The organism is Pseudomonas sp. B21-051 (assembly GCF_024748795.1).
Taxonomy (GTDB): domain Bacteria; phylum Pseudomonadota; class Gammaproteobacteria; order Pseudomonadales; family Pseudomonadaceae; genus Aquipseudomonas; species Aquipseudomonas putida_A.
Window position 1 is genome coordinate 3,262,702 of record NZ_CP087166.1, and the last position, 89,799, is coordinate 3,352,500.

General features: G+C 59.9%; 80 protein-coding genes, 2 tRNA genes, 2 rRNA genes and 3 pseudogenes (2 of these 87 cut by a window edge). 47 read left to right on the plus strand and 40 right to left on the minus strand.

Going from position 1 to position 89,799, the window contains the following annotated elements; all coding sequences use genetic code 11:
* The 7 genes from LOY52_RS14475 to LOY52_RS14505 all read right to left on the minus strand — a co-directional run.
* On the minus strand, positions 1-979 hold the 5' portion of the coding sequence (locus LOY52_RS14475; protein ID WP_258674559.1) for a DUF2341 domain-containing protein. The gene continues 821 nt to the left of window position 1, outside the view; 979 of the gene's 1,800 nt are visible here — the first part of the coding sequence; it begins with the start codon at positions 977-979; its stop codon lies off the left edge, out of view.
* Positions 980-991: 12 nt separating this feature from the next.
* Positions 992-2,590 carry a ShlB/FhaC/HecB family hemolysin secretion/activation protein gene (locus LOY52_RS14480; protein WP_258674561.1) on the minus strand — a complete coding sequence of 533 codons (1,599 nt, stop codon included), beginning with the start codon at positions 2,588-2,590 and terminating at the stop codon, positions 992-994.
* Between the two features lie 57 nt (positions 2,591-2,647).
* Complete coding sequence (locus LOY52_RS14485) at positions 2,648-3,259, minus strand: transposase (protein ID WP_007969141.1); 612 nt, start codon at positions 3,257-3,259, stop codon at positions 2,648-2,650.
* 213 nt (positions 3,260-3,472) lie between these two features.
* Positions 3,473-3,874: a hypothetical protein gene (locus LOY52_RS14490; RefSeq protein ID WP_258674563.1), complete on the minus strand. Its 402-nt coding sequence runs from the start codon at positions 3,872-3,874 to the stop codon at positions 3,473-3,475.
* Positions 3,875-4,041: 167 nt separating this feature from the next.
* Positions 4,042-5,250: a DSD1 family PLP-dependent enzyme gene (locus LOY52_RS14495; protein WP_258679872.1), complete on the minus strand. Its 1,209-nt coding sequence runs from the start codon at positions 5,248-5,250 to the stop codon at positions 4,042-4,044.
* Between the two features lie 74 nt (positions 5,251-5,324).
* Positions 5,325-6,653 (minus strand): D-arabinono-1,4-lactone oxidase, encoded by a 1,329-nt coding sequence (locus LOY52_RS14500; RefSeq protein WP_258679873.1) that lies wholly within the window; start codon positions 6,651-6,653, stop codon positions 5,325-5,327.
* Positions 6,654-6,729: 76 nt separating this feature from the next.
* Complete coding sequence (locus tag LOY52_RS14505; RefSeq protein WP_258674565.1) at positions 6,730-7,083, minus strand: cytochrome c5 family protein; 354 nt, start codon at positions 7,081-7,083, stop codon at positions 6,730-6,732.
* A gap of 314 nt (positions 7,084-7,397) precedes the next feature.
* Here LOY52_RS14505 and LOY52_RS14510 point away from each other — a divergent pair, with 314 nt between their 5' ends.
* Both LOY52_RS14510 and LOY52_RS14515 read left to right on the plus strand, forming a co-directional pair.
* Positions 7,398-9,023: an NADP-dependent glyceraldehyde-3-phosphate dehydrogenase gene (locus LOY52_RS14510; protein WP_258674566.1), complete on the plus strand. Its 1,626-nt coding sequence runs from the start codon at positions 7,398-7,400 to the stop codon at positions 9,021-9,023.
* A gap of 46 nt (positions 9,024-9,069) precedes the next feature.
* Positions 9,070-10,110: an FUSC family protein gene (locus LOY52_RS14515; RefSeq protein ID WP_258679874.1), complete on the plus strand. Its 1,041-nt coding sequence runs from the start codon at positions 9,070-9,072 to the stop codon at positions 10,108-10,110.
* A gap of 2 nt (positions 10,111-10,112) precedes the next feature.
* Here the strand turns inward: LOY52_RS14515 and LOY52_RS14520 are convergent, their stop codons facing one another.
* Positions 10,113-11,006, minus strand: coding sequence for a DMT family transporter (locus LOY52_RS14520; RefSeq protein ID WP_258674568.1), 894 nt, complete (start codon positions 11,004-11,006; stop codon positions 10,113-10,115).
* 150 nt (positions 11,007-11,156) lie between these two features.
* Between LOY52_RS14520 and LOY52_RS14525 the strand changes: the two genes are divergently transcribed.
* Positions 11,157-11,594, plus strand: a complete 438-nt coding sequence (locus LOY52_RS14525; RefSeq protein ID WP_007915449.1) for an Lrp/AsnC family transcriptional regulator — start codon at positions 11,157-11,159, stop codon at positions 11,592-11,594.
* A 58-nt stretch (positions 11,595-11,652) separates the two neighbouring features.
* A complete protein-coding gene (locus LOY52_RS14530; protein ID WP_258674570.1) occupies positions 11,653-11,979 on the plus strand; it encodes a YceK/YidQ family lipoprotein in 327 nt (108 codons plus the stop codon).
* A 63-nt stretch (positions 11,980-12,042) separates the two neighbouring features.
* On the opposite strand, the gene LOY52_RS14535 is transcribed toward LOY52_RS14530, so the two are convergent.
* The gene (locus tag LOY52_RS14535) at positions 12,043-12,714 is read right to left on the minus strand and encodes a Bax inhibitor-1/YccA family protein (RefSeq protein WP_027613775.1); all 672 of its coding nucleotides are present in this window, start codon (positions 12,712-12,714) and stop codon (positions 12,043-12,045) included.
* Positions 12,715-12,837: 123 nt separating this feature from the next.
* Between LOY52_RS14535 and LOY52_RS14540 the strand changes: the two genes are divergently transcribed.
* The 3 genes and pseudogenes from LOY52_RS14540 (at position 12,838) to LOY52_RS14550 (ending at position 14,346) form a co-directional block, all read left to right on the plus strand.
* Positions 12,838-12,925: transfer RNA gene (locus LOY52_RS14540), tRNA-Ser, on the plus strand.
* Between the two features lie 211 nt (positions 12,926-13,136).
* A pseudogene (locus LOY52_RS14545) lies at positions 13,137-13,346 on the plus strand (hypothetical protein).
* Positions 13,347-13,455: 109 nt separating this feature from the next.
* Positions 13,456-14,346, plus strand: coding sequence for a serine hydrolase (locus tag LOY52_RS14550; protein ID WP_258674572.1), 891 nt, complete (start codon positions 13,456-13,458; stop codon positions 14,344-14,346).
* A 127-nt stretch (positions 14,347-14,473) separates the two neighbouring features.
* Here LOY52_RS14550 and LOY52_RS14555 read toward each other — a convergent pair whose 3' ends face one another.
* Positions 14,474-14,713 (minus strand): hypothetical protein, encoded by a 240-nt coding sequence (locus LOY52_RS14555; protein WP_258674574.1) that lies wholly within the window; start codon positions 14,711-14,713, stop codon positions 14,474-14,476.
* Between the two features lie 162 nt (positions 14,714-14,875).
* Here LOY52_RS14555 and LOY52_RS14560 point away from each other — a divergent pair, with 162 nt between their 5' ends.
* Complete coding sequence (locus tag LOY52_RS14560; RefSeq protein ID WP_258674575.1) at positions 14,876-15,616, plus strand: hypothetical protein; 741 nt, start codon at positions 14,876-14,878, stop codon at positions 15,614-15,616.
* Positions 15,617-15,619: 3 nt separating this feature from the next.
* On the opposite strand, the gene LOY52_RS14565 is transcribed toward LOY52_RS14560, so the two are convergent.
* The gene (locus LOY52_RS14565) at positions 15,620-15,910 is read right to left on the minus strand and encodes a hypothetical protein (RefSeq protein WP_258674577.1); all 291 of its coding nucleotides are present in this window, start codon (positions 15,908-15,910) and stop codon (positions 15,620-15,622) included.
* A 211-nt stretch (positions 15,911-16,121) separates the two neighbouring features.
* Here LOY52_RS14565 and LOY52_RS14570 point away from each other — a divergent pair.
* Positions 16,122-16,801: pseudogene (locus LOY52_RS14570) on the plus strand (SOS response-associated peptidase family protein).
* Here the strand turns inward: LOY52_RS14570 and LOY52_RS14575 are convergent.
* The gene (locus LOY52_RS14575) at positions 16,802-17,032 is read right to left on the minus strand and encodes a hypothetical protein (protein ID WP_258674579.1); all 231 of its coding nucleotides are present in this window, start codon (positions 17,030-17,032) and stop codon (positions 16,802-16,804) included.
* A 218-nt stretch (positions 17,033-17,250) separates the two neighbouring features.
* On the opposite strand from LOY52_RS14575, the gene LOY52_RS14580 reads away from it, so the two are divergent.
* On the plus strand, positions 17,251-17,790 hold the full coding sequence (locus LOY52_RS14580; RefSeq protein ID WP_027613840.1) for a GAF domain-containing protein: 540 nt from the start codon (positions 17,251-17,253) through the stop codon (positions 17,788-17,790).
* Between the two features lie 67 nt (positions 17,791-17,857).
* Here LOY52_RS14580 and LOY52_RS14585 read toward each other — a convergent pair whose 3' ends face one another.
* Together LOY52_RS14585 and LOY52_RS14590 are read right to left on the minus strand one after the other, a co-directional pair.
* A complete protein-coding gene (locus LOY52_RS14585) occupies positions 17,858-19,984 on the minus strand; it encodes a TonB-dependent siderophore receptor (protein ID WP_258674581.1) in 2,127 nt (708 codons plus the stop codon).
* Between the two features lie 163 nt (positions 19,985-20,147).
* A complete protein-coding gene (locus tag LOY52_RS14590; protein ID WP_258674582.1) occupies positions 20,148-20,369 on the minus strand; it encodes a hypothetical protein in 222 nt (73 codons plus the stop codon).
* A 214-nt stretch (positions 20,370-20,583) separates the two neighbouring features.
* On the opposite strand from LOY52_RS14590, the pseudogene LOY52_RS14600 reads away from it, so the two are divergent.
* Positions 20,584-20,715 (plus strand): annotated as a pseudogene (locus LOY52_RS14600) (AraC family transcriptional regulator CmrA); the annotation flags it as partial.
* A 41-nt stretch (positions 20,716-20,756) separates the two neighbouring features.
* Here LOY52_RS14600 and LOY52_RS14605 read toward each other — a convergent pair.
* On the minus strand, positions 20,757-22,253 hold the full coding sequence (locus LOY52_RS14605) for a sensor domain-containing diguanylate cyclase (protein WP_258674583.1): 1,497 nt from the start codon (positions 22,251-22,253) through the stop codon (positions 20,757-20,759).
* A gap of 436 nt (positions 22,254-22,689) precedes the next feature.
* Between LOY52_RS14605 and LOY52_RS14610 the strand changes: the two genes are divergently transcribed.
* Positions 22,690-23,385, plus strand: a complete 696-nt coding sequence (locus LOY52_RS14610; protein WP_258674584.1) for an SDR family NAD(P)-dependent oxidoreductase — start codon at positions 22,690-22,692, stop codon at positions 23,383-23,385.
* Between the two features lie 120 nt (positions 23,386-23,505).
* Positions 23,506-24,495 carry an AraC family transcriptional regulator gene (locus LOY52_RS14615; RefSeq protein ID WP_258674586.1) on the plus strand — a complete coding sequence of 330 codons (990 nt, stop codon included), beginning with the start codon at positions 23,506-23,508 and terminating at the stop codon, positions 24,493-24,495.
* Positions 24,496-24,501: 6 nt separating this feature from the next.
* Here the strand turns inward: LOY52_RS14615 and LOY52_RS14620 are convergent, their stop codons facing one another.
* A complete protein-coding gene (locus LOY52_RS14620) occupies positions 24,502-24,915 on the minus strand; it encodes a cupin domain-containing protein (RefSeq protein WP_258674588.1) in 414 nt (137 codons plus the stop codon).
* Positions 24,916-25,216: 301 nt separating this feature from the next.
* Between LOY52_RS14620 and LOY52_RS14625 the strand changes: the two genes are divergently transcribed.
* Positions 25,217-26,251 (plus strand): alpha/beta fold hydrolase, encoded by a 1,035-nt coding sequence (locus tag LOY52_RS14625; protein ID WP_258674589.1) that lies wholly within the window; start codon positions 25,217-25,219, stop codon positions 26,249-26,251.
* Between the two features lie 25 nt (positions 26,252-26,276).
* Here the strand turns inward: LOY52_RS14625 and LOY52_RS14630 are convergent, their stop codons facing one another.
* Genes LOY52_RS14630 through LOY52_RS14650 form a run of 5 tightly spaced genes read right to left on the minus strand, consistent with a single transcriptional unit; the run spans position 26,277 to position 31,588 of the window.
* Complete coding sequence (locus tag LOY52_RS14630; protein WP_258674591.1) at positions 26,277-27,299, minus strand: GlxA family transcriptional regulator; 1,023 nt, start codon at positions 27,297-27,299, stop codon at positions 26,277-26,279.
* Positions 27,300-27,349: 50 nt separating this feature from the next.
* Complete coding sequence (locus tag LOY52_RS14635; RefSeq protein WP_258674593.1) at positions 27,350-28,471, minus strand: agmatine/peptidylarginine deiminase; 1,122 nt, start codon at positions 28,469-28,471, stop codon at positions 27,350-27,352.
* 47 nt (positions 28,472-28,518) lie between these two features.
* Positions 28,519-29,622, minus strand: coding sequence for an extracellular solute-binding protein (locus tag LOY52_RS14640; protein WP_258674595.1), 1,104 nt, complete (start codon positions 29,620-29,622; stop codon positions 28,519-28,521).
* Between the two features lies 1 nt (position 29,623).
* The gene (aguB, locus tag LOY52_RS14645) at positions 29,624-30,532 is read right to left on the minus strand and encodes an N-carbamoylputrescine amidase (RefSeq protein WP_258674597.1); all 909 of its coding nucleotides are present in this window, start codon (positions 30,530-30,532) and stop codon (positions 29,624-29,626) included.
* A gap of 3 nt (positions 30,533-30,535) precedes the next feature.
* On the minus strand, positions 30,536-31,588 hold the full coding sequence (locus LOY52_RS14650; protein ID WP_258674598.1) for an agmatine/peptidylarginine deiminase: 1,053 nt from the start codon (positions 31,586-31,588) through the stop codon (positions 30,536-30,538).
* Between the two features lie 135 nt (positions 31,589-31,723).
* Here LOY52_RS14650 and LOY52_RS14655 point away from each other — a divergent pair, with 135 nt between their 5' ends.
* The 6 genes from LOY52_RS14655 (at position 31,724) to phnE (ending at position 37,347) form a co-directional block, all read left to right on the plus strand.
* On the plus strand, positions 31,724-32,605 hold the full coding sequence (locus LOY52_RS14655; protein WP_258674599.1) for a LysR substrate-binding domain-containing protein: 882 nt from the start codon (positions 31,724-31,726) through the stop codon (positions 32,603-32,605).
* A gap of 89 nt (positions 32,606-32,694) precedes the next feature.
* Positions 32,695-33,873 (plus strand): hypothetical protein, encoded by a 1,179-nt coding sequence (locus tag LOY52_RS14660; protein ID WP_258674601.1) that lies wholly within the window; start codon positions 32,695-32,697, stop codon positions 33,871-33,873.
* A 231-nt stretch (positions 33,874-34,104) separates the two neighbouring features.
* Positions 34,105-34,968, plus strand: coding sequence for a putative selenate ABC transporter substrate-binding protein (locus LOY52_RS14665; RefSeq protein ID WP_007969266.1), 864 nt, complete (start codon positions 34,105-34,107; stop codon positions 34,966-34,968).
* Complete coding sequence (locus LOY52_RS14670) at positions 34,965-35,762, plus strand: phosphonate ABC transporter ATP-binding protein (RefSeq protein ID WP_258674604.1); 798 nt, start codon at positions 34,965-34,967, stop codon at positions 35,760-35,762. The genes LOY52_RS14665 and LOY52_RS14670 overlap by 4 nt, the downstream gene beginning before the upstream one ends.
* Positions 35,756-36,583, plus strand: coding sequence for an ABC transporter permease (locus LOY52_RS14675; protein WP_258674606.1), 828 nt, complete (start codon positions 35,756-35,758; stop codon positions 36,581-36,583). The genes LOY52_RS14670 and LOY52_RS14675 overlap by 7 nt, the downstream gene beginning before the upstream one ends.
* Positions 36,580-37,347, plus strand: a complete 768-nt coding sequence (phnE, locus tag LOY52_RS14680; protein WP_258674607.1) for a phosphonate ABC transporter, permease protein PhnE — start codon at positions 36,580-36,582, stop codon at positions 37,345-37,347. The genes LOY52_RS14675 and phnE overlap by 4 nt, the downstream gene beginning before the upstream one ends.
* Before the next feature lie 10 nt (positions 37,348-37,357).
* Here phnE and LOY52_RS14685 read toward each other — a convergent pair whose 3' ends face one another.
* On the minus strand, positions 37,358-38,131 hold the full coding sequence (locus tag LOY52_RS14685; RefSeq protein WP_258674609.1) for an AraC family transcriptional regulator: 774 nt from the start codon (positions 38,129-38,131) through the stop codon (positions 37,358-37,360).
* A 200-nt stretch (positions 38,132-38,331) separates the two neighbouring features.
* Between LOY52_RS14685 and LOY52_RS14690 the strand changes: the two genes are divergently transcribed.
* From LOY52_RS14690 to LOY52_RS14715, 6 genes are all read left to right on the plus strand, one after another.
* The gene (locus LOY52_RS14690; RefSeq protein ID WP_258674610.1) at positions 38,332-39,960 is read left to right on the plus strand and encodes an APC family permease; all 1,629 of its coding nucleotides are present in this window, start codon (positions 38,332-38,334) and stop codon (positions 39,958-39,960) included.
* 21 nt (positions 39,961-39,981) lie between these two features.
* Positions 39,982-40,908: a 4-hydroxyproline epimerase gene (locus LOY52_RS14695; RefSeq protein WP_258674611.1), complete on the plus strand. Its 927-nt coding sequence runs from the start codon at positions 39,982-39,984 to the stop codon at positions 40,906-40,908.
* Positions 40,909-40,957: 49 nt separating this feature from the next.
* On the plus strand, positions 40,958-41,905 hold the full coding sequence (locus LOY52_RS14700) for a dihydrodipicolinate synthase family protein (RefSeq protein WP_027613817.1): 948 nt from the start codon (positions 40,958-40,960) through the stop codon (positions 41,903-41,905).
* 59 nt (positions 41,906-41,964) lie between these two features.
* The gene (locus tag LOY52_RS14705) at positions 41,965-43,542 is read left to right on the plus strand and encodes an aldehyde dehydrogenase (NADP(+)) (RefSeq protein ID WP_258674613.1); all 1,578 of its coding nucleotides are present in this window, start codon (positions 41,965-41,967) and stop codon (positions 43,540-43,542) included.
* A 2-nt stretch (positions 43,543-43,544) separates the two neighbouring features.
* Positions 43,545-44,810, plus strand: coding sequence for an FAD-binding oxidoreductase (locus LOY52_RS14710; RefSeq protein ID WP_258674615.1), 1,266 nt, complete (start codon positions 43,545-43,547; stop codon positions 44,808-44,810).
* A gap of 68 nt (positions 44,811-44,878) precedes the next feature.
* Positions 44,879-45,841 carry a Dyp-type peroxidase gene (locus tag LOY52_RS14715; RefSeq protein WP_258674616.1) on the plus strand — a complete coding sequence of 321 codons (963 nt, stop codon included), beginning with the start codon at positions 44,879-44,881 and terminating at the stop codon, positions 45,839-45,841.
* A 27-nt stretch (positions 45,842-45,868) separates the two neighbouring features.
* On the opposite strand, the gene LOY52_RS14720 is transcribed toward LOY52_RS14715, so the two are convergent.
* The gene (locus tag LOY52_RS14720) at positions 45,869-47,857 is read right to left on the minus strand and encodes a U32 family peptidase (RefSeq protein ID WP_258674618.1); all 1,989 of its coding nucleotides are present in this window, start codon (positions 47,855-47,857) and stop codon (positions 45,869-45,871) included.
* A 204-nt stretch (positions 47,858-48,061) separates the two neighbouring features.
* Positions 48,062-48,442: a RidA family protein gene (locus LOY52_RS14725; RefSeq protein WP_202371273.1), complete on the minus strand. Its 381-nt coding sequence runs from the start codon at positions 48,440-48,442 to the stop codon at positions 48,062-48,064.
* A 203-nt stretch (positions 48,443-48,645) separates the two neighbouring features.
* On the opposite strand from LOY52_RS14725, the gene LOY52_RS14730 reads away from it, so the two are divergent.
* Both LOY52_RS14730 and LOY52_RS14735 read left to right on the plus strand, forming a co-directional pair.
* Positions 48,646-51,072: an ATP-binding protein gene (locus tag LOY52_RS14730; protein WP_258674620.1), complete on the plus strand. Its 2,427-nt coding sequence runs from the start codon at positions 48,646-48,648 to the stop codon at positions 51,070-51,072.
* On the plus strand, positions 51,069-51,836 hold the full coding sequence (locus LOY52_RS14735) for an HNH endonuclease (RefSeq protein WP_258674622.1): 768 nt from the start codon (positions 51,069-51,071) through the stop codon (positions 51,834-51,836). The genes LOY52_RS14730 and LOY52_RS14735 overlap by 4 nt, the downstream gene beginning before the upstream one ends.
* Positions 51,837-51,973: 137 nt before the next feature.
* Here the strand turns inward: LOY52_RS14735 and LOY52_RS14740 are convergent.
* The 3 genes from LOY52_RS14740 to mug all read right to left on the minus strand — a co-directional run bounded on the left by LOY52_RS14740 (position 51,974) and on the right by mug (position 53,160).
* Positions 51,974-52,048: transfer RNA gene (locus LOY52_RS14740), tRNA-Gln, on the minus strand.
* A 137-nt stretch (positions 52,049-52,185) separates the two neighbouring features.
* Positions 52,186-52,569 (minus strand): DUF1801 domain-containing protein, encoded by a 384-nt coding sequence (locus tag LOY52_RS14745; RefSeq protein ID WP_258674624.1) that lies wholly within the window; start codon positions 52,567-52,569, stop codon positions 52,186-52,188.
* Positions 52,570-52,641: 72 nt separating this feature from the next.
* The gene (mug, locus tag LOY52_RS14750) at positions 52,642-53,160 is read right to left on the minus strand and encodes a G/U mismatch-specific DNA glycosylase (protein ID WP_258674626.1); all 519 of its coding nucleotides are present in this window, start codon (positions 53,158-53,160) and stop codon (positions 52,642-52,644) included.
* Positions 53,161-53,247: 87 nt separating this feature from the next.
* Here mug and LOY52_RS14755 point away from each other — a divergent pair, with 87 nt between their 5' ends.
* On the plus strand, positions 53,248-54,192 hold the full coding sequence (locus tag LOY52_RS14755) for a LysR family transcriptional regulator (RefSeq protein WP_258674628.1): 945 nt from the start codon (positions 53,248-53,250) through the stop codon (positions 54,190-54,192).
* A gap of 44 nt (positions 54,193-54,236) precedes the next feature.
* Here the strand turns inward: LOY52_RS14755 and LOY52_RS14760 are convergent, their stop codons facing one another.
* From LOY52_RS14760 to LOY52_RS14770, 3 genes are all read right to left on the minus strand, one after another.
* Positions 54,237-54,488 (minus strand): DUF2790 domain-containing protein, encoded by a 252-nt coding sequence (locus LOY52_RS14760; RefSeq protein WP_258674630.1) that lies wholly within the window; start codon positions 54,486-54,488, stop codon positions 54,237-54,239.
* A 289-nt stretch (positions 54,489-54,777) separates the two neighbouring features.
* Entirely contained in the window at positions 54,778-60,267 is a 5,490-nt protein-coding gene (locus LOY52_RS14765) for an ATP-binding sensor histidine kinase (protein WP_258679875.1), read from the minus strand.
* A 59-nt stretch (positions 60,268-60,326) separates the two neighbouring features.
* Positions 60,327-60,998 (minus strand): response regulator transcription factor, encoded by a 672-nt coding sequence (locus LOY52_RS14770; RefSeq protein WP_258674632.1) that lies wholly within the window; start codon positions 60,996-60,998, stop codon positions 60,327-60,329.
* Between the two features lie 198 nt (positions 60,999-61,196).
* Between LOY52_RS14770 and LOY52_RS14775 the strand changes: the two genes are divergently transcribed.
* From LOY52_RS14775 to LOY52_RS14790, 4 genes are all read left to right on the plus strand, one after another.
* Positions 61,197-62,216 (plus strand): GlxA family transcriptional regulator, encoded by a 1,020-nt coding sequence (locus LOY52_RS14775; protein ID WP_258674634.1) that lies wholly within the window; start codon positions 61,197-61,199, stop codon positions 62,214-62,216.
* A gap of 129 nt (positions 62,217-62,345) precedes the next feature.
* Positions 62,346-62,717 carry a response regulator transcription factor gene (locus LOY52_RS14780; RefSeq protein WP_258674636.1) on the plus strand — a complete coding sequence of 124 codons (372 nt, stop codon included), beginning with the start codon at positions 62,346-62,348 and terminating at the stop codon, positions 62,715-62,717.
* Positions 62,718-63,026: 309 nt separating this feature from the next.
* On the plus strand, positions 63,027-64,229 hold the full coding sequence (locus tag LOY52_RS14785; RefSeq protein WP_258674638.1) for an NAD(P)/FAD-dependent oxidoreductase: 1,203 nt from the start codon (positions 63,027-63,029) through the stop codon (positions 64,227-64,229).
* 40 nt (positions 64,230-64,269) lie between these two features.
* Entirely contained in the window at positions 64,270-65,199 is a 930-nt protein-coding gene (locus LOY52_RS14790) for an MBL fold metallo-hydrolase (protein ID WP_258674640.1), read from the plus strand.
* 57 nt (positions 65,200-65,256) lie between these two features.
* Here the strand turns inward: LOY52_RS14790 and LOY52_RS14795 are convergent, their stop codons facing one another.
* The 3 genes from LOY52_RS14795 to LOY52_RS14805 form a co-directional block, all read right to left on the minus strand.
* Positions 65,257-66,525, minus strand: a complete 1,269-nt coding sequence (locus LOY52_RS14795) for a DUF1479 domain-containing protein (RefSeq protein WP_258674641.1) — start codon at positions 66,523-66,525, stop codon at positions 65,257-65,259.
* Between the two features lie 117 nt (positions 66,526-66,642).
* Positions 66,643-67,515 (minus strand): AraC family transcriptional regulator, encoded by an 873-nt coding sequence (locus LOY52_RS14800; protein ID WP_258674643.1) that lies wholly within the window; start codon positions 67,513-67,515, stop codon positions 66,643-66,645.
* Positions 67,516-67,818: 303 nt separating this feature from the next.
* Positions 67,819-68,178: a DUF6124 family protein gene (locus LOY52_RS14805; protein WP_258674645.1), complete on the minus strand. Its 360-nt coding sequence runs from the start codon at positions 68,176-68,178 to the stop codon at positions 67,819-67,821.
* 599 nt (positions 68,179-68,777) lie between these two features.
* Here LOY52_RS14805 and LOY52_RS14810 point away from each other — a divergent pair.
* The 3 genes from LOY52_RS14810 to LOY52_RS14820 all read left to right on the plus strand — a co-directional run bounded on the left by LOY52_RS14810 (position 68,778) and on the right by LOY52_RS14820 (position 70,450).
* Positions 68,778-69,254: a hypothetical protein gene (locus LOY52_RS14810; RefSeq protein ID WP_258674647.1), complete on the plus strand. Its 477-nt coding sequence runs from the start codon at positions 68,778-68,780 to the stop codon at positions 69,252-69,254.
* Positions 69,255-69,256: 2 nt separating this feature from the next.
* Positions 69,257-69,496, plus strand: a complete 240-nt coding sequence (locus LOY52_RS14815) for a hypothetical protein (protein WP_258674648.1) — start codon at positions 69,257-69,259, stop codon at positions 69,494-69,496.
* 486 nt (positions 69,497-69,982) lie between these two features.
* Positions 69,983-70,450, plus strand: a complete 468-nt coding sequence (locus tag LOY52_RS14820; RefSeq protein ID WP_258674650.1) for a hypothetical protein — start codon at positions 69,983-69,985, stop codon at positions 70,448-70,450.
* Between the two features lie 109 nt (positions 70,451-70,559).
* Here LOY52_RS14820 and LOY52_RS14825 read toward each other — a convergent pair whose 3' ends face one another.
* Positions 70,560-71,015, minus strand: a complete 456-nt coding sequence (locus LOY52_RS14825) for a hypothetical protein (RefSeq protein ID WP_258674652.1) — start codon at positions 71,013-71,015, stop codon at positions 70,560-70,562.
* 464 nt (positions 71,016-71,479) lie between these two features.
* Between LOY52_RS14825 and LOY52_RS14830 the strand changes: the two genes are divergently transcribed.
* The 5 genes from LOY52_RS14830 to LOY52_RS14850 all read left to right on the plus strand — a co-directional run bounded on the left by LOY52_RS14830 (position 71,480) and on the right by LOY52_RS14850 (position 76,558).
* Positions 71,480-72,454, plus strand: coding sequence for a quinone oxidoreductase (locus LOY52_RS14830; RefSeq protein ID WP_108590599.1), 975 nt, complete (start codon positions 71,480-71,482; stop codon positions 72,452-72,454).
* Positions 72,451-73,377 carry a LysR family transcriptional regulator gene (locus tag LOY52_RS14835; RefSeq protein ID WP_108590541.1) on the plus strand — a complete coding sequence of 309 codons (927 nt, stop codon included), beginning with the start codon at positions 72,451-72,453 and terminating at the stop codon, positions 73,375-73,377. Before LOY52_RS14830 ends, LOY52_RS14835 begins: the two co-directional genes overlap by 4 nt.
* 39 nt (positions 73,378-73,416) lie before the next feature.
* A complete protein-coding gene (gene rarD / locus LOY52_RS14840) occupies positions 73,417-74,349 on the plus strand; it encodes an EamA family transporter RarD (protein WP_258674655.1) in 933 nt (310 codons plus the stop codon).
* Between the two features lie 244 nt (positions 74,350-74,593).
* The gene (locus LOY52_RS14845) at positions 74,594-74,812 is read left to right on the plus strand and encodes a hypothetical protein (RefSeq protein WP_258674656.1); all 219 of its coding nucleotides are present in this window, start codon (positions 74,594-74,596) and stop codon (positions 74,810-74,812) included.
* 771 nt (positions 74,813-75,583) lie between these two features.
* A complete protein-coding gene (locus tag LOY52_RS14850; protein WP_258674658.1) occupies positions 75,584-76,558 on the plus strand; it encodes a helix-turn-helix transcriptional regulator in 975 nt (324 codons plus the stop codon).
* 188 nt (positions 76,559-76,746) lie between these two features.
* Here the strand turns inward: LOY52_RS14850 and LOY52_RS14855 are convergent, their stop codons facing one another.
* Together LOY52_RS14855 and LOY52_RS14860 are read right to left on the minus strand one after the other, a co-directional pair.
* The gene (locus LOY52_RS14855; RefSeq protein ID WP_258674660.1) at positions 76,747-78,666 is read right to left on the minus strand and encodes a tyrosine-protein phosphatase; all 1,920 of its coding nucleotides are present in this window, start codon (positions 78,664-78,666) and stop codon (positions 76,747-76,749) included.
* A gap of 162 nt (positions 78,667-78,828) precedes the next feature.
* Complete coding sequence (locus LOY52_RS14860) at positions 78,829-79,338, minus strand: ATP-binding protein (RefSeq protein ID WP_258674662.1); 510 nt, start codon at positions 79,336-79,338, stop codon at positions 78,829-78,831.
* 88 nt (positions 79,339-79,426) lie between these two features.
* Between LOY52_RS14860 and LOY52_RS14865 the strand changes: the two genes are divergently transcribed.
* Together LOY52_RS14865 and LOY52_RS14870 are read left to right on the plus strand one after the other, a co-directional pair.
* Positions 79,427-79,708: a hypothetical protein gene (locus LOY52_RS14865; protein WP_258674664.1), complete on the plus strand. Its 282-nt coding sequence runs from the start codon at positions 79,427-79,429 to the stop codon at positions 79,706-79,708.
* A gap of 192 nt (positions 79,709-79,900) precedes the next feature.
* A complete protein-coding gene (locus LOY52_RS14870) occupies positions 79,901-80,542 on the plus strand; it encodes a hypothetical protein (protein ID WP_258674666.1) in 642 nt (213 codons plus the stop codon).
* A gap of 271 nt (positions 80,543-80,813) precedes the next feature.
* Here the strand turns inward: LOY52_RS14870 and LOY52_RS14875 are convergent, their stop codons facing one another.
* Positions 80,814-83,018, minus strand: a complete 2,205-nt coding sequence (locus tag LOY52_RS14875) for an OsmC domain/YcaO domain-containing protein (RefSeq protein ID WP_258674668.1) — start codon at positions 83,016-83,018, stop codon at positions 80,814-80,816.
* Between the two features lie 239 nt (positions 83,019-83,257).
* On the opposite strand from LOY52_RS14875, the gene proP reads away from it, so the two are divergent.
* Positions 83,258-84,760 carry a glycine betaine/L-proline transporter ProP gene (gene proP, locus LOY52_RS14880; protein ID WP_027613786.1) on the plus strand — a complete coding sequence of 501 codons (1,503 nt, stop codon included), beginning with the start codon at positions 83,258-83,260 and terminating at the stop codon, positions 84,758-84,760.
* 48 nt (positions 84,761-84,808) lie between these two features.
* On the opposite strand, the gene LOY52_RS14885 is transcribed toward proP, so the two are convergent.
* Positions 84,809-85,675, minus strand: coding sequence for a LysR substrate-binding domain-containing protein (locus tag LOY52_RS14885; RefSeq protein WP_258674672.1), 867 nt, complete (start codon positions 85,673-85,675; stop codon positions 84,809-84,811).
* A 99-nt stretch (positions 85,676-85,774) separates the two neighbouring features.
* On the opposite strand from LOY52_RS14885, the gene LOY52_RS14890 reads away from it, so the two are divergent.
* Genes LOY52_RS14890 through LOY52_RS14900 form a run of 3 tightly spaced genes read left to right on the plus strand, consistent with a single transcriptional unit; the run spans position 85,775 to position 88,978 of the window.
* Positions 85,775-86,707, plus strand: coding sequence for a DMT family transporter (locus LOY52_RS14890; RefSeq protein WP_258674674.1), 933 nt, complete (start codon positions 85,775-85,777; stop codon positions 86,705-86,707).
* A 47-nt stretch (positions 86,708-86,754) separates the two neighbouring features.
* Entirely contained in the window at positions 86,755-88,011 is a 1,257-nt protein-coding gene (locus tag LOY52_RS14895) for an MFS transporter (protein WP_258674676.1), read from the plus strand.
* Positions 88,012-88,048: 37 nt separating this feature from the next.
* The gene (locus LOY52_RS14900) at positions 88,049-88,978 is read left to right on the plus strand and encodes an alpha/beta hydrolase (protein ID WP_258679876.1); all 930 of its coding nucleotides are present in this window, start codon (positions 88,049-88,051) and stop codon (positions 88,976-88,978) included.
* 83 nt (positions 88,979-89,061) lie between these two features.
* On the opposite strand, the gene rrf is transcribed toward LOY52_RS14900, so the two are convergent.
* Positions 89,062-89,177: ribosomal RNA gene (rrf, locus tag LOY52_RS14905) — 5S ribosomal RNA — on the minus strand.
* 153 nt (positions 89,178-89,330) lie between these two features.
* Positions 89,331-89,799: ribosomal RNA gene (locus tag LOY52_RS14910) — 23S ribosomal RNA — on the minus strand; it runs 2,423 nt beyond the window's last position.

The window sequence follows — 89,799 nt, forward strand, 5'->3', positions numbered from 1 at the left end:
GCAATGGTGCCGGGCGCGCGACTTTCGACAGGCGCAGTTCGTCGATGGCGCCCACGAACGGCTGGTATGGGCCTGCGGCCAGATCGCCGCCAACCGCCATCACCGAATTGAACGCCGGCATCGCCTGAGCGAGGGTCGCACTCTCACGACCGTTGATGTACAGGCTGACTTTCGAACCTTCCGCGGTCAGCGCGACATGCTGCCATTGCCCCGGATTCAGCGGTTGAGAGGCCACGGCGCGCTGGCCGTCGATCTCCACAAACGGCACACCTTGATTGACCCCGACCAGCAGGCTGTTGGCGCCTTCGCGGCGGGCAAGGATCAGTTGCTCGCCATTGGCCTGATCCAGACGCAGCCAGGCGCTGAAGGTGAACGCACTGCCGGCGCTGTGCTGCAACGACGGACTGGCCGGCAGTAGCAACGGCTGACCGCTGAACTGCAAGGCGCGCCCGACCACGCCGTCAATCGCCGCGCCGGTGGCGCTTTGTGCGGTGTTGCCGTAAGCGGTGGTGTCCTTGGCCGGCGTGCCGGTGGCGCCGTCGAAGTGATAGAGCGCGGTGTAATTCGGATCGAAGGTCAGCTGGCCGTTGCCGGTGGCCGGAGCCTTCTGATTGCCGTAGTACATCCAGATGTCCTGACGCTGGCCGCCCTCGACATTCGGTACATCGACCCAGATCAGCGCCATGCCCATCAACGCGTCGAAGCTTTCGATCTGGTGGTTGAGCACGGTCTTGTCATCGGCGGCGACGAAGCGCAAATCCGCGCCGTCTTCCTTGACCCCGTCGAAGGTGAAATTGCCGGTGTGCAGGCGCACCAGCAGCGCAGTGCGGCCCAGGGCCTGATTGATTCCGGCGCCCTGCGGCGTGGTGTCGACGGCGATCTGTTTGCGGTAATGCCAGTCGTCCTGCCACCAGGCCTGCGCCGTGGCCGGGAGCACGAAGCCCAGGCAGATCAACAACGAAAGAATGAGGCGCTGCATGAACGTGCTCCTTTAAAAAGTGGCTTGAAGGTTGAAGTGCAGGCGCGATTCCTGCTTCGAGGTGTTCGGCCCTTCGAGTAGCGGGTAGCCCCAGTCGAGGCTGCCGGACAGCCATTTGCTCAGGCTGGCGCGGGTGCCGAGACCGACACTGGCCAGGGCGTAACTGGCGTCCTGGTCCGGCAGCTCGTCGCGCAGATACAGTTGCGCGCCTTCGGCAAAGGCGTAGAAGCGCCATTCCTGCATCCAGCTGCCGGCGTATTTCGCCAGCGACGGCGTGCGCAGTTCCTGACTGAGCAGCACGCCGTCATCGCCGGTGCGCTCAGCCGCGAGATAACCGCGCACCGAGGTCGCGCCGCCAGCAGAAAACTGTTCGTTGGAAACCAGCGGCCCTGACGCCAATTGGAAAGCGCCTTTGCTCGCGCTTTGCCAGTCGTTGTCGAAGGTCCAGGTGAAGTTGCTGTCACCCTTGACCACGGCGAAACTCGGATTGGCGCGGTAGCGTTTGTAGTCGAAGTCTTCGTCGGAACTGCCGTAGCCGAAGATGCTGCGGGTGGCCGCGACCAGACTCAGGCCGAGGCCGAGCTGACTCTTTTCGGTGTAGCGGAAGCCGTTGTAGGCGAAGGTGAACGGCGCGTATTTCAGCGGCACCTTGTCGCTCTCGCCGGACAGGGTCAGACGCTCGTCGAAGTCCTTGAAGTCGATACCGGCCGACAGCGAGTTCGACCAGTTACCACTGGACGGCAACGTGTAGATCGCCGATACGCCGTAGGAGTGACCCTTGCCCAGCACGTTGCTGCCGCCGATGGTGGCGACGTTACTGTCGGACTGATAACCGGAGAACTGCACGCTCCAGCGCTCGCTCAGCGGCGCGGTGTAGGAAGCCGACCAGACCTTGGCGTTGTCGGTGTCCTGCGGTGCGGTGAAGTACGTCAGGTTGATGCTGTGGCCGAGTTGCCAGAGGTTGTTGTAGCCGAGGCTGGTGACGGCGCGCAGCTTTTCGGTGTCGGCGCTGTAGTCGTTGTTGAGGCCGATGCTGCCGGTCCAGGGGTTCTGGTCTTCGACCTGCAAGTCTACGTCCATGGTGCCGGGGCGCTGACCTTCGCGCACCAGCGGCATGACCTGGCGGCCCGGGGTCTTGTTGAGCTGCGCCAGTTCGCCCTGAACCTTGGCGAAGTCCGGCACCTCGCCTTCTTTCAGCGCCGGGACGTTGTCGCGGATGTCCAGCGGCGAATAGTGTTTGGCCCCAACCACGCGCACCCGGCCGACCTTGGTTTCGCTGACTTGCAGGTAGACGATGCCGTCCGCTACCGCTTGCTCCGGCAACTCGACGAACACCGATTGGTAGCCGCGCTCCTGATAGGCCTTCTGCAACGCATCGCGGGCGCCTTCGATGTCAGTCATGGCTTTTTGCGGACCGAGAAACGGATACACCGCTTCTTCGATGGCCCGGGCGTCGAGCACGGTGTTGCCGCGCACGAAGTATTCGTTGACGTCCACCAGACGTTGCGGCGCGGCGCCTTGGGCAGCCTCTTCGGCGAATGCCGGTTGCGCGCCGGCCGTCACCAGCAGCCAGCCCCACAGCGCCAGCCGTGACGTGAAAATCTGATCCACACTACCCCCTGAATTCGCGATGACCTGTTGGCGCTGTTGCGCGCCTTGTGTGTTGCGTCAGTTGCTGACTGTCGAGGCACCGCTGTGCTTGCCGAGCCAGGTATGCAACAGCGCGAAGTTCAACGAGAACTCGGGCATTTGCAGCAAGGCACCGCAGAACACTTCGCCGATGATTTTCTGAATGAGCTGCACCGCACGCGGGTTGTTGAGCAGCGTGGCGATGTCGCGACTGAGGACGTTGAAGCTCCAGACTTTCTGGTTCAGGCCAAGACCGACGAACCAGCGGAACAGCAGGTTGTAATTGAGTTGCTCATACAGTTGCTGCTCGCTGGGCACCGAATACAGCAGTTGCAGGAGCAGGATGTGCATGACGGTTTGCGCGGGGATGAGCATGCCGGGCTCGGCATTGAGTTCGTGCAACAGGCCTTGATGGGCGTCGAGCAAGTCGTCGATCTGCGGGCGCAGCAACACCAGCGAATGGCCGGGCGGAATGTAGCTGGAGACCTCTTTCAAGGCGCCCTGCCAGTCATCCTGCGACACGATCCAGACCCACGGCGCGCCGTAGCGATACACCGACACCGGCTTCTTGCGCGCGGCTTCGACGATCTTCGACAGGCGCTGATCGAGTTCCTGCATGCCCACTTTCGAGTAGCGTTCCATAGTCCCCATTGCCTCACTCCCGGCGTCCCGCCTCGGCTTGTGAAAAGCGCCCCGATGGGCCCCTCAAGCGCGTTACATAGGCATGACCGGACTGACTATGTGCTACCGAACTTTTGTCATGAAAGCTTCATTAATGAATTGGCGCAGAACCCGCAGGCGTAAAAAACCGTGGGATCGAACCTGTTCGCTCCCACGGTTCTGGATGATGCAGAAAAATGCAGATCAGTTTTTCAGATCGAATTTGCCATCGGTGATGCTCAGTGTTGTTGGCCCTTGTGAATCACTGTCAGGATCGGCGGTCATTTCAAAGTTGAACGTTCCCGTAACGGCCACAGCCCCCCCTGCACTCGTGGCAGTCAGAGAGCCAGATTTCCCTGTAAATCGAAAGGTGTAATCGTCATTAAAAAAAACATACTTGATTGAGGAAAGTTCGGAAAAATCGAACTTGTTCGTGCCCTCCCGCTTCGGAAAACCCAGATCGAACATTTCACGGTTTTTGCCAACTACTCTTTGCGCCCGCACTTTGTACAGTGAGCTCTCCTCTTTCAGGTCGAGCGCATTCGCCTGCGTCGTCTTCCAGACATCACTTGTGAATTCAAATGTTCCCATAGTCGCCATTTCCATCACCTATCCATAAAAGGGATTTATGAACAACGCCTAAAGGTAATCCTCGCCCCTTCAACCACGACGCCATGAAACCGATTATTGCGCGCACCGCAAACGCACCGTCTACTGTCAGACCTGACAGTGGACGGCCTCTGATATCGGTCGCACGCTGCATGATTTGGCCTTCAGCTGTACACCGGCCAGGTGTCGACGATCTTGCCGCCACGCACGGCCAGCAGATCACCGAATTGCAGGAGCACCGCCTCGGTCTGGGTCGGGCGCAGGAACACTTGATCCTCGACGGTCAGGCCCACGGCGTTGGAACCGTTGACCATCTCCTGATTCGAGCTGCGCCCGTACACCCCATTGCTCTGCAACCCCGGCGGTGATTCGAACTCGGCCATCCAGTTGCCGCCATAGATGAAAAATGTCTGGCGCTGATTGGCATCCCACCACGAGAACAACTTCGACTTGTCATCCAGCGCCGGGATGTTCACCGCGCCCGTGCTCTTCAGCACCGGGGTAGCGATGTAGGTCGCGGGCACGTGGTCAACCAGCGATGGCAAGTCGTAATGCGTCGGCTTGAGCATCGCCGTACCTACCGAAACCTCGGTGCTCAGCGTCTCGTTCTCATGGATGCGGTAACTCGGGCTGCCAGCGGTGTTCAGGCACAGGTGGTCATTCCACAACGCCGGATACTGCAGGCGGGTGAAATCGACGCAGCGCTGATAAATCACCATCACCTTGGCGAACAGTTCCTCGGGCGAACCGAGAATCCCCGGCACGCCCATGCCCACGAACGGGTCGTAGCCCATGAACCCGGCGAACTGCAGATGCTGTGGATTGGCGCTGATCAGCGTGAGCATCTGCCCCAACACATTCACATCACTGACCCCGCCGCGATGCAGGCCGACATCCAGTTCGATGTTGATGCGCATCCGCGTGCCCAGCCCTTGCGCCAACGCCAGGTATTGCTGCAGCCGTGCAGGCCCGTCGAGCAACCATTGCAGTTGCCTGGACGGATCGAACGGGCCTGTGTGGGTTTGATAGAAAAGCGCAGCCGAACGCACCGGCAACGGCTTGCCGAGCAGGATGTCGGACTGCGGAAACGCTACAGCATCGTGATTGAGAAACGGCTGATGAAACGACATGAGTTTTTGCGCCCCGGCCCGCTGCGCGATGTAGCTCAACAGCCCCGGAGACGGCAGCGATTTCTCCACCAGACGCAATTGCTTGCCGCCGCGCTTGACCGACTGCATCACCACGTCGATGTTGTGATCGAGGCGATCCAGATCGATCAGCAGCACCGGGCGCATCGGGCCCTGGTCTTTCAGTTCGTTATTCAGCGCGCGGAAATACTCGCTGTACGGCGCACCGCGATCACCCGGTCGCAGCCAGGCGCCTACGCCCATTAACAAAGCGCCGACACCCAGCGTACCGAGGAGAAAATTGCGTCGATTGACCGCCATCAGCTCACCCCCAGAATCGACGACAGATGCGCGTTGAGAAAGCGTCCGCTCGGGTCCAGCGCCTGACGTACGTCGACAAACTCGCGCCAGCGCGGGTACAGCGGCTGCAGATTCTTCGCGTTGAGCGTGTGCAATTTGCCCCAGTGCGGGCGGCCGTTGTACTTCCAGAAGATCGGCTCGACCGCGGCGAAGAAGTTGTGATGATCCATCTGGTAATGCTGGTGCACCGAGATCGAACAGCTGTCGCGGCCCTCAAACATGCTCAGCGGAATGTCGTCGGCCTTGACGTAGCGGTACTCGATGGGAAACCAGGTGCGCAGGTCCTTGTCCTGAATCAGCTTGAGGATTTCACGCAGACAGGCCGGGCCGTGTTCGGCGGGCACCGAGTATTCCATCTCGTTGAAGCGCACGGTGCGCACGTTGGCGTAGATGTCGAACGAGTCGCCGACCCGATCATCGAAACTCGCCATATGCCGCAGGCTGTTGAGCAGCGTGCGGCGCAGCTCGGGGAAGTCGCTGCCGTACTTGTCGATCTTCTCGATCAGGGTCACGAACTCGTTGCCGCCCTCCTCTTCGGGCGGGATCGGCGGCGTGGCCGGGTCGCTGGTTTCGTTGAGGGCGATGGACAGCGCGTAGTCGGAATGGGTGACCACGAGCATTTCCCAGTGCTGGTTTTCCCGGGTGTTCTTGTCGAGGTCTTCCAGCAGCTCTTCGGTCTTGGCGATCCACTGGCGTTCGCGCAGGCGGTAGGCCGGGCGATTTTGCAGACGGATTTTCGTCGCCACGCCCAGTGCCCCGAGGGACACCCGCGCGGCGTTGAACACTTCTGGATGACGCTGGCTGTCGCAGTCCAGCACCTCGCCATTGGCCGTTACCAGTTGCAGGCCGCAGACATGCGCCGAGTACGACTGAAAGGTTTTGCCGGTGCCGTGGGTCGAGGTGGAAATTGCCCCGGCGAGAGTCTGGTAATCGATATCGGCCATGTTCTGCAGGGCCTGGCCGACGTCCTTCAGCGGCACGCCCATGCGCGACATTGGCGTGCCGGCGCCGAATTCCGCCTGCAGGGTGTTCGGATCGTGGTCGAGCAGCCCGGTGAAGTAGCTCAGCGACAGCAACGTGCCGTCGGTGGGCACCAGTGCGCTGAACGAATGCGCCGAACCGACCGGGCGGATTTTGCCTTGGGCCTGACGAATCGCAGCGCGTAGTTCATCAAGATTCTTCGGCGCCAGCCGCGCCGCCGGCAGGCAACTCTGCCCGCCCGACCAGTTGCGCCAGGGAATCAGCCGCGGTGCGCGCATCAATTGTCCCAGCGCGGGATTGGCCGCCAATGCGCTGAACGCGCCGACGATGCTTGCCCGTTGCAACAACTGACGCCGTGTCAGATCCATGCTCATTCGCGCGCCCTTATTGTGGGAGGGGCTGATCGGCCATGAAGCCGATCAGTTGCAGGAATTGCTCTTCGGTGCACTCGACGCACTGGCCCATCGGCGGCATGCCGTTGTAGCCGTTGATGGCGTGGTCGAGCAGCGTGTCGGCACCCTGGCGAATGCGCGGCTCCCAGGCTTTACGGTCACCGGTCAATGGTGCGTTGGCTGCGGGATTGGCGTGACAGAGCTGGCAGCTGTTGGCGTAGATCTGCGCCAGGGCCGGGTCGGAGGGGGTGGCGTTGTGAGTGGTCGCCGGCGGTGCGGATTTCTCGTCGCAGCCGTACAGCGTCATGAACAGCGCCAGCAGTAAAGTGAGTGGAATTGCCCGCATAACGATCCTCGAGGGTGGCATCGCTGATTGTTGTGAGCACACCTTAAGGCAGGCACGGCAGCGGGTTGAGGGCATTGCGGGACAACGATGGGGCCAAACGGGGCCACACCATCCCTCTGTAGGAGCTGCCGCAGGCTGCGATCTTTTGATCTTGCTCCTCAAAAGCAAAGTCAAAAGATCGCAGCTTCGGCAGCTCCTACAGGGCTTGGCGTGACATTCGCGTGACATTGGCGGGTTTAAATCTCGGCGTATTCAGGCGTATAACCTGTAAAGACTTTTTGATCTGTATACGGACATCAACACGGGGTAGCGACATGACCACAGCAAACATCCTTGGCAATCTGTTCCCTTCTGTCAGCGACATCCCGGAAAAATACCGCCTCGACGCTCAGGTCGAGCAACGCGAATACCTCGTCGATGGCCAACTGCGTCGCTGGGACGGCCCGCTCGCCACCGTGCGCAGCCCGGTGTACCTGCACGGCGAGAACGGCGATGAACAAGTGATTCTCGGCAGCACTCCGCTGCTCGACGCCGACACCGCGCTCACCGCCCTCGACGCCGCCGTGCGTGCCTACGATCGCGGTCAGGGCCTGTGGCCGACCCTGCGCGTGGCCGAACGCATCCAGCACGTTGAAGCGTTCCTCGGCCGGATGCGCCAGCAGCGCGAAGCCGTGGTCAAGCTGCTGATGTGGGAGATCGGCAAGAACCTCAAGGACTCGGAAAAAGAGTTCGACCGCACCTGCGACTACATCGTCGACACCATCAACGCACTGAAAGAACTCGACCGCCGCTCCAGCCGTTTCGAGCTGGAACAGGACACTCTCGGCCAGATCCGCCGCGTGCCGCTCGGCGTGGCACTGTGCATGGGGCCTTACAACTATCCGCTGAACGAAACCTTCACCACGCTGATTCCGGCGCTGATCATGGGCAACACCGTGGTGTTCAAACCGGCCAAACTCGGCGTGCTGCTGATCCGCCCGCTGCTCGAAGCATTCCGCGACAGTTTCCCGACCGGCGTGATCAACGTGATCTACGGCAGCGGCCGCGAAACCGTCAGCGCGCTGATGGCCAGCGGCAAGATTGATATTTTCGCCTTCATCGGCACCAACAAGGCCGCCAGCGACCTGAAAAAACTGCATCCGAAACCACACCGCTTGCGCGCCGCGCTGGGCCTGGATGCGAAGAACCCCGGCATCGTCCTGCCGGAAGTCGATCTGGACAATGCGGTCAGCGAAGCGGTCACCGGTTCGCTGTCGTTCAACGGCCAGCGCTGCACCGCGCTGAAGATCCTGTTTGTGCATGAGGACGTGGTCGATGCCTTCATCGAAAAATTCAACGCCAAACTGGCCACCCTCAAGCCGGGCATGCCGTGGGACAGCGGCGTGGCGCTGACGCCGTTGCCGGAGTCGGGCAAGGTCGATTACCTGCACGGTCTGGTGGCCGACGCGCAGAGCAAGGGCGCACAAGTGGTCAACCCGAACGGTGGCGAGAGTCGCGAGTCGTTCTTCTACCCGGCCGTGCTGTACCCGGTGACGCCGCAGATGCGCGTGTACAACGAGGAGCAGTTCGGCCCGGTGGTGCCGATCGTGCCGTACCGTCACCTCGATACCGTGATCGATTACGTGCTGGAATCGGACTTCGGTCAGCAACTGAGCCTGTTCGGCACCAACCCGGTAGCGATCGGCCGACTGGTCGACACCTTCGCCAACCAGGTCGGGCGAATCAACCTCAATGCCCAGTGCCAGCGCGGCCCGGACACCTACCCGTTCAACGGGCGCAAGAACTCCGCCGAGGGCACGCTGTCGGTACACGATGCCCTGCGGGTGTTTTCGATCCGCACACTGGTGGCGACCAAGTTCCAGGACAGCAACAAGGACCTGATCAGCGAAATCATTCGCGGCCGCGATTCGAGCTTCCTGACCACCGACTACATCTTCTGACGAGGACCTTGCACTGAGCACATTCAGCACCCAACGACTGCCACCGCTGCTGCGGCGAATCCTGCGTCCGTTGCTGGACCCGTACCGCCGCTACCAGCACGCCCGACTGATTCACGCGGTGCGGGTAGCGCTGGGGCTGCTGGCGACCATCCTGCTGACCACCGGCATCAACCTGCCCCACGGCGAGTGGGCTTCGGTGACCATGCTGGTGGTGATCGGCGGCCTGCAACACCACGGCAACATCGGCAAGAAAGCCGCCGAACGCGCCACCGGCACCCTGATCGGTGCCGGCGTCGGTCTGCTGCTGGTAGCGCAACAGGCATGGCTGGGCCTGCCGTGGCTGACCTACTTTGCCATGGCGGTGGTCTGCGGGTTCTTCTCCTATCACGCCATCGGCAAGGGCGGGTACACCGCCCTGCTCTCGGCAATCACCGTATTCATTGTCGCCGGGCATGGCGACAACCCGATCACCGATGGCTTATGGCGCGGGGTCGACATTCTGATCGGCATCGCCCTGGCCCTGGCATTTTCCTTCGCCCTGCCGCTGTACGCCGTGTATTCGTGGCGCTACAACCTGGCCGATGCCTTGCGCGACTGCGCCACGTTGTACGGGCGGATCATCAGCGGCCAACCGGTGAGCGCCGATGAACATCTGAAGCTGATGGGCCGGGTGACCACGGTGATGGTGCAACTGCGCTCGCTGATGCCTTCGGTGTCCAAGGAAGTGAAAATCTCCATGACCGAACTGGATGCGATTCAACGCAACCTGCGGATGTGCGTCAGTACCCTGGAAATCCTCGGCAACACTCGCCCGGATGCCAACGACCCCGACGCCATGGCGCACCTGCAATCGGCACTGCGGGCCGAGCACCGGGTGATCCGCGTGCAACTGATCGGCATGGCCCGGGCTTTGAAGTCTGGCGCCACGCAACGCCTGCAGCGCCCCCTGGAATTGCCTGACGCGAGCCTCGACACACCGGTCTACAGCACGCTGGACGGTTACCGCTTGCTGACCCGACAACTGGCCGCGAACATTGGCGAGCTGCGCCAACGCCTGGCGATGACGGCGCCGCGCTGGAACATCTGAGCCTACGGAGTAGCCAGCCGTCGCGACTTCAGTCTCCAGCCCTGTTGCATCCCGGCGGCGGCCAGCAGAATCGCTGCCACCCCGATCCATTGCAGGATCTCCAGGCGATGGCCGAAGGCGAACCAGTCGACGAAAATCGCCGCAATCGGGTAGATGAAGGACAGCGCACCAGTCAGGGCAGTCGGCAGTTTCTGGATCGCGCCGTACAGCAGCACGTACATCAGGCCGGTGTGGACGATGCCCAGCGCCACCAGACTGGCCCAGGCGCCGTTGGTTTGCGGCAGGCCGTTGAAGTGCGCGAACGGCGCGAGCAACAGCACTCCGGTGCAGACCTGGATCAGCGCGATCAGATGCGGCGGCGTGCCGGTGAGGCGCTTGATGATCAGCGCCGCAATCGCGTAGAGCAACGCCGCGCCCAATGCGAGCGCAATACCCAGCAGGTATTCGCTACCGCCCTCGCCCTGCGTGCCATGGGCGCTAACGATTGCCAGCATGCCGAGAAAGGAAATCGCCAGCCAGAACAGCTTCTGCAAGGTAATTTTCTCGCCGAGAAACAGCGCCGCCAAACCAACCAGCATGAACGGCTGCACGTTATAGACCGCCGTGCCGATGGCGATCGAGGCCCGGGAATACGAGCCGAACAACAACACCCAGTTGCCGACAATCGCCACCCCGCTGACCACCGCGAGCAGAAACGTGGTGCGGGTCAGAATGCCCGGACGCAAGAAGCCGAACGCCGCGCAGATCAGCAGCAAGGTGCCGGCGCCGAACACGCAGCGCCAGAACACCACATCCAGCACCGGTTGCCCGGAGATCAGCACGAACCAGCCGATGGTCCCGGAAATCAGCATGGCGGTGGTCATTTCCAATGAACCGCGGCGGATTGTGTTGTCCATCATCGATCTCCCTAAGCGTTTGACGAAAGCGTGGCAAAAGTATGCCAAGCCGACACCCCACGCCTCCAGCGCAAAAAGCAGGCTAAACTCGACTTCTGCCTTTTTTATCGCGGGTGTTTTCCCTCAGATGCCTAATGCCGGAGTTACGCCATGACCGACGATATCGACCAGATCCTCATCAGCGCCTTGATGGAAGACTCACGCCGCTCGCTCAAGGCATTGGCGCAGATCAGCGGCCTGTCGTCACCCAGCGTGGCCGAACGCCTGCGCCGGCTGGAGGAACGCGGCGTGCTCAAGGGCTATACCGTCGAGATCGACCCCAAATGCTTTGGTTATCAACTCCAGGCCATCGTCCGGGTACGTCCACTGCCGGGGCAACTGCAGGAAGTGGAACGGCAGATCCTGTCGATCCCGGAATTCACCGAGTGCGACAAGGTCACCGGCGAGGACTGCTTCATCGCTCGCTTGCACGTGCGCTCGATGGAACAGCTGGACACCCTGCTCGACCGCCTCAACACGCTGGCCGAAACCAACACCGCGATCGTCAAGAAAACCCCGGTCAAACGCCGTTTGCCGCCGATGGCGTGAATGCTTTTTGCGCCTGTTCGGCGTAGATTAAGATTTTTCCGGCGAAGGATTGGCGGTAATGAGAACTCAGGCAGTGATGCTGACGGTATTGATGCTCACCGGGTGCGGGACGGTACAGACCGTTGCGCTCAGCGACAATTTCTCCGTGAAACAGCTGAAAACCCAGAAAAGCTACTGCGGCGCTGTTCCGCGTATTTACAGCGGTGCAACCTACGACTTCTGCATGCTGCACGCCGAAAAACCGGATGACGTCGACGCGTTCAATTACAACAACGCCTCAATTGGCCTGGTGGTGGATGCAGCGGTTTCGGGTGTGCTGGACACATTCTTGCTGCCCTACACGATTTACAAGCAACAGGCCGATGGCAGCATGGTGATCAACTGATCCGCTTTTCGCAGACAACAAAAAACCCGCCGAAGCGGGTTTTTCGTTATTTCACAACAGCGATCAGTCGTCGCGGCTCATGATGCCGAAGATCTGCAACAAGCTGATGAACAGGTTGTAGATCGATACATACAGGCTGATGGTTGCCATGATGTAGTTGCGCTCGCCACCGTGGATGATCGCGCTGGTCTGGAACAGAATGCACACCGACGAGAACAGCACGAAACCGGCGCTGATCGCCAGTTGCAGGCCGCTGATCTGGAAGAACATGCTCGCCAGCGTTGCACCCAGCAACACGAAGAAACCGGCGGTGATGAAACCACCGAGGAAGCTCATGTCCTTGCGAGTGATCAGCACGTAGGCCGACAAACCACCGAACACCAGCGCAGTCATGGCGAATGCCGAACTGACCACTTCAGCGCCGCCCTGCATGCCCAGGTAACGGTTGAGGATCGGGCCGAGCAGGAAACCCATGAAACCGGTCAGCGCAAAGGCGGACACCAGGCCCCAAGCGGAATCACGGAGTTTGTTGGTGAGGAAGAACAGCCCGTAGAAACCGATCAGCACCACGAAAATGTTCGGGTAGCCGACACGCATCTGCTGCGCCACAAACGCCATCACACCGCTGAATGCGAGGGTGAGCGCCAGTAGACCGTAAGTGTTGCGCAGGACGCGGCTAACCTCTAGCTGCTCAGCCTGCACGCTGTTGTGAACTGCGTAATCCTGTTCGCGCATGGCGACACTCCTGTTGGTTTGAAACGTTCAGTGGCAAAGATCATAACAGACGCTCTGTAACAAGCCATGCACAGAGTTTGACAGTGTGTTTCATTCAGGTATTATGGCGCCCGCAACGCAAACGGAGGTGTGGCCGAGTGGTTTAAGGCAACGGTCTTGAAAACCGTCGACTGTAACAGGTCCATGAGTTCGAATCCCATCGCCTCCGCCATCTTATGTACGACAAAGCCCTGATTTTTCAGGGCTTTGTCGTTTCTGGCGCTTACGAAAATTTCTGCCTTTCGGTATGTGTTCCATAACTTTTGTGGACGCGTTCCATAACTCCGACCGATTTTCCCCCTCTCCGGCGTCCTGCCAATCGTTAAAACACTCGTCATGTAACACGGTGCTACGCTGATTCCTTGGCTGCCAAGGAAACCAAAATGCCCAACTCCGACCTGCTCCCTTCCCTGCTCTTCAAGATCAACGAAAACCAACTCGCACTCGAAGCCGCCATCATGGAACTGTCCAACTGAGTCGAGCAGCGCGGATCGGCTGATGTCGCCGAGAACGTGCGCGGAGCACTCTGGACGATCGACAAAAACGAGGAGTTCATCAAAATGACCTTGGCCGTTTTGATGGCACCCGAGTGACCGCTATCGGCCATAAGCTGCCGTTGCAAAGCCAGCACTGCTATCGGATCTGGAGTATGTTGCCGCCTCCATGCTTTCGCACCGTACAACCAATACCCTTGAGAATTCGATGCTGATCTCCACCCTTTCTAACGGCCAGCCCCTCACACCTTCGCTGCAAGACGAGCCCCTCGTGCCGTGGTGGAGTTATACCAAGACGGTGCTGGCCGCGACGGCCCTGACATTGGTACGCGACGGCCAACTCGACCTGGATACTGCGCTGCCTGGGAATGTCTTCACTTTGCGCCAGCTCCTGCGTCACGAGGCGGGCCTTGCCGACTATGGTGAGCTTCCCGAGTATCACGCTGCAGTTGCCAACCACGAACCAGCATGGCCAACGGAGGAAGTGATGCAGCGCCTCGATGGCCACCGGCTGAGATACAGGCCTGGAGTAGGTTGGAAATACTCGAACATTGGTTTCATGCTTGTAGCCAAGCTCATCGAACGCGTTCTGGATTTGCCCCTTGAAGAAGCCGTTAGTCGCCAGGTTTTACTTCCGCTCGGCATTTCGGCGGTTCGCTTTGCGACAGAGCGTTCAGAACTACAAGGGGAGTACCCCGGCAATGCGTTGAACTACGACCCCCACTGGGTCTATCACGGCTTGTTGATCGGTCCTATTTCGCAGGCTGCCCTTTTTCTGGATCGCTTGCTTGCCGGTGCGCTTCTTCCTTCCAACCTGCTTGAGGAAATGCAATCGACCCGAATGCTGGGTGGCCCCCTTTCCGGCCGTCCCTGGGTCACGCCCGGGTACGCTCTGGGTTTGATGCGAGGCTCAATCGAGGGTGGCCTGACCCTAGCTGGGCATACCGGGCGTGGGCCCGGCAGCGTGGTGGCAGTCTATCGATGCGCGGTTGGAGACACCGCCGCGTGCTGCGCAGTTTTCTCGCCGGATTCAGATGAGGGAGGCATCGAAGCGCTGGTCGTTCAGCAAATCCGTGAAGCACTGGCAACGGTTCTCTGAAGCTTTGCAGGTTGTCGTTGCACAGCAACGACAGTCGCTGCGTGTCGCTAGCAGCCCTGTTGGTGGCTGCTTCTGGCCGAAAGCCGCCGCCCGAGTAATCCAAATCAGACGGCTTCGACCCGCATGGTTAAACCTCTCCAGCAACACGCACTTCGATTCCAGTAATTCCAACCAGGCTGGCCTGCTCTAGAATTTCTACAGCAGTCGAATCGGCTGTCGGCATGATCAAGCTGTTCTCGCCATCTCCAAAATGTAGCTCTAGGAGATGCATAGCAGCATCGTGAACGGCAAGCTCAGACTGGTTCAGCTCAATCTCTTGTGTACGGGACTCGCCGTTGAACAGGTATTGGATCGTGTAGTTGCGCATGAATAGCCCTTGATGAGTGGAGACCTATAGCTGACCTGACTTTCCAGTCAGCTTTTAGTTCAAGTAGACGACTGGCGCGCAACTCGTCGCCTCACCCTCGCCCACCTGTCTCGCCTCAATTACTGTACATTCATACAGCACATGTACAGCGAATCACACCGCATGAATTTCGACCAAGCCAAATCCCTACGGCTCCAGCGATGGCGCACGACTCTCGACGACCAGGACTTTCGAATGCAAAACCCCGAGGGGCACCGGGAAACGCTTCATCAAATGGCGGCCGACCTGCATACAGAGGGACTGATCGATCAGCTTGAGCAGTTCGATATGAACGAGATGGCAAACGCTGCCTACTGGCATTCTGTCGAGGAGCTGCAAAACTCGCCGGGGCAGTACCGAGGAGCGTCTACCTACGATGTCGTTCAGATCGACACCGGAAGGCTGCTTGGCAAAATCAACCGGTCGATCTTCAACTTCGAAAGCGACGAACCACGCGGCGCCTCCTTTACCTACGACGGCAAGGTTTACTCTGGCGCAGACGGTGTGCGGCTGACCTTGGGGCTTTCCCGGAAGATTGGGACAATCTCAGGCCTGATGCTGGAATTTAACGGGCGCCTGTATCAACTGGTTGAAACCGAACGAGTCGTTCGCGGTGTTGATTACAAGCCAATGGATGATCCAGACGCTTACCGCGCTCTGGTTGATGTTGCGCAAGTCGCCCAGGAAGAGCGCGACCTACACGCCTTTGAAAAGGTGCGCCCTCACATCGAGTCGGCGGCTTTCTGTATGTGCCCCACCTGCCGCGATCGGTTTGGCGCCCGGGACGACTGCCCGACCTGCGCCGGAAAAGGTTTTGTGACGAAGCCGGCGCCTGGCCGGACAGGCAGGCGCAAAGTCGATTGAGGGTTACTGGATTGGAAAGCGATAAAGGTTATTCTCCAGTTTCGCGAGCCTTTTCTCATCGAGTCGCCCCATCGCCCAGACCCCCTTCAGAAAACCAAAGGTTCGTTGCTGCCAACCGGGGTCATTTTTCAAAGCGAGGTCTTTTAATACTGCGATGACTAAAAAAGCATTACTTGGGCATCCGCTCAACTCCGCCTCAATCATGAGAAAGAGCCCTTTTATCGAGCAGCTTTCGTGCATGGTCGAATCAAATGCTGGGCGCGCTTCATCTCCAACAGCTACATGAGTATTCAAGGCAGATCCCTTCCTTAAGAAAGCCCGAATTATTCGGAACGAGCGTGCAGATTAGGCAAGGTTACAGTTTGGTGAAAGGGGCAGATTGGCCAATATTCAACATGTCCCGACGACTGGTTATCAAAATTGCGCAACTCGCGCCGGAAAAGGTTTTTGTGACGAAGCTCGCGCCAGCGGGTCTACGCTGAAGGAACCATGCGAGGAACGGGCAATGTGTGGACGACTCTCCCAATACAGCGGCATTCACGACTTCGTGGCGGCGCTGAGTATGCCGAACGCCCTGATCAACCCCACCGGAGAGCAGCCTTTCGAGCGATACAACGCCGCGCCACCGCCCAGCTCGCCCTTTTTCACCAGGAAGGTTAATTCCTGCACGCGGACATGGTTCGGTGGGGATGGAGCCCCCAGTGGGCAAAAGACCGCGCCGCACCGATCAACGCAAGGGTCGAGAAAGTCGCCCACGGCCCGTTCTTCCGCGCGATCTGGCCGCACCGGGCGCTCATAGCGATCAACAACTGGTTCGAGTGGGTCGACGAAGGCGGCCCGAAGAAGCAGCCCTATCTGATCAGGCACGGGGACCAATCGCCGATCCTGTGTGCCGCCATTGGCCAATACCCGAATGAGGAACACGGCCCGGGCGAGCATGACGGTTTTGTGATCATCACCGCAGATAGCGCCGGTGGCATGGTCGATATCCATGACCGGCGGCCGGTGGCGTTATCGCCTGAGCTCGCCCGGGAATGGTTGGATCCGGCCACGCCGAAAGAACGCGCCGAACAGATGGTGCTGCACCAAGGCGAACCGACAGAGGTGTTCGAGTGGTTCAAGGTTGACCGGGCGGAGGGGAATGTCCGAAACCACGGCCCGGACCTGATCAAGCCGATCGATTGATCAACTGTGCGTCAGCGTTTTCAAGCGCTCCACCAGCGCGGCCTCAAAAATGATGTACAGCCTTTCAGCATCGCCGGCACGCAAAACCCCGCCGGTTTCCAGTCCAAGCACGAAGCCATCCGCACGGGCACCCGCCTTCACAGCGATGATCATCGAGTCTGCCCGGACAATCTGCGCTAGCAGCCGATCAGCTTCACGCTGCATCTTTTCGTTCAACACTACGCCTTCCACTTTCCTCACCCTGCATTCAATGCCAGATCCAACAATTTGTGTGATCAAGGCTACGCCGCCGATAACGGCACCTCAAGCCGCGCGCCAATGATCCTTCGCTATTGCAGCCATCAGGAACCTTTGATGTGAACGAATCCATTTTGTTTAGTATCAAAACGGGCAGTTTCAAAAGCGTTTAGCAGTCGCCAACTCGAAAAATCATGACCGGAGAACAATGCATGCCCCTCAGTGACACCATTGACAGAGCGTTGCTAAGCGCGGAGGAACGTTCCTCTATCGCTGAAATTGAAGCTACGACCAATATTCTGCAGCTCGTTACACGCATGACCGGGACACGCTTCGCGGCGATCGCGAAATTCACCGAGACTGACTGGATCGTCTGTTCCGCCTACGATCCAATCGAGCTTGGGATCAACTCCGGCGACACGCTGGAACTGGAAACCACACTGTGCAGTGAGTTTCGCAGAGATCCCCAAGTGCTTTTCGTGCCGCAGATAAGTCGCGACGGCAGGTTTTCCACACGCCCCGTGGTTAAGCAATATTTGATTGAAAGCTACGCAGGCGCGCCCATTTTCCTTCCTGACGGACAACTTTGGGGCGCGCTGTGTGCGTTGGACTCCAGAGCGGTGATTTTCGACGACCCGGATCTGGCGGACACGTTAGGCCTGTTCGCGAGACTGATCGGCTGTATCTTTTACGCGAATCTGACGGAGGCCGGCAGCGGCTACAGCAAGAACGTTTCAAGCGTTATCGGATAAACAAGAAACAGCCCTGAATATTCAGGGCTGTTTCATTTGTGGCCTGTGAGAATTTTGCTCCACCCTGCTACAAGGTGTAGGAAACGCCGACCTGCACGGTTCGCGGCGCCCCCGGATAGGCATAGACGTTGCCGAATGCGCCCTCTTCATAATCTCGGTCAAAGAGGTTTTTCACGTCGAGATTGAGCCGCACCTTGTCATTGATCTTGTAGAAGCTGAGCAAGTCGACAACGGTATAGCTACCCATCGAAAACGCGGTGTTGGCGGTTTGGCCGGCGCGCTCGTCGACGTACTTGAGGCCGGTGCCCAGGCCCAGTCCCTTGAAGGTGCCGTCCTGGAATTCATACATGTTCAGCAGGCTGAAGCTGTTTTTCGGGATGTTCATCAGCCGCGTGCCAGAGCGCAGCACGTTGTCCTTGGTCACTTCGGCATCGACATAGGCATAGCCACCAATTACCCGCCATTCTGGGGTGAGGTTGCCGGCCACGTTGACGTCGAATCCACGGCTGCGCACTTCGCCGGCCGCAACGCTGAAGGTCGAGTCAACCGGGTCGGTGGTCAGCACGTTGCGTTTTTCGATCTGATAGATCGCCGCGTCGACGCTCAACTGCTGATCCAGCGCTTCCCACTTGAGCCCCATTTCATAGGACTTGCCCTTCTCTGGCTCGAACCCTCCGCCCTGGCGACTGGCGCCGGTGTTTGGCTTGAAGGAGCGCGCAGTGTCGGCATAGACCGCCAATGTCTCGGTCAGGTCGTAGGTCACACCGATTCGCGGAGTCACCGCGTTGTCACTGGCCTGCCAGCTCTTGCCACCGGGCACGTAAGTTTCGTAATCATGTTCGAAGCGCTCGAAACGCGCCCCGGCCAGCACCTTCAGTTTATCGGTCAATGCCACCTGATCCTGCACGAACGCGGCATACGTCTTGAGGTTTTCCTTGTCGTGCGTCGGCGTGCGGGTGAGTGCCGGGCGCGGCTGGCCGTAGACCGGGTCGAAGATGTCGATCGGGTACGCACCGACGGCGCCGCCGGAGCGCTGGATGATCGACTTGTAGTCGTAATCCTCGTACTCGATACCGGTGAGCAACGTGTGCTGCAAACCCGCAGTATCGAAGTGCCCGGTCAGGTTGAGCTGGGTATCCTTGTCGGTCCACTCCAGCTTGCGATAGTTGAAATTGCGCCCGAGGGTGCGGCCGTCGTCGGCAATGCCATTGGCCTCGATTGCGTTGCCCTTGAGCGAACCATCGAGCCACTGGAAACCGCCGCCCAGAGTCCAGTCGTCATTGAGCATGTGCTCGAAACGCAGTTGGGCCATGTTGTTGTCGTTATGCAGTTTGCCAGCGTCTTTTTCGCCGAAAAAACTGTCGCGCGAAGCGGTTCCCGTCTGCTTCGCGTAACGGGTAAGGCCTCGATCCAGAGGCGCGTTGTTGCGCATGAAATCGCCTTCGAAAATCAGCCTGGTCGTGTCGCTTGCCTGCCAGGTGAGCACCGGCGCGATGCCGTAGCGCTCGGTTTCGACGTGATCGCGAAAGGTGTCGCCGCCCTCGCCCACAACGTTCAAGCGATAGGCCAGACGCCCTTCTTCGTCGAGCGGGCCGGAAGCGTCCAGCGTGCCGCGTTTCATGCCCTGATCGTTGAGTTGGCTGCCCAGGGTGACGCTGCTTTCAGGCAACGGCTGTTTGGACACCACGTTGAAGGTGCCGCCAGGATCACCCCGACCGTAGAGCATGGTCGCCGGGCCGCGCAGCACTTCGAGGCGTTCGATCGTGTTGGCATCCGGCATGTTCGGATAGCCGCGGTTGATCGGGAAACCGTTGCGATAGAACTCGCCGGTGGTGAAGCCGCGCACGGTAAACGTGGTCAGACCCTGGCCACCGAAATTGTTCGCTCGCCCCACTCCGCCGGCGTAGTCCAGCGCGTCCTGCAATCGGGTGGCGCCCAGATCTTCGACCGCGTCCTTCGAGACCACACTGATCGATTGCGGAGTTTCATGGATCGAGGTGTCGGTACGCGTAGCGCTAGCCGAGCGCGTTGCCCGATAACCCTGCACCGGGCCGTCCGCTCTTTCGTAATTCGCAGTACCGATGACATCGGTTGCGTCCAGCTCCAGCGTTGAGGGTGATGCCCCCGTCTGGTCAGCCCATGAAGCAGGCGACAATGCTTGCAGCACACAAATGGAAAGCAGGGTTCGACGCATGGAGAGAGAAACCTTTACGAATAGGCCAATGCAGGGAGTGGAACCGCCAAAAAAGTCCCGCGCATGCTATACAAAACTATTCGCAATTAATACAAATTCCCATTAACAGCATCTGCAGCTGTCAATGCGGCACCGTCGCTCTGCACCCTGCCCCGCGAATTTTCTATGTTCCGCCCGAAAGCCCCTCGGTGGCCTGGACGAACCTCGCCCCGGCCTTGCGCACCAACTGGCGCCATTCAGTTGCTGTAATCAGCCTTTCCTGTTCCATGCTATCGGCCATTTTCAGCAACTCGTCGTATTGATCCTCGGCGTCCATACGGATCTCCGGCTCTTCCAGCAATTTTCGCCAGGCGGCCAACGCCTGCTCTTTCCGAACGTCGCTCATGGTCGTTACCCCGGTGACTTGTAAGTCGGTAGAGGGCTGCGGTTCTGGAGTGTTCAGCGGCGACTACTGATGGCGCGACGGATGGTTTTCGTTGCGGCCTCGATAAATGAAGCGGCCAGTTCGGACTCGACGACGCCCGTGCACACCACCGTGACGCGGATCTTGTCCGTTTCCTGGCGCAAAACATCGCGATAGCGCAGACGGCGAGCTCGGCGAAGGGCTGGATGTGGCGAGTGCCTGCTATCGAGTGGGCTACGAAAGCCCGTCGCAATTCAGCCTGGAGTACAGTCGCCAGTTCGGGTGTCCGCCATCAAGGGACACCCAGCGGGTTCGCCGCCCGGCGTGAAAGTCAGTCCGACGGCGATCTATCGGATTAATGCCCACCGATCACTTCACAAACCGGTTACGCCCCAGCGTCTTGGCGTTATACAGCGCCTGATCGGCGACCTCGATCAACCCTTGCAAGGATTGCAGTTGCGACCCCGAGGCCGTAGCGATGCCGATACTCACACTCAGCCGGCCGAACGGGCTGGACGGGTGCGGGATGTGCTCCTGCTGCAAGCGATCGAGGATCAACTGCGCCACCACCGCAGCACCGTCACTGTCGGTGGCCGGCATGATCACGCTCATTTCTTCGCCGCCGTAACGCGCCACCAGATCGGAGGGGCGCCGTACACAACCTTCGAGGATTGTGCCGACCTTCTGCAGGCAGGCATCGCCGGCGACATGCCCGAATGAGTCGTTGAACAGTTTGAAGTAGTCGATATCGATCATCAGCAACGCCAGCGTCGTGCCGTCACGTTGTGCGCGCCGGGCTTCCATGGCGAGGCTCTCATCGAAGCAGCGCCGGTTGGCCAGGCCGGTCAGGGCGTCCTTCATCGCCAGTAACTCAAGCTGACGATTGGAGGAAAGCAACTGCTGCTGCGTCCCGCGCAATTGGTCTTCAGCCCTGGTACGCCTGCGAATATCGAGAATCAGGAGCCAGCCGATGAGCCCGGTGAGACCCAGCAACCCCGCGACCACCACTGCCGACAGCCAGGCTTCCATGCGCCACGCAGCAAGGGCTTCGCGCTTGCCGAGGGCGACGGTGGTGATCAGCGGCAGCCGGTCACTCTTGCGGAAGGCGTAGAGCCGCTCGACGCCATCGAGGCTGGAGGTAAACGACGCGGTACCGACCGATCGATCGACCAGATACTTCGCATAGATGGGCGACTTGGAAAAATTGCGGCCCATGTCCTGCTCGCGGAACGGATAGCGCACCAGCAACGTACCGTCGGTATAGGACAAGCCGATGGCCCCCTCCTGCCCCACATCGATCTTGCCGAACAGGCGCAGGAAGTTTTCGATTCCCAGGGTCACCGCCACCACCCCGGCAAACTCGCCGTGCGCATCATTGAAACGGCGACTGACAGTGATCACCCACTCCTGATTGGAGCGGCTCTGGATCGGCGGACCGATAAAGGTTTCGCGGCTCGGGTCGTCACGATGATGGATGAAGTAGACGCGATCACTGCTGTTGGCCCCGGCCGGGATCGGTCGATTGGAAGACATCAGCCAACGGCCCTGGTTGTCGTAGATGGTGATGCCGCTGAGCTGCGGCATCAGCGGCTCCTGACGATTGACCAGTGCGCTCAGACGCTGGATCTGCGCGGGGCCGCTGCCTTCGGTTTCCAGGCGTTCGACGAGTCCGAGCAGCAGCAACGAACTCTGGCGGACGATGCCTTCGGAGTAAGTCGCCAGAGCCTGGGTCAGGTTCAAGCCATGAACGTTGACTTCCTCCAGCGCGCGCTCTCGAGAGGCCACCACTTTCCACACCGTCAGTGACGCAAGGGAACAACCGATCACCAACAACAAAAGCACAACCAGGCGGGTATCACGCTTCACATTACTACCTTTGGGAAAGTCCGGTTTCCGTTCCTGCGGCTGGTCACCGACTCGATGACTGCAGCCGCGTGTCCTTGTCGCGCGCAAGGATACAAGTAGCACTGGCTTGCTGCAGCAACAGATTATGTCGCGTAAAAAAACGTACTTCCAATTTGCGCTGCTTGTCCGGAAAAAGCGTGCTGCAGACTTCAGGAAAGAATTTGCGCTTGGCGAAACAACGACAAGAATGCCAGACCAAACCATCGCCAGGCTTTCAGTATCCGCTTGGCGCCACGAGCCTGAAGCCAACTTTCTGACGCCTGTTTCACGACCCTTTCCCCTTGTTTTGCCAAGCATAAAATTTTGGCACTTTTGCACAACAAGTTGACATCCAAAAGCATGCCACCGGCCACCGATATCATTAGAGTATGCGCCCTTAAAAAGGAAAGGACTCTTGATGACTCAGTCACTCTCACGGCGCGTTGTGGCGATTACCGGCGCCCTGGGGAATCTCGGCGAGACCCTGGCGGACATGGCCGCAGCCCAGGGCGCAGATCTGGTGCTGATCGATCGGGCGATGATTACACTGCCCAGCTCCCACAATCGACTGGTCCTGTCCGGCATCGATCTGACCTCCCTCGCCGATTGCCAGGCAGTCGCCCACCAGATCAACCGCTATTTCGGTCGCCTCGACGCCCTGGTCAACGGCGCCGGCGGCTATGCGTGGGAACCGTTGTTGGGCGGTGCGCTAGAGGCCTGGGATCGGCTCTACTCGCTGAACCTTCGAACCGCATTGAACGCCAGCAAAGCCTTGCTGCCATTGCTGCTGCAGTCCTCGGCGGGACGCATCGTCAATATCGGCGCGAGCATGGCGGCCAAGGCCGGACTGGGCATGGGCGCTTACGCTGCGTCGAAATCCAGCGTACTGCGCCTGACCGAAAGCCTCGCCGAAGAGCTCAAAGACATGAGCATCACGGTCAATGCCGTGCTGCCGAGCATTCTCGACACCCCGCAAAACCGTGAAGCCATGCCCGACGCCGAGCATCAGCGCTGGGTGACACCGGCGCAACTGGCGGCGGTCATTCTGTTTCTGATTTCGGAGCAAGCGTCGGCGGTCACCGGTACCGGCATTCCGGTGATCGGGCGCATGTAGGGTCTATTGACGCCGCGCGCCTTGGCGACGTCGCTTTCTTCACCTTTCGGAAAAGCAAGATCACCGGATTACCGGACTTCCCCTCCCCCCATGCGACCCGCCACTTCCAGCGCTGCCTTCGTGAACCACGTCCTTGATGTCGCCGAACAATACGGCTGCGATGGCGACTGGCTGTTGCAGCAGACCGGACTCTCACGCGAACAGTTGTCCGACTCGATCGTGCGCATTCCCATGCGCCAACTGCGTGCCTTGCTGGAACTGGCGGCGCTCAGCAGCAACCTGCCGCATTTCGGCCTGTTGGTCGGCGCCGCCGTGCGCCCGGGCACCTATGGCGTGCTGGGTTATGTGCTGATGACCAGCGCGACACTGGGCGAGTCGCTGAACATGATTCTGCGATTCGGCAAGATCGTTTACGACAGCCCGTCCAGCCAGACCCGAATCGTCATCGGCGACGGCCGCGTGACGCTCGAAGATCAACGCATCAGTGAGCTGGAGCCTTACTGCGCCCTGCATCAGGAAGCCCTGATGGTTGGCTGGGCAGCGTTCGGCCGCTGGTTGATCGCCAGCAATCAGCCAATGCTGGAAGTGCGGATGATGCATCCGGCGGTGGGCGAACCGGCGCTGTATGAACACTTCTTTGGCTGTCCGGTGCAATTCGAGGCCGGTTGCAATGCGCTGGTGTTTGCCGAATCGACGCTCTCGACGCGGATCCAGGGCGCCGACCCGCGCATGCACCGCAGCATGCTGCTGGAGGCCGACTGGCAGCTGTGTCTGACGTACCCGGCATTTTCCGTGACCGACCGCTTGCGCGCACTGCTCACCGAACAGTTGCCGACCGGCGATTTCAGCCTGAAAAGTCTGGCCCGGCAGCTGGCGATTTCGCCGCGCACCTTGCAGCGCAAACTGGCCGCCGAAGGAGAAAACTTCAATCAGGTGCTGGAAACCATGCGCATGGAACTGGCCGACCATTACCTGCGCCGGACCGAGACCAGCATCATGAACATCGCCCTGATGCTGGGTTACTCGCAGGCCAGTTCTTTCAGCCATTCCTTCCGTCAGGCCCGCGGGATTTCGCCGGTGGACTACCGCAAGTTGCTGCGCGCCAGATAAGCCCGGTCACGGCTTCAGCTCCAGCAGCGGCTGGCCCTTTTTCACCACATAGGTCGCCAGTTCGACGCCTTTGTCCTGGCCGACGTTCTTCGCCACATGGGCCACGCCTGCCGGGATGAACAGCGAGTCGCCGGCCTTTAGCGTGACTGCTGGCTGCCCCTCCAGCTGATACTCCAGCGTGCCGCTGAGCACGTGCGCCACCTCGACACCCGGATGCGCATGCCGCGGCGCGGTGACACCCGGTTCGAAATTGATACGTGCCTGTATCACCTCGCGATCCGTGTCGCCCAGGTCCTGACGAATCAGGTCGGTACGGCTCAGGCCCTGCTGCCAGCTCATGGCCTGAGCGTCCGCCGCCTGTGCCAGGCCGTTGAATGAAACCAGTGCGGCCACAGTGGCCAGAATCAGTGTGCGTTGCATGCAATTGCCCTCTCGACAGTCATGGTGTGAAGGCCTGCACTGTGACTGCCGGGTGTAGCGGCGACGTGTCGAAAAACCCGGGTTTGGTCTCGCCGTGTATCGCGCGCAATGCTGGATACACGGCCATACAAAGCACACCGGCTGTGTATCACAGTGTGTACAGACGCCCCGGCGATACATGAACTTGAATCATCGCGCTTTTTCGACATGGGCCAGATACGTCCCGGCGTTCAAATGCCTGCAAGGTTTGCCGGGCTCAGCCCGCACCTGCCCCCGACAGGATTGCCAAGGAGACTTCAGCATGAAAAACGCAGCATCCAACCGTATGAACATCCTCGCCGTGGCGCTGTTCGGTGCGCTGGCGGCAACTCAAATGCCAACGGCCGCCGCCGCGCAACCGGCAACCGACGAGCACAGCGTCAGCTATTCCGCACCCTCGCCGTTCGGCCCGCTCAAGCATGTGAAGGCCGGACTGCTGGATGTGGCCTACGCCGAAACCGGCCCGGCGCAGGGGCCGGTGGTGATTCTGCTGCACGGCTGGCCGTACGACATTCACAGTTATGACGAGGTCGCGCCGTTGCTCGCCGCCAAGGGGTATCGGGTGCTGATGCCGTATGCGCGGGGGTATGGCGACACGCATTTCCTCTCCGATCAGACAATGCGCAACGGTCAGCCTGCTGCGCTGGCCAGCGACGTGATCGACTTCATGGATGCACTGAACATCAAGCAAGCGGTGCTCGGTGGTTACGACTGGGGCGCGCGCTCGGCGGATATCGTCTCGGCGCTGTGGCCGGAACGGGTCAAGGCATTGGTCTCGGTCAGCGGCTACCTGATCGGCAATCAGGCTGCCGGGCAAAATCCGTTGCCGCCCAAGGCCGAATTGCAGTGGTGGTATCAGTTCTACTTCGCCACCGAACGTGGCCGTGACGGTTACCGCAAAAACACTCACGACTTCGCCAGGCTGATCTGGCAGCTCGCCTCACCGAAATGGGCCTTCGATGACGCCACGTTCGACCGCAGCGCCAAAGCGCTGGAAAACCCCGATCACGTCGAGATCACCGTGTTCAATTACCGCTGGCGTCTGGGCCTGGTGCAGGGCGAACCGCAATACGCGGCGCTGGAACAGAAACTCGCCAGCGCCCCGCCGATCAGCGTGCCGACCATCACCCTCGAGGGCGATGCCAACGGCGCGCCGCACCCGGCACCCGAGGATTACGCCAAGCGTTTCACCGGCAAGTACCAGTTCCGCCTGATCAACGGCGGCATCGGCCACAACCTGCCGCAAGAAGATCCGCAGGCGTTTGCTCAGGCGGTGATCGACGCCGATCACCTCTGAGGCCGAACGCAGAAAACGCCTCGGTCTATTTGACCAGGCGTTTTTCCCTGGACGGACGATAACCGAAAAACGCGCTGTAGCACTTGCTGAAATGGCTCGGCGAAACGAAACCGCAGGCCACCAGCACTTCCATCTGCGACAGCTCGGTGTGCTGCAACAGGCGCCGGGCTTCGGTGATGCGCAATTCCAGGTAATAGCGCTGCGGCGTGGTGCCAAGTTGCTCCTTGAACAAGCGCTCCAACTGCCGCCGCGAGCGCCCGGCATACACCGCCAGTTGCTCCAGCTCCAGCGGCTCCTCGAGATTGGCGTCCATCAGTTTGACCACCTCGCGCAACGGTGCGCTGACGCAGAGGTTTTCATCCGGTTTGATCCGCCGATACCGCGACTCCTCGAACGCCAGAATGTCCTCGATGCCTTCGACCAGCGCCTTGCCATGCAACCCCTTGATCCAGTCCAGCGCCATATGGAAAGCCCCGGACGGACTGGAAGCCGTGAGCCGGTCGCGATCGATCACATAAGGTTCACTGCTGACCTGGGTGGCTTTGGCAATTTCCGTTAGCGCCGGACGATGTTCCGGGTGGATCGCGCAACGATAGCCATCAAGCAGTCCGGCGCGGCCGAGAAACCACGCACCGTTCCACAAACCGGCCAGACTGACGCCGCGTTCCGCTGCCGCGCGCAGCAGGTTGATCAACTCTTCACTGGCCTTCAGCTCAGTGCGGTAGCCGCCACACACCACCAGCAAGTCCAGATCCGCAAGACTGGCCATATCAATTCGCGCATCCGGACGAATCACCAGCCCCAGATCGCTGATCACCTCACCCTCGCCCAGCCCGAACGTGCGCGAGCTGAACAGTCCGGCGCGCAACAGGTTGGCAGTGATGATCGTATCCAGCGCCTGGGTGAAGGCCGGCAGCGAAAAGTGTTCCAGCAACAGAAAACCCGTGCGGGTGAGGCGTGAATCTGCAGATTGCTCATTCAGATAGCGGAGGTTTTTGCCCTTCATGCCTCCGCTGAATTGACGTCGTTCGATCAAGGTCTGGCCCATCGGTCATGTTGTTATGCGCCGATAGTTGGCTCGATGGGCCAAAGAGTCAATCACGCTTGCGGCTGATGACTGGTCACGCAGTGAATCCCGCCGCCACCGGCAGCAATCGCATCGATGTTCAGCAACTCGACTTTGCGCTCCGGGTACAGCTTCGATAACAGGTCATAAGCCTTTTTGTCGGCCTCCTTGTCACCGAACTCCGGGGCGATGATCGCGCCGTTGATCACGAAGTAGTTGATGTAACCCGCAGCAAAATCCGGGTTGTTCTGGTTGAACTTGCTCTGGCGCGGCTTGAGTGGCGGTGAAATCGTGTGGATTTGCAGCGGGCGACCGTCAGCGTCGGTGGCTTTCTTGAGAATTTCCAGGTGCGCCAGCGTGACCTGGTGATCGTAGGATTCAGGGTCGCTGTCGAGGTTGGCGATCACCACACCGGGCTTGATGAACCGTGCATAGAAATCGACGTGGGCGTCGGTGATGTCCTTGCCCTTGATCCCCGGCAGCCAGATGATTTTGCGCAGGCCCAGACGCTCCTTCAATTCAGCCTCGACATCGGCCTTGCTCCAGCCGGGATTGCGGTTGCTGTTGATCCAGCTGCTCTCGGTCATGATCCCGGTGCCGTGGCCGTCGACCTCGATACCACCGCCCTCGCCCACCAGTTCACTGCGCAGGTACGTCGCCTGTGCGTCGGCGGCCAGTCGCGCAGCGATTTTCGCATCCTTGCTGTGCCGCTGCTTGTTGCCCCAACCGTTGAAATTGAAGTCCACCGCGCCAAGCCCGCCTTTGTCATCGATGACAAAATTGGCGCCGATATCGCGCATCCAGATGTCGTCAAGCGCGGCGGTCACGTAGGTGACGTTGCGGGTGCCGCAATATTCTTCGGCGAGGCTGCGTTCGCCACTGCGACACAACACCGTGACTGGCTCATAGCGGGCGATGGTGCGGGCGATGCGACCCAGTGCTGCCTGCACATCGGCGGTGAAATCTTCCCAGATCGCATCCTGTGCGCCGAAAGCAATGAAGGCGCGTTCGTGCCTGTCACCCTCGTCGGGCATGAACCAATCCCCCGCACTGGCCGCCAGTAGTCTGCCCGGCGCCAGCCCGAGACCCATGACTGCGGCGCTGACACCTGTAGCGACCGATAGCTGTTTGATGAACTCACGACGTGTCGACATCTCTGGTTTTCCTGAAAAGGGCCGGCGACCGGGCGCCGGCCGTTGAATCATGGGTGGGTGGCGGTTTTGAATTTGGTCCAGGTGCGCATCCGTGCGCGCATGTCGGCCTGGGGAATGTCCTTGCCCGGGATCAATCGAGCATAGGTCGCCTCGTCGAGGTAGATGTCCGGGTTGTTGCGCATCGCCGCATCGACGCCGGCCCGCGCCTTGGCGTTGGAAGTCGGGTAACCGGTGAAGTTACTGATTGCGGCCATGTTCTGCGGGCGCATCACGAAGTTGATGAACGCGTAGGCGTACTCCGGGTGTTTCGCATCGACCGGGATCGCCATGGTGTCCATCCACACCGTGGTGCCTTCGCGGGGGATGCGATACTCAAATTTCGTGGTCTTGCCAGCGCTGTCCGAGGTGCGCTGGGCCTGGGTCATGTCGCCGCTGTAACCCAGCGACAGGCACAGGTTGCCGTTGACCAGATCGGTCACCGGTTGCGACTGGAACTTGCGCACATAAGGCCGCAACTTCATCAGCACCTCACTGGCCGCCGCCAGATCCACCGGTTTCGCGCTGCGCGGATCGCGCCCCAGATAATTGAGCACCACCGCCAGCACTTCATCCGGCGAGTCGATCAGCGAAATTCCACAGTCGGCAAACTTCGCCGCCAGCTCCGGTTTGAACAGCATGTCCAGGCTGTTGACCGGTGCGTCGGTCATGCGCTGCTTGATCTGCGCCGCGTTGTACGTCAGGCCGATGGTGCCCCAGGTGTAGGGCACGGTGGCTTTGCTTGAGTGTTCATAATGGCTGCGCAATTTCTGCAAACCGGGTTCGATGTCGGCCATCTCCGTGAGCTTCGATGGGTCCAGCGGCAGCAGGCTGCCGGCGCGCATCAGGCGCTCGGCCACAGTGTCGCCGGGGAAGATCAGGTCATAGCCGCTGCCGCCAGAGAGCATCTTCGCTTCGAGGGTTTCACTGCCGTCCATGACGTCGTAAATCACCTTGATCCCGGTTTCGGCGGTGAAGCGGCTCAGCGTGTCTTCGGCAAAGTAATCGGCCCAGTTGTATAGCCGCAGGGTCTTGTCCTCGGCATGCAGCGACGGAATCACGCAGGTCAGCGCCAGGCCCAGAACGCCGAGCAGTCGTTTTTGATGCTTAGCCATATCAAACCCCTTGAGCGTTCCAGCGTGCATGAAGATTGCGACCATCCTGACTGAGCAGCGCGCCGTACATGTCCGGCCTGCGGTCGCGGTAGATGCCCCAGCTCAGGCGCTCTTCGCGCATCGCGTCGAGATCGAGGCTGTGCACCAGCACCCCGCTGCTGTCGCGGTCGGCTTCGGCCAGCAACTGGCCTTTGTGATCGCTGATGAACGACGAGCCGTAGAAGCGCATTTGCAGCGACGGATCGGTGGTCGCCACTTCGCGCCCGACCCGGTTTGCCGCCACCACCGGCAGCAGATTGGCGGCGGCATGGCCGCGCATGGTCATCTGCCAGTGGTCACGAGAATCCAGTGCTGCACAGCCCGGCTCGGAACCAATGGCCGTGGGAAACAGCAACACTTCAGCGCCCATCAACGCCAGGCAACGCGCGGTCTCGGGAAACCACTGATCCCAGCAGATACCCACGCCGAGGCGACCGAACGCGGTGTCCCAAACGCGGAAACCGCTATCGCCGGGGCTGAAATACTCCTTCTCCTGATAGCCGATGGCGTTGGGGATGTGGGTCTTGCGATACACCCCCGAAAGGCGCCCGTCGGCATCGGCCACGGTGAGCGAATTGAAATACGCATTGCCGGCCTTCTCGAACCAGCTCAGCGGCAGCACCACGCCCAGCTCTTTGGCCAGCGCGGCGAAGCGCTGCAGCACACGGCTTTCGCGATACTCCTCGGCCAGCGCCAGATGTTTGTGGCTCTGTTCGATGCAGAAATACGGCGTGGCGAACAGCTCCTGCAACAGGATCACCTGCGCGCCCTTCGCGGCGGCCTCCCGCACCAGTTGCTCGGCCTGATCGAGGTTGCGCGGCAGGTCCCAGGTGCACGGCATCTGGGTGGTGGCGATGGTCAGATGGCTCATCGCTCAACCCTCCACTGGCCAGGCCGGTTGCTGCTGGGTGATGCAATGCACCCCGCCTCCGCCATGGGCCAGATGATTGATGCGCACCGGCACCACTTCGCGTCCGGGGAATGCCTGAACCAGCACCTTGGCCGCCGCCTCGTCGGCCTCGATGCCGTAGGCCGGCATGATGATCGCGCCGTTGGCGATGTAGAAATTGGTGTACGAGGCGCAGAACACTTCGGCGTCGCTGTCCACCGCTTCGCTGGCTTCGAACAGTTCGATCAGCTCGAACTTGCGGCCCTGTGCATCGGTCGCCAGCTCCAGCGCACGACGGTTTTCGCGGACCACTTCGGCGTACACCGAGCTTTGGTCGTGGGTCGCATCCACCAGCAACACGCCGGGACGGGCGAAGGCGCATACGCCATCAACGTGACCGTCAGTCATGTCGCCGGTGACGTAGTCCGGGTCGCCCGGCAGCCAGATGGTTTTCTTCACGCCGAGCAAACGGCTGAAAATCTCCTCCATTTCGGCCTTGCCAATGCCCGGGTTGCGATTGGGGTTGAGCAGCACCGACTCGGTGGTGATCAGCGTGCCCTCGCCGTCGACATGAATCGCCCCGCCCTCGTTGCTCAACGGCGTGCCGAAGCATTCCAGCCCCAGATGATTGAGTGCGCGCCGCGCGAGGCTTTCGTCCAGCTCATGCGCCGACTTGCCGCCCCAGGCATTGAAGCGCCAGCTGACACCGGCCAGCCCTTGTTGCGGGTGGCAGACAAAGCTCGGGCCAGAGTCGCGGCACCAGCTGTCGTTGACCGCCAGCGGGATCAGCTCGATGTTCGGCCCGCACAGGGCTTTGGCGCTCGCTACCGCCGAGGGATCAACGACCATTTTCACCGGCTCGAATCGCGCGATGGCGTTGGCGACCCGAGCGAAGTCCTCTTGCACCTGTGGCAATGTCACGCGCCAGCCCGACTCCCACAGCGCCTGGTTATGCGGCCAGACCATCCACGTCGCCGCGTGCGTCACCCATTCGGCAGGCATCATCCAAGCGTTGTTGTTATTCTCGTTGCGCGGCATGACAAGCACCTCTCGATTAAGCCATTGTGTTCAATGGAGATTGCCGGGATTTGGCATGAGGCGAATGCTACGGCGCAGAAATCGCAGCAACAAACGATGGATTTAGCGCACAACTGATTAGAGGAACTTATCGATATGCTCAAGCACTGGCCGCCGCTCAGCTCCCTGCGCGGCTTCGAAGCGGCTGCGCGCCTCGGCAGTTTTCACAAGGCCGCCGATGAGCTGAGCCTCACCCAATCGGCGATCAGCCAGCAGATCCGCAGCCTTGAGGCGTATCTCGAACAACCGCTGTTCTTTCGCAGCGGTCGCAGCGTGTCGCTGACCGATGCCGGCCACGATCTGCTCAGCACCACGCAGGCGATGCTCCAGCAACTGGCGGTCGGCATCCGCCGTCTGGGCCAATATCAGAAACCCAATCAACTGGTGCTCAACACCACGCCGGCGTTCGCCCGGCACTGGCTGCTGCCGCGTCTGGCAGATTTTCGGCGTCAGCATCCGCAAGTCGATCTGTGGATTTTCAGCACCGACGAGGTGCCGGACATGGCCACGCAAACCATCGATCTGGCGGTGCGCGACGACATCAGCTCCCAGGCTGAATGCAACTTCAAGGTGCTGCATGCCGACCGCCTGTTTCCGGCGTGTCACCCCAGCGTGTTGGCGCAACCTGCCGCGCAACGCACGACCCTGCACGGCGAACGGGAAATGGACTGGAGCCACTGGGCGGTGGAGGCCGGGGTCGATGTCGGGCAGCAGGATCAGGGGCTGAATTTTTCCGATCCGGGCTTATTGCTCGATGCCGCTGCGGCGGGGCTGGGGATTGCGCTGGTCAGCCAGTTGCTCAGCCGTCAGGCGCGGGACACGGGGTTGCTGCAACCGTTGGTGGAGCAAACCATTCGTGGCCCGAACTGGGCGCTGTTGACCCATCGTGACAGTGAGAGTGATCCGATGGCGCGCAGTTTCAGTGAATGGTTGTTTAGAGAAATGACGCAAGCCCATCTTGAGGCGACGGCTTCCTGAAAACTTTAGCGTTTATGCTTGCAACCGCTTGCAGGGTTCAAGGACGATGGTGGCCAACCGCCTTAATTCAGTGTTATGGATGACAACGTATGAAAATTTTCCACTTTGACGGGCCAAGCTGGGCCTTTCTAACCCCCGAACAAATGTACGGTGAACAGGGAAAGCTTCGTCTGGCTCATAAACACTATCAAGATGCCAACATCTACTTTCTCTCGGTCATGAACGTCTGTCGGTTCAACCCCAAAAAGACCAGAGTTACTCTAAACGGCGACCTTCAGTGTGAAGTGGAAATCGGCGACCCCGAAAGCAGGACATTCCGCTATTTGCAGTGCTCCTTCCCCTTGGTCGATATGCTGCACTCTCTGCCTGGATTCATGAGCAGGTTTCCCGACCGGGACACGTTCCTCCGATACCTTCTACTGGAACGCTACCTTCCCCAAAAAAAGGTCAAGCGACAGCTTTATCTGGCGACGATACGCGCGTATGCCAAGACATGGCTCAGTGAACGCTTTGCGCTGAAAATCCTGCTTGGCATTTATTCCCGGGAAGTCGAAGTCGATCACGACACACGTTACGAGATAAAAATTTTCGATCCTTTTTGGGATGCCGTCACAGACGATAAAAAAGCCGTTGATTCAAGGAAAAACCATCCTGATTTTCATGCCTTGAACAACGCCATGTGGGACACCACAAAAACCGAAGAGGTGAATTACAGCCTGTTGCCCGGGGCTGAAGGCCGGGCAAACTGCCGGCTGACCATTGATCAGATTGTCAACCACTTTGGTCTTGATGTGGGCAATCAGCGCATCGCCTACATCGGAAAAACGGAGCAAGAGCCATTTGAAAGGCTGTTTCCGCACACCACGCTGAACGAGCTGAATAGCGAACTCGCCAGAAACGAATACGAGTCGCTCATCATTCACTTGTTTGGGTTCAGGATGCGAAGCCTCGATCTCACTTCGAATAAGGAGTTGAAAACGCTTACAAAGTCCGAAGCGATCACCATTACCGAAGCCGAACTGATCAACTACTTCAAACCGTTGAAAAACGTCGATTACGTCAAGAATCACGGGAAACCCAAGTGGGAGCACATCAAACTGCTACTGAACAAAAAATACAAAAGTATCCGGGGACTGCTGGAGATTGATAGGCAATACGCAAGGTTCTATACAGCGCAGGTGGGTGATCAGAAGCTCAACAAGCATGAAATAGATGTCGATCTGAATGCCTATAGACCCGTTTCGAAAAAGGGCACAGCCAAGTCTTGAGTGCCCCTCCCTGGTCATTTACGAGGCAGACCGCCGACACCGCCAGCGTCGGAAAAGGCTGACAGCGAATCAGGAAGATAAACTTCTCCCGCAGGCCAATCATGTCGACTCTGGCGCATACACCTGCGCCTGCGTATAACCTCGCCGTTTCGTCTAACCTGATTGAGCGTCCGCGCGCGACACCGCGCCCGGTGGCGCTTAGAATGCGACGCTCATGAAACGGAGATTTCCATGCTCAAACGAACCCTGGCACTGACTGCTGGTCTGGCCCTGTCTTTTTCTGCTCTGGTGGCGCATGCCGCCGATGTGTTGCGGGTCAGCGCGATTCCCGATGAAGCCCCGACCGAATTGCTGCGCAAGTTCGAGCCGCTGGGTGCGTACCTGGAGCAGCAGTTGGGCATGAAGGTGCAGTTCGTTCCCGTGGCCGACTATCCGGCGGTGGTTGAGGCCCTGGCGACCGACCGCCTCGACATGGCCTGGCTGGGCGGTTTCACTTTTGTTCAGGCACGCCTGAAGACCGACGCCACCACCCCGGTGATCCCGCTGGTGCAGCGCGAGCAGGATGCGCAGTTCACCAGCAAATTCATCAGCGCCGACCCGAACGTGAAGAGCCTGGCCGACCTCAAGGGCAAGACCTTTGCCTTCGGCTCCGTCTCGTCGACGTCCGGCAGCCTGATGCCGCGTTACTTCATGTTGAAGAACGACAACATCAAGCCTGAAGCCTATTTCAGTCGCGTCGCCTACTCCGGTGCACATGACGCCACCGTCGCCTGGGTCCAGGCGGGCAAGGTCGATGCCGGTGTGCTCAACGCCAGCGTCTGGCAGAAACTGGTGGACGCCGGAAAAGTCGACACCAGCAAGGTCCACGTGTTCGCCACCACCCCGGCCTACTTCGATTACAACTGGACCGTGCGCGGCACCCTCGACCCGGCGCTGGCGGCGAAGATCAAGAAAGCTTTCCTCGACCTCGACCCGGCCAACCCGGAGCAGAAGAAGATTCTTGATCTGCAGGCGGCCAGCCGCTTCATCGACACCAAGCCCGAGAACTACAAGGGCATCGAGGAAGCCGCTCGCGCTGCCGATCTGTTGAAATGACCCTGAGCCTCAAACAAGCCCGCCTGCACCACGCCAACGGGGTCGATGCGCTACGCGGCGTCGACCTGCAGATTGGCGCGGGCGAGCAGGTGGCGATCATCGGTCCTTCCGGGGCCGGCAAGTCGAGTCTGTTGAATCTGCTGGCCACCGCGTTGCGCCCCAGCAGCGGCGAAATCGAGGTGCTGGGCGAACATCCCTGGCACCTCTCCACTCGTCAACGGCAACGCCTGCGTGCGCGCATCGGCCTGGTGCATCAAGCCCCACCGCTGCCGCCGCGCCAACGGGTGGTGACGGCAGTGCTGGCCGGTAAACTCGGCCAGTGGAGTTTGGGCAAGAGCCTGCTGAATCTGCTGCATCCCACGGACATCCCCGGCGCCCGCGCGGCCCTCGCCCGTCTGGATCTGGGCGAAAAACTCTTCGCTTACTGCCAGCAATTGTCCGGCGGCCAATTGCAGCGCGTAGGCATTGCCCGGGTGCTGTATCAGGCACCGGAGATTCTGCTGGCGGACGAACCGGTGTCGGCGATGGACCCGGTGCTGGCCGGGCACACCCTGTCGATCCTCTCGCAGCATGCCCGGGCACATAACGTCACGCTGGTGGCGAGCCTGCATGCAGTGGAACTGGCGCTGGCACACTTTCCGCGCATCATCGGTTTGCGCGACGGCCAGATCCTGTTTGACAGCCCGGCCGAACAGGTCAGCCGCGAGATGCTCGATACGCTGTACGTCAACGAGCAATTGCAAAGCCCGACAACGCCCAGTGCGCCGCTGATTGTGCAGATCCCGCGATGCTGAAGGCCGATTCACGCGACCCGGCGGCCGCGCCGCGATTACTGCTGACCCTTCTGGCGATTGCCCTGCTGTGGCCGGGCATCCAGCTCAGCGAACTGGACCTTGGCGTGCTGCTGCACAGCGACAGCCAGACCGAAATGGGCCGCTTCATCTCCGGATTCTGGCCACCGGCGCATGACCACGATTTTCTCCAGTTACTGCTCAAGGCCACCCTGCAAACCCTGGCCATTGCCACCGCCGGCATGGCGTTGGCGTTGCTGCTGGCGGTGCCGGCCAGCCTGATTGCCAGCCGCGCGCTGTCGTTGTCTGCCGCCTCTCGTGGCGGCATTCCCAGTCGGCTCGGGCGCTTGCTGCGTTGGCCGGTACGCGGGCTGCTGATCTTCTTGCGCAGCGTGCCAGAAATCGTCTGGGCGCTGCTGTTCGTGCGTGCCGTGGGCCTCGGCCCGGCGGCCGGTGTGCTGGCGATCGCCATCACCTACAGCGGCATGCTCGGCAAGGTCTACGCGGAAATCTTCGAGTCCACCGACCAGCGTCCGGCGCATGCCTTGATGCAGGCCGGCAGCGGACGACTCGCGGCGTTTGCCTACGGGATTCTGCCGAATGTCGCGGCGGAGCTGCTGTCGTACACGGTGTATCGCTGGGAGTGCGCGATTCGTGCCTCGGTGGTGATGGGGTTTGTCGGCGCCGGTGGCCTCGGCCAGCAGATCGATCTGTCGCTGCGCATGTTCGCCAGCGGTGAAGTGGCGAGCATGTTGCTGACTTTCTTGATTCTGGTGCTCGGCGCCGACCAACTCAGCCGCCTGCTGCGCTGGAGGCTGACATGAATCGCCTGATCAATCTGTTGCTGATTGCCGGCATTGGCGTAGCGGTCATCGCCTCGTTCGGCTACCTCGAACTCGACCTCGGTGAACTCGGCAGCGCCACCAGCCTCAAGCAGATGGGTGCCTACGCGCAGCGCTTTCTCAGCCCGGACCTGAGCGCCACGCATTTGCAGGCAATCCTCAAGGGCGCGCTGGAAACCCTCGCCATGTCGGCCCTCGGCACGCTGCTCGCAGCGGTGTTCGGCATCCTCCTCGCGCTGCCTGCCGCCGGGCGTTTTGGCTGGCCGCTGCAAAGCGCTTCGCGGCTGCTGCTCAACGGTCTGCGGGCGATTCCGGAACTGGTGTGGGCGGCGTTGATGGTGCTCGCCGCCGGCCTCGGCCCGAATGCCGGCACCCTGGCGCTGGCCCTGCACACCACCGGGGTGCTCGGCCGGTTGTTCGCCGAAGCGCTGGAAAACACCCCGCCGGAACCTGCCGAAGCGATCCGCTTGCAGGGCGGCAACCCAGTGCTCGCCTTCTGCTACGGCACCCTGCCCAACCTTGCCCCGCAATTGCTCGCGTATTGCCTGTATCGCTGGGAAAACAACATCCGCATGGCCAGCGTGCTGGGCTTCGTCGGCGCCGGTGGTTTGGGGCAGATGCTGTATGTCAGCCTCAGCCTGTTTCAGGAAGCGCAGGCGAGTACGGTGATTCTGGCGATGCTGATTCTGGTGCTGGGCGTGGATTCGCTGAGTGCCTGGAGCCGGCAGCGCTGGGTCAAGGCCTGACGGGCAAGCCTCAGGGCGCTGTCGCCAACCGATACTGGCGCGGGGTAAATCCGGTCGACGCCTTGAACTGCCGGGTGAACGCGCTGTGGTCGGTATAGCCGCACTGCAGCGCCACTTCGGTTATCGGCAACTCGCCGTGCAACAAGCGATGCGCATGCTCAAGACGGACTTTCTGGATCATCTGGCGCGGCGTCAGGTGGAACACGCGCTTGCAGTAACGCTCCAGTTGCGCCACTGAAATTCCCGCGATGCGCGTCAGTTCGCTCAGGCTGACGCGCTGATTGAAGTTCGCCCGGATGTATTCATCCACCGCCGCCAGCCGCTGATACGCCGGATGGGTTTCGCTGGCGGTTTGCAGGTCAACAGAAATCCCCGCCAGGCCAATGATCCGGTTATCGCGGTCGTACAGCGGACGCTTGTGGGTCAGGCACCAGCCCGGTTCGCGGCTGCCGTACAGATGCAGCTCCAGCTGATCCTCCAGTACAAACCCCTCTTCCAGCACGCGCCGATCCTGCTCGGTGTAGCCCGGGCCCAATTGTGCCGGAAACACCTCGGCGCTGGTCTTGCCCAATAACGGTCGCAGGTCTTTCAAACCGCAGCGCTGCACCAGCGTCTGGTTGGCCATGACGTAGCGCGCCTGCGGATCCTTGATGAAGATCGCCGCGTTGGGAATCACGTCGAGCATCGGCAACAACAGCGCCATGCTGGCGAGCAGATCGTCGAGGCTCTGCGGTCGGCTCGTTTCGTTGTGCTGGCTCAGGATCGCAAACGCGTTCTGCGGCATGCCTCTCACTCCCCACTCGGCTTTATCACTTGCACGCAGATTGCCCCATGACCGACAGCCTGTCGAGCCGGGCCTTTGCCGTTGGCCATTGTGCTGATTTCGTCATCGTCACCGGCAAAAAACATCAATCGCGCAACGCCTGATGAGTTCACTGTAGCGCCACTGCACGCCCCTCCAACAACCAACAAGAAGGCGACGCTATGACAGGCCAAGGCAAGTTCAAGAAACAACTTTCACTGATAGACCTCACGTTCATCGGACTGGGGGCGATCTTCGGTTCGGGCTGGTTGTTCGCCGCCAGTCACGTGTCAGCCATCGCCGGCCCGGCAGGGATCTTTTCCTGGCTGCTCGGTGGTTTCGCTGTGTTGCTGCTGGGCATCGTCTACTGCGAATTGGGCGCCGCGTTGCCCCGTGCCGGTGGCGTGGTGCGCTACCCGGTTTACTCCCACGGCCCGCTGCTCGGTTACCTGATGGGCTTCATCACGCTGATCGCGTTTTCCAGCCTGGTGGCGATCGAAGTGGTCGCCTCGCGGCAATATGCGGCGGCGTGGTTTCCCGAGTTGACCAAGGTCGGCTCCAGCGACCCGACCGTGCTTGGCTGGTTCGTGCAGTTCGGGTTGTTGTGCCTGTTTTTCCTGCTCAATTACCGCAGCGTGAAGACCTTCGCCATGGCCAACAATCTGGTCAGCGTGTTCAAGTTCATCGTGCCGCTGCTGGTGATCGGCGTGCTGTTCACCTTCTTCAAACCGGCGAATTTCGAAGTGCACGGCTTTGCGCCGTTCGGTCTGTCCGGCATCGAAATGGCCGTGTCGGCTGGCGGGGTGATCTTCGCTTATCTGGGCTTGACGCCGATCATTTCCGTGGCCAGTGAAGTGAAGAATCCGCAACGCACGATCCCGATCGCGCTGATCCTGTCGGTGCTGCTGTCCACCGCGATCTACGTACTGCTGCAAACCGCGTTCCTCGGTGGCATTCCGACCGAAATGCTCGCCAATGGCTGGGCCGGCGTCGCCAAGGAACTGGCCCTGCCGTACCGCGACATCGCCCTGGCACTGGGCGTCGGCTGGCTGGCGTATCTGGTGGTGGCCGATGCGGTGATCTCGCCCAGTGGCTGCGGCAACATCTACATGAACGCCACGCCACGGGTGATCTACGGCTGGGCGCAGACCGGGACGTTCTTCAAAATTTTCACCCGCATCGATGAGAAGTCCGGCATCCCGCGCCCGGCGCTGTGGCTGACCTTAGGCCTGTCGGTGTTCTGGACCCTGCCGTTCCCGTCGTGGGAAGCGCTGATCAACGTGGTCTCCGCCGCGCTGGTATTGAGCTATGCGGTGGCTCCGGTGACGGTGGCCGCACTGCGCCGCAACGCGCCGGACATGCCGCGTCCGTTCCGGGTCAAGGGCATGAGCGTGCTTGGGCCGCTGTCGTTCATCATCGCCGCGCTGATTGTCTACTGGTCGGGCTGGGGCACCGTGTCGTGGTTGCTCGGCCTGCAAATCCTGATGTTTGTCATCTACCTGTTGTGCGGGCGCATGGTGCCGACCGCGCACCTCAACCTCGGCCAGCAAGTGCGCTCGTCGGCGTGGCTGATCGGCTTCTACGCCGTGACCATCGTCCTCTCCAAACTCGGCAGTTTCGGTGGCATCGGTGTGCTCAGCCATCCGTTCGACACCGTGATCGTCGCCGTCTGCGCGCTGGGCATCTACTACTGGGGCGCCGCCACCGGCGTACCGGCACGCCTGATTCGTCTGGAAACCGAGGACGACGAAAGCGAAGCCGCTGAATCCTCCACCCATTCGGCAACGGGCCAGCGCCCTGCTCACGCCTGACCTTCACTCAAGGGACGAACCATGAAACGACTGCACATCATCGATTCCCATACCGGCGGCGAACCCACACGTCTGGTGATGAAAGGCTTCCCCGAGCTGCCCGGCAACAGCATGGCCGAGAAGCGCGACGCCTTGCGCGAAGGCCACGATCAATGGCGCCGCGCCTGCCTGCTGGAGCCGCGCGGCAACGACGTGCTGGTCGGTGCGCTGTACTGCGCGCCGGTGTCGCCGGACGCCACCTGCGGGGTGATCTTCTTCAACAACGCCGGCTACCTCGGCATGTGCGGCCACGGCACCATCGGCCTGGTCAACTCGCTGCATTACCTGGGACAGATCGAACCGGGCGTGCACAAGATCGACACCCCGGTCGGCCCGGTCAGCGCCACCCTGCACGAGAGCGGCGCGGTGACCGTGGGCAACGTCCCGGCCTGGCGCTACCGCAAACAGGTGCCGGTGGACGTGCCCGGTTACGGTCGCGTGTTCGGCGATATCGCCTGGGGCGGCAACTGGTTTTTCCTCGTCTCCGAGCACGGCCAGGACCTGCAGATGAGCAACGTCGAAGTCCTCACTGATTACACCTGGGCGATGCTCAAGGCCCTCGAAGCCCATGGCATCCACGGCGAGGACGGCGCGCTGATCGACCACGTCGAACTGTTTGCCGACGACGCCCACGCCGACAGCCGCAACTTCGTCATGTGCCCGGGCAAAGCCTACGACCGCTCGCCCTGCGGCACCGGCACCAGCGCCAAACTCGCGTGCCTGGCCGCCGACGGCAAACTCGCCGAAGGCCAGGTCTGGACCCAAGCGAGCATCACCGGCAGCCAGTTCGAAGGGCGCTTCGAATGGCATGGCGAGCGCGTGCGCCCGTTCATCACCGGCCGCGCCTACATAACCGCCGACGCCACCCTGCTGATCGACGAGCAGGACCCTTTCGCCTGGGGCATCTGAGTGCCCCGCTTTCTACCGATCTGAATGAATGTCCCGAGGAGCTACAACAATGAGCGATAACATCTTCACTGGCTGCATTCCCGCGCTGATGACCCCGTGCACCGCCGCGCGCAAACCTGACTTCGACGCACTGGTGGCCAAGGGTCGCGAGCTGATCGATATCGGCATGAGCGCGGTGGTTTACTGCGGTTCGATGGGCGACTGGCCGCTGCTGACCGAGGCCGAGCGTCAGGAAGGCGTGGCGCGCCTGGTGGCCGCTGGCGTACCGACCATCGTCGGCACCGGCGCGGTCAACAGCCGTGAAGCGGTGTCCCATGCCGCGCACGCCGCAAAAGTCGGCGCGCATGGCCTGATGGTGATTCCGCGAGTGCTGTCCCGTGGCGCTTCGGCCACCGCACAAAAAGCCCACTTCGCCGCGATCCTCAACGCCGCGCCGAACCTGCCGGCAGTGATCTACAACAGCCCCTACTACGGCTTCGCCACCCGCGCCGACCTGTTCTTCGAACTGCGCCGCGAACACCCGAACCTGATCGGCTTCAAGGAATTCGGCGGTGGCGCCGACTTGCGCTACGCCGCCGAGAACATCACCTCGCAGGACGATGCCGTGACCCTGATGGTCGGTGTCGATACGCAAGTGGTGCACGGCTTCGTCAACTGCAACGCCACCGGCGCGATCACCGGCATCGGCAACGCCCTGCCGCGCGAAGTGCTGCAACTGGTGGCGCTGAGCAAGCAAGCGGCCAAGGGCGACGCCAAGGCCCGGCGCCTGGCGCGCGAACTGGAAGCGGCGCTGGCGGTGCTGTCGTCGTTCGATGAAGGCTGCGATCTGGTGCTGTATTACAAGCACCTGATGGTGCTCAACGGCGACCGCGAATATGCCCTGCACTTCAACGAAACCGACGCCTTGAGCGATGCCCAGCGTCGTTACGCCGAGACCCAGTACGCGCTGTTCCGCCAGTGGTACAAAAACTGGTCCGCGGAACAGAACCTCGCCTGACCGCAACCCCTGCCCCGGCGTGATGCCGGGGCCTCACCTCTTTTTTTCAAGGAAGCGTCATGACTCTGACAGGCCACATGTTGATCGGCGGCCAAGCCATCGCCGGCAGCCGTGAAGCGATCCGCGCGATCAATCCCGTCACCGACGCAGTGCTGGAACCGGCCTATGCCGGTGGCACTGCAGAGCATGTCGTACAGGCCTGCGCACTGGCGTGGCAAGCCTTTGATCGTTATCGCGAGACCTCCCTGGAGGCGCGCGCTGAATTTCTCGAAACCATCGCCAATGAGATCGAAGCCCTTGGCGATGCGCTGATCGACCGCGCGGTGGCCGAAAGCGGTCTGCCCCGCGCACGGATTCAAGGCGAACGCGGGCGCACCTGCGGGCAATTGCGCACCTTCGCCCGCACCGTGCGCGCCGGCGAATGGCTGGATTTGCGGGTCGACCACGCTCAGCCCGAGCGCCAACCCGCTGCACGTGCGGATCTGCGCCAGCGGCAAATCGCGTTGGGGCCAGTGGCGGTGTTCGGCGCCAGCAACTTTCCGCTGGCGTTCTCCGTGGCGGGCGGCGACACCGCGTCGGCGCTGGCCGCCGGTTGCCCGGTGATCGTCAAGGCGCACAGCGCACATCCCGGCACCAGTGAACTGGTCGGCCAGGCGCTGACTCGCGCAGTGAAAAAATGCGGTTTGCCTGAAGGCGTGTTTTCGCTGCTGTTCGGCTCCGGCAACGAGGTCGGCATTGCGTTGGTCAGCGATTGGCGCATCAAGGCTGTGGGCTTCACCGGCTCGCGCAGTGGCGGCCTCGCCCTGAGCCGAGCGGCGCAAGCGCGGCCGGAACCGATTCCGGTGTACGCGGAAATGAGTTCGATCAATCCGGTGCTGCTGTTTCCCGCAGCGCTAGCCGCACGCGGTGAGGCGTTGGCGCAGGGCTTTGTGACCTCGCTGACTCAGGGCGCCGGGCAGTTCTGCACCAATCCCGGGCTGGTTATCGCTCACCAAGGGCCGGCGCTGGACAGTTTCATCGCCACCGCCGCCGAAGGGGTCCAGCGCAGCCCGGCACAGACCATGCTTACGCCGGGGATCTCCCGTGCCTATGAAACTGGCGTCGGCGCATTGGCTGAACATCCGCAAGCGCAACGCGTGGCCATCGGTCTGGCAGCTGAAGGCCCGAACCAGTGTCAGGCGCAATTGTTCGTGACCCAGGCGCAGGACTTCCTCGCTGACGCACGCCTGCAAGGTGAAATCTTTGGTGCAGCATCACTGATCGTACAGTGCGCCAACGACGATGAAATCCGTCAGGTCTGCGAACTCCTCGAAGGCCAATTGACCGCCACCCTGCACCTGGATGACACCGATCTGGATCACGCCCGGGCCTTGTTGCCGACACTGGAACGCAAGGCCGGACGCCTGCTGGTCAACGGCTGGCCGACCGGGGTCGAGGTCTGTGATGCGATGGTGCATGGCGGGCCGTTTCCGGCCACGTCGGATTCGCGCAGCACCTCGGTCGGTACGGCGGCGATTCTGCGTTTCCTGCGTCCGGTGTGTTATCAGGACTTCCCCGACAGCCTGTTGCCGCCGCCGCTGAAACAAGCGAATCCGCTGCAATTGCGGCGCTTGCTCGACGGTCAGAGGGAAGCCTGAACATGCCCGACAACCTCACAGCGGACAACGCCGATATCGCGGTGATCGGCGCCGGCATCATCGGTGTCGCCTGCGCCCTGCAACTGGCACGTCAGGGTCAACGGGTGGTGGTCATCGACCGCCAGCCACCCGGTCATGGCGCCTCGTTCGGCAACGCCGGCCATCTGGCCACCGAGCAGGTATTTCCGATTGCCGACGCGTCGATCCTCAAACGTCTGCCGGCGATGCTGATGGACCCGATGGGGCCGCTACGCCTGGACTGGAAGTACCTGCCGTGTGCCATACCGTGGTTCAGCCGATTGCTGCTGAACCTGCGCCCGGCGCCGTTCCAACGCACCGTGGCCGGCCTGCGTGCGCTCAACGAAAGCAGCCTCGACGCCTGGAAGCGCCTGCTGCACAGCATCGCCCGCCCCGACCTGCTCAAGGAGGACGGTTCGCTGGTGGTGTTCGAGCGCGCCGAGTCGCGCCCCGCCGTCGAGGCCTTGCAGGCGCGCATGCGTCAGCAGCAGGTGCCCGTGGATTTCTGGTCGGCCAACGCCGTAAGGGAGCGCGCACCGCAGCTCACCGAACAGATTCAGGGCGGGTTGTTCTACCCGCGCACCGGGCATTTTCTCGACCCGTATCAGGTGGTATGTGAATTGGTGAGCGCGGCCAAAACGGCCGGTGTGCAGTTCTTCCAGCAGGAGGTTCAGGGTGGCCAGTTGCAGGAACATGGCGTGTCGTTGCTCACCGATCAGGGGCGTTTCACCGCGCGGCGGGTGCTGATCGCCTGTGGCGCGCATTCGGCGAAGCTCACCGCGGCGCTGACCGGTAAACGCATGCCACTGGACACCGAGCGCGGCTATCACCTGATGTTGCCGCACGAACACGGACGCCTGCCGTTCGCCGTCACCTCGCTGGAGCGCAAGTTCATCATGACGCCAATGACCGGCGGCCTGCGCCTGGCCGGTACGGTGGAGTTCGCCGGCCTGCAGCGCCCGCCGTTCATGGAGCGCGCCTGGCAACTGCACCGTTTGAGCAAGGGCTTGTTCCGCCATGATTTGAATGCGGAAGACGCAACGCCGTGGATGGGCTTTCGTCCGTCGCTGCCGGACTCGCTGCCGGTCATCGACAAGGTCGGCGACGGCAAGGTGCTGCTCGCGTTCGGGCATCAGCATTTGGGGCTGACGCAGGCGGCGGTGACTGCTGAGATGATTGCTCAGTTGGCGTCTCCCTCGACCCATTCCGGCGTGCCGACCATGGATGCCTATCGACTGGGTCGCTTCTGAGATACCGATGAAACGTTTTTGGTTTCATACTGAGCGCCGACCTTGGCCCCGCGCATATGGAACCGACTATGACCTCATCAATGGATACCCCCGAGCCGCAAGCGATCTGCAACCCGATCACCAGCAGCGCGATCTTCATCGTCGCCACGCTGCTGCCCGGCAGCGACGCCGCCAGTCAGGTGCGCGGCTGGTGCGGCGACATCGCCGCTCTCACCCGTTCGGTCGGCAAACGCGTGCCCGACGGCAACTTGTCATGTGTCTGCGGTTTCAGCGCCAGCGCCTGGGACGCCCTGTTCGGCAGTCCACGCCCGGCATCGCTGCATCCGTTCCGCGAGTTCGGCGTCGAGGGCCGTCGTGCCGTCGCCACGCCGGGCGACATCCTGCTGCACATCCGTGCCGATCAGATGGACCTGTGTTTCGAACTGGCGACCCAATTGTGCAGCGCACTCAATGGCGCGATCACCGTGGTGGATGAGGTGCAGGGGTTCCGCTACTTCGACATGCGCAGCATCATCGGTTTCGTCGATGGCACCGAGAACCCGGTGGGACGCAAGGCAGATCACTTCACCCTGATCGGCAACGAAGACCCGGCGTTCGAATCCGGCAGTTATGTGCTGGTGCAGAAGTACCTGCACAAGATGGAGGCGTGGAATGCGCTGAGCGTCGAGGCTCAGGAGAAGGTGATCGGCCGTACCAAGCTGGCCGACATCGAACTCGGTGAAGAGGTCAAGCCAAGCAACTCCCACAGCGCCCTGACCACGATTACCAAGGACGGCCAGGAGCAGAAAATCCTGCGCGACAACATGCCGTTCGGCCGCCCGGGGGCTGGTGAATTCGGCACCTTCTTCATTGGCTACGCGCGCTCGCCGGAACCGATCGAGCAGATGCTGGAGAACATGTTTGTCGGCAAACCCGTCGGCAACTACGACCGTTTGCTGGACTTCAGCACCGCAGTCACCGGGGGTCTGTTCTTTGTGCCGTCAGCCGACCTGCTCGAAGAGCTGGCCGAGCGCGAGCCCGCGCAGGCGTGACACCGTAGCGCCACGCCCGCCCGTCACTCAGTGTGGCGCGCGCGGGATGGTTTTCAGCAGGTCTTCCGGGCTGATGTGGCCAACCACGCTGCCCGGCTGCGGCATGTTGAGGATGTGGCCTTTCATCTTGCCGATGATGTGCATCTCGCACGGCTTGCAGTCGAACTTCAGGGTCAGCACTTCGTCGCCGTGAATCAGTTGCATCGGCGCGACCTTGGTGCGCACGCCGGTCACGCCCTTGGCCTGTTTCGGGCACAGGTTGAACGAGAAACGCAGGCAGTGTTTGGTGATCATCACCGGCACTTCACCGGCCTCTTCGTGCGCCTCGTAGGCCGCATCAATCAGCTTCACGCCATGACGGTGATAGAAGTCGCGTGCCTTCTGGTTGTAGACGTTGGCCAGGAACGACAGGTGCGACTCCGGGTACACCGGCGGCGGCGTGGTTTCAGCCTTGCGGCTGCCACGCGGATGCGCGGCGACACGGGCGGCGGTCAGCGCTTCGATGACTTCACGGCGCAACGCCTTGAGCTGCGAGTTCGGAATGAAGAACGCCTGCGGAGCATCGAGCTTGATGTCGGTGGCGTGGTACTGGGTGGTACCGAGCTGGCCGAGCAGATCCTGCAATTGCTCCAGTGCCTGTTCCGGCTTGTTGGCGACACCGAACGGACCGTTCAGGGTCACGCTGGCGCTGATCCCCTCTTCACTGGTCGCGGTCACTTCCAGCTGTTCTTCACGCAGACGTGCGACCCAGCTCAATGCGATACGACGCTCGGCAGAGGTCTTCTGCAGCGCCTGTTGCCAGTTGTGGTCGAGGTTGCGGTTCAGCGGATGGTTCGGGCGCAGCTTGTACAGGCCTTCGGGCATTTCGTTCGGCTCGACGCGGTAGCGATAGCGCTTCTCGCCGTCTTCTTCGAACTCGCCTTTCGGCTCGGCGATGTTGGCGCGGAAACCCACGACTTCACGCTTGACCAGCACGTTGAGGCCATCACCGTTGGACAGCGGTTCCTGCGTCACCACCTGCAGGTCACGCTTGCCGACTTTTTCGACGGTGCCCACTGGCAGGCCGGTGAAGGTCGGCGAGTCGAACGCGCCGATGTCGATCTTGCGATCGGTGACAAAGTAGTCGGTACTGCCACGGTGGAAAGTCTTTTCCGGGTCCGGCAGGAAGAAGTGCGCAGTGCGGCCGCTGGAAGCGCGGGCCAGGTCCGGGCGGTCTTCCAGTACGTCGTCGAGGCGTTGGCGGTAGTAGGCAGTGATGTTCTTCACATAGCCCATGTCCTTGTAGCGACCTTCGATCTTGAACGAGCGCACACCGGCTTCGACCAGCGCGCGAATGTTGGCGCTCTGGTTGTTGTCCTTCATCGACAGCAGGTGTTTTTCGTAGGCGATCACCCCACCCTTTTCGTCTTTCAAGGTGTACGGCAAACGGCAGGCCTGCGAGCAATCGCCACGGTTGGCGCTGCGCCCGGTCTGCGCGTGGGAGATGTTGCACTGCCCGGAGAACGCCACGCACAGTGCGCCGTGGATGAAGAATTCGATGGCGGCATCGGTTTCGTCGGCGATGGCGCGGATTTCTTTCAGGTTCAGCTCACGGGCCAGTACCAGTTGCGAAAAACCGGCCTGATCGAGGAACTTCGCCCGCTCAAGGGTGCGGATGTCGGTCTGGGTACTGGCATGCAGCTCGATCGGCGGAATGTCCAGTTCCATCACGCCCAGGTCCTGGACGATCAGCGCGTCGACGCCGGCGTCGTACAACTGGTGGATCAGCTTGCGCGCCGGCTCCAGCTCGTTGTCGTGCAGGATGGTGTTGATGGTGGTGAAAATGCGCGCGTGATAACGGCGGGCAAATTCCACCAGCTCGGCGATTTCGCTCACCTCGTTGCAGGCGTTGTGGCGCGCGCCGAAGCTCGGGCCACCGATGTACACGGCGTCGGCGCCGTGCAGGATCGCCTCGCGGGCAATCGCCACGTCACGGGCGGGGCTGAGCAATTCCAGATGATGCTTGGGCAAGGACATAGTTTTTTTAGTCAGGCTGTCACGGTTAAGGCGCGCATTGTAGCCGCGAAACGCCCGAGCGGCACGCCCGTGCTGCCAAGTGGCAACTTACACGACTCTGTAGGAGCTGCGGCACGCTGCGATCTTTCGACTTGGATTTTCAAGAGCAAAAGATCGCAGCCTCGTTGCACTCGTCAGGCTCCTACAGTTGGATATGGCATTGCATCAGGCCTTGGCAGCCATCGCGGTAACTTCCACGCGCATGCCTTCCACCGCCAGCGACGCCACGCCCACAGCGGCGCGCACCGGCCACGGCTTGGCGAAGAAGCGCTGGTAGACTTCGTTGAACGCCGCACGGTCGGCCATATCGGTGAGGTAGATGGTCAGGTGCATGACCCGATCCATCGAACTGCCGGCCCGTTCCAACGCCACTTTCAACGCCTGCAGGGTGCATTCGCTTTGCAGGGTGATGTCGCCCAGCTCCAGGCTGCCGTCGGCGCGGGTCGGGATCTGGGTCGAAACCAGAATGCCGTTGAAACCGACGACGTCGGAGGAAATCGAATCTGCATCCGGATCAGGGGTGAAGCTGAGGTCTTGATTAGCCATGAAAGTCTCTTGTCTGGAGAGATTGAGGGTCGCCGACGAACAACCTGCCGGGACTTTTCGCGGGGGGAGTTTACACCACCCGGATTTACCCGACCGAACGTCGCAAAGACGCGTCCCAACCGCTCAGGTAACATTGCAATGATGACCATGCGCCACTATTGCTGCGCTCGAATGTTGATTTGGCAGGACTCAAGGAGAAACACATGCTGTCGGAGGGTGCGCTTCGCGTAGAACGGATTTGTCGCGAGCTCGAAAAGTATTCGAGAAACAGAGGTGTTTCAGTAGAAGAGCTGGAGGATATAACTTTCGTCATGTTGGGCGCATGGATCCTGCAAAGCGAATCCAGGACGCACCTCTACGGGTCTCCCAATCGTGCATCAAATCTGGACGATTTGATCTCAAGTATTCTAAATGTCGGCAACCCGAACACGCTGGAACAGGAGTTCGAGCACCTCAGGCGCCTGCTGGCCCAGGCTATGAATTGCGACTGGGTCGGTGTTGCTCGGGGGGCGGGCGTGTTGGCTCTGGCGATCAGCCACATTGCTGGAATGCTCATGTATGAATTGACCGATCTGGACCAAAACGTCCGACGACATGTAATGGATGCATTCTTTTACAAGCTATTCGCCCGGCTCATTCCTACATCGCAAAGGCATAACGAGCTTGTTGCCAAGTACGTGATGCCATTAGCTCATTTTTTTGAAGGAATTGCTGAGCTACAACCCGGGACAGGTGAAGTATTCACGCAAACGCAGATGCCGGAACGTGCGGATGTCAACTTCAATCATCAAAGTGATCTGCCACCCGAGCTGCACCATCGCCTGCGGTTTCTACGTAATCTGCGACTCGCTGCGCATGACATTCCGTTTGAGGGCCATCCATCTAATGGAAGAGCGTTTAACCTGTGGCTCTTTGATAAAAGTCTTACGATCAACAGAGCGGCCTATGGAAACCATCCCGTATGGTTTGAGCGCGAGAACAAACTGGAGGGTTTGGCGAATGCTCGTCGCAAAAGCCGACCACCGATGTTTGTCGTGGTTACAGGAAAAGATCGCCACACCTACAAAAAAGATGAGCACCTGCGTCACGAGCTCATCGCTCATCACCAACTGCGCGCGGTTATCGACTTCACCAGTTTCACTGCAAAGGCCACTTCCACTTCTACTTACAGTCTCTGGTACTTCGCGCCGCCCTTTCCTGACTATCCCGATCGAATCGTTCAGATTGACGTAACGCAACTGCGCCTTAACCCCAGGACGGACGAAATCTTGACCTGCGCATCGCTGGTGGGTGCATTGCTGAAAACCTGGACCGAGGGGCGCCCGGTCTCTCAAACGATACTGCAGGAGTCGGGCGCTCCTAGACGGATCATCGACTTCATCGAACAAGCACTGGGCAAGAGTGATACCGAGATCCCCGGTTTTCTCCGCTTCGTCAGTCAGGATCAAATGCAGGAAAAAGGTTATTCGCTACGTGCCGAGGATTACGTCAAAAGGTTCAAGGATGAGGCCTGGCGTGCGGAAGTCGAAATCGATCCAGTCCTGATGAAGCTTCGGCCAGCCACCCACGGTCAATCGGTGTACCTGATAGGCGACAACGGCGCCGGCAAAAGCCTTGCGTTGCGCGACATTGCGACAGCACTCGCCTTACAGGGACGTGACACCTTCGGTGTGTCATTCGGCACGACCGACAGGTTCGACAGATCAGCGAATGCGGAACCACTGAAATCCCACTTCACCTACGCCGGCGCCCGCAATGTTCGCGGCGGGCCGAACATGAATCGCTTCCTTGGCGAATTGGGAGACATGGTCAAGGATATTTTTGATAACCCCGTACGCCTGGGCTGTTTTGAAACGGCACTGGATCAGTTGGGCTTTCAGCCAAAACAATATCTGGTGCCCGTCAACATGAAGTCCACTTCAGACCATCTGGAACGGGTGTTGGCCGACATTCATCCGCTCTCCGACCTCGGCACAACAGAAAGAGAGCAGGAACAGCTGGAGCAGCGTCGAGCACTGGCAAAAGGCGCATACAAAATCGCTGTCATGCGGCATGAATCCCCAGAAATTGTGGTTTTCAATACCTTGAGTTCGGGAGAACAGCAGATTTTGACAATGGTGATCAAAATCGTCGCCAACGTACAACGCGGCACCACGGTGCTTCTGGATGAACCGGAGATCAGCTTGCATGTGGCCTGGCAACGTAAGCTCCCACATGTACTGCGAGAATTTTCCAAGGTTCTTGACTGCTCATTTGTGGTTGCCACACATTCGCCCATCGTCATCGCTTCGGCCAGCAATGTGCACGACCATTGTTTCGTGATGACAAAACGTCAACTGGAGGAGTTGAGCCCTCATGCACGCAAATCTGTAGAGGCAAGCCTGTTCGAAGGGTTTCGGACTTATACGCCCTACACTCATCATGTTCAGGAACGTTGCGCAGAGATCATCTCAAGAATCATTGGTGAGTCTGATGAACAGGGACAGGTCTGGGGGGATGAAAACCGCTTCCTGGGCGAACTCGAGTCACTAAAAGAGAAGCTGAGCGAGTCCATGGTGCACGGGGTTGCATCGGATCGAACACTTGTCGACAAAGCTATCGCTGCCGTGCGTGAGATTTTGACGCCATGAACCCTTCAAACCGTGGCGACGCAATCCGTATACGTTTGCGCAAAGAACTTGCCGATTATCTGGCGCGCCCCCATCGAACCAAAAAACTTCATGCGCAAACACGCGATTTGTTGCGCACACTGTTTCGCAAAACAAGAAGAGGCCTGGCTGATGGCTGGGCGCTCCTTGACGCACTGGACCCCAAGGAAGACATTGCAACAGGATCTCAACTCAAGGCAGCGTTGCGCGATCAGTTGGTCAAACTGCAAGCAAACCGTTGCTGCTACTGCCGGCGCTGGTTGGTCAACACAGCGTATGCCCGTCCCATTGAGCATGTATTGCCAAAAGCCTCATACGCCCAGTTTTCGCTTCACTTCTGGAATCTCGCGGTGGCGTGCACGGACTGCAACGCCAAAAAGAGCGACACAATCTGGGGCACCATTGATCCGGCACGGATGAAGTATCCGCTTCCAGGTAGTATTGATGACTGGTTTCATCCTCGATTCCACGACTACGATCAACACATACGCTACGTACGCCTGGAGTCCAACGAAACGACCGTCATCGTTTATCAGGGCAAGACTGTGCAAGGTTTGGCGCTTTGCGAAACCCTGTTACGACATATCGCCGCCAAGGAGATGCTGATCGCCAACAACCCGGCGCTAAGCTCTTTCGCTGCAACCATCAATGAGTGCGGTGATCGATTCGAATCGGCAAAAGCGCAGAAGCTGCGAGATTTTCAGGATGAGTTGGGAGCCTCCGTCACACGCATGATTGAAACGTGAGGCTGTCGGGAGGACCCTCCCGCTTCGCCTGGCTATAGCAAAACCTGAAGCTGCTCCTGACACCCCCGATGACAACAGCCACAAATCGCGCGCATAAAAAAACGCCAGCCCTTTCGGACTGGCGTTTTTTCTGAATATGGCAGGGGCGGCTGGATTCGAACCAACGCATGGCAGGATCAAAACCTGCTGCCTTACCGCTTGGCGACGCCCCTGTATCTCAAGCTCTGTAACAAGCTCTGCGAGAATGGGCCGCAATTTACCAACCTTTTTTTGATCTGGGAAGCCCTGAGTGCAAAAAAATTTGTTTTAAAACAGCCAGTTATTTCTGACCCAAGGCAAACACCACGATTCACTTCGACAAATTCAGCGCAATCGCCTCGCGAATCAGCGCTTGCAAGGCCTGCTCATCGACCGGATCGCCCTCATGAAAATCTATCGCCCGGCGGGTGTTGCCCTCAAGGCTGGCGTTGAACAACCGCGCCGGATCGGCCAACGCCGCGCCCTTGGCGAAGGTCATTTTGACTGCCGCCTTGTAGGTCTCCCCGGTACAAATGATCCCGCCCCGTGACCACACCGGAACACCGCGCCACTTCCACTCCTCCACCACCTCGGGATCGGCCTGATGAATGACCTTGCGAATCTCGCTGAGAATGACGCCACGCCAATCGTCCAGTTCAGCAATTCGTGCGTCGATGAGTGCCGAGGCGTCGGTGTCGGTCTTTTCGGGTTTCATGGCGAGCGTCCTCCTCGGCGCTTTGACTGCATCAATCGTAGCTGGCCAACCGAAAAACGCTGGACGCGTGATTTACCCGCTAGCGATCAGGGACTCATGCAATTCCCGATATGCCGCTACCAGTTGCTCAAGGGAGAACGCCCGATTGCGCCCACTGGGATTGGGCAACACCCAGACGTGCGCGTCGCCGAATGTCTTTTCCTGCGCTCCCCACGCCACCACCTTCTGCCCCGACAACGCCGCATACGCAGCCTTGCCAAGAAACGCCACATAGCGCGGCGCATGGCGGCTGATCTTCTGCTCAAAGCCCAGGGCCGCGGCGGCAAACTCCTGCGCCACCAACTGATCCGCCCGCGCCGTGGGCCGCTCGACCACCGCCGTCAAGCCGCAGCCAAATTGCAGGATGCTTCGATCGTCCTCCGCTCGCACCTCATGCGGGGTGAACCCGGCCAGATGCAAGGTGCGCCAGAAGCGATTGCCGCGCCCGGCAAAATGATGCCCCTGTTGCGCCGCGAGCAACCCCGGATTGATCCCGCAAAACACCACCAAAAGCCCCGGCGCCAGAATGTCCTCAAGCCCTTCACCCGCCATGCGCGCGTCCCTCGTTCGCAAACATTTGCAACACCACCCACGGCAACCCCTAGAATGGCCGTCCCAGCCACAGAGCCAACAACAACGATGGACGTCATTCAGACCCTGCGCTGCTTCGTCGCCGTGGCCCAGAGCGGCAGCTTCACCGCTGCGGCCGACGTGCTCGACACCACCACGACCAACGTCTCCAAAGCCGTCTCCAGCCTCGAAACCCGGCTGCACACGCGCCTGATCAACCGCACCACCCGCCGCCTCGCCCTGACCGAAGCCGGTGTGCGTTATTTGCAGCGCGCCGAAAAAATCCTTGATGACCTGCGCGAAGCCGACGAAGAAGCCCGCACCGCCCAGACCTTGCCGGTCGGGCGTTTGAAGATCCACGCCATGGCCGCCATCGGCAACCACTATGTGATCAATGCAATCGCCCGTTACCGTGAGATTCACCCCACGGTGATGTTCGATCTGACCCTGAGCAATCGCCTGCCCGACCTGCTCGAAGAAAGCTACGACATGTCGATCGTCCTCGCCCGCGACCTGCCCGATTCCGGCTTCGTCGCGCAACGCCTCGGAACCACCTATAGCATCCTCTGCGCTTCGCCGGCATACCTGGCCAAACGCGGCCACCCCGCCACACCCGCCGACCTCGCCGCGCATGACTGCCTGCGCATCGTCAACACGGTGATGCCCGCAGAAAACTGGGTGTTCGAAGGGCCACAAGGCATGGAAACCCAGAATATCCCCGACTCGCCCTTCCACATCAACACCGCCGACGGCATGGCCACGGCGATCAGAAATGGCATGGGCATCGGCATTCAGCCGCTGGCATCAGCCGTCGAAGGATTGGTGGGCGGAACGCTGGTGCGGGTACTGCCGCAATACCGCCTGGAGGAATACAACCTGTTCGCGATCTACCCGTCGCGCAAATTCGTCGACGCCAAAATCAAGACCTGGGTGGAGTTCCTGAAAACCGCCATCCCGCAACTGCTGGCATCCGATGAAGACATGGCCGGGGCCAAGGAGCTTGCCAACGCTTAGTGCCGCAGACCTGGAGTGTCGACCCTCCAGCGCCTGCACCGACATCAACCGTTGGAGCAGCCGCTGCCCATCACCTGGTATTGCACGACATGCCGTGCACCGTTCGAGTCGTCATAAGTCATCTGCACCGGCACCGCGCCGCACAGATTGGCCGCTTCGGAGATCGACACGACGTGGGCGATGCCTGCTTGAGCGGCGGCGTTGTAGGCCTCGACTTGCGCGGTTTCATCCGCCGCAAAGGCTTGCGCGCCGATACCGCCAAGGGCCAGAAGAACAGCGATTTTTACAATGTTCATGATGTTCACCGTCTCGTGGGGAACCGTGTTTGTTCACGGAGTGGAGACGATGTTAGGGGTTGCAGCGCACGGCAAAAATCGGTCGACTGGACAAACACTGTGTCCAGAATGGTGATGAATAAGACTGGAGTACCGTGGGGATTCTATTCGCGAGCAGGCTCGCTCCCACAGGTTTCGTATCGACCACACCATGGGTTTACACCGCAAACCCTATGTGGGAGCGAGCCTGCTCGCGATGGCGTAAGCCCAGTCAACAAAGAACCGAGACGACCGCCAATTGCCTCCCCGGCTAAGATCGCTGACGGGTTGCAACGCTGTTGCACGCCGCCAGCGTAAATAACACTCGCGCACCCCACGGCAAATTGGCCTCCGCCCACAAGCGTCCGCCATGGGCTTCGATGATGGTGCGACAAATCGACAGCCCCATGCCCAGACCGGTCGATTTGGTGGTGTAGAACGCGGCAAACACTTCCTCAGCACGCTCGCAGGCGAATCCCGGCCCGGAGTCGCTGACCATGATCCGAACGTCATCTGCAATGCATTCGCTGGTGATCAGCAATCTGCGCTCGCCGGCCTCCATCACCTCCATTGCTTCCAGGGCATTGATGATCAGGTTGAGCAGGACTTGCTGCAATTCGACCCGGTCGGCCAAGACCGCAGGCAAGTCGCTGGCCAATTGTGTGCTGACCACGGCTCCGCATCGCGCCGCCTCACCGCGCGTGAAGCCGATCATTTCGCCCACTACCGCGTTGAGGTTCAGCGCTTGGCGTTGCGGTGGCGTCTTGCGGATCAGCGCGCGGATGCGTCCGAGCACCTCGGCCGCGCGGTTACCATCGTTGATGATGCGCCGGAGGCCCTGCTCAACCTCGTCGATGTTCGCCGGTTGCGCACCGAGCCAGCGTAACGCGGCGTTGGCATTGGTCACGGTGGCGGCGATCGGCTGGTTGACTTCGTGGGCGATGGACGCCGCCAACTGGCCCATGGTCGCCACGCGATTGGCGTGGGACAGTTCCGCCTGGACCTGGCGATATCGGCGTTCGCTCTCGCGCACTTGTTCTTCAGCCTGTTTACGTTCACTCAGGTCGAGGACGAATGCCACGCCCTGCTGCTGACTGGCTTCGAACGCGGCCAGACCGACGATCACCGGCAGGCGGCTGCCATCCTTGCGAATGTATTCCTTTTCGAACGGCTGGGCGCGCCCGGTGCGGATCGCGGTCGCCAGCGCAACTTCACTTTCCGCGCGCAACGGCGGCGGGGTCATGTCTCGCCAATGCACCCTGCGCGAGAGCAAATCTTCGCGTTCGTAACCGACCATGCGCAGAAACGCGTCGTTGGCTTCAATAATTTCCCCTTCAATATTCCAGACGATGATGCCGATGATATTGGCGTCGACCAGCCGCCGAATCTTCGCCTCACGCTCGGCGACGTTGCGATACAGCCGCGCGTTGTCCAGCGAGATCGCCGCCTGTGAAGCCACCAGTCGCAGCACGGCAAAACGCGCCGGACTGAACACGCCACCAGACAGGTTGTTTTCCAGGTACAGCGCCCCGGCAATCCGCCCCTGATTCATCAATGGCAGGCACAGGATCGAACGCACGCCGCGCTGATGAATGTACAGGTCAGCGGTGAAGGCCGGATCGGCGACGGCATCGTCCAGGCACAGGCTTTCGCCGGTGCGCAGGGTCCGGTAGAGCACCGATTCGGCCAACGCTGTCGTACTCACCGGCTCGTTGCACAACTGCGTGCGGTCGGCGCCAACGCTGGTTCGTGCAGCGATATAGGGCGTCTCACCGTCAGTCAAGATCAGCAGACCGTGCTCGGCGCCGGCCTGTTCGATGGCGGTGCGCATGACCATTTCGATCAGTCGATCGAGGACAATTTCACCTGAAACGGCTTGGGACACCTTGAGCACCGTGGCCAGATCCAGATGCTCGACCGGGGTGATGATGGTCGCGGTCGGGTTGGGCGACGCCTCTTCATTGCGCAAATAACGGTGGCATCGTTCCAGTTGTCGCACCTTGCCCTCGGCGCCCCAACGTCGATAACCGTAGCGCGCGTCTTGCAGGTACAGACGGGCGATCTTGTCCAGACCTCGGGCACTGTAAAAGCGCGCGGCGAGTTCGTTGGCCAAGGCTTCGACATGCACAAAACCGCTGTCCCGGGCCAGTTGAATCGCTTGCTCGTACAATGACTGTGCTTCGATCACCTGCCCTTCAACCCGAGCGATTTCAGCAGCGACCAGCGCCGTCTGACTGGCAAAAGTCTGCGCACATTGTTGCGCCCAGACTTGCAGTTGATCGAGGTGCTCATTCAGACGCTGCCGTTGATCAGGGTCCGATTCGGCGGCAGCAGCCAGGGTCAAGGCAGCGTAAAAGTGATATTCGGCCTCTTCGAAAAACGAGGAGATCACCCACAACAATGCCTTGGCCTGCGCTGCACACTCGGCGGCCACCGCGTAATCCCCGGCCAGGTAGCGCGCCTGCAGTTTGCGCACCCAATATTTGCCGCGAGCGAGCGCCAGATCCGGGGCGGCGAGCTTCGCCTCAAAGCCCGTCTCATCGAATTGCTCATCATCGAAACTGCCAAATACCGGCGTCTGTCCGCGCAGCATGCGGATCAGCGCGCGTTGGCTACTCATGAAACTCACCACCAGACCGAAGCGGATTTTTTCCGCATAGGCCAGCCCCGTCTCGGTCTGATCCTGTACCTGCGCCAGCGGCTCGCCAATAAATAACAAATCGGAAATCAGGCTGTTGCCGGCATAGGCCGCATAAGGCAAATCGCCGATGCGGTTGCCGGCGCCGAGCGCACGCCGCAGCAATTCGCGGCACTCACGCACCGGTCGCATCCAGCGCACCACAAAAATCGAGAAGCACAGGTAGGTACGCGCCTCGTATCGAGTGAGGCCACGGCGGTCGACCAGATCGCAGCCCAGACGTCCAAAGCGGTAACCCGCAGCGTAGTCACCGAAGCGTCGCCCGGCGACGCGCATAACGTTGGCGTACAGCATGCAGGAGGCATCGCAGTTGCCGTGTTGCAGACTCAGACTGACGGCTTTGCAAATCGTCAGGCACGCGAGGTTGGCATCCGACTGTAACGCCGGTGCCAGCAGTTTACTCAACGCATCAAGCGTTACCAGAGAAACGGGATCTTGCATCAATGGCAGGTCGATCAACTGTTCGATGCTGCGCTCACCCAGTTGCGTCCAGACCTGTTCGTACTCGAAACGCACTTGCTGATCGTCCGGATGCGCCGTCCAGTCGATGCCCACCTGACGCAAATACGCCAGGCACACACTCACCGCATGATCACTGCGATCGAGCAGCAAGTAGACATCCATCTGCAAACAGGAGACTGTCGCCCGCTCCACCGTGGTCATGACGCGTTCGGCCAGCGCAGTCAGGCGCGCCTCGGCCAGCGTCAGTTGGCCGGTGAGGAATTCACACTCGGCGCGGTTCAGTTCGAGGGCAAAACCCAGTTCATGGTGACGGTCATCGCCCTGTTCACCGAGTACAGCAGCGCCCGCGCCCAGGTAAGTCAGCGCCGAGGTGTAGGCGGTCGAAGCCTTGGCGCGCTGGCCGGCGAGCAAATTGAATTCGGCCAGTTGTTCGCGTTCGGCACGGGCGCTGATCAGGCTGGCGCCGCGATTGAGCTGGCCGACGATTTCGAAAATCGCGTCTTCGCGCCCTTCCCCTTGCGTCTGCAAGGCAAACAAACGGCCGATGCGCAGATGCGTTTGCGCTCGCTCGGCTTCGGCGGTCAGCGAGTACGCGGCCTCGTGAATACGGTCATGGGCGAATGCACAGGTGCCTTCGTGAAACTCGACCAGTTCCTGACGCACCGCCGGCCACAGTGCCGTGTGCACACGAGCCGTCGACAAGTCGAGCACCGCCGCCAGCGTGTCGATCCGCGCCACGTTGCCCAGGCAGGCCAGTTGTTGCAACGCCTGGCGAGTGTCCAGCGGCAGGCGCGCCAGTTTGCCGAGCATCAGATCGACCACGTTATCGGTGTAGCCCTTGGCATTGATCAGTGCCAGATCCCAACGCCATCGACTGAACTGATGGTCGTACACCAGCAACTGCTCCTCGAATAGGGCGTGCAGAAACTGGATGACGAAAAAGGGATTGCCGTAGGTCTTGTCCAGCACCAGCCGCGCCAGTGCAACGATGCTCGCGGGAGGACAGCGCAGGGATTCGGCAATCAGTTGCTCGATGTGCACACCGGCGAGCGACGCCAGGCGGATCTCATCGATGTGCACGCCGGCAGTGCGCATGGCCTGAAGCTTGCCGTTGAGCGGGTGATCGGCATCGACCTCGTTATCGCGGTAAGCCCCCACCAGCAACAAGTGCCCCAGCTCTGAGCGGGTCAGCAGGTCTTCCAGCAGATCGAGCGTCGCCGCATCCAGCCATTGCAGGTCATCAAGGAACAACGCCAGCGGGTGCTCGGGCCGGGCGAACACGCCGATGAAACGTTGCAACACCGCCATGAAACGCTGCTGCGCTTGCTGCGGCTCAAGTTCCGGCACCGGTGGCGGCTCGCCAATGATCAGTTTGAGTTCCGGGATCAGTTCGGTCATCAACCGCGCGTTCGGTGACAGTGCCTGCAACAACGCCGCGCGCCAGTCAGCGAGCACCTCACGACGCTTGCCCAGCAGCGTGCGCACCAGGCCCTGAAAAGCCTGAACCAGCGTCGCATAGGGGATGTCGCGCTGGTATTGATCGAACTTGCCGGCAGCGAACAGCCCCCGCGACGGCACCAATACCTTGTGCAGTTCACTGACCACCGAGGACTTGCCGATGCCCGAATAACCCGACACCAGCACCAGCCTCGGCGAAGAAGTCTTTACCACCTGGGCGAAGGCGTCGATCAGCGTTTGCACTTCGCGCTCACGCCCGTAGAGCTTCTCCGGGATCAGCAAACGATCGATCGCGCCCTGCTCGTTCAGCGTGAACACCTGGATCTGCCGCGTCTGCCGCCACTCGTCCAGACAACGGCGCAGATCATGCTCCACGCCGGCGGCCGTTTGATAGCGCGCTTCGGCCGTCTTGGCGAGCAGCTTCATGACCACACGCGAGAGCATCACCGGTACCGTAGCCACCCGTTCACAGGCCGGCATCGGCAGCCGTGCGATGTGGCAATGCACCCACTCCATCGGGTCATTGGCGCTGAACGGCAACGAACCGGTGAGCATCTGATACAACGTCACGCCGAAGGCATACAAATCGCTGCGTGAGTCGATCGAGCGATTCATTCGCCCGGTCTGTTCGGGCGCCATGTAGGCCAGTGTGCCGGCGATGGTTTCCGGCGGCGCAGGCGCCTGACGTTCGCGCGGCAGACGCGAGGCCAGACCGAAGCCAGTCAGACGAGCCTGCCCGTCGTGGCAATTGACCAGAATATGCTGTGGCTTGAGATCCTTGTGCACCAGCCCGCACTGATGCACATGGCCGAGTGCCACGGCAATGTTGATCGCGTGCAACAGGCAGGTTTGCGTCTCAAGCGGAGAGACCAGCAAGCGCGAGAGCGGCTCGCCGCCGGGGTCGTCGAACAGCAGACGCGTGGTTCCGCCAGTACGCTCCAGGGTTTGCGGCGGCAACGCCCATTGATCGCCGAGATAGTCCTTGAGGCTGTATTCGTGTGCCAGTCGGTCGAGGGTTGCAGGTAACGGCTGATCAAGGGTTGGGCGCATCACCAGCACACTGGGACTGCCCTCGCCCTTAGCGCGCTCGCGGGAAAACACCCGCTCGCCGTCGCTCCACAAAATCTGCTGTTTGCTGGCCATCCGGGTCGACACCGTCAAAGGTTTTTTTGCCACGCGGTGAATCTCCCCGCGGATTCAGCTCAACTGGAGCGCCGAGTCGGCTCGATGCCCAACGCCTCGGCGATACGCACCAGATCGGCCACCGAACGTGCAGCGAGTTTCCTCATGACCTGGCCGCGATGGACTTTAACCGTCACTTCGCTGAGGTTGAGTTGCGCGGCAATCTGCTTGTTCATCAACCCGCTGATGACGAAACCAAGCACCTCACGCTCACGCACCGTCAGTGTCTCGTAGGCCAGGCGCAGGGTCGCACCGGATTGTTCGGCGATCAGTCGCGCGCTGTCACGGGCCAGCGCGCTGGCTACCGCGTCAAGCATGTCCTGATCACGAAAAGGCTTGGCCAGAAAATCCACCGCGCCGGCCTTCATCGCCTTGACTGTCATGGCAATGTCGCCGTGGCCGGTCATAAACACCACGGGAATGCGCAGACCGTTTTTTTCCATCTGTTCCTGAACGATCAAGCCGCTTTCGCCGCGCAAACGCACATCGAGCACCAGGCAACCGGGCGCGTCACGTCTCGCCGAAGTGAGGAAGTCCCGGGAGGTTTCGAACGTCTGCACCTGCAGACCGATCGAGCGCAGCAAACCGTCGAGGGCTTGACGCATGGACGCGTCGTCGTCGACCACATAAACCACCGGTTCCCCCAACACGGGCGGGGTTGTGCTGGGGCTGGAATGCGACCACAGGGTCATCGTGAGTCCTCGGCGAGATCGCAACGCGTGCGATGTGCAGGTGGGTAAATCTAGTCCATGATGGCGAACGCAGCCAGAGGCCAGCCAAACGGTCGCGCAACAGGCTAGCAGTCGGGACGCATTGCCGACAGGCCAGAAACCCCTGAAAATCGGCCACACCGCCGCCCCTCTGCCACCGTTTGAACAGGCCCGATTTCCATGCCCAGCGTTTCTCTGCAACCCCTCACCTGGCCAAGGCCTGAGCCGCGCGAAGTGGTGTTTATTGCCTACCCGCGAATGAGTCTGCTCGACCTCAGTGGTGCGCAAACTGTGTTCTGGGCGGCGAGCAAAGCCATGGCCGAACGCGGCCAGCCCGGTTACCAACTGCACACCGCCAGCCTTGAAGGCGGCCTGATCAACACCATCGAAGGCCTGGCCGTGGACACCCGGGCGCTGCGCCAGCTCGACATGGCCTCGCTGGACACCCTGGTCGTGCCCGGCGCGCCCGATATTTGCCAGACCCTCGATGATCACGCCGAACTCACCACGTGGCTACGGCATGAAAGCCAGGCCGCGCGACGTGTGGTCTCGGTGTGCAGCGGCGCCTTCCTGCTGGCTCAGGCCGGTTTGCTCGACGGTCGCCGCGCCGCCACGCATTGGGCCATGTGCGACACGCTGCGCGAGCGCTTTGCGGCGATCGAGGTGGATGCCGATGCGATCTTCATTCAACAGGGCGCGGTGTGGACATCGGCCGGGGTTACGGCAGGAATCGATCTGGCCCTGGCGCTGGTCGAGGCTGATTGCGGCCGTGAGGTGGCGTTGCAGGTCGCCCGCGAATTGGTGGTGTACCTCAAGCGTCCCGGTGGTCAGGCGCAATACAGCACCTTGCTGCAATCGCAGATGCAGGGCAGCCCGCAGTTCGATTCGCTGCACCTGTGGCTGATGGAGCACTCAAGCGATCCGAAGCTGACGGTGGAACGCCTCGCCGAACAGGCCAAAATGAGCCTGCGTAATTTCACCCGGGTCTACAAACAGAGCACCGGTCACACGCCCTCCAGGGCCATCGAGCTGTTTCGCCTCGAAGCAGCCAGACGTTTGCTGGAGACCTCGGCGCACAACATCGACCAGGTCGCGCGTCTCAGTGGCTTCGGCGACGAAGAGCGTTTGCGCAACTGCTTCCAGCGTCATCTGTCGATTTCACCGCGTGACTACCGCAGCCGATTCAGTCGCGAAGGCTGACGCCGTCAGCACTGACTGGCAAAGGGGCTGGCCGCGCTATACCTAGGTATAGTTTTGCGCCGCTGCCGACGGCGTATGGTGCAAGAACGACAGGAGTCGCCATGCGTGCCCATCCGGCCAGGGAGCCCTATGCAGCATAAAGTTGTCATTGCCGTGGTTGACGACGACGAGGCCATTCGCCGTGCGCTGGAAAGCCTGCTGCGCGCCAGTGATTATCAGGTGCTTGGCTATTCAGGGGGCCAGGCTTTCCTTGAGTCGGAAGGTCCGGCGCAGACGCACTGCCTGATTTCCGATATCCAGATGCCCGGCATGAATGGCCTCCAATTGCACGAAACGTTACGCGCGCAAGGCTGGCGCATCCCGGTGATTTTTGTCACCGCCCGTCCCGATGAAATGAAGAATCTTCCCCCCGGCGTCATCGCCTGCCTGGCCAAACCCTTCCGCGCCGAAGACCTGCTCAGGCACATCGACATCGCACTGAACCGTACACCGCCCCTGTAGGAGCTGCCGAAGGCTGCGATCTTTTGACTTTGATCTTTAAAAACAAGATCAAAAGATCGCAGCCTTCGGCAGCTCCTACATTTCGGCGTATCCGCCCGATACCTTCGTATAACCCCCTTCGACTCATGCGTAACCCGCACACACCGATGGACAACTGCGCCCGCAGCTTCTGCGCCATAGCATTGCCTTCGACAGCGGGCGATTAAGCGCCATGCAGTACGGCAAGCAGTTTGCGGCGACCGGTGATCGTCCCGCCAGAGTCGCAACCACGACTTGGTTTATCCATCCATCTGCGTCAGGGAGCACATTATGAAACAGCAATTATTGGTGATCGGTGCGGGGTTCGGCGGGCTGTGGAGCACGTTGAGCGCCGCGCGCTTGCTGGATATGCATGACCGCCACGATGTGCAGATCACACTGCTCGCCCCGCAAGCCGAACTGCGCATTCGCCCGCGCTTCTACGAGCCGGATGTTCAGAGCATGTACGCGCCACTGGATGCGCTGCTCGATGCCGTGGGCGTGCGTTTCGTCAAAGGCACTGCCGAAAGCGTCGACAGCCGGGCGCGGCGTGTCGGTTATCGCGATGAGGCGGGCCGCCCCGGTGAACTGACGTACGACCGCCTGGTGCTGGCCAGCGGCAGCCAACTGGCCCGTCCACCGGTACCCGGCCTGAAAGAGCATGCGTTCGACGTCGACCAGATCGAATCGGCGGCCCGCCTCGAACGCCACCTCCACTCGCTGGCCAAGCAACCCGTCAGCGCTGCGCGCAACACCGTGGTGATCGCCGGTGGTGGCTTCACCGGTATCGAAACCGCGACCGAAATGCCCAGCCGTCTGCGCGCCATTCTTGGCGCGGAGCAAGACATTCGGGTGATCATCGTTGATCGCAGCAAAGACATCGCCGCGACCATGGGCGACGGCATTCGTCCGTCGATCATCGAGGCGTCAAAAGACCTGGGCATCGAATGGATTGTCGACGCGACCGTCGCCGCCGTGGATGCCAACGGCGTCACGCTCGCTGACGGTCGCCACATCGACAGCAACACGGTGATCTGGACCGTGGGTTTCCGCGCCAGCCCGCTGACCGAACAACTCGACGCCGAGCGAGATGGCCAAGGGCGTCTGCACGTCGATGGCAACCTCAAAGTACAAGGCCTCGATCACGTATTCGCGGCCGGCGATGTCGCCCGCGCCGCCACCGACGACGTCGGCAACTTCTCGGTTATGTCCTGCCAGCACGCCATCAGCCTCGGTCGGCATGCCGGCAACAACGCCGTCGCCGATCTGCTCGGTGTGGCGTCAACCACTTACCGTCAGCCCAAGTACGTGACCTGCCTGGATCTGGGCGCCTGGGGCGCGGTGTACACCGAAGGTTGGGATCGCCAACTGAAACTGGTGCGAGCCGAAGCCAAGGAGCTGAAGACGCAAATCAACAGCGTGTGGATCTACCCGCCAGCCGCTGACCGGCGCACCGCCCTCGCCGCTGCCGACCCGATGATTCCGGTGGCCTGATCTCGCCCCGGATTACCTTGCCTGATAAAAGGAGAACACCATGACCTTGCCTCTGGATTCCTTCACCGCCAACCGCGCAACCCTGCAAACTCCGACCGAAGAACTGGTGCCGTCGCGCTATGCACTGCGCCTCGGTGACATCGACGTCATGGTCATCAGCGACGGCGTGCTGCCGCTGCCGACCCAGACCATGTCGACCAACGCCGATCCCGCCGACCGCGCTGCGTGGTTCAAAGAGATGTACCTGGGCCCCGACGCGTTCGACTGGGCACTCAACGTGCTGGTGGTACGCAGCGGCGAGCAGGTCATCCTCGTCGACGCTGGCCTCGGCGGCCAGTTCCCCGGCTTCCCGCGCGCCGGGCAGTTTCCCAAACGCCTCGCGGCGGCCGGGATCGACCTCGCGGATGTCACCGATATCGTGATCACCCACATGCACATGGACCACATCGGTGGCCTGCTCGTCGATGCGGTGAAAACCCGCCTGCGCGACGACGTGCGTATCCACGTCACCGCCACCGAAGTCGACTTCTGGACCTCGCCGGACTTCACCTATACCGACATGCCCGCGCCGGTCCCGGACGTCTTGCGCTCCACCGCCAACGCGTTCATCGACCAGTACCAGAGCAAGCTGCGTATCTTCGAAGATCAATACCAAGTGGCGCCGGGCGTGGTCGCCAGACTCACCGGCGGCCACACCCCGGGCCATTGCGTGGTCTACGTGACGTCCGGCGACGAACGCCTTACCTTTGCCGGCGACGCCCTGTTCCCGGTAGCCTTCGACCACCCGGACTGGCACAACGGCTTCGAGCACGACCCCGAAGAAGCGGTGCGCGTACGCGTGCGGCTACTGCAGGAAGCGGCCGCCAGCGGCGAACTGTTTGTCGCCACGCACCTGCCCTTCCCTTCGGTTGGCCGTGTGTCCGTCAATGGCGAAGCGTTCCGCTGGATTCCGGCAATCTGGGATTACTGATCGCGATGACGCAGAGCATCTTCGCCCGGCATTCGCCGAGCGAAGATGCAATCCCCCTCACTCCAGCCCAAGCCCCGCACGCCCCAGCGAATTCAGACTCTCGACAGCAAAACGCTCCACCCACGAGCGCTCATAATCCTCACGCGGAAAATCATCCGGCGAAGCCCCCTGCGCAAACGCCCTGAACACATCCCGGGCATAACGCAGATTCTTCGGACACATCGGCGTTGCCGGCACGTACATCACGTTGCCCCAGCCCTGCTGGTTCTCCACTGGCGCAACGCTATGGATCACATCGCAATGCCACCACACCGAATCGCCGGCCTGCACATCCGGAATCGGACTCAGCCCCTCCACCAGCAACGGATGCCATTGCCGCGACACCGGCAGCACCTTGCCCGGCGCCACTCCACACAATTCGTCTTCGGGCACGTCATCAAGTAGCGGCCGCAGCAGCAGGTAGGCCATCGCCTTGGGGATCGGCACGGTGTGCAGCACGCCTTGATCGGCCTGCATGTCCGACAGCGCAGTCCAGCCCTGAAATGTGCGAAACGCCGAGCACTTGACCGTGTCCTTGTAGGCGTATTCATCGACCTCGGTACGAAACGCCGCATCCCACGGGTCGTAAGCCGCGAAGTCGTTACAGTAGATGTTGTCGAAGACCTTCAGATACGCCGGATGCAGCCAGCGCTCCAGCGCCCCGGAATCGGTGTGCGGGCCAAGGCCTTTTGAGTGTGTACCCGGCGGACGCCGACGCACTCGATCCGGATACAGCGCATTGATATCCGGGTTGAACCAGTCCTGACCGTGCGAATGGGTCTTCCACAACCGATTGAGAAACGCCTGCGCCGTGCCCATCCGCTCATGCTGGCGCAGCTGCATTTGCGACGCCGACCAGTAGATCGGAAAGATCTCCGGCCGTGACGCCTCAAGATTGCCGAAAAACTGGTCGACCGGCCCACGATACAGCGCATCGAATCGATTCTTGTCGAGGTAATCCAGCAACCCCTGGTCCCATTGCAGCACCTGCTCGCGAGGGAAGTGATTGCGGATCACCACGCAACCGCGACGCTTGATCAACGCCAACTGTTCGGCAGTCACTGTGCCAGCGGCGATCTCAGCGAACTCCAGCACCGGCCAGCCCGACCCGGTCTGCGCTTCCTGCGCTTTGATCGACGCAATCTCGCCGGCAGTAAACTCACTGACCTCGGCAAACAGCCCCTGCACATCGCCGATCTGCGCGCGCAAGGTGCGTTTCATTTTGACGATGCTGTCGCGGTAATTCTCCGGAAGCGTTGCGCTCTCGAATGCCTGATATTTGCTCATCGGGGGACCTGCAGACCTTGTTGTGGGTGCAGGTATGGAAGCATTTTCGACTTCGGCGGCGGCAGCCTGATTTGCCGCGTCGAGTAATACGATTGTAGCGTTGTAGCGGCGCGCCGCTTACAGAAAGTGGTGACCGTGCTGACGACGAAACTCCGAAGGCGTCAGCCCCTTCAACGCCTTGAACTGCCGATTGAACAGCGCCAGCGACGAATACCCCACTGCCTCGGCAATCAGCGAAACGGTCGTATTCCCCTGCATCAACAACGCACAGGCGTGTCCGACTCTTAGCCGTACGATGTAGTCCAACGCCGTGCAGCGCGTATGACGGCGGAACATCCGATGGAACGCCGACACACTGACGCACGCCATCTCGGCCAACGCCGCAATGCTGATGGCCTCGGTGTAGTGACCGTGAACGTAATCGAGAACCCGATGGATACGCGGGTCTTCAACAATCTGGCTGCCAACCGACGAGTCCGGCGCCGACAGAATCCCCCTGGCATCGACGTCCCGCGTCAGTTGGTTCAATACCACCAGCAACGCGATCAAACGCTCGGACGGCTCCTGCTCGGCCATCGCCTCGACAAGCGGCCGTACCTCCCGCGACGCCGCCGCACTGAAACTCAACGCCTGCCGCGCCGCCGCGAGCAATTGCCGCAACGATCCCAGCTCCGGAAACAACGCCACCAGCGACTCCGCCCACGCCGCCGAAAACCAGATCACCAACGCCACATGCGGTTGCCCAAGGTCGATCCGCTCCGCCGACGCCCAACTATGCGGCACATTCGGCCCGACCAGAACCAGATCGCCGTCATCGTAAGGCGCGACGTCATTGCCGATATAGCGATGACCACGACTGTTCAAGGTCAGCGTCAGCTCGTACTCGGGATGGTGATGCCACTCAAACGGAATCGCCTCTGGCAAACGGCGGTTCAGCAGCGTCCACGAGGCAGTGGCTTCGGTGGGGATCTTTTCGAAACTGGGTTTCATGCTGGACGATTCTGCTCTGTGGCGTGGCAGGTACGCGACGATCGTATCACCGCAATAGAAACCCTCAAGGTGCGAATGGGTCGAGAAAGAGCTGGCTGCTCTCAACGACTTCGAGCTGGACACACGCGCTTTTGATAGCTCGCGTTGCACCCAGTAATACTCGAAGAACAGAGCTTGCTGCGTTGGCGAGCAGTCAATGACCAACACAAAACCCTGTGGGAACCAGCCTGCTGGCGATAGCGGAACATCAGGCGACGGAGGCAGCGCATGTGCCATCGCCACAACTGTCAGCCCTGCTGCGCATCAACCCGGCAATTCCAGATTATCCAGCGCCCGATTCACCGCCAACTCCCCAAGCATGATCAACTGCGCAATCCCCGCCAGCGCATGACGCTGCGACACCGGCAACAGGCTGGCGACGTTCTGCGCGAGGGTTTTGGCCGAAGCGAGTGTTTCACTGGCGTCGACCAGCAGCTCTTCGGTTTTGTTGTCCGCGGTCACGGCATACATCCCGCGTTTTTTACGCGGAGGCGGCGTGGAACCGGGCGGACAGAGGTAATGGTCGAGCGCGCGGTCGGCGGCTTCGTGGAGTTTTCTGGAATCGATGGATTCGTAGGGGGAGATTGAGTCGGGTTCGGGCGGGTTCGGTGTTGGTTTTTTCATGGTGAAGCTCCTTGAGAAATGGAGCCGTCAGCCATCGCTGCTAAACGAAGAGGTGGCGGCTTTACGCGGGTTAGCAGACCAGGCTCAAGGATCCCGGCGCACCGAAGTGCCCCACGCAAAGCCACCATAACGTCATGGCGAAACCTGCGTGCCTTGAAAATTGGCGAGCTGCTAAACCCGATCACTGAACATTCAGCGACCGAACCACAATAGAACCCACCCCCAAGGCGCACAAGCCGGCGGATTCTGGCGTAGCTGTAGGCAATGGCGCAAGGTTGTGTAGCCTGGGAGAGTGTCTGGAGATGTATTTTAAACGTTGGTGTTTAGCGACTGCCGTTTGGCTAGCGCGTCTACTTCCTCGTCCAGCAACCACATCAATGATGCGGTGATGCATAGGAGTTTCAATTAACGATAGAGGGTATAGGGATCGCCGGGAGGGAAAGCGCTGAAGTCCGCATGCTGGACGTCTGCTTCTGACCAATTGCTGCCTGTCGCGTGGGCTGCAATGGGCCAATAGCGGCCTTCAGAAACCACGCTTTAACATGTTGAAATCGAGCCTGATTAACGATTAGGTTGTACATTTTCAGGAAGCACTTTGAATGCCCGTTTTTGAAATTTTGCCACTGGAAGCAATCGGCCCCGCACGGCTTGGCGCTTCACGTACCGCAGCAAGGGAAGCAATGTCTCTGAGTGGATTCCAGCTTGAGCGATCCAATGGCCGCGTCGATTATTTCTGCGAAGCTTCAATCCAGCTTGAGTACGGCCCTAGCGATGAAGTCCAGTTCATAGGCGTTTCCGGGAGTTCTCAACTCAACTTCACGTTTAGAGGGGTTGATGTCTTTGCTACATCTGCGGCTGAGTTGTTTTCACTGATGGCTGCCTCGGACGCCTCCGGCCCCCATGAATTCGACCGGTATGAATACTGCTTTCCGAACCAGATACTCACTCTTTGGGATGCGGATGAACAATATGACCGCCAAGGCGGAGAAGAACGTGAGGTGTGGGGCCAAGTCGGGATCGGCAATGATGCTTATGCAGCAGCCATCGCCATGAACACGGGCAAAAACGAGCTATGAGTATGAAGCATGAACTTTGGCTGGAGCCCGATGGTTGCCACACTTTCTGCCTGGCAGGTATTCACGGCGATGATGCGCGCAATTTACTTTCAGCAAACTCCCAAATGATTTGGACAATCGAAGCTGACAGCTACTTTGAGGCGATGACCAAATACTATGCCTTCATGGAATGGGGTGAATACCAGACAGACTTTCCCGAGCATGACCAAATGTCCTACGCCGAGCTAGGATGGGATGAGTAACGGGGGCCAAGCAATAAGACGTGACAAATGGGGACGACAAATGGGGTCTGATTTATGGGGGAAAAAGGAGACGGATTTATTTTCGAAGGGGTGGCGGCCATACGAAGGTTGGTAGACCGGTGACTTGGAGAACCGGCGCGCCCGAAGACGCCCTGCGCATGGCCACCATCAATACACAGCCAAAAAGGCCTGTATCAGGTGACGCTATGCGCCAAGTCTAAGCCGGGCTACCAAACCCGATCACTGATTCGTCAGTGACCGAAATACAATAGAACCCGCCTACAAGACGCACAAGCCGGCGGATTCTGGCGTAGCTGTAGGCAATGACGCAAGGATGTGTAGCCTTGGAGAGTGTCTGGAGATGTATTTTAAACGTTGGCGTTTATCGACCCTCATCTGCCACCTACCCCCTAAGGCAGATCCCTACCAAAACTGGGTCCGCTTTCTTAAAGATGAATTCGTTCCCATTCACCCATCAGGTTTTCCATGTTCAACAGAAACGATTTTGATCATCTCCCCAAGGAAGAAATGACTTATTGGAGTGCGCGCAGAGGTTGTCGCGGTCTCTATTACGTCACCTATCCAGCTGTCGCCTTTCAATATCCCGACTCTGAAGAGACCATTCGCATAACCCGCGCGCCCAAACAGCAAGGCGAAAACGGATTGAAATTCTGGCTTTATGCCGAATGCGTAGATTGGCACCCGGAAAGAGAAAGCTACTTCTCGGGCTACATTTCCGACGCCGGGTTTGAGGAAATTCCGGAAGCGGTTTTCAATCAGATGGTCGCGGACCAGGCACGGGACTTGATCGCTCCCCTCAAACAACCGCTGCATGCGCCGAACGGTTTCATCGGCGCGTTGTTGATGTATTCAATGAAGACGGAGTTCACCGTTTCACTGTTCGCGGAATATGAAGATGAATACATCCATTTCTATTGGGACACGACATCCTGAGCTGTAGCCAAGGACCGAAAGCGGATCAGGTCGCACTCCAGAGTGTCGACAAGAAGTGGTTGTTGGGAATGCCCCCCCTTATGCCTGGCGGCAACCTCCCATTTTTTGTTCAGGCTTTCATCAGTCTGTAAAACTCCTTCAGCGCTTCGCCAAACTCCCCAAGGGAAAAACTCACAGGGCGACTCTCGGCGTCCCATCGAGTGGAAATACCGACTTCCAGGCCGCTGGACACGCTCACCCCAAAACGGCGCCAGTGCAGAGTCTCTCCGTCAATCACCTGTTCGGTCATCAGCACAAAGCAATCGAAGTCCATGTCATCGCTGCAGACCAGCAGCGGAACCGGCGTCGATGTGCCGTCTTCTGAAGGTTCGAAACGCCGTTTGGCGAGCGCGTCTTCTTCCTCGTCCAGCAACCACATCAATGAAAGACCGTGGAGTTCCAGGTTCGGGTAATCGAGGTGTTCATTCAGCCACTCCTCGATAGGTACACCGTCGATAAACAACCAGACACAAGGGCTGCGGCTAAATTTCGCTTGGTGGTAAGCGGCATGGATACGGTGATGCATAGGAATTCCATTTAACGATACAGGTTCAAGGGATCGCCGGGCGGGAAAGCGCTGGAGTCCGCGTGAGTCACCGAACACGTTATCGCCCAGCTCGACGCTCGCTGAAGGGAAACAGCACGGTAAACGGGTCGTACCAATGCGGACGAAAATTGGGGATGAATTTGATTTCTCGACTAAAAACGTCCGCTCTTTCCGATAGTGAACGCTTACCTAAGTCTGCTTTCGGCCAATACCAGCCATTCGTGAACGATTGCTTCGACTCGTTGCGGACACGTAGCGACTACCTCGGTACCTTCAGCTTTGCTTCGTCCCTCATCGCTATACGCAGCACCTAATTCAAGGATATTATTGCTGCAATCTATGCATTAATGTTCTGCAATCAGCCCATCTTGTTCATTATAGGATCAGTTCTCACACTACCGGCATCTGTTTGGAAACAGCTTCTGACTCTGGAGGAAACGACCATGGTATCCGCTATCCGCTTTAACCAGTTCGGCGCGCCTGAGGTGTTGAACCTGGAACCGCTGAGTGAACAATTGCCAGGGCCAGGCGAGGTTTGGATTGAACAGGAGGCCGTTGGGGTCAACTTCCTCGACGTGACTCAACGCAAGGGCCTAGTGCCTGTTGCGTTGCCATCCGGACTCGGATTGGAGGGAGCCGGACGGGTCGTCATCATTGGTGAAGGTGTCAGCAACGTGCACGTTGGCGATCGTGTCGCTTATGCCACCGGCCCAATTGGCTCATATGCGTCGGCCCGACTTTATCCGGCCGAACGGCTGGTGAAGATACCAGACGCCTTGTCGTTCGATGATGCCGCCGCTGTCATGTTCAAGGGCATCACAGCGCAGTACCTGTTAAAAACCACCTATCCTGTCGCTCAGGGCACAACTGTCCTGATTTATGGTGTGGCGGGAGGATTGGGGGAGATCATGGTGCCATGGGCCAAGCACCTCGGGGCGACAGTGATCGGTGTGGTTTCAAAACAGGCCAGTGTCGAAAAAGCACAGACATCGGGTTGTGATGAAGTTCTGGTGTTCGATGCCAACAGCCTGGCATCCGAGGTCAGTCGTATTACCCAAGGCAGAAAGGTCGATGTTGTCTACGACCCAATCGGACGTGCTTCTTTCGAGGCGTCTTTGGATAGCCTCCGGCCACGCGGGCTGATGGTCTCGTTCGGGGCTTCGTCAGGTGCGCCCTCGGCTGTGGAGTTGTCAACGCTCAACGCTAAAGGTTCGCTGTTCCTGACACGCCCATCGCTGGCAGCGCACACCGCAAGCGCCTCTGAGTACCAAGAGCGGGCACAGGATGTGTTGGCAGCTGTAGGGGCGGGTATTATCAAGCCCCGGATCTGGGCCAGCTACGCTCTGAAAGATGCATCGCAGGCGCATACAGCGTTGGAGTCGGGGCAGTCATCAGGGGCTATCATTCTAAAACCATGAATCTTGACGTTCTGAATAATCAGCACAGTGACGAAATCGCTGCGTTTCTGGCAGTTGCCTCGCAAGGCTCCTTTGTCGCTGCAGGCCGGCTTCTGCAGCGACACCCTACCATCGTCTCGAAACGACTGGCCGCGATGGAAAAGCGCCTCGGTGTCCGTCTCGTCGAGCGCTCAACCCGGCAGGTTCGAATTACGCAAGTAGGCGCCAAGCTTGAGGAGCGTCTGCGCGCGGCCATAGGCCTGATGGATGAAGCGCAGCAGCAGGCGGCGGAAGGTGCCAGCGAAGTTCGAGGTACATTGCGACTCGCACTGCCGGCAGCTATGGGACGGCGTTGGCTTGGCCCGATGTTGCCGGAGTTTCTCAGGGATCATCCGCACGTTTCGATTCTCGCAGACTATAGCGAACGTCTGGTCGACATCATTGACGAAGGATTTGACGTTGCGATCCGAATCGGAGAATTGGAAGACAACCGACTAATAGCCATGCAACTAAGTGACCATCGCCGGATTCTGTGTGCTTCGCCGGCTTACATCGAAAAGCACGGCATGCCTGAAAATCCACACGATCTAATCGAGCACAATTGCCTTCGCTTCAGTGGTCTTGCGTCTTTTCCGCAGTGGAGACTTTATCGCGGCAGCGAATTTCAGACCGTCTCGCCAAAAGGAAACCTGACGGCCAACGACAGCGAATCATTACTAGCCGCGGCTTGCGCTGATTCAGGAATACTGGGTGCTGGCGAATGGTTGATGCGTCATGACATTGCGGCCGGAAAGTTGCTTCATGTTCTCCCGGACTGGCAGCTGGACACTGCCGGAGGGGTTTACCTGGTCAGGCCGTCAGCTAAGTTTCCCAGCGCCGTAGTAATAGCGTTCAAACAATGGATCGAGTCAAAATTTATCCCCGCGCCCCCATGGGCTATTTGACCGTCTGATTAATTCCCACTTCAAACAAATGGAGGCCCCTTGTTCAAAGGTGTCGCTCTGTCTATTACTTCATCATGCCTTTTTGCCACCCTTTACTACTACGCAACCTTGCTTTTCCCACTCAATGGAGAGGAAATTTTTGGCTGGCGCATGCTGCTGATGCTGCCTTGTATCACCGCTTTTTTAATAATTAGCGGAGAATGGTGCCAAGTAAAGGCCGTTTGGCAACGCCTTAGTCAGAAGCCGCAGTTACTCATCGGACTTTGCTTGAGCAGCGCTCTGCTGGGTACACAGCAATGGCTATTCATGTGGGCACCGCTCAACGGGCATGGCCTTGATGTTTCACTTGGCTATTTCCTACTGCCTCTTGTAATGCTGATGCTCGGCAAGGTTGTCTACGGTGACCAGCTAACATCAATCCAAAAAATTGCCGCCCTTTGCGCTGGACTAGGCGCGCTCAATGAGCTTTATCAAGTCGGGAAAATCTCATGGTCAACGCTGTTGGTTGCCTTCGGTTTTCCTCTGTATTTCATGTTGCGGCGTAAGCTCTCTACGGCGAGTCTCGGCGGCCTCTGGTTTGACATTTTGCTCACGCTACCGGTTGCCGCCTATTTTGCATTGGGGGATAGGTCGACGCCGGGTGTGTTCACTCAGGTACCAAATCTGTATTTGTTGCTTGCACTGTTGGCAATCATCAGTTCGGCGGCATTCATGTCCTACACCGTTGCAGGGAAGCATCTACCATTCAGCCTGTTCGGTTTACTGGGTTACGTTGAGCCGATACTGATGGTCGCAGTGGCATTGATCCTGGGCGAGCAGATCAAGGCTGAGCAGTGGCTGACATATATGCCAATCTGGACTGCGGTTGGATTGCTTGTTTTAGACGGAGGACGCTATTTGCGGGCAACACGGCTTTTAGCACGCGAACAGAATTCGGCAAAGGTCAAAGTGGATTTGTGTGATTTCGTTTGAGAAGCGCACACGTCCTCAATGGCTGAACTATATAGTTGCTCACCGGCAGCTAAGGGGCGATTTCAGTCGGATCCAACAGGCAGCTATTGGCCGGGAGCGGTCATTCGTGAGGGCGGCTTTCAGCCCAGAGAGTGTAAAAGCTCCAAAGCCAGATCGGATGATTAAAAATCGCCTCAAACGCGTATTGCCGCACCTATCCGGCATCAGTAGGATTCGGCCATCGCTGACATAAATGGATGTGTATATGGAAGGCATGCCAAAAGCGGAAATTGAGCGCGATGCGTACCAAGAGTTTTTATCTCTTTGGGAACGCGGAACATTCGATAATCAGCGCCTGGGCCAAGCGTTCTATAACCATTTTCGACTTCATCATCTGAGCGACCAAACGCGCCTGTTCGATCTCTATGAAGCAGACGGAGACAAGGCCATGACCGCGATCTCCCGCCTGTTCCAAATCAGATAACTCCGACCTCCCCTTTGCAAAATCAGCGCTCGATCTGGTTTTTGATTCCATCAATAGTATTTTCGGTCAATGAATCTATATCGCTGCTTCGTCTACCTGACATTACTTCTCTGCGCTGGCTGTGTAAAAACAGCCAACATCCCACCCGCCGACCTTACTTTGTCGTCTTTCGAATTAGGGCCGAATAATCTTTTCACTGTGAAATTTACTTCAACAGTGGATTTGGCTAGCGCATTCAATGATTTCGAAAACTCTAATCAGCTCACGCCAACGCTGACCTGTTCGTTAGATGGCGATATGGATTTTTCGTCCGAACATTCAATCAATATAAAGGCTGAAGGCTTGGTGAATGCGAGCAGCCAAACCAGACCAAATCACACCTTCACTTCAGAGCTTGTTTTCTACAATACAAGACCCGATGGGACGCAACTTGATCTGAATGATTACGAAGCCGTCCGACCGCTACTAGCCAACAAAGCTTCCATACCCTGCAAGGTACGCATTACCGCGTATGGATATAAAACCTATTACACAAAGTCATTGATCATTCCAACCACGAAAATGACAGAACAGATATCCCTTAGGCTTTTTAGGTGAAACCTAAGCAAGCAATTACCTGAAGTATCTGCCCGCTGCTGCCGGATATACCTGGGGGTTATTGGCCGTCTCCAGTGACTCAATCTCCCGTCACAAACCTGTCACCCCCAACCTGCTAACCTCCCCCCGCCTCCCCCCACTAACCCAAGAGCCCCAACAAAAGGTGCCCCCAAGGTGTACTCCGTCGCCCCACCCCGCCAAAAAATCATCCTCCGCTCCGAAAACCTCCACTGCGAAGACTTCGGCGCCCTCTTCTCCCGGTTTTTCGGCAATCGCTACGCCGACACTCCACCAATCCCCTCCAACATCATCATCGGCGGCGTCTACGGCAGGCACGATGGCGTCAGTTTCCGGCGCATGCATTACCACGGCGATTTCACTGTCACCTTTCCCGACCCGCAGGACGAGATCACGTTTGTGATCCCCACGGCGGGCAAGATTGTGTTCAACCACCGTACCGAGTCCGTCGGTGTGGCGCAGGTGGGGTTGGCGATTGATAAGGCGGATATCCGTTCGATGCGGTTTCTCGACAATCATGCGCAGCACGGGATCTCGGTGAATCGTGGGCAGCTCACGGAGCGGTTGGCGGCGTTGTTGGGGCGGCCGGTTGTGCAGAAGATTGTGTTTGAGCCGGTGGTGGATCTGCACTCGGCGGCGTTTGGCGGGATCAAGGCGTTGATTGATCTGGCGACGGGGACGGAGTTTGATCTGTTGCTCAACAGCGGCACGCTGATGCCGTCGCGGTTGCGCGAGATGTTGATTGATGCGGTGCTGGAGGCGTGGCCGCACAATTTTACCGAGGCGTTGCGCCAGCCGGCGCCGAGGGTGGCGCCGCGGCATGTGAAGTTGGCGATGGAGTTTATTCAGACGCATCCGGAGCAACTGGTGAGTGGCGTGGAGCTGGCGCGGTTGAGCAATGTCAGTCAGCGCGCATTGCAGGATGGGTTTCGGCGGTTTGTCGGGATGTCGATTGTCGCGTATCAGCGGCAGGTGCGGCTGGAGCGGGCTTTCGAGGCGCTGGGGCAACGGCATTCGGCGTCGGTGACGGAGGTGGCGCTGCGTTTTGGCTTCAGTAATGTCGGGCGGTTTTGTCAGTATTTTCAGCAGGCGTATGGGGTGAGTCCGGCGCAACTGAGGGGGCGGGGTTGATTGGTTGATCGGCGAGGATGCGGATGGGTCAGTTGATAGAGATTTTGGCTGACATGACGCCTTCGCGAGCAGGCTCGCTCCCACAGGGTTAATCGGTGAATCAGGGTTGCCAATTCCCTGCTTCCACCGGTTTTTGCTGGTGCTTTGTGAATGGTGGTCATCCTTGACCTTGCGCGGTTGTCCCTGCTTCAGAACGCGTAACTGGCCTTCAGGCTGCCGCTGAAACCGTGGCTATCACCACCGCCGCTGGCACCGACTTCTGCGCCGACGCTGACGGCGCCGAGGCTGGCCATCAGGTTGACGCCGCCGCTGAACTGGTCGCGGTTGTCGAAGGCGGCGCGCTGTTCGATGTCGAGGCCCAGCAGGTGGCCGTTGCTGTTGACGTCGTTGTTGCCCAGCGTGCGTTCGTAGCCGACTTGCACACCCGGCACCAGTTGCCAGGCGCCCATCGCTACCGGGGCGAACGCCACGTTGAGGTTGGCGACGGCGCTGCGGCGGGTGGCGGTGTTGTCGTCGACGTCGAGTGCCAGTTCGCTGCCCTTCTCTTTGAAGCCTTTGAGGTCGAGGTGGCTGATGCGCACGCCGAGGCTCGGTTCGAGGATCATGCCGTTGACCGGCGCGCGGTAACCCAGCGCCAGCGTCGCGCCGGTGAGGTTGCCGTGGGTGTCGCCCTTGGCCGTGCCAAGGCCGCCGCCGAGGTCGCGTTTGCTGTCGTAATCGACGTAGCCGGCGCTGACGTTGGCGTCGACGAACAGCCCGCGCTCCAGGCTGGTGAAGCCGTAGCGGGCGCCGAGGTTGAAGAAGGTGAAGTCGGTATCGGCCTCGCCGCCCGCACCGCCAACGGTGCCCTTGCTGTAGCCGAAGCCGCCGCGGGCGCTGAGTTGTTCGGAGAAACGCTGGGTGAGGCCGACCATCAGGCCTTGGCTGTGTTCGTTGCTACTTTCGGCGTGGGACGAGCCGTCGGTGCCGAGGTAACCGGCCAGCGCGGTGGTCCACAAACGGTATTGGCCGACTTTCAGATCGGAGCCGCTGGCGTACGGTGCGGCGGCTTGCTCGATCAGCGCATTCTGGCGCAGCAGGTAGCTGGCAGCGTCAGCGTGCACCTGACCGCCGACCTGGGATTCGACACCGCCGAGGGTGCCGGCGTCGATCGCCGATTGCAGGTAGTAGTTGTAGGCGCTGTAGGTGCCGGACAGGCTGGTGTTCTGCAATTGACGCAACAACTCGGCACCGGCAGCGGCGTTGCCGATCAATCCGGCCTGACCCGGCAGGCTGTTGTACTCGACCAGTTTGCCGCGCAGCACATAGATGGTTTCCTGCGACAGGCCGAGGCCTTGCTTGAGGTAGTTGTCCATGCTGCCGTATTCGGCGGTGACCTCATCCAGACCGGCCTGCAAGTAGCTGGCCTGCACGCCAAGCAGCGGCGCGTAGACCGAGGCCATGCTTGGCGGCATTGCTTTGAGAGTCGCGGCGACGCGGGCGGCGGTGTAGTCGTTGGTCGCCAGGTAGTTGGCCATGATGGTCGCATTGTCGACCCCGGCGATGCTCTGCAACACGGCGGCGGTCCAGCCGGTGCGGTCCTTGCCGGCGGTGCAATGGAACAATTGTGCGCCGTCGGTGGTAGCCAGTTCGTTGAACAGCTTGCCGAACTGACCGCGCATCCCGGCGTCGCTGACGAAGGCGCGGTTGGTCTGCTCCATCATGGCGATGGCGTCGGCGGCGCTTTTGAACGACACGGTGGTGATGTTCGCGCCCGAGGTGGTGCTGCCGATGATGTCGATGTTCTGGTAGGTCGCACCGGTCAGCATCGTATCCGGAGTGCCGGCGATTTCGCTAGGCGTGCGCAGGTCGTAGACGGCTTTGATCCCGAGGCTGTTGAGGGTCGCCAGATCCGCTGCCGACGGCGTGATCGCGTTGGAGCGGTAGAACACGCCGCCACGCATGGTGCCGTCGTGGGCCGTGGAATACGCGGTGGTCAGGCCGGCGACATCACGGAAGTTGTCGATGCTTTGCAGGCGCGGCGTGTCGAGCACGACGATCTCGGCGGCGTGGGCAGCAGCGATGGACAGGCTCAGAACGGACAGCGAACACACAAGACGTTGAAACACAGTGCAGCCTCATTGGAATAAGCGTTGGGCTGGCTACTATCTGCAATCAACTGATACCGAATATGACAGAACGACTGCGCAAGGAAATGGCTGCGCGATTGGGCCGTGGGCTGCGTTTTTTGTCCGTGGGTTAACAAAAACCCCTGTAGGAGCTGCCGGAGATCATTGTGGGAACCAGCCCTGCTGACGATTGCGGTGCATGACGATCTCTAGCCCCTCGCCCACGTCCGGCACCTGAAAGTAGCTGGAGATCAAATCAAACTCTGCATCCGAAGCGGCAAACTCGTGCTCCGCCAGCGCATTGCGCGCATGCAGCCGGACGCGGCAGGCGTCGTCATCCACATCGAGGTAATGCAGGCAGTGTGGCACTCGCGCGCTATCCGCCAGCCCTCGCAACCACTGCCGATCCGCCACGGTATTGGCTGGAAAATCCAGTACCACACTCACCCCGGCCGCCAGCACATCGATCACCAACGGCCCCAGCACCCCGCGAATCTGCCGTGCACATCGAACGTAATCCGCCACGGATTTGATCTGCTCCGGATACAGCCGCGACAGCCACTGATCCTCACTGAGCACCAGCGCGCGGTGCTCCTCAGCCAGTGATTTGGCCAGTGTCGATTTGCCCGAGGCGATCTTGCCGCACATCAGGTGTAGTGTGGGTGCACGCATTGGGGACGCTTCCTTATGTCGATTGCTGGATAATGCCCAACGCCTGTCAGCGAGGCAATTGAGGCGCATGACCCAACGAGGAACCCAGATGACCACAATCACCGCACGCCAATACTCGTCCTGGGTGCTACTTACCCTGCTCGCCACCACCCTGGCGCTGACGGCCGGCTGTTCGAGCAAGCGCTACGCCACCAACGGCTCGAACTGCTACGCCAAAGCCGTGCCCACTTCCGGCGAAGGCGGTTTGGCCTGGGGCGACACCTTGAGCATGGCGCGCAAGAAGTCGATGAATAATTGCATGCGTTATGCGAGCCGCTCCGGAGGTACGCCGAACACTTGCCAGGTGGTGCAGGCGCAGTGCAAGCGCTGATCGCAGCATTCTGGACAATTTTCCAGGCACGCTGAGCCAGCCGGTCAACTCCGTAAGCGCCGCTTCAGCACCTTTCTTCTAAACCTTTACACCATCAGGCCGCTATAAACCGGGCGCCCTTCATGTACCCGGTCTCTTCCCGAGGCAATGCGGGTGAAGCGCCCAATCTCTTCCAGAACAGAAAGGTCATCCATGCGTCAGCTTCTCCCACTCGCCCTCAGCTTGACTCTCATCGGCTGCGCCACCAGTAAAATCGACATCCGCAACGAGACCGAAGCGGCCAAGTACGATCCGGCCAACAGTGCTCGGGTGCGACTGATCACCGGCGATAACGCCCACGGTGCATACTTCAACGGTCAAAGCTGTGAGAAGTTCATGAATGAAACATTCAAGGGAGGTTCGCCTGAGGAGTCCGGCTGGAAAATGGCGCATAACGACAGTTCAGGGGTCTATCCATTCAGGGATTCGGACCATCGCAACAGTGTGGTCGGCATGCCGGCCAGCCAGACCACCCGGCAAATCAACAGCACCACCAAACAGTTCGACGAGTACGTGGTAGAAGCCAATAAACCGTTCCTGGCGGTTTTTGGCATGGTGGGTTCGATTGCCTGCTCGCCCAAACCGGTGTCGTTCATTCCGCAGCCGGGGCAGGATTATGAGATGCAGCTCAAGATCGTCAAACTCAGCACCTTCAGCGCAGGCTGCATCGTCGAGTTGAACAAACTCTCTGTCGTCGGCAATAACACCGTGGAAACGCCAATGCCGAAACAAGTCTGTGCCAAAGGTGCAGACGGCGCGTTTCACACGATGGATCCGGGAAGCAGTGCTCCCTGAGGCAACGCGCTGATTCTTGATCGGCGCAATTGATGAGTCTTGCTCATGAACTTTTGAAGTGACCAGAAAGTTGACCCGCTGCACGACCTTCTCTTCAATCCTTGAATCTCCATATCCCCACAATACTTATTTGTGGTGAGGGGATTTATCCCCGATGGACTGCGTAGCAGGCCCGCTTCTTCATTGGTTGAACAAGCCGGGCCCGCTTCGCGCGCCATCGGGGATGAATCCCCTCACTACAGGTTTACTCAGCAGAAGTGACCGTCCGCTATCAGCGATTCAATCCCGCCGCATTCGCCCTTGCTGCGTGCAGCTTTTTGTAGCTGTCGATCAGACGCAGGTGACGATCCAGCCCTTCGAGTTTCATGCTGGTCGGTGTCAGACCATAGAAACGCACGCTGCCATTGACCGAGCCGATCGCCGCGTCCATGCGCTCGTCGCCGAACATGCGGCGGAAGTTGGCCTCGTAATCGGCCAGCTCCAGATCCTCGTCCAGCTCCATTTCCAGGCAGACGTTCACCGCTTGGTAGAACAAGCCGCGCTCGACGGTGTTGTCGTTGTATTGCAGGAAGGCTTCGACCAGATCCTTGGCCTGCTCGAATTTCTGCAGGGCGAGGTAGATCAGCAGGCGCAGTTCCAGAATGGTCAGTTTGCCCCACGGCGTGTTGTCGTCGAACTCGATGCCGATCAGCGTGGTGATATCGGTGTAATCATCCAGCTCGCTGTTTTCCAAACCTTGGGCCAGGTTGCGCAGACCGACCTTGCTCAGGCTGTGCAGATTGAGGATGTCGGCGCGGAATTGCAGGGCCTTGTTGGTGTTGTCCCAGATCAGGTCGTCCACCGGATAGATTTCCGAGTAGTCCGGCACCAGAATCCGGCAGGCGTTGGCGCCGAGGTCGTCGTAGACCGCCATGTAGGCTTCTTTGCCCATGTCCTCGAGGATGCCGAACAGCGTTGCGGCTTCTTCGGCGTTGGAGTTTTCACCCTGCCCCGAGAAGTCCCACTCGACGAATTCGAAGTCAGACTTGGCACTGAAGAAGCGCCACGACACCACGCCGCTGGAGTCGATGAAGTGCTCGACGAAGTTGTTCGGCTCGGTCACGGCCTGGCCGGAGAATGTCGGTTGCGGCAGATCGTTCAAGCCTTCGAAACTGCGGCCTTGCAGCAGCTCGGTCAGGCTGCGTTCCAGCGCCACTTCCAGGCTGGGGTGCGCGCCGAACGAGGCGAACACGCCGCCGGTACGCGGGTTCATCAGGGTTACGCACATCACCGGGAATTCACCGCCCAGCGACGCGTCCTTGACCAACACCGGGAAGCCCTGCTCTTCCAGCCCTTTGATCCCGGCGAGAATGCTCGGGTACTTCTCCAGCACTTCCTGCGGCACGTCGGGCAAGGCCATTTCGCCTTCGAGGATTTCGCGTTTTACCGCGCGCTCGAAGATTTCCGACAGACATTGCACTTGGGCTTCAGCCAAAGTGTTGCCGGCGCTCATGCCGTTGCTCAGGAACAGGTTTTCGATCAGGTTCGACGGGAAGTACACCACCTCGCCATCCGACTGGCGCACGAACGGCAGCGAGCAGATGCCGCGCTGGGTGTTGCCGGAGTTGGTGTCGTACAGGTGCGAGCCTTTGAGCTCGCCGTCGCGGTTGTAAATGTCCAGGCAGTATGGGTCGAGAATCTCTGCCGGCAGCTCGTCTTTCGGGCCGGGCTTGAACCAGCGCTCGTTCGGGTAATGCACGAACTCGGCGGTGGCGATGTCCTCGCCCCAGAATTGATCGTTATAGAAGAAGTTGCAGTTCAGGCGCTCGATGAACTCGCCCAGTGCCGAGGCCAGTGCACCCTCTTTGGTCGCGCCCTTGCCGTTGGTGAAACACATGGGCGAGTGCGCATCGCGGATGTGCAGCGACCAGACGTTAGGCACGATGTTGCGCCACGAGGCGATTTCGATCTTCATCCCCAGATCGGCGAGAATCCCCGACATATTGGCGATGGTCTGCTCCAGCGGCAGATCCTTACCGGCGATGTAGGTGCCCGCTTCAGAGGTCGAATGCGGCATCAGCAAGGCCTGCGCATCGGCGTCGAGGTTCTCGACTTCTTCGATCACGAACTCTGGGCCGGTCTGCACAACCTTCTTCACCGTGCAGCGATCAATCGAACGCAGAATGCCCAGACGATCTTTCTCGGAAATGTCCCCCGGCAGTTCGACCTGGATCTTGAAGATCTGGTTGTAGCGGTTTTCCGGGTCGACGATGTTGTTCTGCGACAGGCGAATATTCTCGGTCGGGATATTGCGCGTTTCGCAGTACAGCTTCACGAAGTAAGCCGCGCACAAGGCCGACGACGCCAGGAAGTAGTCGAACGGCCCCGGTGCCGAGCCATCGCCCTTGTAGCGAATGGGCTGATCGGCGATCACCGTGAAGTCGTCGAACTTGGCTTCAAGTCGAAGGTTGTCGAGAAAGTTGACCTTGATTTCCATGCGGGTTTACCAGAGAGCAGAAACGAATTGGCGGCCATTATCCGGGTTTTCAGCCTGACGTCTTGTGCTTTTGCGTAATCGCCGCTGGGTGGGAGCCGCTGCTTGCGCGGTGCATCAGCACGGGCAAACGACAAAAATGCCCTGAGCAGTGAATTTTTTCGTGTCTTCTTGTATCTGACGGAAAGAACCCATGCCACCAAAACAATGGCATCGAATCCGTTCAGCTATGAGTGACCCGCATGAAATCAAGGAAAAACAAGGTCAATCCCATCGGATTGAAAGACATCACGATTGTCGACGACGCCAAGATGCGCAAGGCGATAACCGCCGCCGCACTGGGCAACGCCATGGAATGGTTCGACTTCGGGGTGTACGGCTTCGTCGCCTATGCACTGGGCAAGATCTTCTTCCCCGGCGCCGATCCAGGCGTGCAGATGATTGCGGCACTGGCGACCTTCTCGGTGCCGTTCCTGATCCGTCCGTTGGGCGGACTGTTCTTCGGTGCGCTGGGTGACAAGTACGGGCGACAGAAAGTGCTGGCCGCGACCATCGTGATCATGTCGCTGAGTACCTTCGCCATCGGCCTGATACCGTCGTATGAGTCGATCGGCATCTGGGCGCCGATCCTGCTGTTGCTGGCGAAAATGGCCCAGGGTTTCTCGGTCGGCGGTGAGTACACCGGCGCCTCGATTTTCGTCGCCGAATATGCGCCCGACCGCAAGCGCGGTTTCCTTGGCAGTTGGCTGGACTTCGGCTCGATTGCCGGTTTCGTCCTCGGCGCCGGTGTGGTGGTGCTGATCTCGACGATCATCGGCGAAGAGAAATTCCTCGAATGGGGCTGGCGTCTGCCGTTCTTCCTCGCCCTGCCACTGGGCATGATCGGCCTTTATCTGCGGCATGCGCTGGAAGAGACGCCGGCGTTTCAACAGCATGTCGAGAAACTCGAAGAAGGTGACCGTGAAGGATTGGCGGGCGGGCCGAAGGTCTCGTTCAAGGAAGTCGCGACCAAACACTGGCGCAGCCTGATGACCTGCATTGGCGTGGTAGCGGTGACCAACGTCACCTACTACATGCTGCTGACCTACATGCCGAGCTACCTGTCGCACAACCTGCACTACAGCGAAAACCGTGGCGTGCTGATCATCATCGCGATCATGGTCGGCATGCTGTTCGTGCAACCGGCGATTGGTTTTATCAGCGACAAGATCGGCCGCAAGCCTTTCATTGTGGTTGGTAGCATCGGTCTGTTTCTGCTGGCGATTCCGGCGTTCATGCTGATCAACAGCGGCAAGATCGGCCTGATCTTCTCCGGCCTGCTGATCCTTGCGGTATTGCTCAACTTCTTCATCGGCGTCATGGCTTCGACCCTGCCGGCGATGTTTCCCACGCACATCCGCTACAGCGCACTGGCCGCCGCGTTCAACGTCTCGGTGTTGATTGCCGGTTTGACTCCGACTGCCGTGGCCTGGCTGGTGGAAAGCACCAACAACCTGTACATGCCGGCCTATTACCTGATGGTGATTGCCGTGGTCGGCCTGATCACCGGCGTGACCATGAAAGAGACCGCCAACAAGCCGCTGCGCGGTGCCGCGCCGGCGGCGTCGGACCTTGAGGAAGCCAAGGAACTGCTCAAGGAGCATCACGACAACATCGAGCAGAAAATCGAAGACATCGACGCCGAAATCGCCGAGCTGGAAGCCAAGCGCAAGGAGTTGGTGCAGCAGCATCCGCGGATCAACTGATGTAATGACTGACGGCGGCCCTGCCCGGGGCTGCCGTCGATCAACACGTCACAACACGAAGCCGTCACCGATCAAGCGCACCAGAACCTCCCCCGCCTCACTCAATTCACCCGGTGCCTGCATCAGGCGCAACTCGTGCAGCGGCAACTCGGGTAATCCCTCCTCACTGTTCAACACGCGCATGCCGGGTCGCACTTGCGCCCGATCAACAATGCCCACCGCCAATCCGGCCTCGATGGCTGTTTCCAGCGCGCTGGCACCGGCGCTGACAATCACCGCGCGCCACCGCCGCCCCTGCTCGCTCAATGCATCCACGGCAACGCTGCGATAGGGACAACCCTTGCCGTGCAAGGCCAGCGGTACCGGCCGGGTGAGATCCTGCGTGTAGTTGTGTGCGGCGACCCATACCGGCTGGGTCAGGCCCAGTATTTTCGCGCAACGCGTCGATGGCGGCGCATCGGCAACAACTACCAGCAACGCCAGATCCAGTTGCCCGCGTTCCAGACGCGCACTCAAACGACCGCTGGCACCCGTTTCGACTTCCAGCTCGATGTGCGGAAAATCTGCCGACAGGTGCGGCAACGTACAGCCCAGGACCGCGCCGGCGTATTCCTCGGAAATCCCAAGGCGAACCCGCCCGCTGGCCAGCGGCGTACTGAAACTCGCCAGCAATTGATCGTGGTGGCGTAGCAATTCGGCGCTCTGCAGGGCAAAGCGTCGACCCAATGGTGTGAGGTTGACCGTCTGGTTATCGCGCTCCAGCAAGCGCCCGCCCGCCAGCGCTTCCAGACGCCGCACATGCAGGCTGACCGCTGACGGACTCTTGTTGAGGAAGCTCGCGGCGGCGAGAAATTGCCCGAAGCGCACGATCGCCTGAAAGGTGCGCAACAGTTCGATATCAAGGGCTTCGGCCATGCTTGAGAATTCCTGCATCAGTGGTGCGGATCGTATCGTTTGAGTGCATCAGCGGTTGATTCATATCATCGAACTCATTCCTCTGTCAGGTGCCGTGCGATGAACGTCATGCCTGTTCGTTTTTTACTGCTGATGGTAATGGTGGTCAGCTGGAGTTCGGGGTTCATTGGCTATCGCTACGTCGCCGATCAGGGCAGCGTGTACCTGGCCTCGTTGTGGCGTTTTGTATTGGCGGCATTGCTATTGCTGCCGTTCGCCTGGGCCGGCTTGCGTGGTTTACGCGGCAAAGACATGTGGCATCAGGCACTGCTTGGGCTATTCGCGATGGGTGGCTACATCGGACCGATTGCCGCCTCGATTCAACTTGGCGTCACGCCTGGCACTGCGTCACTGTTTGCCAATCTGTTGCCGCTGACGATTGTGCTGCTGGCCGGCAGCGTCCCGGGCCAGCGCACACGTGGCTGGCAATGGTTGGGTCTGGCGCTGTGCGTGCTCGGCATGCTGCTGGCCAGCGCCGCGAGTGTCGAATGGTCCCGTGCGGCGCTGTGGGTATACAGCTTGCCACTACTGGCGGTGCTGTCGCTGGCGGCGGCCACCTTGTTTGAGAAAGCCCGGCCGGGCGTTGCAATACCGGCCACCACGGCGCTGTTCATTCAGGTATGCGCGGTGATTCCTGTGTTTGCGCTGCTGGCTGGCCTTGAGGGTGAATTGCGCCCGCCCACCACTGCGGATTTCGTCAGTGGCGTGCTGTGGCTGGTGATCTTCTCGACTTTTGGCGGATATGGATTTTATTGGCTGTGCCTGCAGCGCTTCAGCATACAGCGCATCAGTGGCGCGCTGTTTCTGACGCCACCGGTGACACTGTTGTGGGCGTGGATGCAGTTCGACGATCCGCTGAGTGCCAGCGTGCTACTCGGTATTGGTTTAACCCTGGTCGGGTTGCCATTGCTGGGGCGAGCGCCGAGTGAAAAAGTGTGTGTCGTCGGCATCCGCCAGGAAACTAAATCCGCCGGCGACAAGTCACTGACTTAGCGGAGGTCGAGGCATTTCGCCGAACCTCGTTTATTGAAGATGCCAGCGTGGTCACTCCTACCGATCGTCGCAACAACCTCTCGCTGGACAGCCTGAATTTCTTCCTCGCCGATGTGCGCGACGGACTCGGGCCGTATCTGGCGATTTATCTGTTGGCGGTTCATCACTGGGAGCCAGCCAGCATCGGACTGGTGATGACCCTGGCCGGCATCGCCGCCCTCATCACCCAGACACCCGCCGGTGCCCTGGTCGACAACACACGCAGTAAGCGAGCGGTGATCGCGATTGCCGCGTTACTGGTGACCGGCAGTTGCGTGGTATTGCCGTTCGTTACCTCCTTCAGCCTGGTGGCGATCACTCAAGCGCTGAGTGCCGCCGCGGCGTCGGTGTTCGCCCCGGCCATTTCGGCGATCACCCTCGGCATCACAGGGCCGCGCGCGTTCACCCGACGCACCGGACGCAACGAGACCTTCAACCATGCCGGCAACGCCTGCGCGGCGCTGCTGGCCGGTGGATTCGCATACCTGTTCGGGCCGGTGGCGGTGTTCTATCTGATGGCGGTCATGGCGCTGTGCAGTGTAATCGCCGTGAGCTTCGTCGACAGCAGCGCCATTAACCATGATCTCGCCCGAGGCCTTGACCCAAGCGACGCTACACACAGTAAAGCGCCCTCGGGATTGGCGGTGTTGCTGACCAACAGGGCGCTGCTGATGTTCGCCATCTGCTGCGCCCTCTTTCACCTGGCCAACGCAGCGATGCTGCCACTGGTGAGCCAGAAACTGGCGCAGGTCAACTTGCAGATGGCGACGCCACTGACCTCGGCCTGTATCGTTGCCGCACAACTGGTCATGGTGCCGGTCGCCTTGCTGGTCGGGGCAAAAGCCGATGTGTGGGGACGCAAGCCGCTGCTACTCGCAGGCTTCCTGATTCTGCCGCTGCGTGGCGTGCTTTATACGTTATCCGCCGACCCTTACTGGCTGGTTGCCGTACAGTTGCTCGATGGCGTCGGCGCGGGGATCTTCGGTGCGTTGTTCCCGGTGGTAGTGAAAGACCTGACGCTGGGCACTGGACACTTCAACATCAGCCTTGGCGCTCTCTCGACCGTGTTCGGCCTGGGCGCGGCATTGAGCAGCAGTGTCGCGGGGATTGTATTGCAAGAGGCCGGTTACAACGCGGCGTTTCTGACCCTGGCGGTGATTGCCGGGGTCGCGTTCGTGCTGATGTGGCTGGCGGTGCCCGAGACATTGCGGCGGGTGGGGAATATTGAGCCGGCGCTGCAGCCTAGGGAGGAAGGATTTGGCTAAGAACGTGCTTGAATTCAGCGAAAGTGATCTAGCGCAGATGCAGCGCTTCAACCGCAAACTCGCCTGGTTGCCGCGGTTTCGCATCCGCAATCGGCTGACACCGCGTTTGATCCAGGCATTGCTGCGCGCCAGTCAGATTGCCAGCGCGGACAAACCGCTCAAACATGACCTGCATGCGCAAAACACTGTGGTGTATTCGCAAGGTGCGTCAGTGCCTGTCCGGATCATCCGCCCGCAGGGAAAGGCTCAAGGTGTGGTGCTGGATTATCACGGTGGCGGCTGGGTGATCGGCAATGCGCAGATGAACGACGACCTCAATATCGCCATGGTCAAGGCATGCAACGTGGCGGTGGTATCGGTCGACTATCGGTTGGCAGTCAATACGCCAGTTGAGGATCTGATGCAGGATTGTCTGTGCGCCGCGCGCTGGCTTCTAAGCGACGATTGCAGGGAGTTCGTCGGCCTGCCGGTGATCGTTGTCGGCGAGTCGGCGGGCGCGCACCTGGCCGTCGCCACCCTGTTGGCGCTCAAGCCATCAGCTGATTTGCTGCGGCGGGTCAGCGGCGCCCTGCTCTATTACGGCGTCTATGATCTCGCGGGCACCCCAAGCGTGCACGCAGCACCTGCTGAAACGCTGGTACTCGACGGCCCGGGCATGGTCCAGGCGCTGCGCCTGCTGACTCCAGGATTGAGCGATGATGAACGCCGGCAGGCGCCATTGTCTCCGCTGTACGGCGACTTGAGCGGATTGCCACCGGCGTTGATGTTCACAGGTGAACTGGATCCGCTGCGCGATGACACGCTGGAATTGGCTGAGCGCTGGCAACAATCAGCACCGGTTGAAGTACATCTACTGCCCTCGTCCGCCCATGGCTTTATCCATTTTCCGACCACCATGGCCAGCCGTGTTTTGGCCTACAGTCGGGAATGGCTTTCGCGTCAGATCGGGGCAAAAACAAGCAGTTAGGGCCTGTATTGGCAGGCAAAACCACTTTCCTGCGGGCAAAACAAAACCCCAACTGCTTTCGCAATTGGGGTTTCGGAATTTAATCTTGACGATGACCTACTCTCACATGGGGAAACCCCACACTACCATCGGCGATGCATCGTTTCACTTCTGAGTTCGGGATGGGATCAGGTGGTTCCAACGCTCTATGGTCGTCAAGAAATTCGGGTACTGACTCGTGACCTGTTGGCCTCGCTTCAGCAAATCGGGTATGTGATACAGGTGTTTGTGAGCATCGCGAACTTTCGGTTCATTGCGTCTTCACACACCGCAATCTGGTCTCTTTCGAGCATGCAGATTGCTTGGGTGTTATATGGTCAAGCCTCACGGGCAATTAGTATTGGTTAGCTCAACGCCTCACAGCGCTTACACACCCAACCTATCAACGTCGTAGTCTTCGACGGCCCTTCAGGGAACTCAAGGTTCCAGTGAGATCTCATCTTGAGGCAAGTTTCCCGCTTAGATGCTTTCAGCGGTTATCTTTCCCGAACATAGCTACCCGGCAATGCCACTGGCGTGACAACCGGAACACCAGAGGTTCGTCCACTCCGGTCCTCTCGTACTAGGAGCAGCCCCTCTCAAATCTCAAACGTCCACGGCAGATAGGGACCGAACTGTCTCACGACGTTCTAAACCCAGCTCGCGTACCACTTTAAATGGCGAACAGCCATACCCTTGGGACCGGCTTCAGCCCCAGGATGTGATGAGCCGACATCGAGGTGCCAAACACCGCCGTCGATATGAACTCTTGGGCGGTATCAGCCTGTTATCCCCGGAGTACC

Coding starts and splice junctions, on each gene's coding strand:
- proP (WP_027613786.1), top strand. CDS start 83,258: ATGAAATCAAGGAAAAACAAGGTCAATCCCATCGGATTGAAAGACATC.
- LOY52_RS14725 (WP_202371273.1), bottom strand. CDS start 48,442: ATGGCTAATCAAGACCTCAGCTTCACCCCTGATCCGGATGCAGATTCG.
- LOY52_RS14885 (WP_258674672.1), bottom strand. CDS start 85,675: ATGGCCGAAGCCCTTGATATCGAACTGTTGCGCACCTTTCAGGCGATC.
- LOY52_RS14785 (WP_258674638.1), top strand. CDS start 63,027: ATGAAACAGCAATTATTGGTGATCGGTGCGGGGTTCGGCGGGCTGTGG.
- LOY52_RS14790 (WP_258674640.1), top strand. CDS start 64,270: ATGACCTTGCCTCTGGATTCCTTCACCGCCAACCGCGCAACCCTGCAA.
- LOY52_RS14630 (WP_258674591.1), bottom strand. CDS start 27,299: ATGGGCCAGACCTTGATCGAACGACGTCAATTCAGCGGAGGCATGAAG.
- LOY52_RS14530 (WP_258674570.1), top strand. CDS start 11,653: ATGAGAACTCAGGCAGTGATGCTGACGGTATTGATGCTCACCGGGTGC.
- LOY52_RS14765 (WP_258679875.1), bottom strand. CDS start 60,267: ATGGCCAGCAAACAGCAGATTTTGTGGAGCGACGGCGAGCGGGTGTTT.
- LOY52_RS14585 (WP_258674581.1), bottom strand. CDS start 19,984: ATGCGTCGAACCCTGCTTTCCATTTGTGTGCTGCAAGCATTGTCGCCT.
- LOY52_RS14870 (WP_258674666.1), top strand. CDS start 79,901: ATGCGTCAGCTTCTCCCACTCGCCCTCAGCTTGACTCTCATCGGCTGC.
- aguB (WP_258674597.1), bottom strand. CDS start 30,532: ATGAGCCATCTGACCATCGCCACCACCCAGATGCCGTGCACCTGGGAC.
- LOY52_RS14520 (WP_258674568.1), bottom strand. CDS start 11,006: ATGGACAACACAATCCGCCGCGGTTCATTGGAAATGACCACCGCCATG.
- LOY52_RS14700 (WP_027613817.1), top strand. CDS start 40,958: ATGAGCGATAACATCTTCACTGGCTGCATTCCCGCGCTGATGACCCCG.
- LOY52_RS14845 (WP_258674656.1), top strand. CDS start 74,594: ATGGAAGGCATGCCAAAAGCGGAAATTGAGCGCGATGCGTACCAAGAG.
- LOY52_RS14505 (WP_258674565.1), bottom strand. CDS start 7,083: ATGCGGGCAATTCCACTCACTTTACTGCTGGCGCTGTTCATGACGCTG.
- LOY52_RS14580 (WP_027613840.1), top strand. CDS start 17,251: ATGCCCCTCAGTGACACCATTGACAGAGCGTTGCTAAGCGCGGAGGAA.
- LOY52_RS14820 (WP_258674650.1), top strand. CDS start 69,983: ATGTTCAACAGAAACGATTTTGATCATCTCCCCAAGGAAGAAATGACT.
- LOY52_RS14705 (WP_258674613.1), top strand. CDS start 41,965: ATGACTCTGACAGGCCACATGTTGATCGGCGGCCAAGCCATCGCCGGC.
- mug (WP_258674626.1), bottom strand. CDS start 53,160: ATGGCGGGTGAAGGGCTTGAGGACATTCTGGCGCCGGGGCTTTTGGTG.
- LOY52_RS14835 (WP_108590541.1), top strand. CDS start 72,451: ATGAATCTTGACGTTCTGAATAATCAGCACAGTGACGAAATCGCTGCG.
- LOY52_RS14510 (WP_258674566.1), top strand. CDS start 7,398: ATGACCACAGCAAACATCCTTGGCAATCTGTTCCCTTCTGTCAGCGAC.
- LOY52_RS14655 (WP_258674599.1), top strand. CDS start 31,724: ATGCTCAAGCACTGGCCGCCGCTCAGCTCCCTGCGCGGCTTCGAAGCG.
- LOY52_RS14810 (WP_258674647.1), top strand. CDS start 68,778: ATGCCCGTTTTTGAAATTTTGCCACTGGAAGCAATCGGCCCCGCACGG.
- LOY52_RS14690 (WP_258674610.1), top strand. CDS start 38,332: ATGACAGGCCAAGGCAAGTTCAAGAAACAACTTTCACTGATAGACCTC.
- LOY52_RS14890 (WP_258674674.1), top strand. CDS start 85,775: ATGAACGTCATGCCTGTTCGTTTTTTACTGCTGATGGTAATGGTGGTC.
- LOY52_RS14770 (WP_258674632.1), bottom strand. CDS start 60,998: ATGACCCTGTGGTCGCATTCCAGCCCCAGCACAACCCCGCCCGTGTTG.
- LOY52_RS14670 (WP_258674604.1), top strand. CDS start 34,965: ATGACCCTGAGCCTCAAACAAGCCCGCCTGCACCACGCCAACGGGGTC.
- LOY52_RS14555 (WP_258674574.1), bottom strand. CDS start 14,713: ATGCGCAACTACACGATCCAATACCTGTTCAACGGCGAGTCCCGTACA.
- LOY52_RS14795 (WP_258674641.1), bottom strand. CDS start 66,525: ATGAGCAAATATCAGGCATTCGAGAGCGCAACGCTTCCGGAGAATTAC.
- LOY52_RS14640 (WP_258674595.1), bottom strand. CDS start 29,622: ATGGCTAAGCATCAAAAACGACTGCTCGGCGTTCTGGGCCTGGCGCTG.
- LOY52_RS14805 (WP_258674645.1), bottom strand. CDS start 68,178: ATGAAAAAACCAACACCGAACCCGCCCGAACCCGACTCAATCTCCCCC.
- LOY52_RS14590 (WP_258674582.1), bottom strand. CDS start 20,369: ATGAGCGACGTTCGGAAAGAGCAGGCGTTGGCCGCCTGGCGAAAATTG.
- LOY52_RS14860 (WP_258674662.1), bottom strand. CDS start 79,338: ATGCGTGCACCCACACTACACCTGATGTGCGGCAAGATCGCCTCGGGC.
- LOY52_RS14685 (WP_258674609.1), bottom strand. CDS start 38,131: ATGCCGCAGAACGCGTTTGCGATCCTGAGCCAGCACAACGAAACGAGC.
- LOY52_RS14760 (WP_258674630.1), bottom strand. CDS start 54,488: ATGAACATTGTAAAAATCGCTGTTCTTCTGGCCCTTGGCGGTATCGGC.
- LOY52_RS14660 (WP_258674601.1), top strand. CDS start 32,695: ATGAAAATTTTCCACTTTGACGGGCCAAGCTGGGCCTTTCTAACCCCC.
- LOY52_RS14715 (WP_258674616.1), top strand. CDS start 44,879: ATGACCTCATCAATGGATACCCCCGAGCCGCAAGCGATCTGCAACCCG.
- LOY52_RS14775 (WP_258674634.1), top strand. CDS start 61,197: ATGCCCAGCGTTTCTCTGCAACCCCTCACCTGGCCAAGGCCTGAGCCG.
- LOY52_RS14745 (WP_258674624.1), bottom strand. CDS start 52,569: ATGAAACCCGAAAAGACCGACACCGACGCCTCGGCACTCATCGACGCA.
- LOY52_RS14650 (WP_258674598.1), bottom strand. CDS start 31,588: ATGCCGCGCAACGAGAATAACAACAACGCTTGGATGATGCCTGCCGAA.
- LOY52_RS14865 (WP_258674664.1), top strand. CDS start 79,427: ATGACCACAATCACCGCACGCCAATACTCGTCCTGGGTGCTACTTACC.
- LOY52_RS14830 (WP_108590599.1), top strand. CDS start 71,480: ATGGTATCCGCTATCCGCTTTAACCAGTTCGGCGCGCCTGAGGTGTTG.
- LOY52_RS14720 (WP_258674618.1), bottom strand. CDS start 47,857: ATGTCCTTGCCCAAGCATCATCTGGAATTGCTCAGCCCCGCCCGTGAC.
- LOY52_RS14635 (WP_258674593.1), bottom strand. CDS start 28,471: ATGTCGACACGTCGTGAGTTCATCAAACAGCTATCGGTCGCTACAGGT.
- LOY52_RS14900 (WP_258679876.1), top strand. CDS start 88,049: ATGCAGCGCTTCAACCGCAAACTCGCCTGGTTGCCGCGGTTTCGCATC.
- LOY52_RS14730 (WP_258674620.1), top strand. CDS start 48,646: ATGCTGTCGGAGGGTGCGCTTCGCGTAGAACGGATTTGTCGCGAGCTC.
- LOY52_RS14780 (WP_258674636.1), top strand. CDS start 62,346: ATGCAGCATAAAGTTGTCATTGCCGTGGTTGACGACGACGAGGCCATT.
- LOY52_RS14620 (WP_258674588.1), bottom strand. CDS start 24,915: ATGCAACGCACACTGATTCTGGCCACTGTGGCCGCACTGGTTTCATTC.
- LOY52_RS14560 (WP_258674575.1), top strand. CDS start 14,876: ATGAATTTCGACCAAGCCAAATCCCTACGGCTCCAGCGATGGCGCACG.
- LOY52_RS14675 (WP_258674606.1), top strand. CDS start 35,756: ATGCTGAAGGCCGATTCACGCGACCCGGCGGCCGCGCCGCGATTACTG.
- LOY52_RS14695 (WP_258674611.1), top strand. CDS start 39,982: ATGAAACGACTGCACATCATCGATTCCCATACCGGCGGCGAACCCACA.
- LOY52_RS14735 (WP_258674622.1), top strand. CDS start 51,069: ATGAACCCTTCAAACCGTGGCGACGCAATCCGTATACGTTTGCGCAAA.
- LOY52_RS14710 (WP_258674615.1), top strand. CDS start 43,545: ATGCCCGACAACCTCACAGCGGACAACGCCGATATCGCGGTGATCGGC.
- LOY52_RS14665 (WP_007969266.1), top strand. CDS start 34,105: ATGCTCAAACGAACCCTGGCACTGACTGCTGGTCTGGCCCTGTCTTTT.
- LOY52_RS14755 (WP_258674628.1), top strand. CDS start 53,248: ATGGACGTCATTCAGACCCTGCGCTGCTTCGTCGCCGTGGCCCAGAGC.
- LOY52_RS14610 (WP_258674584.1), top strand. CDS start 22,690: ATGACTCAGTCACTCTCACGGCGCGTTGTGGCGATTACCGGCGCCCTG.
- LOY52_RS14535 (WP_027613775.1), bottom strand. CDS start 12,714: ATGCGCGAACAGGATTACGCAGTTCACAACAGCGTGCAGGCTGAGCAG.
- LOY52_RS14875 (WP_258674668.1), bottom strand. CDS start 83,018: ATGGAAATCAAGGTCAACTTTCTCGACAACCTTCGACTTGAAGCCAAG.
- LOY52_RS14825 (WP_258674652.1), bottom strand. CDS start 71,015: ATGCATCACCGTATCCATGCCGCTTACCACCAAGCGAAATTTAGCCGC.
- phnE (WP_258674607.1), top strand. CDS start 36,580: ATGAATCGCCTGATCAATCTGTTGCTGATTGCCGGCATTGGCGTAGCG.
- LOY52_RS14800 (WP_258674643.1), bottom strand. CDS start 67,515: ATGAAACCCAGTTTCGAAAAGATCCCCACCGAAGCCACTGCCTCGTGG.
- LOY52_RS14550 (WP_258674572.1), top strand. CDS start 13,456: ATGCTGATCTCCACCCTTTCTAACGGCCAGCCCCTCACACCTTCGCTG.
- LOY52_RS14485 (WP_007969141.1), bottom strand. CDS start 3,259: ATGGGGACTATGGAACGCTACTCGAAAGTGGGCATGCAGGAACTCGAT.
- LOY52_RS14625 (WP_258674589.1), top strand. CDS start 25,217: ATGAAAAACGCAGCATCCAACCGTATGAACATCCTCGCCGTGGCGCTG.
- LOY52_RS14490 (WP_258674563.1), bottom strand. CDS start 3,874: ATGGAAATGGCGACTATGGGAACATTTGAATTCACAAGTGATGTCTGG.
- LOY52_RS14815 (WP_258674648.1), top strand. CDS start 69,257: ATGAAGCATGAACTTTGGCTGGAGCCCGATGGTTGCCACACTTTCTGC.
- LOY52_RS14525 (WP_007915449.1), top strand. CDS start 11,157: ATGACCGACGATATCGACCAGATCCTCATCAGCGCCTTGATGGAAGAC.